The sequence below is a fragment of the Thermoplasma volcanium GSS1 genome, from assembly GCF_000011185.1.
Classification (GTDB): domain Archaea; phylum Thermoplasmatota; class Thermoplasmata; order Thermoplasmatales; family Thermoplasmataceae; genus Thermoplasma; species Thermoplasma volcanium.
In genome coordinates, this window is record NC_002689.2 from 1093076 (window position 1) to 1208418 (window position 115343).

At 39.6% G+C, this 115343-nt stretch carries 118 protein-coding genes, 6 tRNA genes, 2 pseudogenes and 1 riboswitch (2 of these 127 running past the window's edge); of the genes and pseudogenes, 54 read left to right on the forward strand and 72 right to left on the reverse strand.

The window, feature by feature from the left end:
* The 3 genes in view from TVG_RS05575 to TVG_RS05585 are tightly spaced (at most 51 nt apart) and all read left to right on the forward strand, a layout consistent with a single transcriptional unit that may run on beyond the window.
* Positions 1-483, forward strand: the 3' portion of a protein-coding gene (locus TVG_RS05575) for a hypothetical protein (protein WP_048054016.1). The gene continues 315 nt to the left of window position 1, outside the view; the window shows 483 of its 798 coding nt (coding positions 316-798); its start codon lies off the left edge, out of view; its stop codon occupies positions 481-483.
* 51 nt (positions 484-534) lie between these two features.
* Positions 535-1455: an ABC transporter ATP-binding protein gene (locus TVG_RS05580; RefSeq protein ID WP_010917297.1), complete on the forward strand. Its 921-nt coding sequence runs from the start codon at positions 535-537 to the stop codon at positions 1453-1455.
* Positions 1436-2179, forward strand: coding sequence for an ABC transporter permease (locus tag TVG_RS05585; RefSeq protein WP_010917298.1), 744 nt, complete (start codon positions 1436-1438; stop codon positions 2177-2179). Before TVG_RS05580 ends, TVG_RS05585 begins: the two co-directional genes overlap by 20 nt.
* Before the next feature lie 82 nt (positions 2180-2261).
* Here the strand turns inward: TVG_RS05585 and TVG_RS08380 are convergent, their stop codons facing one another.
* Both TVG_RS08380 and TVG_RS05595 read right to left on the reverse strand, forming a co-directional pair.
* The gene (locus TVG_RS08380) at positions 2262-2492 is read right to left on the reverse strand and encodes a DUF2080 family transposase-associated protein (protein ID WP_010917299.1); all 231 of its coding nucleotides are present in this window, start codon (positions 2490-2492) and stop codon (positions 2262-2264) included.
* Between the two features lie 42 nt (positions 2493-2534).
* Positions 2535-3842: an ammonium transporter gene (locus TVG_RS05595; protein ID WP_010917300.1), complete on the reverse strand. Its 1308-nt coding sequence runs from the start codon at positions 3840-3842 to the stop codon at positions 2535-2537.
* A gap of 565 nt (positions 3843-4407) precedes the next feature.
* Here TVG_RS05595 and TVG_RS09010 point away from each other — a divergent pair.
* Positions 4408-4530, forward strand: coding sequence for a transposase (locus TVG_RS09010; protein ID WP_083755849.1), 123 nt, complete (start codon positions 4408-4410; stop codon positions 4528-4530).
* A 486-nt stretch (positions 4531-5016) separates the two neighbouring features.
* On the opposite strand, the gene TVG_RS05610 is transcribed toward TVG_RS09010, so the two are convergent.
* Positions 5017-5101 (reverse strand) — tRNA-Leu (locus tag TVG_RS05610).
* A gap of 131 nt (positions 5102-5232) precedes the next feature.
* On the opposite strand from TVG_RS05610, the gene TVG_RS08830 reads away from it, so the two are divergent.
* From TVG_RS08830 to TVG_RS05620, 3 genes are read left to right on the forward strand one after another with little or no spacing between them, the layout of a single operon-like run.
* The gene (locus TVG_RS08830) at positions 5233-5865 is read left to right on the forward strand and encodes an MFS transporter (RefSeq protein ID WP_241760263.1); all 633 of its coding nucleotides are present in this window, start codon (positions 5233-5235) and stop codon (positions 5863-5865) included.
* Between the two features lie 26 nt (positions 5866-5891).
* Positions 5892-6560: an MFS transporter gene (locus tag TVG_RS08835; protein WP_241760330.1), complete on the forward strand. Its 669-nt coding sequence runs from the start codon at positions 5892-5894 to the stop codon at positions 6558-6560.
* A 44-nt stretch (positions 6561-6604) separates the two neighbouring features.
* Entirely contained in the window at positions 6605-7714 is a 1110-nt protein-coding gene (locus tag TVG_RS05620; RefSeq protein WP_010917302.1) for a Cdc6/Cdc18 family protein, read from the forward strand.
* Here TVG_RS05620 and TVG_RS05625 read toward each other — a convergent pair.
* Genes TVG_RS05625 through TVG_RS05630 form a run of 3 tightly spaced genes read right to left on the reverse strand, consistent with a single transcriptional unit; the run spans position 7665 to position 10118 of the window.
* A complete protein-coding gene (locus TVG_RS05625) occupies positions 7665-9524 on the reverse strand; it encodes a type B DNA-directed DNA polymerase (protein ID WP_010917303.1) in 1860 nt (619 codons plus the stop codon). The two genes, TVG_RS05620 and TVG_RS05625, sit on opposite strands and share 50 nt — an antisense overlap.
* A gap of 2 nt (positions 9525-9526) precedes the next feature.
* On the reverse strand, positions 9527-9766 hold the full coding sequence (locus TVG_RS08560; RefSeq protein ID WP_156769109.1) for a hypothetical protein: 240 nt from the start codon (positions 9764-9766) through the stop codon (positions 9527-9529).
* A complete protein-coding gene (locus TVG_RS05630; RefSeq protein WP_156769110.1) occupies positions 9726-10118 on the reverse strand; it encodes a hypothetical protein in 393 nt (130 codons plus the stop codon). Before TVG_RS05630 ends, TVG_RS08560 begins: the two co-directional genes overlap by 41 nt.
* 541 nt (positions 10119-10659) lie before the next feature.
* Between TVG_RS05630 and TVG_RS05635 the strand changes: the two genes are divergently transcribed.
* A complete protein-coding gene (locus TVG_RS05635; RefSeq protein ID WP_010917306.1) occupies positions 10660-11430 on the forward strand; it encodes an ABC transporter substrate-binding protein in 771 nt (256 codons plus the stop codon).
* Between the two features lie 21 nt (positions 11431-11451).
* On the opposite strand, the gene TVG_RS05640 is transcribed toward TVG_RS05635, so the two are convergent.
* Genes TVG_RS05640 through tuf form a run of 3 tightly spaced genes read right to left on the reverse strand, consistent with a single transcriptional unit; the run spans position 11452 to position 15281 of the window.
* Complete coding sequence (locus TVG_RS05640) at positions 11452-13650, reverse strand: elongation factor EF-2 (RefSeq protein ID WP_010917307.1); 2199 nt, start codon at positions 13648-13650, stop codon at positions 11452-11454.
* A 36-nt stretch (positions 13651-13686) separates the two neighbouring features.
* On the reverse strand, positions 13687-14001 hold the full coding sequence (gene rpsJ, locus TVG_RS05645) for a 30S ribosomal protein S10 (protein WP_010917308.1): 315 nt from the start codon (positions 13999-14001) through the stop codon (positions 13687-13689).
* 5 nt (positions 14002-14006) lie between these two features.
* On the reverse strand, positions 14007-15281 hold the full coding sequence (gene tuf / locus TVG_RS05650; protein ID WP_010917309.1) for a translation elongation factor EF-1 subunit alpha: 1275 nt from the start codon (positions 15279-15281) through the stop codon (positions 14007-14009).
* A gap of 185 nt (positions 15282-15466) precedes the next feature.
* On the opposite strand from tuf, the gene moaA reads away from it, so the two are divergent.
* Together moaA and TVG_RS05660 are read left to right on the forward strand one after the other, a co-directional pair.
* Positions 15467-16447 carry a GTP 3',8-cyclase MoaA gene (moaA, locus tag TVG_RS05655; RefSeq protein WP_010917310.1) on the forward strand — a complete coding sequence of 327 codons (981 nt, stop codon included), beginning with the start codon at positions 15467-15469 and terminating at the stop codon, positions 16445-16447.
* 53 nt (positions 16448-16500) lie between these two features.
* Positions 16501-16609: riboswitch (TPP riboswitch) on the forward strand.
* Positions 16594-17814, forward strand: coding sequence for an MFS transporter (locus TVG_RS05660; RefSeq protein ID WP_010917311.1), 1221 nt, complete (start codon positions 16594-16596; stop codon positions 17812-17814). Its footprint overlaps the riboswitch before it by 16 nt.
* 13 nt (positions 17815-17827) lie before the next feature.
* On the opposite strand, the gene TVG_RS05665 is transcribed toward TVG_RS05660, so the two are convergent.
* The 5 genes from TVG_RS05665 to albA form a co-directional block, all read right to left on the reverse strand.
* Positions 17828-19372, reverse strand: coding sequence for an L-piperidine-6-carboxylate dehydrogenase (locus TVG_RS05665; protein WP_010917312.1), 1545 nt, complete (start codon positions 19370-19372; stop codon positions 17828-17830).
* 53 nt (positions 19373-19425) lie between these two features.
* Positions 19426-19602 carry a hypothetical protein gene (locus tag TVG_RS08565; RefSeq protein ID WP_010917313.1) on the reverse strand — a complete coding sequence of 59 codons (177 nt, stop codon included), beginning with the start codon at positions 19600-19602 and terminating at the stop codon, positions 19426-19428.
* A gap of 7 nt (positions 19603-19609) precedes the next feature.
* Positions 19610-20773, reverse strand: coding sequence for an ArsA family ATPase (locus tag TVG_RS05670; protein ID WP_010917314.1), 1164 nt, complete (start codon positions 20771-20773; stop codon positions 19610-19612).
* A gap of 9 nt (positions 20774-20782) precedes the next feature.
* Positions 20783-21763, reverse strand: coding sequence for a polyprenyl synthetase family protein (locus TVG_RS05675; RefSeq protein WP_010917315.1), 981 nt, complete (start codon positions 21761-21763; stop codon positions 20783-20785).
* A 595-nt stretch (positions 21764-22358) separates the two neighbouring features.
* On the reverse strand, positions 22359-22628 hold the full coding sequence (gene albA / locus TVG_RS05680) for a DNA-binding protein Alba (RefSeq protein WP_010917316.1): 270 nt from the start codon (positions 22626-22628) through the stop codon (positions 22359-22361).
* Between the two features lie 336 nt (positions 22629-22964).
* Between albA and TVG_RS05685 the strand changes: the two genes are divergently transcribed.
* Positions 22965-23666, forward strand: coding sequence for an SDR family oxidoreductase (locus tag TVG_RS05685; RefSeq protein WP_010917317.1), 702 nt, complete (start codon positions 22965-22967; stop codon positions 23664-23666).
* Between the two features lie 34 nt (positions 23667-23700).
* Here TVG_RS05685 and TVG_RS05690 read toward each other — a convergent pair whose 3' ends face one another.
* Entirely contained in the window at positions 23701-24876 is a 1176-nt protein-coding gene (locus TVG_RS05690) for an MFS transporter (RefSeq protein WP_010917318.1), read from the reverse strand.
* 240 nt (positions 24877-25116) lie between these two features.
* Between TVG_RS05690 and TVG_RS05695 the strand changes: the two genes are divergently transcribed.
* Positions 25117-25201, forward strand: a tRNA-Leu gene (locus tag TVG_RS05695).
* Positions 25202-25355: 154 nt separating this feature from the next.
* A complete protein-coding gene (locus TVG_RS05700; RefSeq protein WP_010917319.1) occupies positions 25356-25634 on the forward strand; it encodes a hypothetical protein in 279 nt (92 codons plus the stop codon).
* 14 nt (positions 25635-25648) lie between these two features.
* Here TVG_RS05700 and TVG_RS05705 read toward each other — a convergent pair whose 3' ends face one another.
* The 13 genes from TVG_RS05705 to TVG_RS08665 all read right to left on the reverse strand — a co-directional run bounded on the left by TVG_RS05705 (position 25649) and on the right by TVG_RS08665 (position 38457).
* Entirely contained in the window at positions 25649-26389 is a 741-nt protein-coding gene (locus TVG_RS05705; protein ID WP_010917320.1) for a DNA polymerase sliding clamp, read from the reverse strand.
* Positions 26390-26552: 163 nt separating this feature from the next.
* Positions 26553-27392 carry a hypothetical protein gene (locus tag TVG_RS05710; protein WP_010917321.1) on the reverse strand — a complete coding sequence of 280 codons (840 nt, stop codon included), beginning with the start codon at positions 27390-27392 and terminating at the stop codon, positions 26553-26555.
* Positions 27393-28694, reverse strand: coding sequence for a DUF58 domain-containing protein (locus tag TVG_RS05715; RefSeq protein WP_010917322.1), 1302 nt, complete (start codon positions 28692-28694; stop codon positions 27393-27395).
* A complete protein-coding gene (locus TVG_RS05720) occupies positions 28691-29650 on the reverse strand; it encodes an AAA family ATPase (protein ID WP_010917323.1) in 960 nt (319 codons plus the stop codon). The genes TVG_RS05715 and TVG_RS05720 overlap by 4 nt, the downstream gene beginning before the upstream one ends.
* Positions 29637-30020 carry a hypothetical protein gene (locus TVG_RS05725; protein ID WP_010917324.1) on the reverse strand — a complete coding sequence of 128 codons (384 nt, stop codon included), beginning with the start codon at positions 30018-30020 and terminating at the stop codon, positions 29637-29639. Before TVG_RS05725 ends, TVG_RS05720 begins: the two co-directional genes overlap by 14 nt.
* Positions 30021-30096: 76 nt before the next feature.
* Complete coding sequence (locus TVG_RS05730) at positions 30097-30678, reverse strand: hypothetical protein (RefSeq protein WP_010917325.1); 582 nt, start codon at positions 30676-30678, stop codon at positions 30097-30099.
* Complete coding sequence (locus TVG_RS05735) at positions 30678-33413, reverse strand: carboxypeptidase-like regulatory domain-containing protein (protein WP_162009544.1); 2736 nt, start codon at positions 33411-33413, stop codon at positions 30678-30680. The genes TVG_RS05730 and TVG_RS05735 overlap by 1 nt, the downstream gene beginning before the upstream one ends.
* A 238-nt stretch (positions 33414-33651) precedes the next feature.
* Entirely contained in the window at positions 33652-35184 is a 1533-nt protein-coding gene (locus tag TVG_RS05740; RefSeq protein ID WP_010917327.1) for a DUF5591 domain-containing protein, read from the reverse strand.
* A gap of 511 nt (positions 35185-35695) precedes the next feature.
* On the reverse strand, positions 35696-36394 hold the full coding sequence (locus TVG_RS05745) for a tRNA pseudouridine(38-40) synthase TruA (protein ID WP_162009545.1): 699 nt from the start codon (positions 36392-36394) through the stop codon (positions 35696-35698).
* A 38-nt stretch (positions 36395-36432) separates the two neighbouring features.
* Entirely contained in the window at positions 36433-37449 is a 1017-nt protein-coding gene (locus TVG_RS05750; RefSeq protein WP_010917329.1) for a tRNA (cytidine(56)-2'-O)-methyltransferase, read from the reverse strand.
* Entirely contained in the window at positions 37446-37952 is a 507-nt protein-coding gene (locus tag TVG_RS05755; protein WP_010917330.1) for an ArsR family transcriptional regulator, read from the reverse strand. The genes TVG_RS05750 and TVG_RS05755 overlap by 4 nt, the downstream gene beginning before the upstream one ends.
* A gap of 257 nt (positions 37953-38209) precedes the next feature.
* Positions 38210-38291 (reverse strand) — tRNA-Ser (locus tag TVG_RS05760).
* 4 nt (positions 38292-38295) lie between these two features.
* Entirely contained in the window at positions 38296-38457 is a 162-nt protein-coding gene (locus tag TVG_RS08665) for a hypothetical protein (protein WP_010917331.1), read from the reverse strand.
* A gap of 262 nt (positions 38458-38719) precedes the next feature.
* Here TVG_RS08665 and TVG_RS05765 point away from each other — a divergent pair, with 262 nt between their 5' ends.
* Positions 38720-39724 (forward strand): class I SAM-dependent methyltransferase, encoded by a 1005-nt coding sequence (locus TVG_RS05765; RefSeq protein ID WP_010917332.1) that lies wholly within the window; start codon positions 38720-38722, stop codon positions 39722-39724.
* Between the two features lie 261 nt (positions 39725-39985).
* Here the strand turns inward: TVG_RS05765 and TVG_RS05770 are convergent, their stop codons facing one another.
* From TVG_RS05770 to TVG_RS05775, 3 genes are read right to left on the reverse strand one after another with little or no spacing between them, the layout of a single operon-like run.
* Complete coding sequence (locus TVG_RS05770; RefSeq protein WP_010917333.1) at positions 39986-40201, reverse strand: LSM domain-containing protein; 216 nt, start codon at positions 40199-40201, stop codon at positions 39986-39988.
* A 12-nt stretch (positions 40202-40213) separates the two neighbouring features.
* Complete coding sequence (locus TVG_RS08670; RefSeq protein ID WP_010917334.1) at positions 40214-40375, reverse strand: hypothetical protein; 162 nt, start codon at positions 40373-40375, stop codon at positions 40214-40216.
* Between the two features lie 16 nt (positions 40376-40391).
* Positions 40392-41000: an exosome complex RNA-binding protein Csl4 gene (locus TVG_RS05775; RefSeq protein ID WP_010917335.1), complete on the reverse strand. Its 609-nt coding sequence runs from the start codon at positions 40998-41000 to the stop codon at positions 40392-40394.
* A 290-nt stretch (positions 41001-41290) separates the two neighbouring features.
* Between TVG_RS05775 and TVG_RS05780 the strand changes: the two genes are divergently transcribed.
* Entirely contained in the window at positions 41291-42445 is a 1155-nt protein-coding gene (locus TVG_RS05780; protein ID WP_010917336.1) for an MFS transporter, read from the forward strand.
* A 23-nt stretch (positions 42446-42468) separates the two neighbouring features.
* Here the strand turns inward: TVG_RS05780 and TVG_RS05785 are convergent, their stop codons facing one another.
* Positions 42469-43662 (reverse strand): M20 family metallo-hydrolase, encoded by a 1194-nt coding sequence (locus TVG_RS05785; protein ID WP_048054019.1) that lies wholly within the window; start codon positions 43660-43662, stop codon positions 42469-42471.
* Positions 43663-43747: 85 nt separating this feature from the next.
* On the opposite strand from TVG_RS05785, the gene TVG_RS05790 reads away from it, so the two are divergent.
* The 5 genes from TVG_RS05790 to TVG_RS05810 all read left to right on the forward strand — a co-directional run bounded on the left by TVG_RS05790 (position 43748) and on the right by TVG_RS05810 (position 46827).
* Positions 43748-44332 carry a hypothetical protein gene (locus TVG_RS05790; protein WP_010917338.1) on the forward strand — a complete coding sequence of 195 codons (585 nt, stop codon included), beginning with the start codon at positions 43748-43750 and terminating at the stop codon, positions 44330-44332.
* A 65-nt stretch (positions 44333-44397) separates the two neighbouring features.
* Positions 44398-45786: a proline--tRNA ligase gene (gene proS, locus TVG_RS05795; protein ID WP_010917339.1), complete on the forward strand. Its 1389-nt coding sequence runs from the start codon at positions 44398-44400 to the stop codon at positions 45784-45786.
* Positions 45786-46424 (forward strand): HAD-IB family phosphatase, encoded by a 639-nt coding sequence (locus TVG_RS05800; protein ID WP_010917340.1) that lies wholly within the window; start codon positions 45786-45788, stop codon positions 46422-46424. The genes proS and TVG_RS05800 overlap by 1 nt, the downstream gene beginning before the upstream one ends.
* Positions 46425-46490: 66 nt before the next feature.
* A tRNA-Leu gene (locus tag TVG_RS05805) sits at positions 46491-46575 on the forward strand.
* 39 nt (positions 46576-46614) lie between these two features.
* Positions 46615-46827 carry a hypothetical protein gene (locus tag TVG_RS05810; RefSeq protein WP_048054020.1) on the forward strand — a complete coding sequence of 71 codons (213 nt, stop codon included), beginning with the start codon at positions 46615-46617 and terminating at the stop codon, positions 46825-46827.
* Here TVG_RS05810 and TVG_RS05815 read toward each other — a convergent pair.
* Together TVG_RS05815 and TVG_RS08570 are read right to left on the reverse strand one after the other, a co-directional pair.
* Entirely contained in the window at positions 46810-47748 is a 939-nt protein-coding gene (locus tag TVG_RS05815) for a transcription initiation factor IIB (RefSeq protein ID WP_010917341.1), read from the reverse strand. The two genes, TVG_RS05810 and TVG_RS05815, sit on opposite strands and share 18 nt — an antisense overlap.
* Positions 47749-47757: 9 nt before the next feature.
* Positions 47758-47964, reverse strand: a complete 207-nt coding sequence (locus TVG_RS08570; protein WP_010917342.1) for a Gar1/Naf1 family protein — start codon at positions 47962-47964, stop codon at positions 47758-47760.
* A 245-nt stretch (positions 47965-48209) separates the two neighbouring features.
* Here TVG_RS08570 and TVG_RS05825 point away from each other — a divergent pair, with 245 nt between their 5' ends.
* Positions 48210-49187, forward strand: coding sequence for an NOG1 family protein (locus TVG_RS05825; protein WP_010917343.1), 978 nt, complete (start codon positions 48210-48212; stop codon positions 49185-49187).
* Positions 49168-50814, forward strand: coding sequence for a glutamate--tRNA ligase (locus TVG_RS05830; RefSeq protein WP_010917344.1), 1647 nt, complete (start codon positions 49168-49170; stop codon positions 50812-50814). The genes TVG_RS05825 and TVG_RS05830 overlap by 20 nt, the downstream gene beginning before the upstream one ends.
* On the opposite strand, the gene TVG_RS05835 is transcribed toward TVG_RS05830, so the two are convergent.
* The 3 genes from TVG_RS05835 to TVG_RS05845 are packed head-to-tail and all read right to left on the reverse strand — an operon-like array spanning position 50815 to position 52619.
* A complete protein-coding gene (locus TVG_RS05835; protein ID WP_010917345.1) occupies positions 50815-51069 on the reverse strand; it encodes a PRC-barrel domain-containing protein in 255 nt (84 codons plus the stop codon). It abuts the gene before it with no gap.
* A gap of 3 nt (positions 51070-51072) precedes the next feature.
* A complete protein-coding gene (locus TVG_RS05840) occupies positions 51073-51681 on the reverse strand; it encodes a GMP synthase subunit A (protein ID WP_010917346.1) in 609 nt (202 codons plus the stop codon).
* Complete coding sequence (locus TVG_RS05845) at positions 51678-52619, reverse strand: transcription initiation factor IIB (protein ID WP_010917347.1); 942 nt, start codon at positions 52617-52619, stop codon at positions 51678-51680. The genes TVG_RS05840 and TVG_RS05845 overlap by 4 nt, the downstream gene beginning before the upstream one ends.
* A gap of 384 nt (positions 52620-53003) precedes the next feature.
* Here TVG_RS05845 and aspS point away from each other — a divergent pair, with 384 nt between their 5' ends.
* On the forward strand, positions 53004-54290 hold the full coding sequence (gene aspS, locus TVG_RS05850; RefSeq protein WP_010917348.1) for an aspartate--tRNA(Asn) ligase: 1287 nt from the start codon (positions 53004-53006) through the stop codon (positions 54288-54290).
* On the opposite strand, the gene TVG_RS08920 is transcribed toward aspS, so the two are convergent.
* Positions 54255-54389: a hypothetical protein gene (locus TVG_RS08920; RefSeq protein WP_277770629.1), complete on the reverse strand. Its 135-nt coding sequence runs from the start codon at positions 54387-54389 to the stop codon at positions 54255-54257. The two genes, aspS and TVG_RS08920, sit on opposite strands and share 36 nt — an antisense overlap.
* A gap of 188 nt (positions 54390-54577) precedes the next feature.
* On the opposite strand from TVG_RS08920, the gene TVG_RS05855 reads away from it, so the two are divergent.
* Positions 54578-55522 (forward strand): 3-hydroxyacyl-CoA dehydrogenase family protein, encoded by a 945-nt coding sequence (locus TVG_RS05855; protein ID WP_010917349.1) that lies wholly within the window; start codon positions 54578-54580, stop codon positions 55520-55522.
* A 4-nt stretch (positions 55523-55526) separates the two neighbouring features.
* Here TVG_RS05855 and TVG_RS05860 read toward each other — a convergent pair whose 3' ends face one another.
* Both TVG_RS05860 and TVG_RS05865 read right to left on the reverse strand, forming a co-directional pair.
* The gene (locus TVG_RS05860) at positions 55527-55814 is read right to left on the reverse strand and encodes a hypothetical protein (RefSeq protein WP_010917350.1); all 288 of its coding nucleotides are present in this window, start codon (positions 55812-55814) and stop codon (positions 55527-55529) included.
* Positions 55815-55958: 144 nt separating this feature from the next.
* The gene (locus TVG_RS05865; protein ID WP_010917351.1) at positions 55959-56390 is read right to left on the reverse strand and encodes a multiprotein bridging factor aMBF1; all 432 of its coding nucleotides are present in this window, start codon (positions 56388-56390) and stop codon (positions 55959-55961) included.
* A 71-nt stretch (positions 56391-56461) separates the two neighbouring features.
* Here TVG_RS05865 and TVG_RS05870 point away from each other — a divergent pair, with 71 nt between their 5' ends.
* Genes TVG_RS05870 through queC form a run of 3 tightly spaced genes read left to right on the forward strand, consistent with a single transcriptional unit; the run spans position 56462 to position 58383 of the window.
* The gene (locus TVG_RS05870) at positions 56462-57130 is read left to right on the forward strand and encodes a fibrillarin-like rRNA/tRNA 2'-O-methyltransferase (RefSeq protein ID WP_010917352.1); all 669 of its coding nucleotides are present in this window, start codon (positions 56462-56464) and stop codon (positions 57128-57130) included.
* Between the two features lie 46 nt (positions 57131-57176).
* Entirely contained in the window at positions 57177-57656 is a 480-nt protein-coding gene (locus TVG_RS05875; RefSeq protein WP_010917353.1) for a 6-pyruvoyl trahydropterin synthase family protein, read from the forward strand.
* A 1-nt stretch (position 57657) separates the two neighbouring features.
* Complete coding sequence (gene queC, locus TVG_RS05880) at positions 57658-58383, forward strand: 7-cyano-7-deazaguanine synthase QueC (protein WP_010917354.1); 726 nt, start codon at positions 57658-57660, stop codon at positions 58381-58383.
* A gap of 242 nt (positions 58384-58625) precedes the next feature.
* Here the strand turns inward: queC and mdh are convergent, their stop codons facing one another.
* Positions 58626-59603 (reverse strand): malate dehydrogenase, encoded by a 978-nt coding sequence (mdh, locus tag TVG_RS05885; protein ID WP_010917355.1) that lies wholly within the window; start codon positions 59601-59603, stop codon positions 58626-58628.
* Between the two features lie 266 nt (positions 59604-59869).
* On the opposite strand from mdh, the gene gvpD reads away from it, so the two are divergent.
* Positions 59870-61297: a gas vesicle protein GvpD P-loop domain-containing protein gene (gvpD, locus tag TVG_RS05890; protein ID WP_010917356.1), complete on the forward strand. Its 1428-nt coding sequence runs from the start codon at positions 59870-59872 to the stop codon at positions 61295-61297.
* Between the two features lie 2 nt (positions 61298-61299).
* On the opposite strand, the gene TVG_RS05895 is transcribed toward gvpD, so the two are convergent.
* Entirely contained in the window at positions 61300-61911 is a 612-nt protein-coding gene (locus TVG_RS05895) for a peroxiredoxin (RefSeq protein ID WP_010917357.1), read from the reverse strand.
* 77 nt (positions 61912-61988) lie between these two features.
* Positions 61989-62954 carry a porphobilinogen synthase gene (gene hemB / locus TVG_RS05900; RefSeq protein ID WP_010917358.1) on the reverse strand — a complete coding sequence of 322 codons (966 nt, stop codon included), beginning with the start codon at positions 62952-62954 and terminating at the stop codon, positions 61989-61991.
* Between the two features lie 82 nt (positions 62955-63036).
* On the opposite strand from hemB, the gene TVG_RS05905 reads away from it, so the two are divergent.
* Complete coding sequence (locus TVG_RS05905) at positions 63037-63369, forward strand: TA0956 family protein (protein WP_010917359.1); 333 nt, start codon at positions 63037-63039, stop codon at positions 63367-63369.
* A gap of 3 nt (positions 63370-63372) precedes the next feature.
* Here the strand turns inward: TVG_RS05905 and TVG_RS05910 are convergent, their stop codons facing one another.
* The 17 genes from TVG_RS05910 to gatD all read right to left on the reverse strand — a co-directional run bounded on the left by TVG_RS05910 (position 63373) and on the right by gatD (position 76889).
* Entirely contained in the window at positions 63373-63618 is a 246-nt protein-coding gene (locus TVG_RS05910; RefSeq protein WP_010917360.1) for a hypothetical protein, read from the reverse strand.
* A complete protein-coding gene (locus tag TVG_RS05915; RefSeq protein WP_156769112.1) occupies positions 63615-63965 on the reverse strand; it encodes a hypothetical protein in 351 nt (116 codons plus the stop codon). Before TVG_RS05915 ends, TVG_RS05910 begins: the two co-directional genes overlap by 4 nt.
* 6 nt (positions 63966-63971) lie before the next feature.
* Positions 63972-65393 carry an NADH-quinone oxidoreductase subunit NuoN gene (nuoN, locus tag TVG_RS05920; protein WP_010917362.1) on the reverse strand — a complete coding sequence of 474 codons (1422 nt, stop codon included), beginning with the start codon at positions 65391-65393 and terminating at the stop codon, positions 63972-63974.
* Positions 65390-66940 (reverse strand): NADH-quinone oxidoreductase subunit M, encoded by a 1551-nt coding sequence (locus TVG_RS05925; protein ID WP_010917363.1) that lies wholly within the window; start codon positions 66938-66940, stop codon positions 65390-65392. The genes nuoN and TVG_RS05925 overlap by 4 nt, the downstream gene beginning before the upstream one ends.
* A 1-nt stretch (position 66941) precedes the next feature.
* Positions 66942-67997: an NADH-quinone oxidoreductase subunit 5 family protein gene (locus TVG_RS08840; RefSeq protein WP_010917364.1), complete on the reverse strand. Its 1056-nt coding sequence runs from the start codon at positions 67995-67997 to the stop codon at positions 66942-66944.
* Positions 67942-68940, reverse strand: a complete 999-nt coding sequence (locus tag TVG_RS08845; RefSeq protein ID WP_010917365.1) for an NADH-quinone oxidoreductase subunit 5 family protein — start codon at positions 68938-68940, stop codon at positions 67942-67944. Before TVG_RS08845 ends, TVG_RS08840 begins: the two co-directional genes overlap by 56 nt.
* A 2-nt stretch (positions 68941-68942) precedes the next feature.
* Entirely contained in the window at positions 68943-69254 is a 312-nt protein-coding gene (nuoK, locus tag TVG_RS05935) for an NADH-quinone oxidoreductase subunit NuoK (protein ID WP_010917366.1), read from the reverse strand.
* Positions 69255-69473 carry an NADH dehydrogenase subunit J gene (locus TVG_RS05940; RefSeq protein ID WP_010917367.1) on the reverse strand — a complete coding sequence of 73 codons (219 nt, stop codon included), beginning with the start codon at positions 69471-69473 and terminating at the stop codon, positions 69255-69257.
* Positions 69466-69714, reverse strand: coding sequence for an NADH-quinone oxidoreductase subunit J (locus TVG_RS05945; protein ID WP_010917368.1), 249 nt, complete (start codon positions 69712-69714; stop codon positions 69466-69468). Before TVG_RS05945 ends, TVG_RS05940 begins: the two co-directional genes overlap by 8 nt.
* Positions 69711-70142 (reverse strand): NADH-quinone oxidoreductase subunit NuoI, encoded by a 432-nt coding sequence (gene nuoI / locus TVG_RS05950; protein ID WP_241760265.1) that lies wholly within the window; start codon positions 70140-70142, stop codon positions 69711-69713. The genes TVG_RS05945 and nuoI overlap by 4 nt, the downstream gene beginning before the upstream one ends.
* Entirely contained in the window at positions 70139-71179 is a 1041-nt protein-coding gene (gene nuoH / locus TVG_RS05955) for an NADH-quinone oxidoreductase subunit NuoH (protein ID WP_010917370.1), read from the reverse strand. Before nuoH ends, nuoI begins: the two co-directional genes overlap by 4 nt.
* Positions 71176-72279 (reverse strand): NADH-quinone oxidoreductase subunit D, encoded by a 1104-nt coding sequence (locus TVG_RS05960; RefSeq protein WP_010917371.1) that lies wholly within the window; start codon positions 72277-72279, stop codon positions 71176-71178. Before TVG_RS05960 ends, nuoH begins: the two co-directional genes overlap by 4 nt.
* On the reverse strand, positions 72279-72734 hold the full coding sequence (locus tag TVG_RS05965) for an NADH-quinone oxidoreductase subunit C (protein ID WP_010917372.1): 456 nt from the start codon (positions 72732-72734) through the stop codon (positions 72279-72281). The genes TVG_RS05960 and TVG_RS05965 overlap by 1 nt, the downstream gene beginning before the upstream one ends.
* Positions 72734-73207, reverse strand: a complete 474-nt coding sequence (locus tag TVG_RS05970; RefSeq protein ID WP_010917373.1) for an NADH-quinone oxidoreductase subunit B — start codon at positions 73205-73207, stop codon at positions 72734-72736. Before TVG_RS05970 ends, TVG_RS05965 begins: the two co-directional genes overlap by 1 nt.
* Positions 73195-73629 carry an NADH-quinone oxidoreductase subunit A gene (ndhC, locus tag TVG_RS05975; protein WP_241760266.1) on the reverse strand — a complete coding sequence of 145 codons (435 nt, stop codon included), beginning with the start codon at positions 73627-73629 and terminating at the stop codon, positions 73195-73197. The genes TVG_RS05970 and ndhC overlap by 13 nt, the downstream gene beginning before the upstream one ends.
* 246 nt (positions 73630-73875) lie before the next feature.
* Positions 73876-75672: a Glu-tRNA(Gln) amidotransferase subunit GatE gene (gatE, locus tag TVG_RS05980; protein WP_010917375.1), complete on the reverse strand. Its 1797-nt coding sequence runs from the start codon at positions 75670-75672 to the stop codon at positions 73876-73878.
* Positions 75669-76889, reverse strand: a complete 1221-nt coding sequence (gene gatD / locus TVG_RS05985) for a Glu-tRNA(Gln) amidotransferase subunit GatD (RefSeq protein ID WP_010917376.1) — start codon at positions 76887-76889, stop codon at positions 75669-75671. Before gatD ends, gatE begins: the two co-directional genes overlap by 4 nt.
* An 82-nt stretch (positions 76890-76971) precedes the next feature.
* Here gatD and TVG_RS05990 point away from each other — a divergent pair, with 82 nt between their 5' ends.
* Entirely contained in the window at positions 76972-77745 is a 774-nt protein-coding gene (locus tag TVG_RS05990) for a DUF72 domain-containing protein (protein WP_010917377.1), read from the forward strand.
* Here the strand turns inward: TVG_RS05990 and TVG_RS05995 are convergent.
* Entirely contained in the window at positions 77723-78877 is a 1155-nt protein-coding gene (locus tag TVG_RS05995) for an acyl-CoA dehydrogenase (RefSeq protein ID WP_010917378.1), read from the reverse strand. The two genes, TVG_RS05990 and TVG_RS05995, sit on opposite strands and share 23 nt — an antisense overlap.
* A 277-nt stretch (positions 78878-79154) precedes the next feature.
* Entirely contained in the window at positions 79155-80141 is a 987-nt protein-coding gene (priS, locus tag TVG_RS06000) for a DNA primase small subunit PriS (protein ID WP_156769113.1), read from the reverse strand.
* 56 nt (positions 80142-80197) lie between these two features.
* Here priS and TVG_RS08165 point away from each other — a divergent pair, with 56 nt between their 5' ends.
* A complete protein-coding gene (locus tag TVG_RS08165; protein ID WP_162009546.1) occupies positions 80198-83482 on the forward strand; it encodes a S53 family peptidase in 3285 nt (1094 codons plus the stop codon).
* On the opposite strand, the gene TVG_RS06010 is transcribed toward TVG_RS08165, so the two are convergent.
* From TVG_RS06010 to TVG_RS06020, 3 genes are read right to left on the reverse strand one after another with little or no spacing between them, the layout of a single operon-like run.
* Positions 83479-84513: a methionine synthase gene (locus TVG_RS06010; RefSeq protein ID WP_010917381.1), complete on the reverse strand. Its 1035-nt coding sequence runs from the start codon at positions 84511-84513 to the stop codon at positions 83479-83481. The two genes, TVG_RS08165 and TVG_RS06010, sit on opposite strands and share 4 nt — an antisense overlap.
* A gap of 1 nt (position 84514) precedes the next feature.
* On the reverse strand, positions 84515-85396 hold the full coding sequence (locus TVG_RS06015; RefSeq protein WP_010917382.1) for a hypothetical protein: 882 nt from the start codon (positions 85394-85396) through the stop codon (positions 84515-84517).
* Positions 85397-85405: 9 nt separating this feature from the next.
* Complete coding sequence (locus TVG_RS06020) at positions 85406-86197, reverse strand: methylenetetrahydrofolate reductase (protein WP_010917383.1); 792 nt, start codon at positions 86195-86197, stop codon at positions 85406-85408.
* A gap of 67 nt (positions 86198-86264) precedes the next feature.
* Here TVG_RS06020 and TVG_RS06025 point away from each other — a divergent pair, with 67 nt between their 5' ends.
* Entirely contained in the window at positions 86265-86690 is a 426-nt protein-coding gene (locus TVG_RS06025) for a hypothetical protein (RefSeq protein ID WP_010917384.1), read from the forward strand.
* On the opposite strand, the gene TVG_RS06030 is transcribed toward TVG_RS06025, so the two are convergent.
* Positions 86674-87081: an Lrp/AsnC family transcriptional regulator gene (locus TVG_RS06030; RefSeq protein WP_010917385.1), complete on the reverse strand. Its 408-nt coding sequence runs from the start codon at positions 87079-87081 to the stop codon at positions 86674-86676. The two genes, TVG_RS06025 and TVG_RS06030, sit on opposite strands and share 17 nt — an antisense overlap.
* Before the next feature lie 180 nt (positions 87082-87261).
* Here TVG_RS06030 and thsB point away from each other — a divergent pair, with 180 nt between their 5' ends.
* The 13 genes and pseudogenes from thsB to TVG_RS06095 all read left to right on the forward strand — a co-directional run bounded on the left by thsB (position 87262) and on the right by TVG_RS06095 (position 97410).
* Entirely contained in the window at positions 87262-88899 is a 1638-nt protein-coding gene (gene thsB / locus TVG_RS06035; RefSeq protein WP_010917386.1) for a thermosome subunit beta, read from the forward strand.
* A gap of 68 nt (positions 88900-88967) precedes the next feature.
* On the forward strand, positions 88968-89930 hold the full coding sequence (locus TVG_RS06040; RefSeq protein WP_010917387.1) for an NAD(P)/FAD-dependent oxidoreductase: 963 nt from the start codon (positions 88968-88970) through the stop codon (positions 89928-89930).
* 52 nt (positions 89931-89982) lie between these two features.
* Positions 89983-90054 (forward strand) — tRNA-His (locus TVG_RS06045).
* Between the two features lie 235 nt (positions 90055-90289).
* Positions 90290-90961: pseudogene (locus TVG_RS08850) on the forward strand (pyridoxal-phosphate dependent enzyme).
* An 81-nt stretch (positions 90962-91042) separates the two neighbouring features.
* Positions 91043-91384, forward strand: a pseudogene (locus TVG_RS06055) (IS200/IS605 family accessory protein TnpB-related protein); the annotation flags it as partial.
* A gap of 453 nt (positions 91385-91837) precedes the next feature.
* Positions 91838-92704: a heme o synthase gene (cyoE, locus tag TVG_RS06060; RefSeq protein ID WP_010917390.1), complete on the forward strand. Its 867-nt coding sequence runs from the start codon at positions 91838-91840 to the stop codon at positions 92702-92704.
* Between the two features lie 44 nt (positions 92705-92748).
* Positions 92749-93285, forward strand: coding sequence for a hypothetical protein (locus tag TVG_RS06065; RefSeq protein ID WP_010917391.1), 537 nt, complete (start codon positions 92749-92751; stop codon positions 93283-93285).
* A 334-nt stretch (positions 93286-93619) separates the two neighbouring features.
* Positions 93620-93988 (forward strand): 50S ribosomal protein L18e, encoded by a 369-nt coding sequence (locus tag TVG_RS06070; protein WP_010917392.1) that lies wholly within the window; start codon positions 93620-93622, stop codon positions 93986-93988.
* Positions 93989-93993: 5 nt separating this feature from the next.
* The gene (locus TVG_RS06075) at positions 93994-94404 is read left to right on the forward strand and encodes a 50S ribosomal protein L13 (RefSeq protein ID WP_010917393.1); all 411 of its coding nucleotides are present in this window, start codon (positions 93994-93996) and stop codon (positions 94402-94404) included.
* Between the two features lies 1 nt (position 94405).
* Complete coding sequence (locus TVG_RS06080; protein WP_010917394.1) at positions 94406-94804, forward strand: 30S ribosomal protein S9; 399 nt, start codon at positions 94406-94408, stop codon at positions 94802-94804.
* A 5-nt stretch (positions 94805-94809) separates the two neighbouring features.
* Positions 94810-95028: a DNA-directed RNA polymerase subunit N gene (locus TVG_RS06085; RefSeq protein WP_010917395.1), complete on the forward strand. Its 219-nt coding sequence runs from the start codon at positions 94810-94812 to the stop codon at positions 95026-95028.
* Positions 95029-95101, forward strand: a tRNA-Pro gene (locus TVG_RS06090).
* Between the two features lie 914 nt (positions 95102-96015).
* Complete coding sequence (locus TVG_RS06095) at positions 96016-97410, forward strand: hypothetical protein (RefSeq protein ID WP_010917396.1); 1395 nt, start codon at positions 96016-96018, stop codon at positions 97408-97410.
* A 9-nt stretch (positions 97411-97419) separates the two neighbouring features.
* On the opposite strand, the gene proC is transcribed toward TVG_RS06095, so the two are convergent.
* The 3 genes from proC to TVG_RS06110 form a co-directional block, all read right to left on the reverse strand.
* Positions 97420-98259 carry a pyrroline-5-carboxylate reductase gene (gene proC / locus TVG_RS06100; RefSeq protein WP_010917397.1) on the reverse strand — a complete coding sequence of 280 codons (840 nt, stop codon included), beginning with the start codon at positions 98257-98259 and terminating at the stop codon, positions 97420-97422.
* 46 nt (positions 98260-98305) lie between these two features.
* The gene (locus TVG_RS06105) at positions 98306-98800 is read right to left on the reverse strand and encodes a hypothetical protein (RefSeq protein ID WP_010917398.1); all 495 of its coding nucleotides are present in this window, start codon (positions 98798-98800) and stop codon (positions 98306-98308) included.
* Between the two features lie 253 nt (positions 98801-99053).
* Positions 99054-100550: an FGGY family carbohydrate kinase gene (locus tag TVG_RS06110; protein WP_010917399.1), complete on the reverse strand. Its 1497-nt coding sequence runs from the start codon at positions 100548-100550 to the stop codon at positions 99054-99056.
* 139 nt (positions 100551-100689) lie between these two features.
* Between TVG_RS06110 and TVG_RS06115 the strand changes: the two genes are divergently transcribed.
* From TVG_RS06115 to TVG_RS06145, 7 genes are all read left to right on the forward strand, one after another.
* Positions 100690-101613 carry a hypothetical protein gene (locus TVG_RS06115; protein WP_010917400.1) on the forward strand — a complete coding sequence of 308 codons (924 nt, stop codon included), beginning with the start codon at positions 100690-100692 and terminating at the stop codon, positions 101611-101613.
* Positions 101614-101800: 187 nt separating this feature from the next.
* Positions 101801-103123, forward strand: a complete 1323-nt coding sequence (locus TVG_RS06120; protein ID WP_010917401.1) for an extracellular solute-binding protein — start codon at positions 101801-101803, stop codon at positions 103121-103123.
* 3 nt (positions 103124-103126) lie between these two features.
* Complete coding sequence (locus tag TVG_RS06125) at positions 103127-104056, forward strand: carbohydrate ABC transporter permease (RefSeq protein ID WP_010917402.1); 930 nt, start codon at positions 103127-103129, stop codon at positions 104054-104056.
* 2 nt (positions 104057-104058) lie between these two features.
* Complete coding sequence (locus TVG_RS06130) at positions 104059-104946, forward strand: carbohydrate ABC transporter permease (protein WP_010917403.1); 888 nt, start codon at positions 104059-104061, stop codon at positions 104944-104946.
* 6 nt (positions 104947-104952) lie between these two features.
* Entirely contained in the window at positions 104953-106068 is a 1116-nt protein-coding gene (locus tag TVG_RS06135) for an ABC transporter ATP-binding protein (protein ID WP_010917404.1), read from the forward strand.
* The gene (locus TVG_RS06140) at positions 106034-107965 is read left to right on the forward strand and encodes an amylo-alpha-1,6-glucosidase (protein WP_010917405.1); all 1932 of its coding nucleotides are present in this window, start codon (positions 106034-106036) and stop codon (positions 107963-107965) included. The genes TVG_RS06135 and TVG_RS06140 overlap by 35 nt, the downstream gene beginning before the upstream one ends.
* A gap of 5 nt (positions 107966-107970) precedes the next feature.
* Positions 107971-109728 (forward strand): amylo-alpha-1,6-glucosidase, encoded by a 1758-nt coding sequence (locus TVG_RS06145; protein WP_010917406.1) that lies wholly within the window; start codon positions 107971-107973, stop codon positions 109726-109728.
* On the opposite strand, the gene TVG_RS06150 is transcribed toward TVG_RS06145, so the two are convergent.
* Positions 109712-110770: a TrmB family transcriptional regulator gene (locus TVG_RS06150; RefSeq protein WP_010917407.1), complete on the reverse strand. Its 1059-nt coding sequence runs from the start codon at positions 110768-110770 to the stop codon at positions 109712-109714. The two genes, TVG_RS06145 and TVG_RS06150, sit on opposite strands and share 17 nt — an antisense overlap.
* Before the next feature lie 294 nt (positions 110771-111064).
* On the opposite strand from TVG_RS06150, the gene acs reads away from it, so the two are divergent.
* Together acs and TVG_RS06160 are read left to right on the forward strand one after the other, a co-directional pair.
* The gene (gene acs / locus TVG_RS06155) at positions 111065-113017 is read left to right on the forward strand and encodes an acetate--CoA ligase (RefSeq protein WP_010917408.1); all 1953 of its coding nucleotides are present in this window, start codon (positions 111065-111067) and stop codon (positions 113015-113017) included.
* Positions 113014-113625 (forward strand): acetate uptake transporter, encoded by a 612-nt coding sequence (locus TVG_RS06160; RefSeq protein WP_010917409.1) that lies wholly within the window; start codon positions 113014-113016, stop codon positions 113623-113625. The genes acs and TVG_RS06160 overlap by 4 nt, the downstream gene beginning before the upstream one ends.
* 10 nt (positions 113626-113635) lie before the next feature.
* Here the strand turns inward: TVG_RS06160 and TVG_RS06165 are convergent, their stop codons facing one another.
* Together TVG_RS06165 and TVG_RS06170 are read right to left on the reverse strand one after the other, a co-directional pair.
* Complete coding sequence (locus tag TVG_RS06165) at positions 113636-114502, reverse strand: aldo/keto reductase (protein ID WP_010917410.1); 867 nt, start codon at positions 114500-114502, stop codon at positions 113636-113638.
* A gap of 5 nt (positions 114503-114507) precedes the next feature.
* Positions 114508-115343, reverse strand: partial view of a COG1470 family protein gene (locus tag TVG_RS06170; RefSeq protein ID WP_241760267.1) — the 3' portion only. The gene runs 100 nt beyond the window's last position; only the last 836 of its 936 coding nucleotides appear in the window; its start codon lies off the right edge, out of view — the gene reads right to left on this strand; it ends in the stop codon at positions 114508-114510.

Consider the following 115343-nt stretch of genomic DNA (forward strand, 5'->3'; position numbering starts at 1 on the left):
GCTTACTTTTATGATGTTTTTGCCTTCTTTTATGGAGTATCGCTCTGGTTCATGGTCTTCCTAATAATGGTGCCGTACAACAATCTGTCAGATGTTCTCCCAAAATGGGATCCAGTTATTAACTATGCACTGCTTATAGTATTGTCTGTAGGCCTTCTTGAGGCTTCCATATCCTATATTTTCGCCCTGTACAGAAATAGCTATTCTCTAATATATTCATTAACTCTTTCTGTAATAGCCATAAATGCAACAACATTTGGCCCTGCTATGAGATGGATTGATAACATTGAAATTTTTATAAGGATTACATACCAGGTAGTTATTAACATACTTGCCGTACTTATCGTTATTATAGTTCACTCAGTAAATTCTGTATCATATAGGTATAGGCTTTTTGCCTATACTTCTTCTGCTTCATATGCTGCTTTTGCTACTATTCTTCTATATTCGCTAGTGGAAAAGGCAATGCTTTTAATACATTAGTTAAATATCTTTCACATATAAACTAAATTTCAGTATCAAAGGTGTCCTTTTATGTGTGCCTATTATATTGAGTGCAGGGATATATCAAAAAAGTATGTAAAAGGCCCTGAGGCCCTGAAATCTATTTCTTTCAAAGTCCCTGCAAGTGGTATATTATCCCTAATTGGAAGAAATGGGGCAGGCAAGACGACACTTATACGGATACTTTCAACAGAGCTTCTTCCATCGTCAGGTTATGCAGAAATTGACGGTATCGATATTATTGGAGAACCAGACGAGATCAGGAAAAGGATCGCAATAATTCCTCAAGAAGCGAGGGCCATATCTTGGCTTACCCCAATCCAGACTATAACTACATTCCTGCTCTACAGAGGGATCAACTATTCGGAAGCAAAGAGAAGATCAATGGAAGTCCTGAAAAAACTAGAATTGGAGCAAATTGCAGGCAAGCTAAATAGGACGTTATCTGGCGGGCAGAAGAGGAAGGTGCTTGTAGCTGCTTTAATAGCATCAGATGCAGACATTCTCTTTATGGATGAGCCAACGACCGGCCTTGATCCCATATCTAGAGCGGAGCTTTGGGACCTACTTGCAGAGCTTAAGAGGGAAAAATTCATCTTTCTTACGACGCACTATCTCGAAGAGGCAGAAAGGCTCTCTGACAGGATAGCAATACTTGATTCCGGCGAGCTCAAAGGTATCGGTACAATATCAGAACTAAGATCCAGACTGCCCAAAAAATACAGCATTAATCTGATTCAAACCTCAAACTTAGATGGCGAAATAGAAATAAACGGAACAGTCCTAAAGACAGGCAGAAGGTTATTCATAGACGAAGAAGAGGCCTATTCAATCGTACGTGATCTCATAAATAAAAATGCAAAGTTCTCAATAAATCCTATTTCACTTGAAGATATATACTATAGCATAGCTAAAAGAGACATCGGAGGCGATGCATACGTACAGGAGTAGCCAGCTAGCGGCATCTATCCTTGTCAACGCAATCTATGCAATGAAAAATTTTCCTATAACGCTAATCAATACGCTACTTTCGCCTCTTTCTTTCTTGCTTGTAATAACCCTTGCAAGCCATGGAAGGCTTATATCCGTTTCGGTTGGTGGGGCTCTTATAATGTCCATGGTATCGAGCGGGCTTGGTCTGCAGGGAGACCTATCGCATCTAAAGAATGATTTCAAGCTTCAGGACATTGTAGTAAGTTCGCCCACTACTGCGTCGGTTTATCTGGTTGGCATGGCTATATCGGAAATTGTTTATTCTATTCCAGCTATTTCAGTATTAGGCATACTTGCTTACTTTTTCATACACACTTCGGCAATAGGCGTACTTACCATAATAGGAGTACTTGTTGTAATGTTCTCATTCTCAATACTACTTGGCTTTACTCTAGCGACAATAACTTATGACATAATACAAAGTTGGGCCTTTTCGGGTATAGTTTCAACATTGATCTCTACCATCCCTCCTGTATATTATCCGATAACGTACATTCCCATGCCATTCAGGTATGCTGCTTATGCTTCCCCGACAACTTATGCGGCTGAAATAATCCAGAACTCTATAGGGATGATAAGTCTAAGTTCGACACAAATTGCAGAAGATTGGATAATAATAGTAATCGTTACAATACTATTGCTTATAATTGCGGTAAAGAAGGCAAAGTGGCGTGAGATATAAAGTTACAAGCAACCGAGGTAAAAATCAATAAACTATCCAAACAATGCCATTGGTTATAACCTCAAAATTTTATTCTAAGCCATCATTCTTTCGGCACTATGACATAAACCCTTTTTCCAATATATCTCTTTGGAACGTCCACTTTTCCTGAATTTCCGAAAAGTGTTACTGTCTTCTTGTACACAGTCTCAACCTTCTCCCTAATGATAAGATCCTGATCCCTTATTGAAAATCTGAAAAAATACGGCTTAAATCCAAACGTAATTGAGAGATACCTGATGCATAATGCAGACTTCCGTACTAACCAGTACATCTTAAACAATAAATTACAATCAGATTTGAATCACTTATACTCCTACTTTGAAGTCTCGGATGAAGGTAAGCTCTTTCTTTCTTCTTTCTTCCATTCGGGTTCCTCGAGGATGCCGTGAAATCCCAGGCTGAGAAAATACATAGTTGCGTATGAGATCGCAAAAACTGCCAGGCCTACTGCGCAAATTCCCATAATCTCTATTCCCAGGGTGTGTAACGCCAAATAACCACCACCAAAAAACAGACCGTTAGGAAGAATACTATTTCCGGAAAGAACAGCATAACTGTGCTGTGTAAAGAAACCAATCATTAGCACACCAAATATGCCACCCGTAAAGTGTCCCGAGAACAACCCCACGGGATCGCTGAACCATTTCCTCTTCGAAAAAAACCTATTTGCAAAAATGAAAATTGGACCGCCTAAAATGCCAAGTATTGCTGCGCTCAGCGGACTAACAAAACCGGCCAAGGGAGTAACAATAATCAGACCCATCAGTATTCCGTTAACTGCGTTCATTATTCCACCAGCATCCTTGTATAGAAGATAACTTACTGTAAGAGTGGAAAGCATGCTAGTAAGCGCAGCCATAAACGTTGTCATTACAACAATTAGGGTATCGTAATTAAAGGCTAAGACACTCCCGGGATTGAACCCGAACCACCCCATCATCAGAAGCAAGATGGCAAGGGTGAGGAAGCCATCATTTACTTTTATGATTTCTCCTGGGCTTCTCACGATCCCTTTCTTGCGCTCTTCCTGCCATATCCTAATAATAATGGCCAGACCGGCAAATCCGGCAGCCCCATGTACAACTAATCCTCCGGCAAAGTCCCTCATCCCCAGCAAGTATAACCATCCCGTCGGGTTCCATATCCACGCTGCCGGGAGGTTATAGATGACTATAAAATATACAATCGAAAACACCACGAAGACGGACATCTTCACTTTTCTAAGAATTACTACTGAAACAAGAGCAAGCGTGACAGACGCAAATGCGGTCTCGAATAGGAAGTAAGTAATTCCCAATAAGCCGGTGTTGAAATACGATGCTGATGTTGCCCACCATATTGTTGAGAACATCGCGGTTGGTGAATTTAGATAGCCTAGAACAAAACCTGGTTTATAGAGCGGATTTCCTATAATACCATATAGAGTTGGAGCAAAAGCTGTATTGAAGCCGATAACAGCCATTACTACAAAGGCGATTCCCGTGATCAAGATAGTTTTATAAAGACTGCGTTTCAACGCAATGCCAAGTTCTCCATATTCGAGGAAACCGACGGCAATAGTCATCAAAAACACGAGAAATGCTGAAAAAAGTACCCACAAGTTGTTGAGAAGTTGGATCATAAAATTCCCTTGTAAATCACAGGGAATTTTATAGACTTTTCGGTTCTCTTTGGATTAGTGGGGATAAATTCAATCAGCTTCTTTCTTCCTGAATTCTACGCAGCACAAATCCCTCGCATTACACTGGATATTGGCCAATTCTTTGTTAATATGGCATAATGATCTATGAAACACTTTATTGGTTAGGTCCCCTAATTGGAGACAGTCAAATTGGGTGTGTATTTTTACCCCCAGAATGTTAAAGAGATCCACTTTTCCTAATAACCCCTGTCCAATTTGCTGAATCACCCTGTCTTCCCGCTCATGATCTTTCATGATGTTCTTACTCATGAACCCGTAATATGCGGCATCTGTAACAGAAAGCTTTATTCATGCGTTCATGATCAAACATCATGAACATAAAGAATTACGGTCTCCGCGAGAAATATGAGGAACTCTAAAAGTTTGGAGACAGGCTTGCTGAAATGGAGAAACTGGTAAACTGGGAGGCTTTCAGGCCAATGCTTGCCGATCTCTACAGAAATAACACAGAACTGGGGGGAGACCAAACAACGATCCCATACTCATGGTCAAGGTACTCTTCCTGCAGTCTCTATACAATCTGGTTGATGAGGCCATGGAGAAGGAGATCCATAACCGCATAGACTTCATCAGTTTTTCTAAAATTTTTATTCTGTACGATACGTGATTCATGGTTGTCATGACAATTCTTCCACACCAATTAGTACATCTTAAACTATTTACAATATCTCCTGAACTGTATTTTGGCTTCATGTATATTATTTGAAAATATATCGTTCATCTGGAAAGAGAAAAACTTTTTAACATTATTGAAATTTAAATCTGGACGGATTGTTTTATTGTTCATAATTAAAAATCATCCCCTCCATTTAAATTTGTCATACACTTAATTCATCTTTTAACGAATGAAACTACATAGTTTAACAAAGAAATTAAATTAAACGGCAAGACATGCGGAGAGTCTGTAGTACTATATTGTATGTCTGTATAAAATAGAACCTTAATAGGAATGAAACATTGCTCCCAAGTCTATCTGCAATAGGTTGATAGCTTAAAAGAGATAACATAATTTTCTTACTTCATTAAAGGGTACGTTGCAATAAATCACTAGGCCCTATATTATGCAATGTGGACACTTTACCAAATTACTAGATGCGGAGGGAGGGATTTGAACCCTCGAAACCCTGCGGGAATGGACCCTAAATCCATCGCCTTTGGCCAGTCTCGACAACCTCCGCTTCCATAGCTGATCGTTTATCCCTAATTTATCTTTTCTCTTCCAACTGCGATTGCCCTAATTATGAACAAACGTGAAAAATTGGATCTAGTAAAGTATTTTAGTATTACCTTAATATACTGTTGATGTGAATTGGACTATAAAACTGGTTATGTTCAATTCGACCAGATAAGGATAACTCCTATTTTTGTAGCTGTAACCGTACTTTCATCCATGGGAGTTTTTATGGATGGATTTGCGCTGAGTATTTTTTCTGCAGCCCTTCCTTATCTTAAGAACTATATACTTGTGAAATCGATACTTGTATCCCTTGCTGCCTCTGCCATTTATATTGGAATGTTCGTGGGAAGTTTCGTTATTGGGCATCTCTCGGACACCATTGGAAGGAAGAGAATGTATACTTATGATCTTGCCATAACCAGTTTGTTTCTCGTCCTAACTGGAATATCGAGGAATTTCGCAGAATTTTTCATTTTTGAGCTGCTGGCTGGAATAGGAATAGGGGCGGACTATCCACTTAGTTCATCAATAGAGGCAGAGTTTTCTCCTCGGGTATCAAGAGGCAGGTTTTTAGTCTTCAATATTTTTATGTGGACTATCGGGTCCATAGTTTTTTATCTAATATCCATACCGCTCGTAGGTTACTTTGGTTCATCCTCATGGAGATGGATGTACTTCGTAGGTGCAATAATTCCCATCGCTGTAATAATTTCAAGGCATGCCCTTCCTGAAAGCCCTTACTGGCTAGTGAAAGCCGGAAGGTAAAAGAAGCAAAAAAAGTAGCAGAGAACATCGGGAAGGAAGCTGGCACTCCGAACGTAGATGTCCCATCTGTTGAATCTGGCAGTAGTTCAATTAAATCCGTATTTTCTGGATCGTACCTGCCTCTCATCATGTTTGCCTCTATCGCCTGGTTTGCATACGATGTTTCCAGCTATGGGGTATGGAACTATACCCCCTCAATATTTGTGTCCACAGGCATTTCGGTTGTAAGCAGCATAGTTTCGACCCTGCTTGAGGACCTCCCAGTCATAGCTGGATTTATAGTATGTCTAATACTTATAGACCGCATAGGCAGAAGGGTGCTACAGGCGGCCGGGTTTGGCCTAGCTGGTATATCCCTACTTACTTTCGGATTATATTCAATGCACCACACATTGCCTTTCATTCTCATATTTATAGCATTTGCCATGATGCATCTCTTCCATAACATAGGCCCTACTAACCTGACTTACGTTTATCCTGTGGAAATATTTCCGACGCGCGTGCGTGGGACTGCAATGGGTATAGCTACATCTGCATCCAGAATTGGGGCAATACTTGGCGTATTCGCATTTCCGCTGCTCATAGGCACGTTCAGTCTTTCTGCAGGGCTCCTCTTTTTTGCTATATTTGAATTCCTTGGTTTCATAGTTACGGTAATTCTCGCTCCAGAGACGAAGGCCACTGCACTTAAATAAGATAGAAACAACAAAGATAAAATATCATCCCAATATTTTAGTGCGTGGTTATATTACTAAACCCCAACATATTGGAATCTTCATTCATACCAGAAAGACTAAGGGCAAGGGACTCCGAGATAAGCAAGATAATGGAGGTCGTCATTAAGCCTGCTTTAAACAATATAACTACGAACCTTATCATATACGGGGATTCCGGTACTGGGAAGACTGTAACAATGAGATTCCTTGCAAGAGAGGTAAGGAACCCTAAGATATTTTATATTAATGCAATATCCTATAGATCCGTTAAAAACGTATTGGTTGAGCTTCTTTCCCACGAAGGCGTAATAATTTCTGAGAGAGCTTCCTACGCAAACATATACACGAGGCTAGAGAAGGCCATTGAAAAATACGACAAAACGGTAATACTAGTAATTGACGAAGCTGCGAATATACTTAGGACAGATGAGGAAGGCCTCTATTATCTATTTAGATCAAAGGATTCTTTTGATGTAAACATATCAGCCATATTCATAGCAATGGACGATCCGGCCCTCCTCCTTAATCAGAGGATAAAGAGGTCATACGGGCTATTTAATGAGCTAAAGTTCAAGAGGTATTCCAAGGATGAGATACTGGAAATAGTGAGAGATAGGGCGAGGATGTCATTGAACACTACGAGTTACGATGATACAATTATTGACTATATTGCCGAGATATCATCGGAGTTCGGAAGTGCAAGGGTTGCAATAGACATACTTGCTAAAGCAGCCCACATAGCTGAGTACAGGCGATCGGAGAATATCTCCTATGACGATGTTAGGGCTGCCAAATCGATGATAAGCCCATACGTTACAGAAAGCAAACTGGCATCTCTAGACAAATACGAGCTCGCCGCTCTATTAGCTATATGCGGATGCCTATCGCATTCAGTCAGCACGGACATAGCGTGTGTGTCAGAACAGCTGAAGATACTCCGAGAGCAGTATTCCCTCGATCCAGAGATGGACATATATGAGATCCTAAGAAAGCTTGAGGGGCTAGGCATAATCAACAGCTATGTTGAAAGTAGTGGGAAATCCTCCGGAGTAAGGAAAAAGATATCAATTCACGATGTACCAGTCAGCGTTCTAGCTGAAAAGATAGGAAATCTTCTAAACGGGATGGCATGAAATTAGTTGAGAATATAAAATCGAACGGCTGGAACGCACGGCGGAGACATCTCTCATAATATCTATAGTCTATGGTGCCGTCATCATCAAGATTCACTATCTTTCTACTCTCATCCGAGACAGTATACTTTATTATTTGTCCTAAGCTCACCTTACCAAAGGTCTCAGCGGCCTTTAATGCAGATCTTGTTACCGTATTCACAGAATACTCACTGCTATGCCTTGTAATTTTCTTTGAAATCGTGAAGTAATTCAATGGAAATCGCCTTATGTTCTTAATGTATCTGTGCTCAAGAGCTTCTATTTTCGCCTTAGAAGACATAACATCTTCCACTGTACGGCACTCTCGCAATACTTCTAGTGCCTCAACCTGGAACCTCTTGCATATCTCTGGAGCATCCGCCCTCCGAAGTTCTATTCCTCTCACCTTATACGATCCGTTGTAGTCTAGGCCATAATAACGCGATGGCGAACCGCTCCCATCATTTTCTGGCAAAAATACTATCCATCTGTAGTGGCCGCTAACAACTATATCGACCATTGTTCTTTCTCTGATCTCCCTTATAACCTCCTCTATGTCACCGTTTCCGCTGATCCACAGAGAATCCACTATACCATGTATCATTTCAAATCCATGGTCATGGGCTATACTTATGGCATCTGCCAGCAGCTTTCTACCTATTTCTGTTATGTCTTCATGCACCTCAATCTTCCCAAACTTTGCATTCTTATACCCGGTGTACCCGAAAGAAGTCAGCAATAACCATTTCAGTGCAGCGTTCCTATTGCTATAAACTTCAGAAGATGCAGATATCCTCTTGTAAAAAAGCCTTCTTTCAAGCAAGCCGTTTAGTGCTTCTGGAAGAAACTTTACGTTGCCCGGAGAAAGATTATACTTCACTATTATGCTTGGGTACATTGAAGAAAAGTCTATTTCATAGACATCTCTATATATCCCAGGTACAGGTTGGAACACTAGGCCACCCCTATCCCTCTTTATAAGTTCCTCTGGGCTCTTTTGGCCTTCATGGTCGTCCTTTTTCATCGGAACTAGAAGGCCCCTATTAACGGCAAGCGCCACTTCCATAGAGGAAACTGCAGTTCCAGGAGTTACTATAGAAACTGATACAGGATTAAGGTATGATACTCTTGATACTTCAAATATACCGCTTAACCCACTTTCGCTGTAGAGAAAGGATGAGGCAGGTATGGCAATCCTATCCTGTATATCGATGTATGCATCCCTGAAATATATTTGCCCATATGAAGTAAAAGAACGGCCTGGGTAATATCTAGCTGGCACACCTATCATGGAGAGCTTCCTGTAGAAATATTCTGGCCCATCGTATACTACTACATGCGAATCAAATAACATATCCTCAAGTGCCTGGTCATTTACGGCCTTTCCGTTTACTTTACAAGAACTGCTGGTGCAAGATACGTAAATAACATTCAAATCAGGGTCTTCGTCATAAAATGTCCTTAGCTGGAAAAACTCTAGGCCGTTTGAGGCCATAAACCTCAGGACAGGATCTATGTCCGCATTGTAGACGCGAAAGCGCCTCCCATACCCAAGCTTAGCGTAAATTAGGTTTCCGAGCCTGTAAGCAGACGAAGGGCGGGTATATATTTTTAGGCCCAATATATACCCGTAAACATCAGGCATCTCTGCCCATTCATACCTCAAACTTGATTGATCAAGATCCCTAGCAAGGTTGTCAAGATCGTACCTATCACCAGAAACAAATATCCAAGTGCTATTTCTGTACCTCTTCTTCTTTATCTTATTATTTCCTGTATATTCATACACAGTTATTTCGTCTGATCCTCTTGCATTGATAATCGTTTCATCACCTCGATCAGCACTGAAATGATGAAACCCGTCTCTGCATCAAGGCCAGAAAACAAAACTTCTGCCGCATGGGATTTGCCATAGGATAGGAGTCTCTGTAAGACCTCTGCATCTGATCTACGCATGACTTTCTCCATCTCAGCTATCTTAGACGATAGGTCAGAGAGGCTCTGTCTCGTACTCGGTATGCTCCTTCCCATAAAAGCCACCCAACATCATGAAGTTGAAAATATTTGTACCACCTAAAACAACGAAGTATATGTCGCAGTTTCTGTAATAGCTTTTAATTCGCATAACATCGTACAGATTCTCTATGTCTTCGTTATTCCATCCATTAACAACATCATGTCTAATCAATATTATGTATGGATCCTCATCCTGATCTACAAGTATCCTTACTAGCTGGTGCACTGTGAGTATCCTTTGTATCCTTGCCCCATCATTTATCTTGTCTTCGTCTATAACTATGCCATCAGACAGTAGAAGGTGAAAACTGCTGTATTGGTGTAGCAAATCCTCTATGATTGGATATTCCATATCCATATTGTCCATTATTATCAAATTACCAGGCATATATATCCATTAAGTGCCTATGGAAAATGATTCCTGAAAACTCTAGAGATGAGAAATAATCTAGAAGTTACTGGCTGCGTAATTCGGTGATACTGTTATACTGCCCTTAAAAAATTAAAACGGAATATCTACATAATTGCTGCCATTGCTCAATGAATTGCAATGGATGTGGAATTAAAATATTTAACAAAGACTATCGCCTTTATCTTCCATAACGTAATGGATACGTAAAATCACAACTGCATTTTTTTGTTCAATTTTTTCTCGCAAAACATGGTTCTAGAGCTTAAAAGTTTAAGGCGATGCCACATATATAACCTCAGACTGAAAAATCAATTTTTACAAAAAATATGTGTACACGTAAGTTAACCAATAACAAATAAATCCAGAAAATCATCTCTTATCCATAGCCATAAACGTTTCTTGTAATAGTTTTTCTGCAACTATTGCAAAATGGAAAAAGGAAAAATGTTAAAATGGCTATTGCAAACCTTAAACAAAAAGCTTAAGATACTAGAGTATGCCTAGATACGAACGTATAGTATCATTAAGCCCTGCGATCACAGAGATACTATTCATGATAGGGCTGGGTGAATACGTGATCGGAGACTCCGCTTTCTGCGTAAGGCCAGATAAAGCTAGAAGAATACGCAAGGTCGGGAGTTACGGAACGGTAAGGATGGAGATCCTTGAGGAGATAGACCCAGACGTAATATTTACTATTTCAGGGTTCCCCCACAATCTCTCGACTTTGCTCTCTGAAAAATTCAATGTAAAGGAGCTAAAGCTTCCGTCCAATGTGGCAGGGATACTAAACTTGGTAATGGAAGTTGGCTATGAAACTGATGCTGTAGAAGAAGCAAGGGAACTTTACCGTAATTTAGTAGAGCAAATAGGAAAGATAAACTATAAAGTTGGAACGGTTTACATAGAGCTTGACCTGGGCGGCCCCGTATCATTTGGCGCATACAGCTACATAACCGATGCTCTTTACCTGAAGGGCTTAAACAGCATATATCAGGGAGAAAGAAGAGAATGGCTAACTCCAGACTTTAGTTATGTTAAAAAAATGGACCCAGACATTATTATATTCGAACCAAAGATGTTCAGATCCATTGATGAGGATAAAATAGTAAATGAAAGGGGCTGGTCTGATTTAAAAGCAGTCAAAAACGATAACGTATTCGTTACGCCTGGAAACTACGACTTCTTTGCACACCATGGACCATCTTTTATTACCGAGGTTCTGCCATGGATCGATACAATTATAGAGAAATCTAAAAATAAATAAAAATTAAAAAAATTTATACGATTACATCGAGGCGTAATAGTCAGCATCATAGGGTTCCGGCCTAAGGCCCTTTCTCTCACGTATAGACCTGACCACAGAATCTTGAAGCTCTGGGGGAACCTTCTGATAGCCTGCATTTTCAAAGCTCCAGAGAACTTTACCTCCGGTAGCGCTCCTGATGGCTGATGCGAAACCAAACATGCCTGAAACCGGTATTCTTGCAACTAAAGATACTTCCTCGCCTTCCTGAGTCATGTCCTCTATAACACCGCGCCTCTGCTGGACTTCATTTATTGCTGATCCCATTTCTTCCTGTGGTACGTTAATAAACACCTTTTGGACTGGTTCGAGGAGTATCCTCTTTGCTTCGCACATTGCACCGTATATTGAGTTCCTTCCTGCAGGTATAACCTGTGCAGGGCCTCTGTGTATGCTATCCTCGTGCAGCTTCGCATCAACAAGCCTTGCCTTAACTCCGAAGACTTTTTCATTGGCTAACGGGCCACGGTTCATGACCTCCGTGAAGGCTTCTATCAGCAGTTCCATTGTTTCATCAAGGTACTGTATTCCCCTGGTTACATCAAACATTATATTTGTTCCCTCTACACACACAAGTCCCCTAGCTTCTTCCCTGTCTATCCCTTTGCTCACAAGAGTCTCAATAATGGTTTTCTTATCCTTAAACTTGGATCCCTGTGGTATGTCACCATCTTCTATGGCCTGTATAACCTCTGGCTTCAAAGGTTCGACCTCAAAATAGAACCTGTTGTGCTTGTTTGGAGATTTTCCCTCGAATGGCCCTCCCTTCTTTTCTACAGTCTCACGGTATACCACTATAGGCTCTGACGTCTCAACTTCAATCTTGTAATCATTCTTTATCCTGTAAAGCGTCACATCCAGGTGCAATTCTCCCATACCAGAAATCAGGTGTTCTCCTGTCTCCTGGTTAATATCCACCTGTATGGATGGATCTGCCTTCGAAATATCCCTTAAAACATCTATTAATCTGGGAAGATCCGCAGTATGTTTGGCTTCTATGGCTAACGTCACGACTGGTTCTGAGTAGTGTATCATGGGTTCAAATGGTTCCATATTCTCTATTGACGAAACGGTTGAACCTGCTATAGCGCCCTTAAGGCCTACTATCGCAGCTATGTTACCAGCCGTTACCTCCTCAACTGGTATCCTATCAGGGCCGACCATCATCGCCAAGGTCTGAACCTTGCCCTTTCCGTCGCCCGAAATATAAAGGTCAGTTCCCTTCTTAACTGTACCGCTAAAAAGACGGCCTATAGCTATTTCTCCTGCGTGCGGATCAATTATTATCTTGGTTACCATCATTGCTACTGGGCCCTTGAAGTCGCAGCTAACCATCGATTTACCGACTTCAGTTTCAAGATCGCCCTTCCATATCTGTTTTATCCTATAGGACTGCGCTGTTTTTGGATCTGGAAGATGCCGTATAACCATGTTCAGTATAATTTTGTGCAGCTGGTTTTTCTGTGCCAGTTCCTTCTGTTTTCCGTTCTTCACATACTCTACTATATCTTTGAATGTAATTTTGGTCTCTGCCATTGATGGTACTGATATAGCCCAGTTATTATAGGCAGAACCAAAGGCAACCTTCCCATCTTGAACTGAAACTTGCCATTCCTTTGTAAACTCTTTTGGAGCGTACTTTGAGATGAGCTTGTTGACATCTGAAATGATCTTCGTGAATCTCTTTTGCATCTCGTCGCTGTTTAGCCTCAATTCATTTATCAGGCGGTCTATCTTATTAATAAACAGGACGGGCTTTACATATTCCCTGAGGGCCTGCCTGATAACCGTTTCAGTCTGTGGCATCACGCCTTCTACCGAATCTACAACTACTATGACCCCGTCAACTGCTCTCATTGCCCTTGTTACGTCGCCGCCAAAGTCCACGTGCCCAGGGGTATCGATTAAGTTAATTAAGTATTCCTTCCCCTGAAAGGCGTGCACCATTGAGGCTACGGCGGCATTTATCGTTATGCCTCTAGCCTGCTCCTGTTCATCATAATCAAGTACGAGCTGCTTACCAGCAAGCTCTTCACTCATCATTCCTGCCCCTGCAATAAGGTTGTCGCTAAGGGTCGTTTTACCGTGATCAATATGGGCAACTATACCTATATTCCTTACCAGTTCCGTATGCTCAACAATTCTTAGTGCCTTCTCAATATTATCTTCTTTTCGTCCCATAAATAAACACCTAGTTTAATATAATATTAAAAAAAATTAACTCTTTATCTGTATCTCTATTTGCACACCGTCGGGTATCGGTATCCTCATAAGTTGACGCAACGTCCTCTCATCAGCATCCACATCTATGAGTCTTTTATGTATTCTCATCTCCCAATGATCCCACGTATTTGTTCCTTCCCCGTCTGGACTCTTTCTGACAGGGACAACTAATTTTTTTGTTGGGAGCGGCATAGGCCCATGAATTTCCACTCCCGTCCTGCTGGCGATCTCTTTGATCTCGCTGCATACCATGTCAACTATTTTGTGCTCAGTGCCACTCAGTGAAATCCTTGCCTTATAGGAAGCCATAAAGATTACCTCTTTTCCAGATCAATACACTGACCCGCAGCTACAGTTTGGCCCATATCACGGACCGCAAACCTTCCAAGCTGCGGTATCTCGGATACCTTTTCAATCACCAATGGCTTGTCCGGTATGACTTTAACTATAGCTATATCCCCAGTCTTTATGAAGTCTGGCTTATCCTTCAACGTCGTACCATCCTTCGGGTTTAGAGTCCTGACTATCTCATCTATCTTGCAAGCTACCTGTGCTGTGTGTACGTGGAAAACGGGCTTGTAACCAGGGGCAATAACGCTGGGGTGGTTGAGAACCACTATCTGAGCAGTGAATGCCCTTACGACTGTCGGTGGAGAATCAAGGTGACCGCATACGTCGCCACGCTTTATGTCATTCTTTGCGATACCTCTGACGTTGAAACCTATGTTGTCGCCTGGCTCAGCCTGCTGAAGAGGTTCGTGGTGCATCTCTATGGACTTAACATCGCCTTGCTTGTCTGCAGGCAGGAATATTACCTTGTCACCTGGTTTCAAAACTCCGGTCTCAACTCTGCCCACTGGAACTGTTCCAATACCAGTTATAGAATAAACATCCTCAACAGGCACTCTGAGTGGTTTGTTTATTGGTTTTTCTGGCACCTTAAATGCATCCAATGCCTGAAGAAGAGATGGCCCCTTGTACCATGGCATATTTGGGCTAGGCTTTGTTACGTTGTCTCCCTTATAACCGCTTATAGGCACGAACGTAGCATCCTTGTATCCAATGGTCTTGAGCAGCTTCTCAGCATCAGCTTTAACTTCATTGAACCTCTTTTCACTGAATGGAGGCTCAGTAGCATCCATTTTGTTTATTGCGACAACTATCTGAGGTACACCCAGTGTCCTCGCAAGGAAAGCATGTTCCCTGGTTTGTTCCATTACACCCTCTCCTTCCCTGGCAGATATAACCAATATGGCAGCATCTGCTTGGCTTGTACCTGTAATCATGTTTTTGACAAAGTCCCTGTGACCAGGAGCATCGATAAGTGTAAAGTAGTACTTATCTGTTTCAAACTTCCTGTGTGCCAGGTCTATTGTAACTCCTCTCTCTCTTTCCTCCTTGAACCGGTCCATGACCCAAGCAAACTCGAACGTTGCCTTACCCTTCTGCTCAGCTTCCTTTCTGTATTCCTCTATAATATGTGCCGGGATCTCTCCGTGCTCAAAGAGGAGCCTTCCTACTAGCGTAGACTTTCCATGATCTACGTGACCTATCGTTATCAGATTTAGGTGTGGTTTCTGACTTGCCATTATTTTCACCTTTTTATCAATACCTGGAGAATATTTACTCTCTCGCAGTTTGAACCCTAATATGTTGATCCTTATTTAGCTTTTTCGTGAAAAAGGAGACATACAGCGATCCGATGTAAGTCAAGTTTTGTCGGTATTTACTGTTAGATAATGTTAATAAGGATAAATGCTTAATCTATTCAGCTATGGTTTTAACAGATCTATACGGCAGACCCGTTTTAAGCCTTAGGATACAGCTCAATACGACGTGCAATTTTAACTGCTTCTTCTGCCATATGGAAGGTACAGAGATCAGTGGAGAAGCGCTTAAACCTGAAGAAATCGAAAGAGTAGTAAAGATAGCCCACAAATTTGGGGTAAATAAGATAAAGCTTACCGGTGGGGAACCTACACTTCGAAGAGATCTAATCGATATAGTGAAGAGAATAAGGAAGTACATAACTGGCAACATATCAATGACAACTAACGGTGTTATGCTTCCAATTCTAGCATACGAACTTAAGAAGGCTGGGCTAGACAGGGTGAATATATCAATGCATGCCTTTGATGAAGACACTTTTCAAGCTATAACTGGAGTCAATTCGCGGGACAGGATAATTAAAGCTATAGATGCAGCAAACGAAGCTGGCCTTACTCCTGTTAAGATTAACTTTGTAGTTCTCCGAGATCTAAACGTGGATCAGATACCTGACATGATAGAATTGGCGGCAGAGAAACATGCGATACTGCAGCTTATAGAATACGAGACGACTAGGGAAGGAGAATCATCAAAAGAATACTTAAAGTACCATATGCCCCTTGACAGTCTGGAAAAAGAAATCGCAGACAAGGCGCTATCAATAGAAAGAAACGAGCTGCATAATAGACCAAGGTATATTATAAGAACACAGGCAGGCGAAGTGAAAGTTGAATTCGTAAAACCACAACGTAATCCAGACTTTTGTGCCCACTGCACACGTTTGCGCATTACATCAGAAGGCGAGTTCAAGACGTGCCTCATGCGTTCAGATACAAACGTAAAGTTCAAAGGCATAAATGACGAAAAAACTATCTCCGAACTATTCCGCCAAGCAGTGCTAAGAAGAGAACCGTATTGGAGGCCTGGCGATGAAGTTAGACAGAACGAGGTTCTAGCTAAAAGCATTATTCAAAATAAGAGAAAATAAAATCGAAATTCACATTTCTTGACACATGAACTATTTATTTATGATATAAATAAGAGGACGATAAGGGGAGCTTCGTAAGAGGCTGAGAGGATCCGAGAAGGATCGACCCTTTGAACCTGATCCGGGTAATGCCGGCGGAGGGAAGTATGTTGTTTGATTATAGTTTTCGGGATTACGACGAAGTAAGAAAATTTCTTGACACAGCTGAGTGGAATAGAATACACACATCAATGGCGCTAACAATGATAGCAAGCTTCTTTGTATGGGGCCTTCTTCTTGTTACAGCACCATTAGTCACGGAATGGCCAATCGTACCCTCATGGGGCTATATGTACGTACTGCTTTCTTCACCAGCAGGCCTTCTGATTGGAAATGTTGTCCTTGGGAGAACATCAGATTTGCTTGGCAGAAAATCTCTTTTTATGGCCACGCTTGCTCTAGGAATCGCAGGTATCCTTGGTATAATCTTTTCTAGAAATTTCTTTGAGATCCTTGCCTCCATATTCATAGCTGAATTTGGATTTGGAGGTGAAGAGACCGTATCACTTGCATTTCTTGCAGAGCAATTTCCACTGAAGTATAGAGGTAAAGTACTTGTATTGGTTTCAAACTCTGCAAACGTAGGCGTTGCAGCCATATCCGGAATATTTATAGCATTTGGGTACTCAATTGCTATTGAGAAGCTTATTTTTGGGGTAATGGCCATAGGCGGGATCACTATTGCTCTCTATACGCGGAGTCGTATCCCAGAAAGCCTAAGATGGTTCTACACCAAGAATAGCGATACCTTAATAGAGAAGCCCCAGATGCATGTGATTCCATTCATCGTCCTTTCAATGTTCGCCATAACAATTGTTCTCACATTTGCCCTGGTTGCAGATATACTTGGCCCATACGAATATCCGAAATATACATCAATTATACCTTTTATATACGGGCTTGGAGAAGCAATATCTGGATTTGCAATAATAGCCTTTATTGACAGAATAGGAAGAAGGTTAACTTCAGTCATCGCATATATGGGTGGTTTTCTCTCCATGGCTGTCTTTCTTCTATACCTGATAAGCAGCTTACCCTTCTTCGTTTTCCTAGTATTGCTCGTCATAAATTCATTCTTTGGAGAACTCGGCTGGGCCGTTAGAGAAATCCTTCAGCCTGAGCTGTTCACTACAATTAGGAGAGGTTCCGGCATAGCAGCTGTTAGAGGAATAGCATATGCCCTGTACATAGTATCCATCTTTGTTTTGAATGGTATAAGTGTATTCGAATACATGGTATTCGCAACCATTATATGGGTCATTGGTTCCATAGGATCAATACTGTGGTATTCGAAGGGTTATGAAACATTAAACAAAAGCTTAATATAATGTAATAAAAAATTTAGAAATCAAATACCACATCCTGGGCAAGCGGCAGAGTCTGCCCCCAGTTCTTGGTCACCGTCTGCCTTCTCATGTAAAACTTCCAGGCATCGCTGCCGCTCTCTCTTCCACCGCCAGTATCTTTTTCTCCTCCGAATGCTCCGCCGATCTCTGCACCGGCAGTGCTAGTATTGACGTTCGCAAGGCCGCAATCCGATCCGTAGGGCGAGAGAAAAGCTTCTTCCTCGCGCAGATCAGTGGTAAATATGGATGACGAAAGACCCTGTGGGACGCTGTTATGTATTTCCAATGCTTCTTCGATAGTCTTATACTTCATTACGTAAAGTATTGGAGCAAACGTTTCTTCCTTGACTATTGGCATGTTGGGATTTGCCTCTATTATTGTGGGTTCGACATAATGCCCTTTCTCGTAACCCTTAAGACTTATTTTCTTTCCGCCATATAAGACTTTTCCACCCTGTTTCACGGCTTCGCTGATTGCCCCTTCATAGTCACGAACTGCATCCTCGTCTATGAGAGGGCCGACTAGTACACCCTTCTCCCTGGGGTCGCCTACCTTTACTTTGGAATAGGCATTGACAAGCTTCTTAACGAATTCATCGTATATCTTTTCGCTCACAATGACACGGCGGGTAGTAGTACATCTCTGACCTGCTGTAGCTAGTGCACCGAATACAACTCCACGAAGGGCTAGATCGATATCTGCTTTATCAGACACAATTGCACCATTGTTTCCGCCTAGTTCCAGTATGGATTTGCCTAATCTCTTTGCTACATTTTCTGATATCTTCCTACCAACTGGAACTGATCCGGTAAATGAGACGAGAGGTATTCTCGGATCATTTGTTATCCAATCCCCACCTTCACTTCCAGAACTGACCATAAGGTAGAATATGTTAGGTACATTATTCCTCTTCAATACCCGCTCAATAACCTTCATGACGGCTACTGCTGTGAGCGCTGCCTTTGAAGATGGCTTCCAAATAACGACATCACCAGTTACGGCTGCTATAAAAGAATTCCATGACCATACAGAAGCTGGGAAGTTGAAAGAAGTTATAACGGCAATTGGGCCAAGTGGAACCCATTGTTCATACATCCTATGATAAGGCCTTTCACTGGCTATGGTAAGTCCGTAAAGTTGCCTTGAAAGACCAAGAGCGAGATCGGAGATATCTATCATCTCCTGTATCTCCCCCTCCCCTTCGCTCGGAGTCTTTCCTGCCTCTATCGTAACTATCCTGCCAAGGTTTCTCTTCTCTTTCCTTAATTCATCCCCTATATCCTTAATTATCAGGCCACGTTTTGGGGCTGGGATCATTCTCCACTTCTTGAACTCCTCTTGGGCTTTTTTGACCATTTCATCATAATCTTCCCGGGTAGCCATAGAAATCTTTGCTATCTCGCTTCCATCAATTGGGCTATAGACTGTAAGCATCTTGCCAGCTGGCTTCTTCCATTCTCCGTCGTATATCCCAGAGTTAACCCTCTCAAGACCTAGAATAGAAAGAGCGTCTTCTTCTAATACTGCTGCCATATGCATTGTAGTGAAAAAATGTATATTAATTTTGATCTTTATTCACGAATGATGAAAACTTATTTTATTTCAATTTTTCTGAATTTATCCTTCTCGCTTTCAGACTTAGGCTTGCTTGCTTCTCTTATCTCTCTCTGTAATTTAGCAAAGTTTTCTGGCAAAGTAGCAAGGTAAAACAGCCTCTCAAGCCTTTCATAAGTCTTTTTGGATAGTTTGATAGTTATCTCTATGTCCATACTTGCATCACTCAAGTACAACATTCAAATATCCATTTGAATATTCCGCCGATACCGGCCTCCTATCAGAGATGGATTCTGGTAGATAAAACACCCGCTTCCAATTCTCTATCTCTATAGTAAGTTCACCCCCATGGTTGAAAAGGTTTATGTTCTCCTTTGCGGCGAACGGCATCTTTATCTTTAGTATGTATTTTTCGCCGCTTTTCGAATACTTTATCGGTGTGCCTTTATAGAATATCTTGTATGGATCTTCGTCTCCATAGATAAGTTTTCCTAATTCAACTAATTTTTCATGGCCTATAGGCTCTTCCTGAAGAAGTTTTACTTTGAAAACCTTGACATCAACAAATGAGTGCTCCATTTCATCTATTATGTCCTGCTGATTCACCCTCATCTTCTCAAAGAAGCCGCCAGTTTCGTCTGAAAGTATCTTGTTTATTACTACGGCGTCAACAGGATAACCATACAGAAGTAAATAGGTATAGGCTCTCTTCGTTTCACTGAAAGACATATTATCAGGATTAGTAACTAACCGAATGGATGTCACTTCATTGTTTGTGAGGATCTTTCTAATGTCTGTAAGCTGTTTATAAAGCAAATCAATATTTTCGAATACCTCATCGTCCGGCAACGGTATGTCTACAAATGGCTTTAGTATAGGCCTAGCGACACGCGCAGTTTTCCTACCAAGGGGGAAAAGCTTGTCCATGTACCATGTCATAACCTCTGGGAAGGATAGCAGCTGGAGGGCAGCTCCAGTTGGCGCGCTATCCATAACTATGGTATCATACTCTTCATCGTAATAGTAGTTCCTGAGGTATAGTAGTTCCGAGGCTTCCTCGAAGCCGGGCAATGTAGCTATCTCATCTGCAGAAACTGGATCCAGCCCCTGTGATAAAAATAAGGAGCGGAGATAATCTTTTAGCTCGCCCCAATGCTCATTAATCGATTGGACTACGCTTACTTCCTGCCCATAAAGGTTTTCTCCTAGCTTCTTAATGTTATGCCCAATTTCCATCCCGAACGCATCCCCAAGACTGTGGGCTGGATCTGTTGATATTATAAGCGTTTTCTTTCCTTCCGCAGCCAATAGCGAACCTGTTGCAGCTGCTATTGATGTCTTTCCAACACCGCCTTTTCCAGTATAAAGCAATATTCTAGGTTTCATATTTTCACCTCATTGGAATATTTCAATTCTATCAATTACTATGAAGGCTAACTCCATTAACAGATCTATGTCTGGAGACTTCTTTGCTTTTTTCAGATAGTCCATAGATTTCGTAATGTACTGCTTAGCCACAGAGAAAGAATAGTCTATAGATCCGCTCTTCAGAAATATGTCCTTAAGCAAGGATTTGTTAATTTCCCTCCTTCCGTTGATCATGTCTATGATCGCCCTTCTATCGTTATCATTGGAGTTTCTCAATGCGTAAATAATAGGCAGAGTTAGTGCATCGTGTTTTATATCCACAAAAGTGGGTTTGCCTGTGTACCTATCATCTCCTACTATGTCCAGTATGTCATCCGTCACTTGGAAAGCCATGCCGAGGTTGAATGCAAAATTTGATAGTATTTCCCTTGTTGGACGATCTGCTTCGGCTACTATTGTTGCACCAAGGGCGCAAGCTTCAAAGAAATGTGCCGTTTTGTTCTCTATAATCTTATAGTATGTATCTTCTGTTATATCAAGATTTCCCAAGTTAACGGCTTCAAGTATTTGCCCTTCGGCTAACCGGCTTGATGCATCCGCCATGACCTTCGAAACAAGAGGGCCGTACCTAGATCCTAACTCATAGGCTTTTGCAAACAAGTAATCAGCAACAACTATTGCATTATTTATTCCTTCTTTATAACTTAAGGTTGGCCTTCCCCTCCGCATAGGTGAATCATCGATTATATCGTCGTGGATCAAACTCGCAGTGTGTATTAGTTCGTAACCAGCTGCGAGGTCTAATATCTTAAAATAAGGATCATCTGTGCTGGATTCAAAGGCCAGGATCGTAAGGAGGGGCCTGAACCTCTTGCCGCCGGCTTCTATGGTATATTTTGCCATTCGGTCAAGATCAGGTTCTTCGCTTTTAACCACTTCAAAGAGCCTTTCGTTGACTTCCTCAATCTTGCTGTGGAGGGCTAGTTCCCATTCATAGAAGCTTTTCATGAACTCAGTTCTATCCTCATATCGTATTAAAAGTTTTAACCGTTTCGAACCAGTTAACCAATAATCTATCTCTTTATGTTCTTATCTTCCGAATAAGTTATAGTATAATTATGTGCATTCGCACATAACCTGACATTCTTTCCTAGCTAAAGCTTCGGATGTCCTGGGATCACAGTCGTCCTAAGCGTGGTCAACGTGTCCACGAGCTGTACACTCGGATAATTTACTATCACTAATCACCATGCATCCATACCTAGAGTACTCTTTCGATGTTATTTCTAGTATCCGCATAGGTTACGAAAATAAATTAAATATATCGATACACGCCTTTCGAACTTCATCTCCTCAAGACCGCAGCTTTCTTGCTATATTCCCTTGTAAATTCATTATAGAAGGATATAGAAACAAAAGACGAATGTTGTAAGGTGGTATTAAAAGGAAATACAATTTGCATTATGCCTGATATCAGAAGATATTAAATGGTGTAGCAATATTGCAATCGATTCAATAACGTGTTATTTTTATACAGCTCCAAGCCAATAAACTATAATTATATCCAAGAACATAAATTATAAAACTTATCTGCCACGCCTCATCAGCGCGACAGAGTTATTTCAATGGAAGAAACATTAGAGCTGCCCCTCTCTCCCTGAAGGGTCTCTGTATCAAGTCTTATCTCTTCGTACTTTGCGTCTGGTATGAACTTGTGTCTTGTTATTTCAGCTACATCGACTGCTTTGCTTATTGTTTTTCCACGCGCTTTAATTATTATCTTGTTGGCGTTGTTGTTAAACTGCGTAACCACTGCAAGGACGTAGTTCATCGTTGGTTTTTTTCCTACAAAGATTATATTTTCCTCTGCCATTTTTGATCACTACCGCAATGGATTTCTCATTAATATATAATTGTATCGCAAAGCTGTAACAAATATTAATATTAATTATGAATTATATAGAAACGTGCATTCCGCAATGATATCATCTTTCTTAAGTGCAAGCTATTCCTAGCAAACCTATTCAGGATAAGCTATTGCGTTTTATACAAGCATCCGGCTTGCGACAACAACGAAAGAGCGGGTTTCTATGTGCAACATTTCATTTCAAACAAAAAGTACATCTTAATGACAATTTCGAAAACTATCATAGTTTTTGTAATATGCTATCATACATAATATCTATATTCTCCAGCGTTCTGAATTTTCATGGCAACAGAGAGAGTATTAATAGCAGGTACTGGTGAAAACCTAGGCTACTTTACTGCACTAAACTTACTTAAGTCTGGGTTCAAAGTTAGTATTATTGCTAGAAATAAAGAGAAGCTTGAAAATATGGGTTCTGAACTCAGAAAATACGGTGACATCGAGTATTTCGCAGTGGATTTATCTAAAAGAGAAGGACTTGCATCACTTAAGAAGCATTTTTCATCCTTAAATTACCAAATAAAAGGCGTAGTAGTTGAAGTTGGTGGTTATGCTTCGGATTCCTTAGATTCTATAACTGCATTTGACCAAATGATCGAGGCAAATCTCAAAATTCCCATACTTGTGCTTAGTGCTATCAGTGGAATGTTGGATAAAGGATCCTCAATTGTTTTCATCACCAGCGTTTTTGCTTCTAGGAAGATCGCAGAATCTTCAGTTTCGTATAGCCTTTCGAAAGCTGGATTAAATAGGCTAGTTGAAATTTCAGCGAAAATATTGAGGCAGAAAGGCATCAGGGTTAACGGTATTTCTACCTCAATCATATCCCAGAAGCCTCACGATAAAGATAAGATAGAATGGCAACCTGGAACACAAAATGTGGATCCGGAGCTTATTTCAAACGTGGTAGTATTCCTCATGAGCGATCTATCTCTTGGAGTAACAGGCAACATAATATACGTTGACAAGGGTTCATCCCTTTAAGATCGTATTTCGTTTTTCCATCGAATTTCGAAGATCATGATGGCTTGTATTTGAGAGTAAAAGCAAGGACTGCCGATACGAATTCCATAGCCAAAACGATAGAGACGCCCAGAATTAAAGTTGACTGCCTGAGAAAAGCAGTACCCAAAAATACTGGGATTACGGCAACGCCAGCGTTGCTTGCAACACTAAACATAGCAGTTGAAAGACCTGCCTTATCCGGACTACTTGCATAATACGTAACGGATGTCATGGCCATTGACCAGTATGCATTTCCGAAGAACCCAAAAATGAAGTACGAAACGGCTATTGCCGAAAGTAATCTTGTTAGCGATATCAATATTGCAAGGATAGATATGGAAAAGAAGGAAAGAAGACCAGAAACTATCAAACCAATTTTCAAACCTCCGTATTTACCAAAAATAAGGGGGAGAAGAACGGCTCCAAACGCTGATCCAACGAACGCAAGTCCGCCGAAGATGCCTGCATAGTTCAGGGCCTGCAAATGGTTTATATTGTGCATTATTAGCACCGATGCGGCTATGCTTGAGAACATAACCGACATAGAAGCTATGCTAAGTCCAACGTACCAGTTCTTCACCATCCCAACACTGAAAGATCCTTTAAGGCTCCTGGCCCTATAGTACCTAGGGAACGAAGAGTGCATGGAAGCGATCAATACAAGGGATATGGCGGACAAAATAGCTGGAACTATCAAAGTAAACTTTAGACCAAAATGTTCCTCAAGCCCTGGTGCGGTGAATGATCCCACCGCCATACCGAAGAACAATAATCCGACACTGATCCCTATCACAGTATGTGCACTTTTTGGAGATATAGAATCAGCAACGCTGCCAACGGGAGCCATAGCAAGGGGATAGCCAACAGCAGCAATGACTGAAAAAGAGAAGAAAAGATCGAATCTGTTGACAAATGCACGTACTGTTAAGCCCACAAAAGTTAGAATTGCAGAAGCTAATAAAGAATTGTAAACATTTCGAACTGCTGATATGTATCCTGCAACAAGACCGAATATAACCATCGCATATCCATAGAGCGTAATTATAAATATTACGAGAGATGTCTGGACATTAAGGGATTGTACAATTGATGGGACGAGTGGAGAAAGAATAAACCAGCCCATACCTATTGCAAATAGCATAATCCAGTATGAGACAAGTGGAGCATAGGCCTTTGTCGAGGATGCCATTCTTTCATAATCGTCTCATTGTATATTTATAGATTGTGACGTATATTGTTCTGCCCGAAAAATAAATAATTCACCTCATTCTTTGGCAAATCATATGAAAAATATCCAATGATTTTGCCTGTGTATCCAACTTTATTTTCATTTCCAAAGTTAATGTATTCGTATCGTCTCTAAAATATCTTGTTCAATCCGTCTACGTCAATGTAAAAAATTCTTATGCTTTGACACGATGCGGTGGATGCGAGGGTAACTAAGCCAGGCCAACAGTGCAGGACTTAAGATCCTGTCCCGCAGGGGTTCGCGGGTTCAAATCCCGCCCCTCGCATTGCTAAATTTTGGTTATTCTTTGTTAAAATAACACCTAAAGCTTTGGGACAATTGCAATAGTTCTCAGCAAACTGATCTTAGTAACAGTTTATCGAAGCTGATTCACTTCAAAAATCTAGGAACATTAATATCGCATAAGAGTATGCAGACACATGGCATTCCCTGGTGGTAATTTTCCCCCTGACGGAGAACTAATAGAGTTTGAAACTGAAGAAGAACCTAAATGGATAACGGTTAAGCTGAAGGACGGATCAATACTCCAAATAAAAATGGAGATTGTCTCTATATTAAGGAATGGTAACGATCCTAATACTGGCATACCAAACTACATGATACAGGCGACAAACATAATCAGGCTTGTTAAAGTACCGAAAGAACTTATAGTTAAGCCAAAAAAGAGTAATGAAGGCGGACAACCACTTTATAGATAAAATTTTAGCCTGTGTTATTGCTCCATTCTCGGAGCAAGCAGGAACAACCCTTTAATTTTAGCTGATGGGTTTTGATCAAGGTAAAACTCTATAGAAAGCGGATAATCATCTCTGAAGCTTATTTTTAAGCTATCGGCTGAAGATACTGCTTTGATGAACTTCAATAGGTACTCGAGCGGATAGGAGCTCTTTATAGTATCGGAGCAGGATAAATCTGAAAGCATATCCTTTGGAAGTACCATTTCTGATTCTTCGGATTCGGAGTGAGAGGTTGCTCTGAATCCCTCGGAGGAGAGTACAAATCTTATGGAATCAGAGATGTCCTCAGCCGCCCTCAACCCACGTTCAAAATCAGATCTCTTTATTATTGCATAATACTCAGAGGCAATATTTGGTATCTTTGGCGTTACGATAGTAGATGGATCCAACAGTGAGACGCTTTTACTTATATTTCCAAGGTCGAACTTGAGTTTCTCTTTGTCTTTCGTTATACCCACATTTTCAGAAGAGTTCGCGAGTCTTATCACAGACTTTAGCCTGTCTATGTCCAATGCTATTTCTTCTGTACCATCTGATCGAAATTCGCTGAATACTTCTTTTGGAACTTCAAGCCTTATCATCGCGACGTGAGCTGGATCGACCGCAGTAACGCTCATGCCGTTCTCGTCCACTTTGAATTTAGCCTCTGACACTATAGTACTGAGCAGATCCGTAATCTCCTTAAGGTTTCTAACCGAAATATTCATTCTAATCATATCTAACACCACAGTAACAACTGCCTGCAATCAAAGCAGCACAATTCACCATTCAACTCGAAGAGATACATTGTATCTTATTAATTTTTGCTGAATTATCTATGCACAACATTTATATGTAATCACAATGTCTGGAGGTTATTGTTTGAAAAGAATTAGCGTCTCAACCGCTGTTTCGATCCTTCTTCTTTATAGGCTTCGACGTCTTAATGACGAAGTATACCATAAGCAAAATAATAACCGATATCAAAAGAAACTGAAGATTGAAGGATTCAGAAACGTTGACCACGTAGACTGCTGCGACACCAATTATCGATCCGTAGAATATGGAGAACGCGAATGAACGTATCCTGTCTATCGATCGATTTCCGTTCATATAGGATCTTACTATTATGGAGGCTAAAGAAATGATGAAGGCTGCAATCAACTCACTATTTATGGGCACTGCAAAGGTTGCGAGCGGTAAGCTATACTCATACCCATAAAATACAAGGGTGAATAGGGCCTCGTATTCCATAAGCTCAACATAGAAGAAGGATGTAAAAAATGGGTATCCGGTAATGGACTGCACCGTGAGTGCCGCAAGCAGATCAAGCGTACTGAGTGTAGAAAAAGCCATAAGTGTTATTACTGAGTATAGCTTAGTAGCGAATATTCCCTCTACCAAAGTTATAACAGCAACTGCAAGTGATATCGAAACCATAAATGGTTCGTTTAGCTGCGTTGCAAGTACGTAATATTTATTTTTAACAAGGCCTTCACGAAGGAGCAGCCCTATAATAATGGAAGCCGAGACGACAAGTACAGCTATTGGGTATACTAGATCCATAAACGGTTTCCGAAGTATTCTCCTTATAAAAGGAGCAGCTGAAAATATGAGGAATACCGCAATATTAGCGTAAATGTACGTCCTTGGCATCACGTAAAGAAGAATTGCCAGTGGTGGTGCCATTACTCCAATGTTTACAACAATGGCCCATTTTCCATAGTCAGCGTACGCCATTCACTCACCCATGTTAGTCATCTTAGCATAAATGTAAGCTGAAACTAGCTTTCTGTAAAGATCCTTCCTGCCGCAAACATCTGAACGAAAACCCCTTGACTTGATAACTGAGGCAATAGCTTTTGAAATAGCGTATTGTCTTGTAAATAGCGTATACCTTAATGTCATGTTCTCCGTGCCATCAACTATGAATTCGTACGGATTCAGGACAAAAAACATCGCCTTGTAGCCTTTTAGGTCCTCTAAGCCTCTCATAATGTTGTCGGTCGAAGAAAAAGAAGATATGATCATTATCAAGGTGCTTTTCTTGACCTTTTTCTTTGTATCTTGTACTATGTTGACAAAGTCGAACTTCCCAGCAGGCCTTATCCCGGATACTACTTTCTCAAGATCCTCCACAGGCCTTGCAGTCCTTGAGGGCTTTATGTAATACTCAAAAGCGCTCGAAGAAATCATAAATCCAACTCCATCTTGGTTTTTCCTTATTTTGTAAGAGGTCTTTAGAACATCAGATATTACGGTATCAAACATCCTTATACCATCGTGGCCATGATTCATTCCAATACCGTAATCCACCACAAATAACACGTCTATGATCCTTTCTTCTTCCATTTGCTTGACGTAAAGATCGTCTCCCCTCGTCCTCCCGAACCTGGACCATGCTACGTATCTTATTTCATCACCTGGGTAATATTCACGCAACGAAAGAAAGTCGTAGCCTTCGCCAGCCTTTTTATTATAATGCACTCCAGTATAGTACAGCATGTTGCTGAGCCTTTCGCTCCTTGCTGCCATAGTCTCAGAGAGAGAAGGAGCTACTTTGAGATCAACGCTCTTCGAAACTTCTAAACGCTCTATAGCTAGTTTCATCCCATCTTCAGTATATATTGAAACTGGACCCAACACATAGTTCCCTATCGTAGTTGGTTCTATTACAAACGACTTTTCAACGCGTTCATACGGCCCAAGTGTTAGAAAATTTTCGTAATCCCCTGTAAGCTTAAATGTATCTGAGGTATAAACATAGTAGTGAAATGACACTACACCATTGTTTTTATTGAGAAATGATACAAAAACGTTGTGCTTGGAATACTTCCTAACTTTTTCAGATCCTACTCGTAAATCGACCTCTACGTTGGGAAGATACCTGCGGGACGAAAGATTGAATATAAGTATATCCGATGTAAATACGAAGAAAAGTATAAAAGAGAATATTATATAATATTTATAGCCTAATATAATTGATTCGAAAATGTTGTAGATCGTAGCGCTGATTATCAAATACCCTATTTTCCTTATCATTTTGGATACGGCGTTTCAGATACTACTTTATCTACGATTCTCTTGACGATATTTTTGATGTCATCTGTTTCATCAACCACTGCTTCCGGCTTTAGTATGAGCCTATGATTTAGTATTTCGAATGCCATATACAGTATATCCTCTGGAATAACATAGCTTCTACCGCTTATGAGGGCATTTGCCCTTGCAGCCTTTATGTATTTAGAGGTTGTTCTCGGGCTTGCACCCAGATATACAAGTTCGTCTTCTCTCGTCTTTCTCATAAGATCAACGATGTATTCTTTGATCTCATCAGATACGTACACATTATCAACTTCTGACCTGAAGTGCATTATTTCGTCCGGTAGAAGGACTATTGATGGATCCTCCGAATTTCCCATTGAATTCAATATGTTGATCTCGTCTTCACGGCTTGGGTAATCAAGATAATATCTGAAAAGGAACCTATCCATAAGGGCCTCCGCTAGCGGAAAAGTACCTTCCTGCTCTACTGGATTCTGAGTCGCAATGACAAAGAAAGGCTTAGGGAGAGAATGTGTTTCACCACCTACAGTTACGTGAACTTCCTCCATGGCCTCCAGAAGGGCAGACTGCACCTTCGGAGGTGTTCTGTTAATTTCGTCTGCCAAAACAACGTTGGCAAAGAGGGGACCTTCCTTGAATTCCATCTTCCTAGACTCTATGTTGAACATTATGGTACCGGTAATATCAGAAGGAAGCATATCCGGAGTGAACTGTATCCTCTTGAATTCCATTTTTGTATGCCTTGCAAACTCGTTTGCAAGCATGGTCTTTGCTAGGCCCGGTACCCCTTCAAGAAGTATGTGGTTGCCTGTGAGGAGGGCTATAAACATAAACCTAACGATTCTTCTAGATCCAATAACTCTTTTTCCTATACTTTCTTCTATGCTTACTACAGTATTTCTAAGATCCTCAAGCTCACTAGTACTTTCCACCCACACCACCAGCTACTACAATATCATACTTTAGTTTCCCCAACCTAGCGTATATTCTTACTATTTCCTCAAAGAGTTCCTCCTTTTTTACAGCGGCTCTTTTCCTGCGCCTAGTAATTGAAGAATGGGACATGGCATCGTACTTCCGATACATCTTAAGGAGGTGCTTGTAAGAAGATAATATGTTATCCGCGTAATCGAGTTCCCTCTCTATTAACCTGAGGTAGTAGTCTATATCATTATTCTTTACATGGGGATATTCAGTACTTATATAATCATTCGGCGTTTGGAAACTCTCCCTCTTCTGTTGTTCAGATGGATAGTCATCCGGTACAGCTTTTTTAGAATATCTTTTAACCAGAAAAACCATAATGAATAGTAGAACTACAGGTATCAAAAATCTAAAAATCAGCAAGGGGTATGCAATAAGATTAGAAAAAAATAAATTAAGTATTGACGTTCTCAGACCCCTCCTTCTCGAAGTATAACTTCGCAACATCCATATAGTTGTATATTCCCATCAGGTCCTCCAGTATTTTTTCAGTATTCTCAATGTCCTTATCTGAATACTTTGCAACTTCGTAGAAATCCAAATAAAATTCTGAGAGCTTTGCAAAACATGCTAATCTTGGTTCTGAATTTCCCAAATCCAAGCTGTCTAATCTCTGCCTTATCAATTTTCCATCAACGTAAGCCTCTTCCGAAAGCTTAATACCAAGGCTCGAAAGCACATTAATTATAAAATCTCTGTTTCCTTTGTAGTTCACGGATAGACCGAAATATTTGACATAATCATCCTTCACACTGTTGTAACTGTCAATAATCGCAGATTTTATGTCGCCTTCTGTTATTTTTTTCCTTGCCTTTACTATGACAGGGACATCACCAACAGTTTTAACTTTAATTACAGTCTTGACCTCTTCTTTAGGCTTCTTCTTTATAAACGAAAAGACTGATCTCTTCTTTTTTGGTACTGAATCAAAATTTATCTGATCTTTTTTAGTATCTGATTTCTCCTCCTCAGCCACTATATCACCTCTATCTCTGTGGTATAGTACTGAACGGTGATGTTAAGCGAGGATATTGGAACTGCCCCTTCATAGGAATTGAAATCGTATTCGAACTCTATTGATGTTCCATTCTCAAAGTCGATTATGGGCAAATTAGCATAGCCATTAGACGAGTTATAGAAGTAGGATCCCCATGGAGCAGTAATGTTCGTTAACATATACGATGCATTTATCTTGATGTTGGTAAAAGAAATATTGTGTATGTATTCAGGTACAGAACCAGATGTATCATTCCAATAGAAAACCTCAACAATATAGGGTATAGGAGAATGCGACTTGTATTCGTAATCTGTCAATGATATTTGTTTAACTTCATTCGTTACATTAAACGTTATGTTCTCCTGAGGATTCGTAGTGTTAAGGACGAAGTCTTTCTTGTACAAGGGAGTGTTATTTTCATCGTAATAATTTATGAATGGGCTAAAAGTGTACGAAGAAGCGAAGGCACCTAAGACAATAAGAGTATTTTTTACTTTCATTGAATGAAGAGCTGGTAAAAGTGAAAAACTCCATCCTATGGCTGATTCGTTTTTGATTATTATGAGATAGGGCGTCAGTGCGTTCATAGATGATGAATTTGAGTGCAAATGCACGGTCATATTGAAAGTAACGAAGCTCTTGTTCTGATACGTAAAGGTATAATTGTACTCAGGCAAACTGAAGGCGAACGATACACTTGTTGCGTTTTCAGATGATTTTGTAGGCTCGATCTGGAATGAATCATTGTTTACCGACAATGTTCTATTTGAAATAGTTTCGTTGCTTAATTTAAAATAATTAGAATAGTTATAAAGAGTAAGTCCGTAATTATATACTACTCTTTGAGAGGCATTAACACTTGTGTTCGTATTTCCGGTAATGTTAAGGCTTAAGTTCGCATAATAATCAAGAAATAGGAAGTACAGGTTGTAATATCCAGTATAACCAAAATTTATAAGCGCAGTACCAGAACTATTGGTATATCCAAGCATTCTGTAATTTTTTCCTGAAAAATTCATAAACATCTCGTATTCCAGATCTCTAAGCGGCCCGGAATTTTTAGATTTGAACAATATCCCAACTTTCACCTGTTTTTGGGCAGACAAAGTCGAAGATGATACCTGAGGGTACGATGTTAACGGAACTTCCACAGGCACATTTTCATTAATGTCGTTTCCTAACGAATTAACTGGTTTAAGATTGACAGAGAAAGTTTCATTTGAAGTTAAACTCACATTAAATTGCTGAGAATAGTATCCTACCTTGCTAATTGTTATATTATAAGTGCCTTCTGGGAGTGTTAGGTTTTCGTAGTTATTTGCGCTCATATTTTTTTCATAATAATGCCCTTCTGCAACAGTAATATTGAATGATGCAGGACCGTAGTAATCACTTACGCTTATGTTCAGGTATCTGCTCGAAACAGGGCTGAATAACAAGTTTTTGTGCGTTTGACTCTGCTTTACATATATGCTAAGGTTTAGTGGATAATATCCTGATGTAAGTATGTAAAAAACATATAATCCGGGATATTTTACTGAAACGGCATAATGACCTTCATCGTTTGTTGTGTTAACGACATAAAACTCATCACCCTCTGATTTCATAACAAATTCTATCTCTTTGTTTGATAGGGGAAACTTGAGACCACTTGAATTAAAATAGGCATAGCCCTCAATTGTATAGTTTCCGTTAGAAGAATAGTTTAAGTTGCTGGAATTTAACTGATAATTTTGGCTTGTTGCCTTACCGCCTACAAGTGGACTCTCAGGGGGCAAAGTTATGTTAACATTGCTCATATTGCTCTTAACGTAGACGTCTCTGGATCCAGCACCATATCCTGGGGCTGTGGCTATAAGGATATCGTAACCGGCGCTGACAGCTATTGAATAGTGGCCAGTCGAATTGGAAGTAACATCGAATCCAGAAAATGATACTGTAGCGTAGGGCACTGGAATGCCTATTTGATTAACTACAAACCCAGAAACGTTAAAAGCCCTCTGGCCGGATGAGGTAAGTGATATGTTCACGGCCATATTTTCCCCGGAAACAGTTACTTGTTGAGGGGACGCAATACTGGAAAACCCTGGTTTTTCAACTGCCACAGTATAAGTCCCGTTATAAAGAAGAGCTGAGTAGTATCCATCTGAATTCGAAAATGTATAAACAGAGTTCATCGAATAAAACGTTAGACCAACATGGGGGATAGATGTATTCCCATATAAAGTAAAACCACTAATTACGTATTTGCTAGATGGTTGGAAAGCAACAGAAATGTTTAGAGAACCGGATGACAAAAAATCGAAGTTATGGTATTCTACGTTATATCCTGGTACAAAAAACGCGAGTTTGGCATTTCCGGTTTTAAGTACGGTGAAGTGAAATTCCCCTTTCATATTTGTATTCGTTTGTGTAGCTAACCCATAAGCTGCGACAACGATAGGGAAATTTTCCAGAGGCTTTGATGAAGTTGCATTGTAAGCGTATCCGTTTACTTTTATCGTCGCATTTCCAGACGGAACGAAATAGGTATTGCTTATCCCGACGCTGTATTTATTTAAAGTTTGATTAGCAAAAAGCGTTATGTTTTGCTGTTCTTTCTTAATTTTTACGTGGACAGGATTGCCTGTAGGATAACCAATATTTGCGATCGAGAATAGAGACGAAAATATCACTACACCTACAATAATTAACGCAACGTACCTTGGTGACAATGTCATATTAACTCATAAGCTATATTTAAATTTTTACACGAATAATTGATTTCTGATTTTATATTAGTTCATTTTTGTCAATTTAGTAATAATTTCCATGCGTCAGACAAAATCTTGAAAAATAGATAGTATTCAGCAAAGGGGAAAAGATAGAATCTTCTAAAATAGTGGTAAGAACAAGAAGACAGATGATAACTTCCAAAGGTGGCTGTTAACATTGTTAACAGAAATCGTAACCTTACCTAACCTTAACGGCAATACCCTTTTTAAGTTCCATCATTGCCCTAGCATTCATCTTTGCTATCCCAACACCCCTTATCTCACCAGAGTGTACAAGGACTACTTCGTCCTCCTGCCTAATATCATCAGTAGCATCTCTTACACCCATAGCATAGACATTTGACGTGGGCTTGAAATCATCTATCTCAACCAGGAATCGCCCATTTTTAACGAACATCTCGGCAGATGCTTTGTTTATGGTGAATTTACCAAGCCGTTCGTTATAGACGAAGAGTATTTTCCCATCCTTTACTATCATATCCTGATTATAGTTCCTTCTTAAGCTGTATCCATTTATCAATGGAAGGATCCAAGACCCAAACTGATACTTTAGTACGGATTCATACTTAGCCTTCTTCTGATCTATTGATTTGGATGCAAATTTCTCTTTTTCAACTGTTTGCCTTAGCTTTGAGAGGTTAGATGATTTAAATTCAATGAACTCAGTATCATAGGGTATTGAATCCGTTATAAACTCCAAGTCATCCGGCACGAAAGCTATCACTTTACGATACTTATTCCTCGACATATAGGATCTCAACATCCTTTTCATCATAACTTTCTCATCTTCATACCAGAGACCGATAACTGGAATGTCGTAGAACATTGCTGGATAAGTTTCTTCTAAATCCCTTGGCACCACGCCAAGGGGTGAGGTTACGATGATCTCATGTATGTATTTACGCAAGTCGGATAAAGAATTTATTACTTTTTGGTGACTCTTTGATTTTGAGTATGGTTTCTTAGCAGAACATGGGAGTATGACAGCAACATCAAGGTCTGGTTTCTCATAGAGATTGGCTACGTATTCCCTATATCGCACTATGTCCGGTCTATAAAGATCCTCGATTGTGTTTGCTTTTATATAAGGAGTCCTTGACGGGAATATCTTTTCGTACTCTTCATAGTAAGAATAATCTGCAATCCTTATCATTTCAGCTGCTTTACTTGATACCAAGTTTTTCTCCACGATGTCTCTCAAAGTACCATTCATAATACTGTCCTTAATTACGTTGAGCATAGATCTGACAAAATTCATATTGTTCTCAGTTTGATCTTCATTTGTGCGCCTTATCCCATACTGAGTGAACTGCAAACCATTTATGCCTTCTATTCGAAAATACGCATCGTCAAAGAACGACACCCCAAGATATACAAGTGCCGGTATTGAATATGGGTCAGGGAGGCCAGATAGATATATGAGCTTTGAAAAGCCATATTTTTCGTGGACATTCATTATGATGCTGACTAGATTCTTTGGCCTCCTGATCAATTCTGCGCCATTTGGAATAATAACAAAAGATTCAGTTTCTACTATCTCCTGTTTTATTTGGGATGGGTATATGAGCATTCTATCAATTTCTTCCCCCATAAAATTTAATTTTCCATCATTTTCCACGAAGTCTGTCTTTACGTTGATAACGTATGGATACTCTATACCATTAATACTGCCAGCTCTGGAGTAGCCGAATATTCCTGTATCCTCTATCATTTTAAACCATATTATTATAATATTATTTAACCTTCCTTTTATTTTGCTAATTGTAAATTTTGGATTCCAATTGACAATGATCTTAAAAAATAGAACTTTGCCCCCTAAGAGATATGACTTAAGGGGGAGGTCCATTTGTTATATCTCTTTGCCTTCATTGCGATAATCTATGTGGGGCTTAGAAATATATTGAAATATTGTTTTTGCTGCCTTAATTTATGGATTATGGAAGTCAATCTTTTGAGCCTTCTTTCTATGATGTGTTGACAATAACGATGAAATCTTCCAGTTCGAAATTGCATTTCGCGATTGTTCAATGCCGGAAAAATTATTGTTCGTAGACGGAGAATCTTACGGAGTATCATCAACAGCTAAAGAGTAATGTTATGAACGATTACGACTCCTACAATACATAACGTGTTCCTAAATAGCCTTTCTGATCGTTAAGATTATGTCGTGAAGAGAAGAGGCAAGAACCGACAAAACTTATGCTAGTGGAGTATCACCATTTTCAACCCAGGACATTTTTAAGAACTATGTAGGAAATAAGAGACTTTTCCATCATAAGCCGTTGCCTCTTTAATCCATTATTCAAAGGCTTAAACGATAGATCCTTGTAAACTATGTCCTTGAGTATCAGGTTTTCGGGGGGTGCTATGTGGCTATATATGTTGGATACAGAGAATGGATCTATTTTATTTCCTCTAAATTCGAGTATAAAGGCTAACATACGCCTCACTTGGTTCCACAGGAAACTTTTAGCTGAAAATTCAAGGACCACACCGAATGATTCCCTATGGCATTTCACTTCATCTATACTGCGCCAAGGATTCCTTGTGTCCTTCTTTGAGAATTTTGAAAAATCATGGAATCCTAAAAAGCCACTGGCTGTTACCATTAAGGAATCACACTCTGTTTCTCCAGGAAGCATATACATATAGGTTTTAGTATCGCAGTACCTTGGGTTCCTGCCATGCTCAACCTCAGCGAAACTGTGCACGAAGACGTATTCGTTTTTCGAATTAATTATTCCAGCTATATCTTGAGGTCGCCTTTCTGTCTCTATATAAAACACGTTAGACAGCGCAGATACCCCTCTGTCAGTCCTGGCAGCAGTCTTGATGAGGGAAGGCGAATTTAGATTCAGGGCTTTGATTATTGTATCCTCTACACTTTTGACTCCATTACCACGCTGGTAACCAGTGAACATATAACCAATATACCCGAATTTAAAAAAATAAGCGTGCGTCATATCTCGTCCATGTCCTGGCCTATTACCGTTGACAAGAACTTATGAAGCTTTGCTATCCTCTCTGCAGCATCTTCTAATCCTTTCTTTCTGTAGTTATCCACGACTTGCTGAAGTTTCAACCTTTTGTCTCCAGCAAAGAGATTGTCGGCATGTGCGACTATCATCTCCTCTATGGTCTCAGGAACGTAATTATCCGGGGGGAGTCCAAGCTTAACCGCCTCTTCACTCTGAATGCCAGCACCGATGTGCTTCTCCACTATTGATACTACTCTGTCATCTATTCCCTCCCTCCTTAGGATATCCGCCCCTACTACGGCATGTGTTATTCCCTGGACTTGCGTCCGCCCTATGTCATGGAGCAAAGCTCCGGCAGTGACTAGATTTATATCAGCGTTTGTTTTTTTAGCTATTGCTACTGCCAGTTCTTTTACAGACTTCACGTGGTTTATCAAGTAATCACTAGCACCGTATTTATAAAGAAGATCTAGGCATCCTTGTTCATCAGGTATTATCTTTACTTTCTTTCCCCTCTCACTTGGATAAACGTTTATCTTGCCGGTGAACCTCCAATTCAATTCCTCTCCATCATAAAAGCGATCGAGGAATATGGCTAGTGCCGAGACTTCACTTATTGGTTGATTTGTAACTGAAACGTTATAATCTGCAATTTCATAGGCTTCAAATGGAACCTTTTCCGAACCCACAAGTATCATAACATCCTTCTTGCTTTCCCTTATTTCTTTAACAACGTCTTCCAGCGGCCTCCCATACATGGTGAGGTGTACTCGGATTCCTTTAAAATTTCTGAATTCCCTTTTCCAGTCAACTCCGCTCTTTATAAAAAAATTCCCTCCAAAGTTCTCGACTACCTTGTTTATCGTTTGTTCGAGCGTTTCATCTTTTTCATCTACCAATATCGAAGAAGCACCGAAGGCCCTGGCAGTTAAAGCTACGTGCGTGGTTATACGTTTATCTCTAAAAGGACGATGATTTATTCTCAATACGGCGATCATTCAGCACCGGAAGCTAGTTCAATTTTATAACCCTTTATCTCAAGTATACTTGAGCGCTTCACTATGCCTCTTATAAGTGTTTGAGAGATGTTCAGTGCATCAGATACGTCTCCAAGAAATACGCTTCCGTCATCCTTCATTAATGCCTTTATCTTATCTTCGTATTCCTGGAGCTGATCATCAGATAGCGTTGCTGCATATATTATGTCTGCAAGTTCACTAAGTGTACCCATAAGATTGATTTGAACGTTAGTATAATAGGTGTGATACGCCTTTTCTGGACCATTTGACCCAGTAATCCATTGAGTTTCTATCATTTTTATCTTATCGAGGTACAACAATGCCCGCCTGCCTTCCTTACCATACTTTTGCTCTATCGTAGGAAGGGTGATCCAGCCAGTGGAGAGGTCTAGCAATAACTTTCTTTTAATATCGCTATCGGCTGCATGAAAAATTGAGACCAGCTCGCCTGGATCATTTACAACTTTTATCCTACTTACCATAATATTTGGGATATGTTAAAAAAAGATTTAACCTTTTTTAACTTTTATTTTGTTCTCGAAACATTCTAAACCCTATAAACTCTTGAAAAAGATCCAAATTCTGCAGATGCCCATAATTAATTTCCTAAGTTAAATTAAATAATTCATAAGAATGGCTTGTGAAAATAACTCACAACTTCATTAAATTACATATGCCAAATTATTTAGATCACTAACGAAATTCTCAATATCACTTATATCAAAGTACTATCGTTCAGCGCGGGGAGTGGGATTCGAACCCACGCTCTCATACGAGAAACAGCTTAGCAGGCTGCCGCCTTACCACTGGGCCATCCCCGCTCACTCATTGGCTGAATCTTTCCTGGAGGTCATTGGCTATCTGCTCTAGCATCTCTTCAAAGTCTTCGTTTTCAAACGTGTATATTTCTCCATTTGGAAGTATTATCTTTGCATAATATGTATCTCCATCCTTAGAAACTTCGACCTGAGCCAATTCATCCGTCATACTCTCGCTGTGTTAATGTTACAGGTATATTATACTTTTACGCATGTGAGTTGTTATTTTAAGTTTCTTTCCTTGGCTTGCAGATAAATTTAAATGTGATAAATTCCATGAAATGTCTATACTTTTAAGGCAATAAAACAATAATTTCTTACAAAGGAATATAGCAAGAAAGATCCGACCTTCAGCGAGGAGAGTATGTCAGACAACTCTCGTTAAATTTTAATTTATAGGAAAACATCTTGGATCGCTGAAGTGATAATAAGTGCCAACATCGCTTGCATGCGTGATAGAAGCGCCAATGGCCAATGAGATCATAAGAAGGCTGATGATCGAGGATTTAATTAGAAAAGACTTAAAGATAAAAAAAATTGAAAATGAAATATTCATACCAGTCAAGGATGGCACAAATCTACAACAGTGCCGCATAGTATACTCCGATTTCGATGAACGCCATTACGAAAATATAAAACAAACTATGGCAAGTTTTATAAAAAGAAATGGTGGTGATGAAAGATCGCTTCCTGATAAGTGGATAAAGCTAGGGGACGCGATTTTCGTTAAGGAATTAATTGATCAAACTACCTTCGAAGCATTCGAAAGATTTATGGGTGTTAGGCGTGCTTATCTGTACGAATCAGTAAGAGGGGTTGAGAGAATACCAGTAGTGAGGCATCTTTATGGATTGAGAGGAGAAATTAGACATGTAGAAGATGGCCTGACTTACTTCTTCGATCCTGAGAAGATAATGTTCTCGGCAGGCAATACTAACGAGAGAACTAGAATAAGGGAGATGAAACTAGATGGCATGACTGTCCTAGATATGTTTGCTGGCATAGGATATTTTACCCTTCCAGCTGTTAAATATGGCCACGCAGAACACACTGATGCATGCGATATAAATCCAGAAGCCATAAAATTTCTCAAGAAAAACCTCAGCGCAAATGGAATTTCTAAAAGTGTAAAGCCTATTTGTGGAGATGCTAGAATTGCATGCCCAATTAAAGCTTACGATCTTATTATAATGGGAAATTTTAAATCTATAGAGTATTTGCCAGCGGCGCTGATAAGATCGAAGGCAGGAACCAAAATAATACTACACCACCTAGTTTCACAGGAAAGGCTATCTAAATTTATTTATGATCTGGAAAACTATTGTATTTCCCTTGGATACTTCACATCAATACAAGAGTGGCACATTGTCAAGTCTTATTCACCGAAAATGTTTCATGTCGCAACAACACTTGAAATTTTGAAAGTGCAGGAATAAGACCTAAAAAATGTATCTAATTTATTCAAAATAGACAATTAATTTTATATAAAAATACATATAAATAACAATTATACATATACGGCTGAACAAAATAGAGTCTTTCTAATAGTTTGGTAAAGTAATTATCCTGACTATTATCGAATTATTTGAAGTTTTAATACATCTAGCCCAAACCATAATTCAAAACCTCTCATGAATTGAACGAGGTTTACAAGCGAAATTTAAGTTAACACGTCCGAAGCTTAACCTTAAAGTATCTTATTTTGGAACTATCCTTACTACGTTGCTGCCCCTGATTACCACAGTTCCAAGCTTTCTGGAAACGTTTTCGCTGTTCTCGTCTACGTCATCGAGAACCATGTTCATATAATCGTCATATCCTGTCAGTGTTCCCTCCAAAACCCTATTGTCCTTTAGTAGCAGCGATACTCTTTTATTCACACTCTCTTCCAGTAATTTCATTGGCATTATCATTTTTACCACACCTCAATTGTATTCATCATCATCAAAGTTATCATCACGACTCATTATAACTTGAATAAGGCCTCTTAAGACTTCCTTTACATCATCAAGCTCTTTTCTCATAGATTTTACTTCACGGTTGAGAGCCTCGACTTCCTTTATCTTTTCTTCATTATTGTACTTCATCCTCTAACACCTTCTTTTATCTTCTCTTTCCATTGGCCTTAACCTGATTCTGTATCCTGTTTTCGTAATTGAATATGTCGACGTTTCCGTAGTCATCCGCCATCTTCCTTATTTCGGTTCTTTGACAGTTTTCGCAGTATAGCGTTATACCTCTCTTTACTAACGGCTGTCTGCATCTTAAGCAGACCGCGCTAATTACACCATAGTGATTGCCGTTAATAGATATCTCCGGGAAATCTCCGGTTCGAATGACATAACCCCTTATCAGATCCCCTATTGCAATAAAGTCGCTCTGCGGTCTTCTGGCAATGCCTAGGGAAAGCTGCATCTCTTCATCAATTTCCCTTAGTCCCAGACCTTTCTGGAAAGCACCAACTATCCTCACTATATATCTGTGTTGTTCACCCTTTACAACCTGCCCATATACTATATCTCCTTTTTTCAAGGTGAACTCCTTTTTTTGTGTATCTACAGATATCAACAGATTTATATCATCCCTAATTATCTGGCCAAATTTTACGGCTATGATTTCGCCGTTTTTTTCTTCCGTATTTTTTCCTGGCAGGTATTCCTCTGTTGTTGCAATCATATCCCCCGGAAAAGCTACTTTTTTGTCGTCTTGCATGCTGATTCCTTTGTATTAGTTTTAGCCAGGTACTGGCTATATCCACATATAATTGTACATATTTAACCTTTTTCACCTCTAAAACAACGCGTAGAATAACTGAGGGATTTAGTCTATTTACCGCCACAGGGATCGGAATTAATATATCAGCACATAATATGCACCATCAAGATGATATTTGTGCTTCCGATCCGTTTTAGCGCGAGAATAGCCTCGAAAGGAATTGAAATGCATAGGCCAGGCCTAAATTCCCGATCCCCATTCTTTTGTGGTGAAGAGGTAATGTACAGTTGGTCGGTTATCGCTTAAAGTCCTATACCATAATATCATCGAGGGCGTTCTATGCACTAAATTGGTTTGATATTGCTCCAGCTTTAAAATATATAAATACAGCACTTGATCTTGGTCTCATAAGAATTGGACTTGTGACCACTTCATTCTACATCGGCCTAGCTTTGTTCCAGCTGGTGGGTGGATCTCTAGCCCATAGGATAGGTAATTTGAAGGTATCATTTATAGGACTCACAATACTCGGCACTTTTGGTATCACGTCTGGGCTTTCAAGCAACTTCCTTGAGCTGGCCATTTCAAGATTTATGGCTGGTGTTGGTTCTGCATTGTTCTTTTCTCCTGCACTTGGAATAATTTCCGATATAGTACCACCAGAGAAATACGGTTCATATGTCAGCATATATAATGGTGCGTTCAGTTTTGGTGCTGGAGCAGGGATATTTGCATTCGGTTATTTTGACACAATTATTGGATGGAGATTATCTCTAATAATAGGAGGCCTTCTCCTTTATGCATCAGATATTGCCATGGTTATTGCACTGCATGGAGAAGAGCACAGGGCCAGAGGACCCCTTAAAGACCTGGCAGTAGTTGCTAAAAACCCAGTAGTATGGATACTTCCAGTCCTTACAATAGGAAGCGCAATTTCTGAAACTATAATGGGCCAGCTCTTTGTTTATTACCTTGAAAGGTTTAGATATGTTCCTGTTGTGACAGCGTCAGCAATAGGTTCTTTCTTCCTTTTTTTCGGATTGCCGGGCGGTTTTATATCAGGGATGATGATAAGAAAATACCAAAGCAAATACGCTGTTACAGGATTTTTTATCATTCTGGCTTCCATCTTTTTCATGATACCTTACGAGTATAATTTTGCAGAAATACTAGCCAGCGTAGCTTTGTTCAGCGTTCTATCAATCTACGGCTTCTCGTATTTGTACACTGTTACAAGTTTAGTAAGTAAAAAAGCAGTATCGTTTTCACTTTCAATAGTTAATTTTGTACAGATGATTATAAGCGCAGCCGTTCCTTACGTTTATACTTACACCATCGATTCAAGTTCCATTTACTATGCGTGGTATGTTATGGGGATAATATCCCTCATTCCCTCATTATTCATACTTTATCTCAAAATAAATATTTCGAATAATAAATAATGTTATGATTCGTAAACTAAGTTCTAGGACGATAGCATATCCTCTATAACATCCCTGTCCATAAGTATATGCGATATCAAGCAGAACTCATCTGGTTTATGTGCATTTTCTTCAATTGTAGTATACCAAACAACGGCTGGAAGGCCCAGTTGCCTGAAAAAAGCTGCACACGTTCCGCCGCCAATGCCTAACACATTAGGTTCTTTCTTTCGAAGTTTTCTTATCGATGACACTAATTTCTTTACGACCTCCGAATCTTCTGGAGTTTTGGGTGGAGACTGTTCTTTTTGCATTACGCTATACTCAATCTTAGCATTGCTTTCCTTCTGGAAATCTGAGATCTCGGCTTCTACTGTAGATATGACATCGTCCAATGAATATTGGGGTAGAACGCGGCAGTCGTAGTAAAAAACGTCGGTTCCTGGTATGGTGTTGATGTTATCGACGTTCTTTTCGTGCTTAGTCGGCTCAAATGTTGAGTAAGGAACGTTGTAAAGTTTATCTATGGCAGAGTATTTAGCGTGCAGCGTTTTGTCCAATTTTAGAATAAACTTGGCAGATTCCCTAAATGAATTTATGGCATTTGGAGGCATGCTAGCGTGGTACTGCTTTCCTATAACCCTAAACTTCAGCCAAAGTATACTTTTTTCGGATATCTCGATATTAAGACCATCCTCACTCCCGGCATCAGGCACGATTATAAGATCGTCTTTTCCAAATACGTCTTTTGTCAATAGATATTGTATGCCGTACTTGCTCCCAACTTCCTCATCTGCCACAAAAGCAATACCGAAGTTATAATTCATCCGGATTTTCTTCAGATCCCTCAAGATCAACAGTGCAGTAAATACGGCCTGACCATCATCTTCAGTACCTCTGCCATACATCTTGTCTCCTTCAACCGTCAATTCGAAGGGTGGCTTTGTCCACAGCGAGGGATCACCAACTGGCACAGTATCGATGTGGGCTATAAGCCACAGTGTTTTTGAGTTGTTTCCGATCTTCAAGACTATATTTGATCTAACAGTACCTGTGTCGTCCTTCGTATCATACCTCTTAAAATCTGTGTAGCCAAGTTCTGAAAGTATTCTACCTATTTCGTCTGCCCTTTTAGATTCGCCCTCGCCACCAGAAGCTGGCGATATGGAAGGTATCCTTATTATTCTCCTGGCTACCTCTATTATAAAATCCCTATCTTCCATTTGATATAGATCCATAAAATAGTATCGCAGTGAACCATTAAATTTTTCTTTGAAAAAATTAATGCATCTAATTTTTATCTTGGGATATCATTCTGACACGATGGATCAGGAGAGGCTCTTTATCTACCAGGCATCCCTCTACGTATTGGGATTCTGGATTATAGAGCTAATGGCCTCTCGTCTTCTCGCCACCTTCCGATTCTATTATCACATATCGTTCTTGCTGGACTATTTAGATTATCTACTTTACGCACTCCTATTCGCGCTGCTGCTATCCTCTAGTTTTCTGCTAAAATCAAAGGGCTTGCGTGCATCGGCTATATTGATTTTAGTCTACTTCATGCTCCTAACCTTAAAATCAATTATAATATCTTTCTTTCCTGATCCTGAAAAGTTGCCCTTATTGTTGTACGGATTCATCGGCCTAATTGCGCTTGTTCTTAGCCGTTTTTTTGCCATCTTCTATTACAAGGGAAGCGCCTCAATAATCCTAATTTCATTATCAGGTCTAATTGCCTTATCTTACAAGTGTGCAGAGCTCTTTTCGTTTAATTTTCACCACATTAGACCTGAGCTAGGGCTAGCCGTATTCTATATCTATAACGTACTTGCAATTATAGCCGTAATCCTAGCTATAATGAAAGTTCGATCAGATTCATTAAAAAGAGATGGGCAGGAGATTTAGAGATCAAGAATGCCAAGTAAAGCGTTCTCGAAGGAATTATATATTGATATTAAATCCAACTGAAAATGGAAAACAAAAAGGAAAACTTTAGCGAATGGTACAATGAGATAGTGACCATTAGCGACCTCAGCGACAAGAGGTATCCGATTAAGGGTATGAACGTGTGGCGTCCATACGGATGGAAAATAATGAAGCTTATAGACAACATAATAAGAAATGCCGTGGATAAACATTCTTTTGATGAGGTCAATTTTCCAGTTTTGATAAGTAGGGGCATGCTCGAGGTGGAGTTTGAGCATATAAGAGGATTTGAAAATGAAATTTATTGGGTAACTAAGGGAGGCAAGGAAAAGCTCGAGGAAGAGCTGGCTTTACGCCCCACTAGCGAATCTGCTATGTATCCAATGTTTTCACTCTGGGTAAGATCCCATGCCGATTTACCATTGAAGATTTACCAGATAGTAAGCGTGTACAGGTATGAGACAAAACATACCAGATCATTCATCAGAATAAGAGAAATCCACTTTTTCGAGGCCCATACCGCTCACGAGAGTTATGAAGATGCTGAAAAACAAATGGATGAATACAGGATCATATGGACGGAAATAGCAGATGCCCTTTGCTTACCGTTTTTGTATGATCAAAGACCAGAGTGGGACAAGTTTCCTGGAGCTATGTACACTATAGCCTTCGATACAGTCATGCCGTCTGGTAGATCTTTGCAGATCGGTACAATTCACCAATACGGAACTAATTTTTCCAAAAATTATGACATAAAGTATCTGAAAGAAGACGGTACCTTCGAATACGTACATCAGACAACGTTTGGCATGAGCGAAAGACTTCTTGCGGCAATAATAGGAATACATGGTGATGATAAGGGATTAATACTGCCCCCTGCAATAGCCCCAATACAAGTTGTTATAGTTCCCATACCAGGAGAAGGTGTAGAGAGGTATGCGAAGGACATCGAAACTACATTGAACGGTATCGGGATTCGATGCCACGTCGATAATAGAGATAACTACACTCCTGGCTATAAATACAATGACTGGGAGATGCGGGGAGTGCCTTTGAGGATTGAGGTTGGAGAAAGAGAGCTGAAGGAAAAAACAGTTACATTAGCTGCAAGAAATATAAGAGGAAAGAAAACAGTTCAACGGGAAAAATTAGTATATGAAGTACCGGACATGCTTGACTTGGTAAAGGAAAAAATTACGGAAGACGCTAAGAAAACGTTTAATTCGCTAGTTGTAAGCGCAAGTTCACTGGATGACTTCAAAAAGGAGGGTCTTATTAAGGCCTTCTGGTGTGGATCAAAGGAATGTTCCGATAAGATAGAAAACGAAACTGAAAAATCTGCCCTCGGCTTCAATTTAAACAACGATGAAACAGGAAAATGTATCGTTTGCGGTAAAGCGGGAAAATTAGCTATATTTTCTAGGTCGTACTGATGATAATCGATGAAATATCTCTATTTATTTTAGACATGGACGGTACGCTTACCCTGGAACCAAGCAGCTGGGACTATGTTCATAGAAGGCTTGGGATTAACAACCATTCAGTTACCAGGTTATATCGAAACAGATACATAAACTATTATTGCTTTTTTCAGAGTGACATCAAAGCCTGGCTTCACAAATATCCTAACTTAAAGAAAGAGAAGGTAGTTGAATTCCTCAGGGAAGTTCCGATCCGGCATGGTGCGGATGAGCTAATAAATGTGCTTAGGAAAAATGGCATAAGGACGGCTGTAATTTCAGGCGGTATATCATGGCTCTTCGATATTATCTCGGAGAGATCCAAGATCGATTACAACTTTTCAAACGAGATCTTCACTGACGAATACGGGTATATTGTTCCAGAGGGGAAAGTAAGAGTTATACCCGAAGAAAAGGATTTGGTTGTCAGGAAAATACAAGAAGAACTCGGCATAGGTAAAGATCAGACTGCTTCCGTTGGAGACGAAATGGAAAACGATCGAATCCACAGGTATTCAAAATACAGGTTTATAATCTCAAAAAAAGCAAGGGATAATTTAATCCCTATTCCTTCAGGGGATCTAGAGGATTTATTAAGAATTCTAGAATAGTTAAATCAATCAAGAACTTAAAGTTGAGGAAAATTAAAGAACCATATTTCAATGACAGTCAAGAGTGCAGAGGTTGCCGAGTCAGGTCAAAGGCGGCAGACTCAAGATCTGCTTCCGTAGGGATTCGCCGGTTCGAATCCGGCCCTCTGCATCCAATAGGATTTAATAAATTAGGATAAGTGTTAATGCAATGAAAGCTGTACTAAACTTAGATGTTCCAAATTGCAAAAAATTTATGGAAGTGTTAACTCCCGACAACTATGGATCCATATCCATGGATTGTATAGATCACAAAATAAGCATTACCGTAGAAGAAAAACCTTCTACTCTTTTCAACGTGCTTATAGATATTGTAACTTCTTATGAAATATATATAAAAATATCTTCACTGTTCGACGTTTAGCTTAAGTTTTTCGGTGAGTTCCTTGTACCGATTTCTTATTGTAACCTCGGTTACTCCAGCAACCTCAGCAACAGCTCTCTGTGTTCTCCTTTCACCCGTTATCAATGAAGCTATGTATATTGCAGCAGCAGCAACACCAGTAGGGCCTTTGCCCGATGTTAATCCGACATTTTCAGCATCCCTCAATATCTCTAGCGCCTTATTGCGTGTATCCATAGATAGCTTTAGCTTTGAACAGAACCTGCTGATATAGTCCTCGGCCTTAGACGGCATTATGTTAAGCTTCAGGTATCTGCTCATTATTCTGTAAGTTCTGCCTATTTCCTTCTTTTTGACTCTAGTAACTGAGGCGATCTCACCTAGGGTCCTTGGCACATTTGTTATTCTGCAAGCTGCATACAAAGCACCAGCGACCACACCTTCTATACTCCTTCCGCGTATCATATTTTGTTTGACGGCCTTTCTGTAAATTACAGCTGCAGTTTCCCTAACATCATTCGGTATACTCAGATTAAAAGCCATCCTCTCTAATTCCTGCAAAGCTTGGGATAAATTCCTCTCAGCAGCGTTGGAAACCTTTATCCTCTTCTGCCACTTCCTTAATCTATAGAGCTGTGCCCTGTTCCTTGTTGGTATAGATCTCCCATATGAATCTTTGTTTTTCCACGAAATATCTGTAGAAAGTCCTTTATCGTGTATCGTAAAGGTCATTGGAGAACCGGCCCTAGCCCTGCTCTCATTCTGCTCTGAATCGAAGGCCCTCCATTCCGGACCCTGATCGATGTAAGAATCCTCAATAACTGCACCACATTCGCCGCATACAAGTTCCCCGTGCTCGTAATCTCTTATCAGATTTGTTGAACCACATTCTGGGCATCTTTCAATCTCTTCTATCTTCTTTTTCTTTTGATTCTCAACCATATTGCCACCTCAATTAATGTATATTTCGTCCTCCTGCAAATCAGGCTTATCAAGGCTGACTAGACCGTACGACTCATCAACTGGGCCCATTACCTTAATAAGATAGCCTATCTTCTGGCCTTTCGAGTCATAAACTTTCGTATGAATATTCATCAGCCCGTCTAATTTAACTACCATTTCTCTACCTTTTACGCTTACTACTTTACAGGAGTGCATTCTAAATGATGTAATACAAATAAATATTTAAATATTACGAAATTTTTTTAAGATATCTTATTTTCATATTAAAGTATTCATATCAGATTTTGTCCGTCGATTTTACGATATCGGATTAGATATTCTTAAATTTTTCCTAATAGTATTTCCTTAGTCCTCTTGATGCTGTAGTTAGCGGAAATAATAATGCATCGTCGACCTTTAAGCGATGGAAAAAGTCTTATTCAGACTGCTATTGGTGGTTAATGACAATGCAGTTTAAAATACCTACTGTGCTGAGAAGCCAGGAAATAATTGATAAATCATTTTCAAGGGCAAGCAAGATCGAAGAACCTTATTTTCCAGATAAAGTAGAAAGAATAAAAAAAGAGGTGCAGGATCGGATATCCGCTATAGAAAGTATTTCTTGTTCCCATCTCGATAAATTGGTTAAAAGATTTCCATCAATAGAGAGAATGCATCCATTCTACAGAAGTCTTATAGACCTTATGTTTGACGTCGATCAGTATAAAATTGCGCTATCGAAGGTAGATGCCACTTCTGCAAATATAAAGAGAATTAGCACAGAATATATTAGAAAGTTAAGGCCGGTTAAAGACGTAGGAAACGCTAATCAAATAATGCGTGCCTACTATGGCAGGTTTGCCTCTTTAATCGAGGATTTAAACGAAACGCTACTATTTCTTGGAAGATGCCGTGACTACATAAGGAAACTGCCAGAAGTTAGAACCGATCTCAAGACCTACATTATAGCGGGAATGCCTAATGTTGGGAAAAGCTCGCTCCTCGCATCGTTGACTACAGCAAAGCCAAAGATCGCATCCTACCCTTTTACAACAAAGAACGTAATTATAGGCTATAACGAATCTGGTTCCGAAAGGATTCAGTTTATTGATACTCCAGGTATACTTGATAGAGATTTTTCAGAAATGAATGAAATTGAAAAAAATGCCATTCTTGCCATTCGTTTTATAGAAGGTAAGATCATATTCCTGTTCGATTATAGTACAGAATCCCTATACACAAGAGAACAACAAGAACATCTGTACGAACAGATAAAGAACAATATTAATCCGAATATCATTAGGGTACAGACTAAGCTGGATATAAGTACAGAAAAGGTTGAAAATATTGCGATTTCCGTAAACATTGAAAGTGGTCTGGAACCATTGAGGAAAATAATATTCGATGGAGGTGTCATAGATGTACGAGGAAGAAATTAAGAAAATTGCACTCTTAAATGCATATCAGCACAATGGTAAGGCGGAACTTAAATCTGTTATCGGTAAAGTAATGGCAGAAATAGCAGATTTACGAAAAAACCCTAAACTTGTTTCAGAACTTGCTAAAGCCGCAGTAGACAGTGTAAATTCAATGAGCAAGGATGATATAGTTAACATAGTTGAAAAACAGTTCCCTGAGGCATTAAAAAAGGACAAGAAACCTGAAGAACACAGGCTGCCAGATCTCCAGGGCGTCAACGGACATGTGGTTATGAGGCTTGCACCGTCTCCATCAGGGCCTCTCCACATAGGCCATACCAGGATGGCTATTCTTAACGACGAATATGTCAAAAGATATGGTGGGGACCTTATACTTCGTATAGAAGACACAAATCCAACAAATATTGATCCAGAAGCTTATGCTATGATTCCAGAGGATCTAGAGTGGCTAGGGGTAAACGTAACGAAAACAGTAATACAGAGTGAAAGATTCGATCTATACTATTCTGTAGCAAAGAAACTTATAGAAAATGGGCACTTGTACATTTGTACATGCGATAGGGAAGAATTTAAAAGGAAAAAACTGGCCTCTATTCCATGTAAAGACAGAGATAACCCTCCTGAAACTAACCTGTATCTCTTCGAGAAGATGCTTGATGGGGAAATAAAGGCTGGAGCTGCAGTCGCCGTTATGAAAACAGATTTGAATCATCCTAACCCATCTGTTAGAGACTGGATCGCTTTCAGGATAATTGATGCAAAGCATCCTAGGACAGGAGATAAGTATAGAGTTTTCCCAATGATGAGTTTCAGCGTGGCAGTTGATGATCATTACCTTGGCCTTACGCATGTACTCAGGGGCAAGGATCAGTTGACGAACACTGAAAAGCAGAGGTATGTCTTCGAATACAATGGCTGGAATAAGCCATATTATTACCATTATGGCATGATAAGGTTCCCAGGAACCAGACTTAAAACCTCCTTAATGAAAAAAGGAATTCAGGCCGGACAATATGATGGGTGGTCTGACGTCCGACTTGGAACTGTGCGTGCAATGGCTCGCAGGGGCTATCAGCCTGAGACCTTTAGAAGGTACTGGATTAACTCTGGTCTACGGGAAATTGATGCAGTATTTTCATGGGAGATCTTTAATTCTTTGAATAGGGAATTCGTCGATCCTAAGGCGTACCGTTTTTCCTTTACAAAGGACCCAGTAGAAATAAAAATGGAAGGTTCTAATGGTCTTACTGCAAGGCTACCATATCACCCAAGCCATCCAGAGTATGGTGTAAGGAAATACGAAATTGGCGATACAGTTTATATATCAAAAGGAGACGCAGATAAGATCGCAGACGGAGAAAGATTCAGGCTAAAGGACTTATGCTACGTTGTAAGGAAAGGGGATAGGTTTCTGTTCGATGGCACTGAGATGAAAGAAAAGACAAAGATAATAAACTGGTGTCCACCAAACTCAAGGGAGTTCCAAGTCCTAAAACCTGATGGGTCTATTGACAAAGGACTCATAGAACCTGCTTCTAAGGGCTATAGAGGCATATCGCAACTAGAACGCTATGGATACGTTAACTTCTACGATTCTGATGAAAAAGCCTACTTCACCCATGACTGATCAAATATGCATCAGATCTGGAAAAGACTTTAATATTATTATATCCCCTATTGATCTTACGTAATTATAAGGTATAGATATTGGATCACCGTCCTTTACCAATTTTTCATTTGTTTTGGCGATAAAAAGACCGTGAACAACGTTATTATCAAAGTCAAGGATCACGTCTGATACCTGACCAACGAATATGCCTTTATTCGTATAAACATACTTTCCCCGCAGGTTCTCTATGGTATAAGCTTCAAATGAACTCATAAATTATTTATTGTTTACGTTATTAATTAATTTTTCTTTATGCTGCTGGCAAATTGCAATAAAATTTTTGAAAATCTCCCGGCCAAATTGAGTGTGCTCTACCTCGGGATGAAATTGAACGGCGTAGAGAGGTTTATGCTTATGATAAAATGCCTGCACTTCGCATGTTTCAGAAGAGGCTGTGAGTACAAAATCAGAGGTAAGGTTCTTGATTTCGTCGTTGTGATTCTCCCACGCTATTATATTCTCAGGCAAGCCAGCTAACACATTTGCAGGTTCGGATATTTTAACAAGGGTTTTTCCGAATTCCGGATGTTTGGCTTTGACGACCTGTGCACCGTAATGAAGGGCTATAAACTGAGCACCTACGCAAATACCGAATACTGGGTAATCGTGATCCTCTATGTACTCGCCGATACTACCGAGCTTATCCATCTCTTCGTCAATGTTTGGGGCGCCACCGGACAAAACCAGACCGTCAAGGCCATCCAATTTGCGGGACTCTATGTCATTCGGTACTATCTCAGTTTCAACTCCTAGTTCACGTAGTACTCTCCATTCCCTGTGAGTCCATTGGCCGCCGTTGTCAACCACGTATATCTTCATAATCATTCCGATATTGAGATGTTTAAAGCCTTGCTGATCTCTTTATACCTATTTCGTATAGTGACCTCTGTAACACCAGATATTCTAGCTATTTCCTTCTGCGTCCTAGGCTTTCCGACCTTGACGGATGCGATGTAAATTGCAGCTGCGGCTATTCCTGTGGGCCCTTTTCCAGACGAGATTCCCATCGACATGGCCTGCCTTACAATATCTTCGCTAATGACAATAGCTTGTTTATCCAGATCGAGCTTATTGCAGAATTGAGCTATATATGAGAAGGGTGTTGTCGGCCTTAAGTTTAGATCGAGTTCCTTTGCTAGATGTCTATACGCCTTTCCTATTTTCTTCTTATTTACTTCCGATGCCTTCGCTATTTCATCTAGAGTCCTCGGAATGTTAACCTTTCTGCAGGCTGCGTAAATAGAAGCGCAAACTATGCTTTCGATACTCCTTCCCCTAATTAAATTCTTCTCTACAGCTTTTCTATAAATCAGAGCTGAGGTCTCCTTAATATCCTTAGGAATACCAAGCTTAGCACCGATGTCGTTAAGAAGCTGCAATGCAAGTGAAAGGTTCCTCTCTGCTGCATTGGACACCCTTATCCTTTGATGCCATTTCCTTACCCTGTAGATCTGAGCTCGATTCTTATGTGGTATTCTCTTCCCATAGTAGTCCTTGTTAGACCAGGAAATTTCAGTGGCTAAGCCTTTATCATGGCTCAAGTACGTCATCGGTGAGCCTGTTCTGGCACGCCTCTCATCCTGATCAGAATCAAACGCTCTCCACTCAGGGCCCTGATCTATAAAAGAATCCTCAATCACAGCCCCGCAATCTGCACAAATCAGTTCACCATGCTCATAATCCCTTATCAGGTGTTCCGAATGGCATTCGGGACACCGCTTCGGTGCTTCGCTTTCTATAGCCATTTTATCACTATAAGGCATCTACATTCTAAGCTGTATTTAAACTTTTTTTATTTTTAATTATTCGTTGATAATATACATCTTTTCATTTCAACCTATTATATTGTGAGTCTGTATTAACAATTGTATAAGTAATCTGATTTTATTAACCATGTATAACTTTATTAATAAGTTCCAGACATTTGTGCCTCGATACATTTTAACTTTTCACTATACGATCAATCCGATATAAAAATAACTTGTTTTTCTCAAATTTCTATACTAATAATTGCATATTTTAAAAGAGTTACTAAGACAAATTTCGGAAATTTGATTCGAAATTCAAAGTAGTTACGATGAATTACATTTTACGGCATCCAAGATATGAGCTGCGATATTTTAATAACAGTCTTGCCATCGGGATTTATGCCCAGAGTCTACATAGGTTCTTTAAGAGAACTTAACCATAATGATAATGTTGAGATATATGGCTGGCTGCAGGACCTAAAACTCTTAAAAAACGTATCTTTCCTTATAATGAGGGATAGAACAGGTACCGTTCAAGTAACCTTCAAGAATACTCCAGATATTGTAAATTTATTAAAGGAACTTCCCAGAGAAAGCGTCCTAAAGATATCTGGAAAGATAAATAAGAAAAGCGTCAGCAAATCAGGACTCGAAGTATCAGGAGAAAGCGTTGAGGTATTGAATAGATCAGAACGTCCACTTCCACTTCCTGTTATAGATCCTGTACAGGCAGATTTAGAGACTAGGTTGAACAACAGGTTTATAGACCTGCGGAAAAGAGATGTTAGTTCAATATTCAACGCAGAGAGTTCCATTCTCTGGGGTATAAGGGAATTCCTACATTCACAGGGCTTCATAGAGGTCCACACCCCAAAAATAGTTGCAGCAGCAACAGAAGGAGGAGCAGATCTATTTCCGGTAAAATACTTTGAAAATGACGCCTACCTTAATCAAAGCCCACAACTATACAAAGAAATACTTATGTCATCTGGCTTCGAGAAGGTGTTCGAAGTTGGCCCGGCATTTAGGGCCGAAGAACATAACACAACTAGACATTTAAACGAATTCACATCTATTGATATAGAGATGAGCTTTGCTGATCATAACGACGCAATGCGTATTCTAGAAAACGCTGTCAAATCCGGGATAGAAAACATGATTAATGAAAACGGCAAAGATCTCCAGGAGAACGGCATAAATATAAGTATACCTGAGATACCGTTCCCAAGAATTACTTACAAAGAATGCATAAAGCTTCTTGAGAAGGAAGGCCTTGAATTTCAGTTCGGCAATGACTTTTCTCCCGAGGAACTTAGGATAATAGGGAGGAACTTTAAGGATTTCTACTTTATAACAGAGTGGCCATCATCACTTAGGCCTTTTTACACTATGCCAAATAGAGACGATCCAACAATAACAAATTCATTCGATCTGCAGTACAGAGAAGTAGAAGTTACTTCAGGCGCGCAAAGGGTACACGATCCAGACTTATTATTAAAAAGATTTAACGAAAAAAAATTGAATATTGATTCATTTAAATTCTACATTCAAGCTTTTAAATACGGTATGCCCCCACATGCTGGCTGGGGGCTCGGCCTTGAAAGACTCACCATGATTGTTCTTGGCTTAAACAATATAAGGGAAACCACCTTATTTCCTAGGGATAGAACCCGCATTATTCCTTGATCTCCTATCTTTCCTATCTTCGTCAAAGACTAACCTATCCATGTCATCGGACGAGCCAATTTCGTCCTTTAAGATGTCGTTCAGCTTCTTTGAGCTCATCGCTAGCCAATAATTATTACTAAATACTCCTATATTAATTTTTCTTATGACAGAAATTACTTTTCGTCTTATGCACAAATAATGTCTATATACTTCTTAAATAGCTAGATACTTCATTAAGAAACTTGTAGATATGGGTATATTTTGCCTTCTGCACAAATATTAATTTTCTGAAGCAATACCAGAATATGAGCATAAAGAAAGTTGGTATTGTAGGCGCTGGCACCATGGGTTCTGCCATAGCCGAAGTCTTTGCATATAATGGATACAATGTCATCCTCAAGGACCAAACTATTGAATTGGCTGAAAGGGGAAGGGAAAACGCCAAAAGGATCATAGAAGGATATGAAAAAATTTCCAATGAAAAGGTTAAAAAAGAAATCACAAAAATAGAAGGATATGGAATTAAACTTACCGAAGAACAAAAGTCCTCTATAACAAAATCACTTTCCGTTAATGTTCCTGTAAAGGAAGTTGAAGAGAGGATCATCGTCACATCTAAAAACGACGAAATGTCGGATTGTGATCTTATAATAGAAGCTGCATTTGAAGACCAGGCAGTTAAAAACCAAATATTCAGGGAATTAAGTGATTTTTCAAATAATGCGATAATTGCATCAAATACCTCTTCATTAAGCATAACAGAGATGTCTAAAAACCTCAAAAAACCTGAAAATGGCATCATCATGCATTTTTTCAACCCACCCTATCTGCTCCCCTTAGTGGAGGTTGTACCTTCCCTTTTCACCAGCAACGAAACCCTAACCGCTGTTATGGATCTGCTCCACGGAATGAAGAATCATAGAGAAAATATGGTTCCTGTGCTTGCAAAGGAGAGAGAAGGCTTCATAGTTAATAGACTACTGATTCCATTTATAAATGAGGCTTCAAAAATGCTGGATTATGGCATAGCCACAGAGAAGGATATTGATATTGCTATGAAGAAGGGAGCTGGCTTCCCAATGGGACCGTTCGAACTAGCCGATATGATAGGCATTGACGTTGTAAAAGACGTTATGAACGTGTTCGAAAAAACTTATGGAGATCAGTATAAGACAAGCCAACTGATAAGAAGAATGTCGGAAGCAGGCAAACTAGGAAGGAAAACAAAGGAAGGCTTTTATAAATATTAAAAAATTATTTTATTGGGGTGAGATCGGTACGCTGCCTGTTGAGCACGACAACGGTCGGTTCAACCACGTACTTTGACTTCGAGATTCTTGTAATAGAAACTAGGGCAGACTTTCTATTATTGTTGTTAAACATCTTCCGTATCTCGGAGATAAGGGTCTTATTAACAAACAGCTCCACATAGATTGGTACACCCCTGTTGTACCATACGGCTATTATAGAGCCCCTTGAGACTCGCTCTACATCCTCCCTATCTACTTCAACGTCTATTCGTTGCCCTATTTCTATTTTCAAGTTGCTTACCCAATTTCTAATAAAAAAGACAGTTATATAAGCTTTTCCTGCATACTAAGTTAAAATCGTTTGATGTAAATAATAACATATTGGAAAGGCTCTTGCAAGAGCCAGACATGCATATGTAGCAATTTTAGTTTATTCTTATGCTTTTTCGAGTAGTGTAATTCCCAGTATTTTCTCAAGCTTTCTTGCGGTCTTTATGTCTGGGAGCAAATCACCCCGCTCAATACTCGCTATTACATTTTTTCGTTCAAAGATCCTAGCCGCAAGGTCTGCCTGAGACATTCCTAGCTTTTCTCTGGCATTCTTGACTATTTCTGGATAATCTTCTACAATATCCAAGTCTTCTTCACTTATCTTTTTCTTAACCGCATTCTTAGCTGGATGTGTATCTGGCACTCTTGTAGCTGGTTCTGGCAATGTTACTTTTACTGACTCCACACGCTTAAAATTATTGTGTTCGATAACTGGAGTGCCAAATTTAGCACAATCATCACAAACATTCAAAATTGCACCGTCTATCATGACCTTTGTAGTATGCTGGGTCTTCTTACCGCACATTTCACATTCCATATAAAAACATATACCAATTCGATAGATAATCTTTATCTGCGTTTCTGCTTTAAGTTAGTAGAGAATCATATATGTCAAAAGGAGATAGACCGGGCCTATTGCTCCCCTTTGAAAACAAGCGCATAATTAGAATTCGGAATTCAGTGTATACAGAGACGGAAACCCCGCAAAGGGTATATGGAGAAGAGATTACAAAAATTAACAATCGGACTTACAGAGAGTGGGACCCAAGGAGAAGCAAGCCCGCAGCGGCCATACTAAATGGCCTGAGGAGATTCCCAATTAGGGAAAATGATTCTGTGCTCTATCTTGGAGCTTCTACTGGTACGACAATAAGCCACATATCTGATATATGCCCAGCAGGCACAATTTACGGAGTAGAAGTCTCCTATGAACCTTTTTCAAAACTGCTAGATCTTGCAAAGAAGAGGAATAATCTATACCCAATACTTGAAGATGCCAACTCCCCCGAAAAATACTCGTTCTTTATTGAGCACGTTGATGTAATGTACCAGGACATATCCCAGAGAAACCAAATCCAAATATTCAAAAATAATGTCAATACGTTTAATCCAAAACGTGGTTTCCTAGTGCTCAAAATAAGATCCGTGAAGTCGACTGAAGACTCTAGGAGCATACTAAACACGGCTATGGATCAATTGAGTGTATACCACCTTAAAGAAGTTATTAATCTTAAGCCGTACGATACGGATCATTACCTTATAACTCTCGATACATAATGCTAAACAAAGGTTAAGTAATAATATTCCCAAGTTATTAGGCACTATGAAGCTCACTGTAAACGGTTGGTATACCAATATGAGGTTTTCAGCAGCCCATTTCATCCCATCGCACTACAAGTGTTCAAGGTTGCATGGCCACGACTACGGGATAATAATTAACGTTGACGGAGAAATGCAGGACGGCATGCTAATAGACTTTATAGAGCTCAAAAACGCAATAAGATCCGTAATAAACGAGATGGATCACAAGCTCCTAGTGCCGGGCAAAGCTAACATTGCTAAATATAATGAGAGCACAAATGAATACGAAATTTCATACAACGATAAAAGGATGATAATACCAGCCGAATATGTTTATATCTGCGATGTATATAATACTACCAGTGAAGAATTATCTAGATTTGTTGCAGAAAAGGTTGGGGCAAAGATCGGAAAGAGGAAAAACCTTAGAAGCATTGAGGTATCTGTTGAGGAGGGGCCTGGCCAAGGTGTTTTTTACAGCGTAGACATGAGGAGGGATTGAAATGCCGAAAAAAGCTGTCGTTTTGTTATCAGGCGGCTTAGATTCATCGACGGTTCTTGCCTATGCCTTAAATAAGGGCTTTGAGGTGTACGCTATATCATTTGACTATGGCCAGAGGCATTTAAAGGAGATGAAGAGCAGCGAAGCGATATCAAAGTTTTACAACGTGGATAGGAAGATAGTAAAGGTAGACTTAAGATCAATAGGCAAGAGCGCCTTGACCGACAATATTGAGGTGCCGTCCAGGGACATATCGACCATTGAGGAGGAAATACCAGTCACGTACGTTCCAGCCAGAAATACAATATTCTTATCCATAGCTGCTGCTTACGCAGAATCCCTAGGAACAAATGAGGTTTTCATAGGTGCCAATGCTATAGACTATTCAGGATATCCAGACTGCAGGCCAGAGTATTTTAACGCTATGGAAAATGCATTATCATTGGGAACTAAGATAGGGTTGAAAGAAAAATTTCATATTAACGTTCCACTGCAATACCTAAGCAAAGCAGATATAGTTAAGTTAGGTGTAAAGTTAAATGTACCCTACGAACTTACATGGTCATGTTATAAAGGTGAAGAAGAAGCATGCGGCGAATGCGATTCCTGCCAGCTAAGGTTAAAAGGGTTCATGGAAGCTGGATTTGCTGATCCGCTGAAATATTCAAAATATCCGGAATTTTACAGCAAAAACTTAGTAAAACTCCGACCCTTAAAGAGAAGATGAATCGCATACCAAAATTTGATTCTAAGTTCTCATCTATATTTTAAACATGATTTAGGCCTTTTATAGCGTATTCGTGTGATCTACTTATACGGAATTAAGATGTATTGGCTAATTTTTATTGCGATGACGCAAAACGAAGTTAAACTATTCATTTTAGACAGTTAGAATCCGTTGTAATGATTATGAATTTTCTATCAGTAATAGAAAAACAATAAATATATTAAATATAAAAAATTAAACCCCTACTGGGGATGCTTCTTCAACCACTCGTCAACATTCTTCGAGCTTGCCTCAACAGAGGCCACACTCTTCTTCCAGAGTTCAAGCTCCTCTGGCAGGAAGTCTATGTCGTAGATCTCTTCAACTCCTCTTTCACCGATTTTAATTGGAACACCTATGAACTTGTTGTTTATTCCGTAGTGCTCAGCATGTTTTCCCGTTATATAGGCTGCGCATGGTATGACTCTCTTCTTATCCTTGATGACGGATTCAACCATAGCCGTTATGGATATCCCAGGCGCATAGTAAGCACTTCCTGCCTTGAGGTAATTCACTATTTCCCCACCGCCAAACCTGGTCCTCTTTACGATTGCGTCTATCTTTTCTTTGGGAAGCAGCTTCTCTATTGGAATTCCAGCAACGCTAGAGTACCTTATAAATGGCACCATATCATCTCCGTGGCCTCCAATAACAAAAGCGTTTACGTCTTCTACTGAAACGTCGAGCTCCTTAGCAAGAAATGTCCTGAACCTGGAACTATCCAATGAACCGCCTAAACCCATTATTCTTTGCGGATCAACACCGGAAATCTTCTGAAGGGCATATGCCATTATGTCGGCAGGGTTAGAAACAACAACTATTATAGAATCAGGTGAATACTTCTTTATGTTCTTAGATACATCTGCAATTATCTCTACATTTTTGTCAAATAGGTCCTCTCTGCTCATTCCTGGTTTTCTTGCCATTCCGGCAGTTACTACTATAACGTCTGATCCCTCCATATTTTTGTAATTCGAGGAATCTGATGTACTAAAGCCTACAACGTCAAGATCATATCCCCAGTGTGGTGCTCCTTCCTGAATATCTAGAGCTTTTCCTTCTGGAATCCCATCAACAACATCGAATAAGTATACATCGCCAAGCTCTTTTGTTGCTAAAAACTGGGCAACTGTTGCGCCTACATTGCCGGCGCCTATTACAGAAATCTTTTTTCTTGCCATATATGTATATCACTTTGTTATTAAAAAACTAATCTAAGGTTCACATTTTTAGACAATAGCTATACGAATAATTTTCGACTACCCGCCTATGCTTCCTCTATACTTTCTTGGTCTATAAAAAATCTTCCTTAATATACCTTGAATTATTTCTCCGTTAAGAGAGAAACAAAAAGTTTTAATAGAAAACTTTAACCATTCGTAAATAGATTAATATATAGAAAAAACTTAGCATTATTATAAGCAGAAGATGGGGGGTTGAATCTACGGTGGAAACAGATCCGATCATGTACGCATTCGAGAGATTTTTCGATCAGAAATTCGGCAAATCACTAGTGATAAAGGGAAGACCAGGATCAGGAAAAACCACATTCACCCTCGACTTTCTGAACGCTGTCAGAGATCATCATCCCGTATACTATATATCCTCGAGATCCTCAGATGCATCCATTCTAGAAACGTATCCGTGGATTAAGAATGAATATGAAATTAAGGGATCAGTTGAAAAAGTAAAGACATCTGCCCTTAGGAACTTTGAGAAGATGGTTGAAGAAGGAAAGTTCGGAGATGCCCTTAGAGACGGATTGATCGTTGAGACAAGCAAAATAGTTCCAATAATACAGGCATTATATGAATTTGTAGATAATCATTTTGGAGAGAGCCCTATAATAGCTCTAGATTCAATTGATGCTTTGGCTGAAGAGTATGATATTCCAGAAGATTACCTATTTCTCATGCTAAAGAACGATCTCGTTGAGGGTTCCGGAGCACATTTAATAACTATACTGGAAGCTCGACAAAACGAACGCCTTGAATATTTTGCGGATGGTGTAGTTACCTTAGACTACAATGTTAAGAATGATATGCTTGTCCGGTCTCTCACACTTGAGAAAATGAGGGGGATTTCTGTGGGCCCATCCCCTACCTACATGTTTTCTCTAGCAGATGGTAGATTTCGTTCAGTAACTCGAAATACTCTAGTATTTCCGGAGAAGAGAATAGAACTTGATCCAGGCAACGATGAATCTATGGAGTTCCAGGTATCAATGGGTGATAGGGAATACGGCAAAATAACCGCAGAAGGTACTGACAGCATCCCAGGTGGCTCTATAGTTTTGCTTCACGTTAAGGACAGAAGCCCGGCAATAAACGATTTCATAAACCTGTTTAAGACCAACCTAATAATAAATAATATAGTTCACGGCAGAGGAGTCATCGACATGACCGCCAGTGGCTATGAAACTTATACAGTTCTGCTAAAAGCACTTGGAGGAAAATATCTAAATAACTATATAACAGCATCAAAATCCGACCTTATCAATCCTTACGTAATATCGCTAAAGGGAGAAAGGATTAAGGATGACTTAAATAGAGAAATAATCGAGGGGAAGCTCGCACAATCGAAAGGCCCTTACGTGTATTTCTTCTCCTCGGATTACCTCTTTTTAGTTTATGGATTTAATTTCCTGAACCAAATAGTTGAAGTTGTTGATGACATAAGGACCAGCGGAGTTATATTCTTCGTAGCAGATGATGATACATACTCTAAGATGTTTACAGCATCACATCTTTCCCTTGATCTGTTTTCAGTTAATGGGTATGCCGCCGTATCATCAAATAAAACTTCATCATTTCTTGTACAACTAGTTCGTGATCAAAATCAATGGCCAAAAATAAAATTTGTAGAAATCGAATAAATTTATTTTACAAACTTTAGATACCAGGTCTTAACTCCCTGCTCATTATCCCTCTTGAAGCTTGAATCTACAGTGGTAGGCGCAGGCTCAATGCCTTCTTGTCCTGGCTGCCAGTTTGCAGGAGTAGCGAGCTTCCTGTCCCAGTTGAACTGAAGAGCCTTTATGACACGTATTATTTCTTCTATGTTTCTGCCTGTCTCAGCTGGATAATAGATCATCCACCTAACTATCTGGTTCGGATCAATGATGAAGACTCCTCTCACAGTTGCACCTGATTTTTCATCTATAAGGTTGTATTCCCTTGCAACCTCCTTATCTATATCTGCAATTATTGGAAACGGTATATCGATCCCAAAGTGCTCCTTAATGTCCCTTATCCAAGCTATGTGACTAAAGACACTATCAATACTTAGTCCTATCAATTCAACTCCTAGTTTCTGAAAATCTTCATATCTCTCAGTAAACGCAATAAACTCTGTAGTGCATACCGGCGTAAAATCGCCCGGATGCGAAAAGAGCAGAACCCATTTCCCCCTGTAGTTAGACAGGGTTATCGGTCCCTTAGAGGTGTTCACTGTAAAGTCTGGAGCTTTTTGTCCCAATACAACTGGCATTTTTAATCACCAAATTAAAAATATTAGAGGGATATTTAAGCCTATTGAAATGTGCATCGCTAAACACAGAAAATCTATTACGCCTTTCTCGACTCGGCGAGGCGTTCTGCAAAATACGTAATGACAATGTCGGCACCAGCCCTGAATACAGCAGTTAAAGCTTCGTTTACTGAATCTTCGCCTATAAGCCCTTGATTGACAGCGTTCACTATCATGCTATACTCCCCACTCACGCTGTAGGCTGCCAGTGGCAAATTAAACCTATCCCTGGCGGACCTTATTATATCTAGATAAAATATAGCAGGCTTTACCATCACTATATCTGCACCTTCATCTATGTCTAGCTCTATCTCTCTAATAGCTTCCTTCCCGTTGCGGTAATCCAATTGATAACTCTTTCGATCCCCCACTTTCGGGGCAGACTCAGCCGCCTCCCTAAACGGACCATAAAGATTAGAAGAGAACTTTGAACTATAAGCCATAATCATTGTGTTGACGTAACCAGAAGAGTCTAGAGCCTCTCTTATCGCCTTAACTTGGCCATCCATCATCCCGCTGGGGGCAACAATATCGACTCCGGCTTCGGCGTAGCTTACAGCGATCTTCCTGTAGACTTCTAGAGTCTTGTCATTATCCACATAATCATTGCTGATCAGGCCGCACTGGCCAGTATCCGTATATTCGCACAAGCACAGATCAGCTATGGTTACTATGTCAGTTGTCTCCTTTATGAGAGATATTGACCTCTGAATTATGCTGTTCTTATCGTAAGCTGAAGAACCAAAGCTGTCTTTGTACTTCGGTATCCCAAATAAAAGTACTGATTTTATGCCTATGTCTTCAAGATGCTTTACATAGTCTTCGAGCTGGCTGATTGGGTATCTGAAAATCCCAGGCATCGAACTGATCTGTGTCTTCTCTTTAATATTCTCATCTATGAATATAGGCATGATAAGCTTATCAATACTTACTCGGATCTCACTAATAAAGTCCCTAAGGTTTTGATCTTTTCTGTATCGCCTCATTCTGACGATTGGATACATAGACAGTTATTAGCTCGAAGAATAAAGATATGTTGCTCTGCACACATCGTTAAGCAATTATGCGTGTTTGTATTGTGGAAATATGGAACTATGTGCTATGTATAATATATCCATAGAAAATCTGCATCCGACAACCATATGCGTAGTTATGGACAAATTCCTTGACTCCTTTGCAGAGCTCTTAGGTGTACTTGAGGATCAAGATCAAGATGAACTGATGGATTTTATATCAAGGTACGCCAGAACTGATGAGATAAGGCCTGAGGATAAAACAGTTGGGTTTGTAGTTATTAACTCAGCTAAAAAGATGATGTCAGTATCGTTTTCAGATATAGACGAAAATGTCAAAGAAAAAATAAGGGAGATCATCAAGCCATATAGGGACTCTGGGTATAGCGTGGAAGCCGATCTCTAAAGATCAGTACATAGTCAAATTGTATTTTTTGTCAACGTATTCGTAATCTTTCCTGTTTCTTATGCCAAGTAGTTTAGTCAGATTTTCCATTTGGCCCTTAAAGCGGCCATCGTATATTTCTCTCCCCAGAACCAGCCTGCCATGATCTTCATCGAACATTATCTGTTCTCCGTATTTTTTTAAGCAATGAATGCATTCCGCTGCCTCCTCTTCATCCTCTACTTTGTTAAAGCATTCTTCAAAGCTCATCTATCATCGCACCTCTTTCCATCAAAATACGGGAACCTAACGTTATATCTATCCACGGAATAGAAAAGATAATATGGGAAACTGCTTAGAAAATTACTATCAACGTATTTTGAAATGTCTGGATTATCTCTTATGTAATCCGAAATGGACTTCCACCCCTTTTTCCCCTCGAGAACATCCTGCAGCAAGGTGAGAAAATTAAAGTATACATCGTAACGCCTATCTCCTGTCGATCTTCTGTACAGGTCTAACCTTCGAACTGCATTGAACACCACTTTATATGCATCATCGATTTCACCAGCAAGCAGTGCACTCCTTACAACATCCATGTTAAGATCTCCATTCAACTATCATCACCCCACTATTTGGCTGGATATTCCAACTAGAACAGGGAAAAGCACATAAAAAACACCGAGGAATACAACTATAGCTGCTGAAACTATCACGGCAGCTTTATTTCCCATATCCGTGGAAAATTCTCCCTTAGGTTCCTCCCAGAATAAGTATCTCATAACTTTCATGTAATAAAATACCGATATAGCGCTGTTTATTATAGCTATAATAGCTAGCCACCAAAGGCCTGAATCGATTACTGACAGGAACAGGAAATACTTGGCGAGGAAGCCACCAGTCAATGGAATTCCAGCCAGTGATAGAAGAAGTATAGAGAAGCTAGCGGCTACATATGGTGACTTCTTGCCAAGGCCGGAAATGTTTTCGAATGTAATATTGTCTTCCTTAACCATGTTCATAGCGATGAAAGAACCGCCCTTCATAAACACGTAAACTAATGCATAAAACATACCAGCTGCTATAGCAAGACTGACTGACCTAGCAGATCCAAGTCCTACATATGAAACAACAGAAATTACGAGTATCATATAGCCTGCCTGGGCAACGGAAGAGTAGGCCAGGAGCCTTTTTACATTCATTTGAGAGAGAGCGGCAACATTGGCATAAGTCATCGTTATTATTGCTATTATAGTAAACATGTAATATACTGGTGTTGGGAAAGACTGGAAACCAACGAGGAATATCTTTAGAACTAGTACAAAGGCCATTATCTTAGTCCCAGTTGACAAATAAGCGGAAACCCCGTTTTCTGTTCCATCGTAAGCATCAATTGCCCACTGATGCATCGGGAATATTGCAAGCTTGAATCCAAACCCTATGAGAAGGAACAGCAGTGCCAGTAAGAATTCAGGCTTTGTCCCTGAATAATAGCTTATGCTAGATCCGTTCAAAACAGGGGAAAGAGAAAACGTATGTACTGAAAAGAAGTAGAAGCCTATACCCAATATTATGAAAGTAGTCGCAATCGTGCCTGTAAAAAAGTATTTTATAGTGGCTTCAAGGTTCCTCTGCTTACCGCCATATGCAGACATTATGTAGGTCATTATACTTACGGATTCGAAAGCAACGAAGGCTATTACGAGATTCCAGGTCATAGCTACTATGACCATTCCAATTACTGAGAATATTAGTGAAGCGTAGAAGACTTCTGGCCTCTTTTTAACGTACCTATACATAGGTAAACTGATAAAAAGTGCTGATATTATGAGAACAGCTGAAAAATAAACTGAAAACTTGTTTACAGTGATACCATAGGAAGAATCGTATGGTATAAAGAATACAGATAATAGTGCAGCTATCAGCGTAATAAATGAGATAGCTGCTGAGGCCTTTCCACTCTGTATGAACATACCAACAGCAAGTACGATGAAACCCATAATAACAAGCAGTATCTCTGGTATAAATATAGAAATAAGACTCATTGCATCACCTCAAATACGTGCGCTTCAAGAAAAGCGACAACATTCGTTCGAAGAGCAGGTTCTACGGATATTGAAAGGGAAGTATTTGTATAATTGACAAGATTAGCAAAGATCAGATTGGGATAAATTCCAAGAACAAATATAACAAGCACTAAGAAGATAAGAATCATAAACTCCCCACTGTTAATATCCCTTATAAAGCCAAGGTTTTCATTGTATGGCCCATATAAGGACCTCTGGGCAGTCCATATGTGGTAGGAAGCTGTAATTATCATCCCGAAGATTATAAGGAAGATATACCAGCTGACAGTCTGAAAGACGCCCACCACTATCGAAAATTCTCCAATAAATCCCGCAAAACCTGGCAAGCCAAGCGAGGCAAGTAAGCCTACTAGCGTAAGCGATGCAAGTTTAGGTGCTTCTCTGTAAATGCCTCCGAGGCCGTAAACCGAGTCAGTCTTAGTATTTCTAGATATATAGTATAGCGCTGAGAATACTAGGGACATTATCAAGCCATGTGCGACTATCTGGAACATGCCTCCTGCTGCTTCTAGTGCCCTTACGCTGTAATCTATACCAGAAGTTTCAAGAATAGAGGCGGCAAATGAAATTGTAACGAAACCCATTGCAGAGGCGCTTGCAAAGGCCATCATCTTCTTTATATTTCTTTGGAACATGGCCGTCAAAGCGAAATATATTAGACTAATTATTCCAAGCGCTATAAGCAGGTACAATACATATACGTCAAGAGCTTTGTATGATTCTATCATTATACCGAACAGACCATAGCCCCCCATCATAGATATTGCACCCGCAAGTATCACACTGCCCGGATATGGAGCAGAATAATAGGAATCCGGAAGCCATGAGTGTATAGGAAATGACGGCATCTTAACCAGGAAACCAAACAAGAAGCCAAATATCACGAAACCCTTGTAAAATAATGAAAGTTTTGGGAGGATAGACATCAGTGGGCCTATCTCAAATGTAGGAGATGCAAGATAAACATAAGACTGAGAATAAAGGGTAAATATTGACAGCAAGATAAACACTGAACCTATATGTGTGTAGACAAAAAACTTGAGGGATATCGAATTCTTATTCCCAATCCCATACCTTCCTATCATGAAGTAAACGGGTATCAACACAACTTCCCAGAATATGTAGAAAAAGAGGAAATCCCTCGATATAAGTAAACCTATTAGACCTGCAAGTACGGTCATCTCTAGGCCAAAAAAGGCGGAACCGTAATTCCTGTCAGTTATTAGGACTGCGATTAATATAACAACGGCGCTAAGGATCAAAAGAGCATCTGTCAGCCCAGAGACAGCGATGCTGAATGAGAGGCCTAAACTGCTGGAAATTACAACTGAATACCTGGATATGAAGCCACCAGAGTATGATGAAAATCTCATTATGGAATAGGCGATTATTTCTAGTAGAAGTATGCCAGAGAGTACAGCGGATACTTCCTTAGCGTGTTTACCAGTGAAATAAGAAATTATTCCAAATATTATTGCTGAAATTAGAATAATCAATGCAAACATCTTACATCAGCTCCACAATTTCCACTATAATAAAGATAACTATAGCGGCTAGAATAAGTACAGCCACGTAGTTTTCTAGGACACCGTTCTGCAAGTTCCTGAAATATGAACCCAGTGTTACAGTATCTGAGCCAAGATCGTTCACAGCACTATTATATTTGTTCTCGAAACCGCTAAAGGCGGCAGAAAGTGGTAGTATAACCCGCTCTGAGATTATTCTTGTATAGAGCACATCAATATAGAATTTGTTTTTCACTAGTTTATAGTACCAGGTCTTAGATATATCCCAGGTCTTCCATTTCTCGAAACCATATATGTAGAGATCTACGAAGAAGCCTATAGCTAAAAGTATTGCTGGCAATGTAGATATGTAAACCGGTGCAGTTGGAACTCTAATTGCTGCAGCAACGCCATCTAACGTAGGTGCAACAAATTTATAGAACGGAACCTGCCATATACCGAGTATTAGTGCGAACAGAGAAAGGATCATGAGCGGTATCGTTGCAAGCACAGGAGGATCTTTTGCCCTTTCGGCAAGAACTGATCTTGGCTTTCCAGTTGCTACAAGAAAGAACATTCTAAAGGTATATAGGGTAGTTAGCAGTGAGCCAATCATTAGGAAGAGGAATGGCCATATATGGGCAAAAGAGGGAGCAGAAGTGAAGTAATTGTACGATGCGTATATGATTGGATCCTTAGAGAAGTAGCCAGATGTACCCGGAAAAGCTACCAAGGCCAATGCACCTATGAAGAATGCGGTGGTAGTTATAGGCATCCTCTTCCATAGGCCGCCCATCTGTTTGGCATCCCTCAAATCCATCATGGCTATTAGGAACGCACCGGCACTCATAAAGAGCAATGCCTTGAATATAGCGTGAGACACGAGATGGAACATTCCAAGAGAAACGGCAACGCTGCCTATTATTGGGCCTAGGCCTATCGCAGCAAGCATATATCCAAGTTGGCTTATAGTGGAATAGGCAAGGATTCTTTTTACGTCGTTAACCACCAGGCCAAGGATGCCTGCATAAAGTGCAGTAAATGAGCCTATATCCAAGTTGGCTTATAGTGGAATAGGCAAGGATTCTTTTTACGTCGTTAACCACCAGGCCAAGGATGCCTGCATAAAGTGCAGTAAATGAGCCTATTATAGCGACAGCGTACATTGCAAAGGGTGCAGCATAAAGAAACACCTGGTACAAGCGTGCCACTAGGTAAACTCCCGCAGTAACCATCGTCGCAGCATGGATGAGCGCCGATACTGTGGTAGGGCCTTCCATTGCATCAGGTATCCATACATGAAGCGGAAACTGGGCAGATTTGCCAATGGCGGCACCAAGGATAAATATAGCAATGATTCCAAGTCTTACCTTTCCTATCTGAGATGCGATTAAGCTGGCGTGCGATATTAAATACGGAATGCTAAGAGGATCCCCGGTGACATTAACAAGAGAGTAGTACAGAATAGACATTCCTATTATGAATGATAAATCTCCCACTCTTGTGACGATAAAAGCCTTTTTCGCCGCTGCAGTAGCGTTTGGCTTAAAGAACCAGAATCCTATCAGGAGATAGGAACAAAGACCTACCAATTCCCAAAATAAGAATAGCAGGACTAAGTTAGAGGATATTACAAGGCCCAGCATCCCTGCTGTAAATAGGGATGTTTCCGCGAAATAAACATGCTTGTTGGGGTCATCCTTCATGTAGTATATTGCAAAGAGGTGTATCATTAAGGAAACGAAGGAGACCATTATAGCCATTGTTATCGCCAGATTATCGATGTATATGCCGTAGTCAATATTGTAGAACCAATGATACGAATTATATATAGGGCCCTTCAAAACTTGGAAGTAACTCAAAATGGCGAAAACTAACGCCAAAAATATAAAGAATGAGGCAACTGCCCCAGACCACTTCCTATAGAATTTGCCTATCACTAGAGAAAAGACAAAGCCAAGCAATGGGGCGATGAATATCATCCATCCATAAACGAACATCTTTACCACCTTATCTCCTTTAGCAAAGATATGTCGATCTTGCCGAACTTTCTATACACGATAACGAGCAATCCAAGACCTACGGCAGATTCAACAACACCGATAGCTATAGCAAAGAGAGCAAACACATAGGGATCTATTTGTACAGAGCTTGAATAAAAGTACGAACCAATGCCGATTATAGATAGGATAGCTGAATTGATCATAATCTCTATAGAAATAAGCATTTTTATACCAACTCTTGACGTCATCACGCCATAAAGGCCAATAGTGAACAACAGAAGCGCAACAAATGAAACAGCTGCAGCAAACACTTATTCCTCACCTCTTGCAACATACATAACACCTATTACAGCGCCAACTATAATTACGGATAGGAGTTCGAATGGGACTATGTAAACATTGAAAAACGAAAACCCAATAAGCGATATGTCTTGAGAGACGGGCACGAAAGTTCCCGGCATAACTATAACTGGGATAGCCGTAGCAATAAAGAATAATGCGGCTGAAACTAAAGCTAGATATTTATTCAATTTCCTTACCTCCTGTTAACATAACTGTAAACACGATCAGCGTCACTACAGCACCTATGTATACAAGAATTTCAACTGCAGCCACAAATGAGGCACCTAGAAATAGAAATTCAGCGGCTAAAATAAAGAGAAATAGGAATAAGTATATTGCTGAATGCGTGATGTTTTTCTCCTTAACCGAAAGAACTGAGAACGCTATCAGAAATACTGCTATTATGGAAAAAATAAGAGTGTATATCATTTCTTTACCTCCTCTTCTGTCTTTTCTAGCTCTTGGGGACTATAGAAGAAATTATTCCTAGTTCTTGCAGTTTCCAGTTCGTGTGTCAAGTATATAGCTTCAGTCGGGCATATCTCTTCACAATTCCTGCAAACTGTACAGGTTCCAAAGTTTACCTGTGGATATAAGTTTCTTTTATTGTGAGGATTGTTCCTCTCCACCACTATCATTCTAATCGACAAATTCGGGCATACCTGTTCACAGAGTGTGCATCCAACACAGTCATCCATGCTAAGGAATATCCTAAATTTGAATCTTGGAGGTGTATATGCTTTTTCTTCAGGATACTGCACAGTTATTGGCTTTTTAAATAGGTGCTTAAAGACCGTAAACATGCCCTGAAGCATCCCAACAAATGGGATTCTTTTTGGTTCTTTAACTTCAATCACGATATCACCCCTAATGTTAGGAAGCCTGCCCATATTAGATTTATAATTGCAATGGGCAAAAGTATCTTCCAACCAAAGTTAACAAAACGATCAATTCTTATTCTAGGCATTGAAAGCCATATTAAGAAGGAAATAAGAACCATGATGAGCCCTTTTATGAGCAAATAAATAAAGCCAGCGTAGGATGAATAGGGCCCATTATAGCCACCAAGGTATAAAAGCGAAATCACAAGAGAACCGAGGAATATGCTTCCAAACATTCCCATGTAGAAGAGACCAAATCTCATCCCTGAATATTCAGTTGAATACCCTGATACTATTTCACTGTCACTTTCTGATAAATCGAACGGGGTGTAAGAAGATCTTGCTATCATGGCCACCATAAATACGAAAAGACCTAAGGGCTGAAGAATGCCGAATGGTATGAATTGAGTTGAAACCAGTGAAGAAAATTCTAATGGTGTCTTATTTACAGCTGAATCCATCATTACCAGTGCAATAGCACTCAGCATCATCGGCACTTCGAATGAAACGTCCTTAGCAACACCACGCATTGCACCTAGAAGGGCGTATTTGTTGTGTGAACTTATTCCTGCTAATATTTCACCTATTGGCATCATAGCAATTGCACCAAAGAACAGGATAAGTGAGACATCCGAGTGGGTTATTGTTAATGATCCGATCCAGTAAAAATCTCCATACGGTATTAAAATAAAGCCGACTACCAGACCAATAAAAACAATGTATGGAGCGGTCTTATAGGCAAAATCATCTCTTAACTTGGGAAGTATAGATTCTTTGCCAACTAACTTTATTGCATCAGCTATCAACTGTAAGCTTCCGAACTTACCTACTCTATTGGGCCCATATCTTAGCTGCAACCTAGCCATGTATTTCCTGAACAAGTATATCATCGCTATTAAGGAGACGAAAACAAATATTAGAAAGAATATCGTTTCGAATATATACGCCAGGAAATACGAAGCGTAGTGGCCCGTTATTTGAAAGAAGAGCTGCAACCTAAGCAGTATGTTCATCTATCCACCTCCCCGAAAACGAGATCTATAGAACCGCCTATGGAAATAAGATCGGCAATCATCTGTCCTTTAGCAAGTGCTGGTAGGACTGAAAGGTTCTTAAAAGTAGGGCTTCTAACACGCACCCTGTAAGGCCTCAGCGATCCATCTCCAACAATATACACCCCGAACTCGCCTTTCGGCGATTCGGTTCTTGCATAAACTTCTCCCTGCCCACGCAACCTGATCATCAAAGGCTTTTTCGCCTTCTGATTAAAGTAAGGGCCTGCCGGCAGTTTCTGTATCGTTTGATCTATTATTTTAACGGACTGCCTCATCTCCTCTATCCTAACTAAAAACCTGGCTAGGTTATCACCCTTGAAAGAGACAGGGATATCGAAATTAACTTTATCATATACTAAATAGGGTTCTGCCTTTCTAACATCGTACTCAACGCCAGAAGCCCTCAGCATAGGACCAGTGACGCCATAATCTATAGCCATCTCCTTTGATAGTATACCTACTCCTTTGGTTCTTGATAAAAATATATCATTCTTTACGAACAGATTAGCAATCATGTTCAGCTCCTTTGGAAATTCTGTTATAAACTGTTTTATGTGATCTAGAGCTTCGTCTGTAACGTCTTGGTATACGCCACCTATACTCATATAATTTAGCTGCTGCCTTGATCCAGATACCTCTGTGAATATCTTCAGAATCTTCTCCCTCTCTTTGAAGCAGTAGAAGAAAGGTGTCAGCATACCAAGGTCCAGACCAAAGGCCCCAAGCCAGACAAGATGGCTTGCTATCCTATTTAATTCACCCATCATTACTCTGATCCACTTTGCCCTGCCTGGCGGCTCTACGTCAAGCAATTTTTCTGCCGCTTCTAAGTATCCAATTTCCATGTTCATAGCAGCAACATAATCCATACGGTCAAAGTAGATCATATTGTCGCAATAAAATTGCAGCTCACAGATCTTCTCTGCATTCCTGTGCAGGTATCCTATAATTGGTTCAACGTCCTTAACAATTTCACCGTCTAGCTTAACTTTGAGCCTTAATACGCCGTGCATTGATGGATGCTGCGGTCCAAAGTTTACCTCTGTCCACTCTTCCATTACCAACCGCCCTCCGGGTCAAATGTAACGTAATCGTTTCCTTCTTCGTCCATGTTCACATACTGCGCTTTGCTAAGGTCATAATTTTTCCTGAGTGGATGGCCAACCCAACCCTCGGGAAGAAAGAGCCTCTTAAGATAGGGATGACCATCGAATACTATCCCTACCAGATCGTATTCTTCTCTTTCATCCCAGTTCGCGGCATTCCACAATGGAGTTAAGCTAGGTACGTGGTTATCCGTTGTCTCGGTTTTTACTATTATATACTCGTTCTTCTCGAGATTATATAGATGATAAACAACTTCTATATGGTCTACGTAATCTACCCCCGTAGTAAGGGATAGATTATATCCTTGTGCCTTAAGATCCCTCATCAAAGCGAGGAGATTTTCTTTTGCGACTTTGATTATCCTCCTTCCGTCCTTTCCTTTTTCTTCGCCGAGTATATCTACCATTATCTATCAGCCTCCCCCCTTATCTTCTTTTGAAGTAGTATTATGCCATTTGTAAGCGCTTCTGGTGTAGGTGGGCATCCCGGCACATAAACATCGACAGGAACGACCTTATCAACACCCAAAACTACGGAATAACCTTGGTTATACGGGCCGCCTTGTATAACACATACGCCCTGTGCTATGACGTATTTTGGATATGGCATTTCGTCGTATATTCTTCTTACCCTGGGTGCCATTTTCTTCGTGACAGTTCCAGACACTATCATCAGGTCTGACTGCCTAGGGGAATTTCTAAATATTTCACTACCGAATCGAGAAATATCCATATCAGAAGCCTGTATTGCCATCATCTCTATGGCGCAGCAGGCTAATCCAAATGTCAATGGCCAGAGAGAATTGCTCCTAGCCCATTCGTAAGCTTGTTCAACCGTAGTTGTTACAATACCAACATCTCCCGTCTTTATTTCAACCACCTCATATAACCAAGTTTAAAGGCGTAATAAACAGCAAACAGTGGCATGGCAAGGAAAATCAAGGTTTCTATGAATGGAATGAGCCCTAGAGATTTAAAGTCATAAGCCCATGGAAATAAAAGAAGCATATCAACGTCAAAAACTACGAAAAGCAAAACAACGATGTAATATTGGTTTATGGATGGCCTTCCCCATATTTCTCTAGCCACTTCCCCACTCTCATATGGTTCGAGATACCTTTGATCTTCACCGGGCGGGGTATCCTCATACGCAGCTTTTTTTAGTATATCTTCAGTCCTTAGACTTATCTTGTTATCCCCGTACCTGTTCGCACCCAAAGCAGGCAGAATCTTGAAGCCGAAAATCAAGGCAAGCGGAAGGACTACAATGATTATAAGCAACGGAATATACCCGTCTAACATATTAAGAGTATCGTTTGACATTATATAAGATTTCTTTTTAGGAAATACTATCGCACGGCTTATGACGTTTATCGATATATTTTGATTGAGAAATATCAGAATGGTTTTACTTCATTTCGTTTAATATTCTTTTTACGTTTACTGTTATGCTATTCTAAACAAGATTAAACGAATTTATGCTTATACAGTTATTTTTACGAATGTTGAATTTAAACATACTAATTTAAATGTGGGGAATATAATAATTCAGCCCAAGCACTCAATTGCCATACTTGGATCAAATATCCTATCGGTGTTCTTTTTCAACACGCTTACTACGTTTGCCTTAGTAATTGTTATACCGGATTTCTTCAATTTATCTATGATCTCGCAGATTTCGTCCTTAGTCAGTTCGATCAGCCTCTCATCTGAAACAATCAAGGCGGGGTCTTTATTTTCGCTAAATAATATCTCTAGCGCCTTTTCCACTTGGTATCTATCAAATTTTCTGTCTGACATTAACCTTACAAGAACAAATATTAAATTGTTATCGAATTTTTTGGCATATTTTTTCTCTAGGTACGGTATTATTTGAGTCAATACTCTAGCCGATTCTCTTGGGTCTAAGTATGTCGACAATTCTTCTAATTCCTGTATCTTCATATCCGAAGCCAACGACTCGGCGACTTGTTTTGAAATGCCGTACTTTGTAATTATAGAGCTAACAAGATCCTCAAATCCCACAGACTTTATTTTATCACTCTTCTGCAGAATATCTTTGCTTACGGCAATTACGGGTATGTCTGTTTCAGGATACATCCTGTCCTTTCCAGGCATCGGCCGTAGAAATACAGTTGAATCTTCAGTTGGCCCTCTAGTCTCACTTAGATCCAAAGAAATCAATTTTTCTATTCTGTTAGCAATTTCCTCCTCAATGATCCCGATTTTCTCTTGCGGAGAAAGGAGAATTATTACGCCATCCAATTCATCCTTTTGTAAACGATCATAGATTGGTTGAATATCCGATTCCTTAAGACCATATCCGGGTAATTCATCTGAATGCAAGAGTCCTTTTAATCCATAAGCACGAACTAAATCTGCGAGCTCTTTGCCTAGCCTATATTCTCCAGATTTGAGGGTTCCTGCTAGGTTAGTGCAAAGCGCTGCATAAGCCCGACCCGTTTTTAATCCAGAATTGACCACTTTTGAGCTTGTATTCACAAGCAGATCCGTTACATCTATAAAGTAGAATCTTGAACGGTCAAAGCCCCCTCTAAGTTTTATTAGATCTGAAGCTTTTTTGAGCATATCCTGCCTTTGTATCTCATACTTAAGAACTTCCTTTATTTGTGAAAGTTTAGATACTCCCTTTATTTCAACGCGGCCGAATCCCATGGAAAAGTTTACATCTTGCCTTACAGAATCTGGAGCTTTTCTAGATTTTCCAGTAGATATAACGTAGTATCCGATCTTTTTTGCAACCTCAACCGCATGCTCTTCATCAATTATGTCGGGCTCAGTTGAAATTTCTATAAGAGGAATGCCTAGCCGATCAAGCGAATATACTACCGTTCCTTCCTTTTCTTCTATTTTTCTTGCGGCGTCTTCTTCCAGACACACTGTGGAAATTCTGACCTTTCCCTTGCTTGTCTCAATATACCCGTTTATGCCGATTATAGCCGTACGCTGAAAACCCGATGTGTTTGAACCATCGATCACTATTTTCCGCATGTAAGTTATATAATCTAGGATATCGCAATTTAAGGCTCGGGCCACAGAAATTGCAGTCGCAATGGCATCTTCGTTAGGCATCTTTGGCGGATCTTCATCGCATTCAACTAGGCAGGAATTATCTGTTACCACATATTCAAAAGTCCTGGATCTTTCACTTTCATATTTAGCTGCTGCATCTATCCTTCCCATCTCGCTCTCTGATACATGGAGATGCCTCTCAAATCTGTATTTTTCTGTACCTGATGTTTCAACGGGACATCTACAAAAAAGTTTCCCAGTATTTAACTGGAAGTGGATTTCGAGCCCGATCTTTATATTTCGATGAGTCATATATACACCTCTCTTGGAATCAATCTGTTAAGTATTTCTCCCCTTAAATTCCGGTTGAACACATTTATGAATTCTTCTCTTCCATAGTTCCCAAGTGTAAACATAGCCTTTACATAGGCTACCTCTGGAACCATATCTCCGGCAGATATAACTCCAGCTGCGATTAATTCTCTTCCAGTAGAATAGACGTTCATATCGACAGAGCCGTATATGCACTGTGAGGTCATTATTGCGAAATTTCCATCTTTCGTGAAATTTTTGAATACAGGTATTAAGTCCTTTGCAATATGCCCCAATCCAGTTCCCATTATAACTACTGCGTGTTTGCCCTCGATCATATTCTCCACATCGCTAGCCACCAACCCAGGATGGAAATATATGATTGAAACTTTCTCGTCCAAATGATCGAGCAGTAAGTTTTCTTCCTCTGCTTTTCTGTAATCTGAGAAAAACCTTACTGAGGATGTGTACTCAGCAAGATGGACGGTATCTATACTCTCGAACGCATCTCTTCTAGATGTATGCATTTTTCTTGAACGTACAGCTCTATGTAAAACTATAGAACCATCTGAAATGCCCTTATGCATAGCTATTCCGACTTCGCCAAGGTCTGTTGCCGCAAAATTAATAGCACCCTCCATATTTTCTTTTGTGTCCGAACTAGGTCTATCCGAGCTCCTCTGCGATCCAACAAATATTATTGGCTGGGCCAGGCGCTCAAACATAAAGGCTAAGGCAGAGGAAGTATAGCTCATGGTATCAGTTCCATGCGATACAACAATACCACTAGAATGCTTAGTTTCGTCCATAACCTTTCTTGCAAGATGAATCCAGTCAGCAGGCTTCATGTTCTCACTTAGTTGATTCATCACGTTCACTACCCTTATGTTAAACTTTGATTCTAGCTCGGTTCCCCCAAATAGAAGCCTAGGATCGGATACAGGCTTTACTGCTCCAGTCTCATAATCAACCCTACTGGCTATAGTCCCACCTGTAGCGAGTATGCTTATGCTTTTTTCACCAGTCCCAAAACTTTCTACTTCAGTCTTTTTTTCTTTCTTTTCCTCTATAGTAACTCTTGATAAGATCTCAACTTCAGATCTATCAAAGGTAAGGTTATAACCATTATCTGCCTTTATAGTTATGAGACCATTTGCTTCATTAATTAATATACCCCTTACCTTGGCATTTTTATATATGATCTCTACATTCTGCATATCTCGTAATTCATAACGTATTAAATAAGTGTGGTATCAGGCTAAATTTAATAAGGTCTTTAACATAATATTCATAGGATCTATGATATTCGTCGGCTGTTCAGGCTGGTCTTATGAGGAATGGAATGGCGTATTCTATCCAAAAAGTAAAATAAATAAGCTAAAATTCTATTCCACTATGTTCAATACGGTCGAAGTCAATTCAACATTTTACAGAGAAATAAATAATGATATTATAAATAGATGGATAGAAACAGTAAGAGGAAAAAATTTCATTTTTTCAATAAAAGTTCCTCAGAATATAACGCATAAGGCCATATTAGAGAAAGATAGCAATTCTAAAAGCCTATACGAAACATTCATTGACAAAACTGTTAGGCCGATAAGAAACGCTAGAATGCTTGGGGCTGTCCTTGTACAGCTTCCACCTAGTTTTAATTCAAATTTACAGACAGAACTTCTTGATACCATATGCTGTGAAAACGAATACAGGACCGCTGTAGAAGTAAGAAATAAAGATCTCTATTCAAATGAGGAGCTCAGGAAAGAGTTAGAAAAGAGGGGTATCGCAATAGTCGACGTGGATAGCACAGAGCATCCCTTATCCAATCTCAACTCTGGCTTGAAATGGTCTTATGTAAGGCTCCATGGAAGGGCTCAGTTGGGATGGAAGTCACAAAACCCATACGATTACCGTTACTCGGAGCAAGAAATTTCAGACCTCTCATCGAAGATTATGGCGAAGAATTACGATGAAATATTCGTATATTTTAACAATCACCCAAGAGGAAGCGCACCGATCAACGCATTGAAGATGGCCTCCTGCTTGGGAATTAGTAATAATTGGTTTTTTTAAGTAGCTCTTTTGCTATTACAAGCCTCTGTATTTGGTTTGTTCCCTCGTATATTTGTGTAATTTTTGAGTCTCTCATATGCCTTTCGGCGTCCAGATCTACCGTATATCCGTATCCTCCAAACAACTGCAGCGCATCAGTAGTTACACGTACCGCAACGTCAGAGGCTTTTAGCTTTGCCATAGCAGATATTTCAATGGTATCTTCTTTATGCTGCCATTTCTCAGCAGCCACATAGGTTAAATATCTCGCTGCCTCTATCTCCGTTGCCATATCGGCTATCATAAACTGTATTCCTTCGAAACTAGATATAGTAGTACCAAACTGCTTTCTCTGCTTAATGTAATCCATAGCTTCAGCGAATGCCTCCTCGGCAATACCTAGTGCCTGAGCAGCTATGCCAATTCTTCCAGCATCAAGCGTCTCCATTATTACCTTGAACCCGCCATTCAGTTCACCTACTATATTTTCGGCTGGAACCTCCATATCCTCAAAAACAAGCTCAACTGTACTTGATCCCCTTATGCCCATCTTGTGTATATCCCTACTTATTTTTAGGCCAGGCGTATTGGCGTCGACTACGAACGCAGTTATTCCTTTATGTCTTTTTCCAGGATCAGTTACGGCATCGAAAACGAAGAAGTCAGAGATTCGCCCGTTGGATATGAATATTTTATCGCCATTAATTATATATTTATCTCCTCTCTTCTCAGCAGTAGTTGAGATGCCAGCAGCATCACTACCAGCTCCCGGCTCAGTAATTGCTAGACCGCCAACTGAACCAGATGCAACCCTAGTAAGATACCTCTTCTTGAGATCTTCCGAACCAAACATTATTATTGGTTCAGCGAACAATGTTAATGCACCGTCTAAGACAAGAGCTGTGCTTGGGCAAGCCTTGGAAATTTCCTCTATGGCACGGATCAAAAAGGGAAAACTCATCCCAAGCCCACCATATTCCTTCGGTATGTAAGTCGCAAAAAACCCAAGCTGTTTCATTCGATCGATTATCTCCCTGGGAACTTCCATCTTAGCGTCAATTTCTTTCGCTCTCGGCTTGAGCTCCTCTTGTGCAAATTTTTTAACGTAAGTAAGAACCATCTCTTCTTCAGGTGAAACTCCGAAATTTGCCATAGCGTAACAACATTGTTGCTTTATTAATTTTATTTTCGGTATTCTGAGGTTGCCAATCTGGGCCGATTCTATTCCTCGCTTCCTTGACAAATTTAAATGCGATGGCTATCACAAATTTAGCATTATTGTCAACTTTACCATATACAGCTAAAATCGTATAGGAATGATACAGTAAAAGACTGGAAAGCGAGGATGTTAATTAGTCAAAAATTGTTAAACGTATTTGATGAAACCCTTATTTCAACTTCTATTTGTATATGCATTTAAAGAACTATGATCATAAGAAATCGGCCCTCCCAGATGAAACAAGGAATATGGCCACGTATTGAGGGACTCTATTCCTACCTGGAGGTAGATCTATTTTATAGTCAAGTAAACGTAATTTCCTCGTTTTTTCATGTACGTTTATATCGTAATCACCTTCTAAAAAAATCTTTGGTATTGCATCTGATAGAGGATCAAAGTCATCAAATTTGTCCAGATCTACCTCTTTTACCATCATTCCGCTCTTTCCGTGGAGACTTTGGGGCATTCTTATCAATCTATGTATATCGTAAGTAACGGGAGCGTCAACCATGGTTGCATTATGACTTTTTACTTGATCAATGGCTCTTTCTATTTGCTTTTGTGATATTTTCTCTGCGTTTATTCCCAATTCATATAACTTACTGATAACATCCTTAATCCAACCACCAGGTCTCTTTTCCCCCGTTTTCAATGCTTTATCAATTACGGAAATTGAAAGACTGTTTCCACTTACGTAGTCAGTTATTTCACGTCTTGCGTCCGATCCAAGCGGATAGACATCTTCACTTGAAACATGGACGTGGTATCCTCTGCTTCCAGAAAAATAAATTCGTATGTCCTTTTCGCTTATACCGAGATCAGAAACTAAAAATTTGTTTACTAGACGTTTAGTCTGTTCTTTTATTGAATTTAGCATCTCTTCGTACGTCATCTTTTCGGCGCCTGGTAAATGATCTGAATCTAGATCGAAGATTAGGTCTGCGCCTTCCCATATCTTCTCCGGCATCTTCTTCTCGTCCGGTTTTTTATAATAGGCTGCAGAACTGTAGACGTGCCTTGGTACAGTGGTCCTTAACATATTGTTAAGCTCGAACTTGTTTGAAAGATGCATATGTCTAATGATTTCCCCCTCAAACGTCATAAATCCCACTTCTCTTTTTGTTATTAATGCAGGGGGATCGATATCCGTGGATCTGTAATATTTCTCAAACAACAGTTTTAACTTCTCTTCAGACACAAAGTCACGCATCAATATCCGATAACAATATTAATTATATTTGCAATATGCTTGGGATGAATTCAAGGTACTATATTGCCCTTGGCATAGCTGCATTCCTAATAGTTATATCTTTTAGCGGTATCAGTCTATATCATTTACGGGAAACCCAACAGAATCATAATGTTAATTACATAACAGATTTAAATAAAAATTATAACGCTGGATATAATGGCATTCTGATATACTCAGATAATGGATTGGCCGAGGAAATACTGAATTCTCTGAATATACTGTATAATAAATACGGAAATTTACTAATACCCGAAAATATATCAAATAGATCACTTAGCAACTTGGAATCAGTTCTCAACACCGTAGGGGTTGAATATCAGTCTCTACCAACTAATTTGTCTTTTACTCCTTATGTCTATGCTACGCCGCTACAGCAGGGCAACCCTGTTGTATATTATCCAGCTCAGATATATAAGGCATACAGTTACGGATGGGATATAGCTCATGGAATAAATGGCAAGGGTGAGACGATAGCTATAATCGATGCATATGGTGATCCGTTTTTAAATTACGATTTAAACGCTTTTGACAGTATTACCGGTTTGCCTCCTGCGAATATTAGTGTGATATATTTAGATGGAGCTGGCGCTCAGTATAATGAACACTGGGCCCAAGAAACCAGCCTGGACGTAGAATGGGCGCACGTTTCAGCTCCATTGGCAAAAATCATACTTGTCGTATCTCCAAATGACAGTGTACTTTCACTTACGGCTGCAGTAGCTTACGTCATACAGAATATCAAGACATCAGTAATTTCTCTGAGTTGGGGCATAGCAGAAAACCAGCTACCAATTAGTCAGATAGAGCTAATGAATTCGATGTATCTTAATGCAACAAAAAAAGGCATAACAATTGTTGCAGCCTCCGGGGATTATGGAGCTTACGACAACACTAAGAACTTGACTGTTAACTTTCCAGCATCATCACCATACGTATTGGGTGTTGGTGGTACCTCTTTGTTCCTAAGTAATGGAATTTTTAGGCAAAGCGCTTGGGGTGGTACTTCAAGCCAAGGAAGCTTTGGTAGCGGTGGCGGATTTAGCTCATTTCCGAGGCCGTACTGGCAAATAGCTCCAGGATACAATTCAACATACAGAGGTGTACCTGATGTTTCGATGATCGCCAATCCAAATACTGGTGTGTTGATGATATCTGGTGCCAAAGCTTATGATGCGGGCGGCACCAGCCTTGCAGCACCACTATGGGCCGGCGTAATTGCTATGATGGATCAATACGATAATACAACATTGGGATTGGTGAACCCAATTCTTTATCAGCTTTCAAATACGCCACTTTATAATTCGACGTTCACGCAGATTACAACCGGGTACAATGGATATTATTCAGCTGCTCCAGGCTGGAATCCGGTAACTGGTTTGGGAACACCAATAGTAAGTAATTTAATAAATGCATCACGGTCCCTTTTGGAGCCATTTGGAACGGCAGCGATAATCCATTCCCCTGCGGAGAAGATTATGACTTCGGTCGGGGCAAAAAATACTAATGGAACTTATATCTTCGCTGGCTATTTACTAAACGATCAAAACTTCATAAAATTTGGTGTATATAGCAATAAGACATCCAGTAGCATCGTATATATGATATCCTACAATGGAAATACTTTTTCAAAGGTTGAGGCCTCCCTTAAGCCTGTCACCTCTTACTTCAATTTTAGTATAAGCTTGTACTATAACAACGGTTCATTCTATGGAACTTTCAATCAAAATACATATGATTTACGTTATTTCCTACCAAACTACGGCTCTATGTTACCTGGAGTAGGCGTTGAAATGATAGGATCTTACGATAATATAACGAATTTATCGGTTGAATTTAAAAATGTTACGCTCGGAAACTTTCCAATATCTTACTTTAACGTAACACAATATAGATTCTCTGAAATTGGTTCTCAATATGATTCTTTGGGAATAGGCATAAGAGGGAATAATTTAACTGTAAGCCGCTTCATTTCCTTCGATCTTTACTTAACTGACGTATCAACTGAGCCCTTCATACAATATACAATAGGTTATCATTACCCATACGAATTATCGCTTTCGCTATCTAATAACAAAACTACGCAATTCTATTTAAACGGAAAAAAAGTTTCACAAAGTTTACAGCTTTCGACGAACGGAACATACGAAGTTAACACTACTTATAATGGTAAAAATTTGAGCACTTATATATTTATACCCAAGATCTTTTTGTTAAGAGTAAATTTAGGTGTAGTTGACGGCTATAGCCCCAATTATGCGTACGTGCTTATAGACAATATTTATGCGTTCAATGTGACGAACGGAACATACGCATATATTCTTGCTGGAATTAACACACTTTTAATAAAATCTCCAGAATTCTATGAAAACAACACAAAACTTAATATTAATTCGAACGCATCTATTAGAATAAACTTGATCCCATATTCAGCAGTTTTATCAGTTTACCTGTTTCCTGCAAATGCAAAGCTTACTTCCAATAAAGGAAATTTTGTCTTTAAAGATGGATATTTTATTGCCAGATTTGAACCAGGAAACATAACGATAAAAGCTTCTTATCAAGGATTCCAGCCTTACGAAGTTAATATCTCTCTTACACCTGGTTCAAAATCGCAGATACAGATAGTTCTTGTCCCGAGTGCAAATGAAAGCGAAATAGAGGGAAAGGTCGAGGATGGCGTATTTAAGTTTAACGTTTCAGACGTAGAAGTAAACATAAGTGGAATTAAGGCTTATACAAATGGCACTGGATATTACTACATATTCACAAATTTATCAAATGGAACGGTCACATTTTATAGGGATATTTATTCACCATATGAATATAATTTTTCAGTTAGAAAACCATCTATAATATATCTTAATGTCGATCTATTTCCTGCAAACGTATCTATAAGCAGTTTATTCGTACCTAGGATTACAAACATCCTACCATTCCTATTCTCAATAACTTATGTAACTTGGAATCCGTATAAGGGAAATGATTTTGGGGCTTACGAAATACTCGTCTCAAAATCCAGCAACATGTCAGACCCTACTGAAATGCTGATAACAGATCAGGATCAAACGAGTGCCTTTATCCTTGGCACTATTCCGGGCCATAACTACTATATTCAAGAGATCCTAAGGCTAAACAATGGACAGTTTTATCAAAGCAATAAAATAGTTGTATCATACACAAATCCTGTGTATTTAGGGGTAAACCTTGCCATTCTCCTAGGCATACTTATATACATCTACCTTGCTATAAAAATAATCTTTAGAAGAAGAAAAAATTATTCGGATTAGCTTATATCCTTCAATACATTATTTTTGGCAATAACCATATTCCTAAGTTTCTGCTCACCTATCGATCTGCTTCTTGTCCTTAACCCACAGTCAGGATTGAGCTTCACCAATTCTGGATCCTTTATTATGTTGAGAACGTATTTTATTCTATCCTCTATTAGCTTTACTGGTTCTATAAAGTCAATGTGAACGTCAGTAACCCCTACCCCTATGAACTTCTTTCTCTGAAGGCTTTCATTTACTTCATTGAAGTACTTTATGTCTTGAAATCCAGGCCTTTTTGCGTCTTCTACGCCAAGATCTGTGGTATCCCTATTTGAGTACTCTAGGTTGTAACCATCTATATTCAATTCAGGTATCCTGTCATAAAGTAGCCTATAATCCCTACTATAGCAGACGTGAAGGCTTAACTCGGCATCTATTCCTTCTATGGATTTATTTACTGAATCAACGACTATATCCATTTCATCTGGGTGAGTTGTAGTTGCTGGTTCATCTATCTGTATTTCAAGTTTTCTTCCGTTCGATATGTAAGGCCATTTGCTCTGAATTTCCTTAAGTTCTTCGTTTATTATCCTAGCGAATTCCATCGCAAGCTCATGACGGTCATTGTAATGGTCATTGAATGACCAGTCCATCATCGTGTACGGTCCGGTGATTGGTATCTTAATCGGCTTTTTAGTGGACTTTGCCACGAATTCAACCTCATCCATATGGAATGATCCACGCCTTTCTATCTTATCTATGACAGATCCTTTTCTATAGTAACGATTGTCAAATGACCTTACCATCCCGTAAAAAATTAAGCCTTTGATACGCTCTGCTGGATGTTCATACATCTCCCACCGATACATTTCACCCCCAATACCAACGTTGTCAAGACCAGTATTTTCAAAAATCTTTAGTGTATCGATAGTTGCTCTTTCAGCCAACTCTTTGAATTTTTCTGTACCTTCTATCTTGTGGAATTCCATCGAGAGATATTCCGGTTTTCTAAAGCTTCCTATTTCCTGAGTTATCAATGCAGCCATTTTACTCACCCACCTTACCTAGAACTTCTACTTTTATATCAGCAATTTCCCTTGGCAGAAAATCAAAATAATCATTGCTAGTTACAATGGCATCTTCATAATTCTCTATACCGTAGTCGGCGTTAGGATCTTCTACCTTAGTCTTATTAACATCTATAATCTTGAAACCATAATACTTAGCGTAATTCTTTAGAAACTCTGGATGATCGTCAGAAATAATAGACTCGAATTTGTGTTTGATACCATTGAAGTTTTTCTCGCTTATTTTGCCCTTGGTTAATAAATGTACACTTATTTTCTGATTTAGGCTCTCGAGGTATGACAAGTTATCGCCATTGTATGGAAAAACTTCATATAAAACAAGACTCCGTGGTTTGAATATATCAATGATATCGGAATAAACATTTACTAAATCCTTGTAGAGCTCTTCAGCCCCTATATTGGCCTTTACCGAGGACATTTTATAGAATGATGATGGTGTTGGAAGAAAAATACTAGACCCTTTAGCTAAGGCAAACAAAGGCAACGGCGGATTCTCTTCTAACAGATCGAATGTGTCTAGTTTTCTTTGTAAAGTGATGTGCCCCGAAATTTCTGGTTCCCTATAGAATGTATTAGTCTCCAAGTATCTTTTGAGAGGGCCAAGGGTGACCCCAGAAACAGATAGCGCAATAGGCCTAAATATATCATGCCAGTTAAAGAGCGGATCTGTAAACTCGGATATGCCTACACTTTTAACATATTCATAAAACCTGTCCTTTTCCTCACTGATCGTTCTCCTTATCTCTTCATTTCCTACTAACCCACGTTCCCATCTGTTGTAAGCTTTCCTAAGCCTCTCGCTTCTCGGATATATGCCGTAAACTAAGCTTTTTACAACCATCAAAACACCTCATATTGATCCAAGTATGTCTGCTGCTATGTCGTTATGACCTAGCGGCATTATATGTATACCATCCACAAAATCCTTCACTTCGTCAAAAACGTTGAGTATTATATTTACCGACGTTGATCTGATATCTTCTGAATTAAGCAGTTTTTCTTTCACTACCTTTGGTAAAAAAATTCCAAGCTTTTCAGAAAACTCTACCTGATTCTTCCTTATGAGCGGCAAAAAGCCAGCGATAAGCTTGAAATTTCTTTTCTTAAGCCAATCCATGGAAAGGGCGTCAGAGGAATAGATAGCTTGCGTTATAAAAAAATCTGCTCCAGCATTCTTCTTGGCCCACGCTATCTCCTCTTCAACGTTTCTATATGGATTTAGTGCAGCTCCCACTGTAGAACCACTATTTGCCTTTATAAGTTTGATAAGATCAATTGGATCGATCTCTCTGACCTCGTGAGATTCGTACTTTGGATTTATTGGGTCCCCACCTATAACAAAGAAATTGTTTATCCCGAATTTATTGGCTGTGTTTATCTGGGAAATTATGTGCACCTTATTTTTATCCCTTGGAGTTATGTGCGGTATTGGGATAATATTGCGATCCTTTGATAGAAAGAAAAGAGTGATTATTGGGTCAATACCCGGGCTGCCACGAGGATTTTCTGGTGACGTCAAAGCGTTTGCTTTACCTTCAAGAGAATCCAAAGAGTGAGCTAACTCTTCGAGCCCTTGATTTCTAGATGGCACTATCTCAACTGATCTGACAAAGCGAAGTTCCTTTAAACTGCTGGAATACATTTTTGGGCTATGTATAAGTGCAAAGCAATAAACTTTTCTTATTATTTTATTACCTTGAGTAATCAGTATGAAGATGAAAGCACACACAGATTGCAAAAAGATCAGGGAAAGCGTGCTATTAGTAAAAACACAAAATGGGTCTTCTTACAGGATATTTGGTGAGCTGGCGGATAGAATAATCAAAGGCTCCGAAAAAATGCATATGGAGATTACAGACTATATAAAAAGATACAACAAATTCAAAGACATAATCGAGGCCCATATAATATGCCGATCAAACAAAAATATGGATATACAAAGCAAGTATCTTACCATAACCATATCCTTTAAGGAGTATATGGTACTTGGCGCCAAGAATACTTTAACAATTAGGGGCAAAGAAGCGATGAAGATTAAAGAACAGGCAGATAAGTTAAAAATGGGTATAGACGAATATCTCAAATCTCCTCTATCACCATATAAGTGGGTAGAATCTATTACTGTAAACGAATGAGAGTATCCGTATCAACAACACCCTCTATTTCCCTTATCTGATCAACGATCCTATTCAGGTTATCAGTAGAATCTGTCTTTATTCTTATAGCCACATCAATCCTTCCGGAGAATTCGTAAATTTCGTAGTACCTTGCCCTAAGCCGCTGAAGTACTTCTTTATACTTCTTATTGTCTATTTTAACTAATATCAATGCATCAATGGTATTATCGCTCGTTTCCACTGTGAATCTTTTTATTATACCTTCATCAATCATCTTTTTAATTCTTTTTCTAACCGTTCCCTCGGATACATTCAAAACTTTTGCTATTTCTGTATTGCTTATCCTCGAATTATCGATCAACAAGTTGAGAATGTCTCTGTCTTTTTCGTCCACATTATCGTAAGTCACTGCAGATTAAAAATTTAACTGTAAATTACTTTACTATAACTTACAGGTTTTAGGACGTGAAATAAGCTAATTTTAGTACAGCCCATTTTCGTAATATATACTGTAATTTTTATAAACTCCTTAATTAGTAAAGTTTATATTGAAGAACATATTTATCCGGTTAGCTAGGTGATCAGAAATATGATGACTGGACAGGTTCCAATTCTAGTTCTTAAAGAAGGTACGCAGAGGGAACAGGGCAAAAACGCACAGAGAAACAATATTGAGGCCGCCAAGGCCATTGCAGATGCTGTGAGGACTACACTGGGCCCGAAGGGCATGGATAAGATGCTGGTAGATTCAATAGGGGATATAATCATCTCAAACGATGGTGCTACAATTCTAAAGGAGATGGATGTTGAGCATCCCACAGCAAAGATGATCGTTGAAGTTTCTAAGGCACAGGATACCGCCGTAGGAGATGGAACAACCACTGCGGTCGTGCTCTCAGGAGAGCTTCTAAAGCAAGCTGAAACCCTCCTGGACCAGGGCGTGCATCCAACAGTTATATCCAACGGATACAGACTTGCAGTAAATGAGGCCAGGAAGATTATAGATGAAATATCTGTAAAATCGACCGATGATGAAACCCTTAGGAAAATAGCTTTGACTGCCCTCTCAGGAAAGAACACCGGGCTCTCCAATACATTCCTAGCGGATCTGGTAGTAAAAGCAGTTAACGCTGTAGCCGAAGAGAGGGACGGAAAGATAATAGTTGATACCGCCAATATAAAGGTAGATAAGAAGAGCGGAGGCAGCATCAACGACACTCAGTTCATAAGCGGCATAGTAGTTGACAAGGAAAAAGTACATTCTAAGATGCCAGATGTCGTCAAGGATGCAAAAATAGCGTTGATAGACTCTGCTCTGGAAATAAAGAAGACTGAAATAGAAGCAAAAGTCCAGATATCAGATCCAAGCAAAATACAAGACTTCTTGAACCAGGAAACTAGCACCTTCAAAGAGATGGTAGAAAAGATCAAGAAGAGCGGAGCTAACGTTGTCCTATGCCAGAAAGGTATCGATGATGTAGCCCAGCACTACCTTGCAAAGGAAGGCATATACGCAGTACGCAGGGTAAAGAAGAGCGATATGGAGAAACTGGCAAAAGCTACAGGTGCAAAGATAGTCACGGATCTTGATGACCTTACTCCATCAGTACTCGGTGAAGCTGAAAAAGTAGAAGAGAGGAAGATTGGCGATGACAGGATGACCTTTGTAACAGGTTGCAAAAATCCAAAAGCCGTGAGTATACTTATCAGGGGCGGAACAGAACACGTCGTTTCCGAAGTTGAAAGAGCACTCAACGACGCCATAAGGGTCGTAGCCATAACAAAGGAAGATGGCAAATTCTTATGGGGTGGAGGAGCCGTAGAGGCTGAGCTAGCAATGAGGCTAGCCAAGTATGCCAACAGTGTCGGAGGAAGAGAGCAATTAGCTATCGAAGCCTTCGCCAAGGCCTTGGAGATCATACCTAGGACGTTGGCTGAAAACGCAGGCATAGATCCGATAAACACTCTTATCAAGCTGAAATCTGAGCACGAGAAAGGCAAGATATCAATGGGCGTAGATCTAGACAGCAACGGTGCAGGCGACATGTCAAAGAAGGGTGTAATAGACCCGGTAAGAGTGAAGACTCACGCACTCGAAAGTGCAGTAGAAGTTGCTACGATGATCCTGCGTATAGACGATGTTATAGCCAGCAAGAAATCCACGCCACCTTCTAACCAGCCAGGCCAAGGAGCTGGAGCGCCAGGCGGCGGAATGCCTGAGTATTAAATTTTTATTTTTTTAATATTTTTGGTACTTTTAAGATAATTATTTTAAATTTGAACCTATATAGGGGCATGGAATTTAACCTTAGATCCGTATCTACAGAAGCAAAGGAAAGGGATTTTGACGTAATTATTATTGGTGCAGGTGCTGCTGGTTTTTCTGCTGCAGTCTATGCATCTAGATCAGGGCTATCCGCAGTAATTCTTGATAAAAATGTGGCAGGAGGCCTGACCGCGGAGGCGCCCCTTGTTGAAAACTACCTTGGCTTCAAAAGCATAGTTGGTTCAGATCTTGCCAAAAATTTTGCAGAACATGCTAGCGAATATGCCTCTATCAGAGAGGGGGTAGAAGTAAAATCCGTGAAAAAGGGAGACGGTGGATTCATTGTAGATACAAGCGACGGAGAATACCACTCTAAATACATCATAATTACAACTGGAACAACGCACAAGCATCTTGGCGTTAAAGGTGAAGCTGAGTATTTCGGCAAAGGGGTGTCTTATTGTTCAACATGCGATGGATACCTCTTCAAAAATAAAAATGTAGTAACGATAGGAGGAGGAAACTCTGGAGCCATAGCAGCTATATCAATGAGCGAATACGTTAAAAATGCTACGATAGTCGAATATATGCCACGGTATATGTGCGAAAACGCATATATTGAAGAGATTAAGAAAAGAAAGATACCATATATAATGAATGCGCAGGTTACAGAAATAGTAGGTGATGGTAAGAAGGTTACTGGTGTAAAATACAAAGATAGGTCAAGTGGAGAGGAAAAGACGCTGCCTGCAGACGGTGTCTTTGTATACGTTGGTCTAATTCCCCAGACATCGTTCCTTAAGGACAGCGGCGTGAAATTAGATGAAAGAGGCTACATAATTGTCGATGGAAGGCAAAGGACTAATGTTCCAGGGATTTATGCAGCTGGCGACGTAACCTCAGGAAGCTTTGCGCAGATAGCTTCCGCTGTGGGTGATGGATGCAAAGCTGCACTCTCGCTCTACTCTGATACAATTTCAAGCAAGAAATAAGCACCGGAAAAGCTTATCAATAGTTTATCCCTTACCTTTTTTCGTATAGATGGCCGGGGTGGGGTAGTGGATATCCTTGGGGACTGTGGATCCCCGGACCCGGGTTCGATTCCCGGTCCCGGCCCATCAAATTTGTTTAATCCTTACGTTGTGCTAAATAGATCTTCTTAGAAATCCGCTCCGAGCATTGGGAAATAAGTTTATGATTATTAGCCAATTGGGAAAAGGTATAATAGAAAAATGAATTGTGACTACGATGCATAATTAGCCAGGAAATGCAAAAATTATTCTTCATTCTTGCGTAATAATATATTCTGTCTAAAAAATAAAATTTATTGGAACTCTATACTTCTTGAGAAATGAGCGGATGGATAAGATCAGAATTAAGAGATGTTATTGAGGTTGAAGAAATAGTTAGAAAGCAATTTCTTCCAAGCCCGCTTGTATCTCTAAATTCGAATGTAGTTCAGGGTATAGAGACTCTACTTAAGCTTGACAATCTATTACCAACTGGTTCATTCAAGGTTATGGGATCAACTTTTCTTATCTACAAGTTAAATCCAGATGAAATAAAGGCCAGAATAATAGCAGCGTCTACCGGCAATTTTTCTCAGGGATAGGCTTACGCATCACGAATCTACTGGATAAAGGTACGAATTGTGATGACAGATAATTCAAACCCAGATAATGTTGATGCCACCAGAAAATTAGGAGGTGAAGTGATCTTTCATGGCCCCAAATTCAATGATGCTAGAAATTACGCAGAGGAACTTGCAGTCAAAAATGGTTATCGATACTTTCACTCAGCAAATGAGCCTCTACTTGTTGCTGGAGTAGGTACACACACTCCAGAATTGATTGAATCGGATCCAGAGATAGATGCCATAATAGTCCCGGTTGGAGATGAAAGCGGGTCCAGAGGAGCCGCAATCGTTGCCGAGACGATGAGCAAAGACATAAAAGTTATCGGTGCGCAATCTGAGATGTTTCCCGCTGCATATAAAGCACGGAAGAGCGGCGTGCACGAGTAATGCCAAACGAAACTTATTCTGATGGCCTTGCTACTGGAGAAAGCTTTGATTTCACGCAATCGATAATAGAAGAATAACCAGAACTTTGTCCAGCTGCCATTCAACATGCTCATATACCAGATAAAATACAAAGCCGAAGAGATTGGGATCACTGTCATAATGCAGAACGAGGATTACACAAGCAAATGTTCATTCCTGGACAATGAGAGCATAGAACATCATGACACATACATGGGCAAGCGGATTCATAGGGGCATATTCCGATCTGCAACTGGAAAGTTGATTCATGCTGATCTACAGTCTTCGTACAACATAATAAAGAAAGCAATCCCCGAAGCTTTTGCGAACGGGATAGAGGGTATAGGGTTATATCCACGAAGTTTAAGCATAAGACAGATGATAACTTCCAAAGGTGGCTGTTAACATTGTTAACAGAAATCGTAACCTTATAAGTTTGATCTCTCAACCTTACATCTACAATTGCACAATTCGAAAAGGGCCTCTCGTCTTTTGATACGCCAGACAGTTCTTCAGGTTCATTATATCAACATTCATTATATTGAGCCCGCACTTAAAAGATCATTTTAAGTTTATGCACACTTAGATATATTTAATGATACGATAATTCTTCTTTTGCTAGAATAAATTTATGGATTTCTTCTTCCTTTTTAGCCCATTGACAGGTTCTGCTTAAATTAATTCGCGCTATTTTTAGAATTTCCTGCCGCTATACGTAATAATAATTCAATAAAACTAAGCTTTTCTTTAGATGTCAATTTTCCACAGCCTATCATTAAATCACGTCGTCTTAAATATGTCTCATATTATTGATTGAACTAAACATAACATTAATCTATTCACGTAGAATTCTCTATTATGGTAAGCAGGGTAAGACTGTACTTTGGTTATACGAAACCAAAGGTATGGTCTCTCCTCGTATTTGTCGGAGTAATTGGGGCCATAGTGGCCATAAACAGGTTTACGCTCACGAATATCCTTCTTATCTTAATTGCAACTGTTTCTATTACGCTTGGGTCTATGGGTGCTGAGGCCACTACCAACTACATAGATCGAGATATTGATGCTATCATGGACAGGACAAAAAAGAGACCGCTGGTTACGGGCCAGATTAAACCAGTTAAAGGACTGTATTTTGGTCTCATATTGATGTTTCTGTCTATTATAATTCTCCTGTTTTTTTCTAAATATTTGGCTGCCGTATTTATGGCAATCGGCCTATTCGACAACGTTTTTATTTATTCCTACCTTACAAAACGCAGGACTCCATGGAACATAATACTTGGAGGTTTTTCAGGAGGCTTCCCAGTCGTAATAGGATGGTATACAGTCACTAACGCATTTTCTGTATTGCCCTGGTTCTTATTTGCCCTAGTTGTAATATGGATACCTATACACGTATGGAGTTTAGCTTATAGGTATAGAGACGATTATAACAGAGCAAGAGTCCCAATGATGACTTCGATACAAAGTGATAGGATCTCCGCAATATGTATTTCCAGTTCTGCGGTGATCCTTTTTATATTTTCAATTATTCCCGTATTCTTTAAGGCTATGCCCTACACTTATATGATTGTCGCAACGATAATCGCAATACCAATGCTTGTATACTCAGTTTTATTTGTACGAAAACCGGATAGGAAAAGTTCACTTAAGCTATTTATATATAGCAGCCCATACCTTGCAATAATATTTGTGCTGGTGTTAATATTCAAATACCTCTAGACAGCAACCTATTTTTAAATTAAAATAATACACCAAAGCACAAAATGAAACTAGAGGAATTTTTAAAAACTATAGTTAAGAAAAGAATGTACCCCGAAATAGAAGGCGGAATAGCTAACGGATTCCCGGTTATGACAACAATTGCATTATTTGCCTATTCAGAAATGATTGGCGGTCTTTGGAGAATAGTCAATGGTGAGACAGAAGAAGTTGTATTTGGGCCCGGGCAGTCAAACAAAAATTTTGCAAGCTTCCTTTCTGCAGCTGGAAAGGATTATACAAAACTTAACAGTAAAAATACTTACCGAATTATAAGGGGAGGCCTCATACACCGGTATTTCATAAGAATAAGATCCACTATAGAGATGGACACAAGCGATCCTAAGGCCATTAAAGATTACGGCTTAAATTGTGCTGTAAAGTTTCATGGGGATGAGTATGTGTACTTCAACGTAAATCAGTACTTTAAAGATATGAAAAAGACCGTTGACAAAATACTTAAAACGGCCAAGAAAAGAAATCGGCTAGAAGTTGAAATAGCTACTCACATTGATGAAACCCAATATCTAATACTAAGCTGATATATTGTTAATCCTAGGGAATGATTGACCTCTGATTCGTATACTATCCGTTCCTGAAATTATTATTGCTTGTATCCACTTTGAAGCAATAAATTGTCCGATAAGCTAATAATCATTTAGTATGCCTGAATTATATAACTATTAAATTTTTAAAATAACCATACTGTGTAGCTTAAACATATAAGTTCCACAACTTCTTAAATACTGATTCGTTATAAAATTCTAGTTTTTTCGTAACCACATAGGTATGGACCATGATTCAGAAACACATACACACGAAAGAATCATAATATTTATTAACGTCGCATTATTTGCTGTCTATCGGTGTAAGTCAATGTCATTAACCGTTACAACAAAAGAAAATGAGGCCCTAGTGAATGAAATAAGGTCATTAGTGGAGATATCTAGGCAAAATAGCGCCAAGATCTGGAGGGATATGGCAGAAAGGCTTGCTAATGGTAGAAGAAGATATGCCTCCATTAACCTATATAAAATAGACAAATTTGCGAAGGATGGGGATGTTATTGTTGTACCTGGTTCTGTTCTAGGTGTCGGCAAGATCACAAAAAAGGTGACTATCGGTGCAGTTCATTTCTCCAGGGCTGCTACCGAAAAACTAGTCCGCAGCGGATGTGCATTTATGAGCTTATCCGATGTTGCAAAAGCGAATCCGAAGGGTACCAACGTGAAAATAATGAGGTAATGTATATGAAGATAATAGATGCATCAAATACTGTTTATGGCCGATTATCCGCGTATGTCGCAAAGCAACTCCTTAACGGGGAGGAAGTAGTAATAGTTAACGCCTCTAAGGCCGTAATAACTGGAGACAGGAAATTCATTATAGACAAGTTTAAGCAGAGGCTTGACATTGGAAGTGTCAGAAAGGGTCCATATTACCCAAAAACTCCTGAAAATATACTCAGGAGATCCATAGGTGATATGCTTCCTAAAAAGATAACAAGGGGAAAAGAAGCCTTATCAAGGTGCAAAGTGTACCGCAATTTGCCAAAGAATGTTTCATCTGAAAAGATAGAGAAAGTTGATGATGTCATGACTGATAAAGTTGTTGGCATAATAACTCTTGAAGAACTATCCAAAGAATTGGGGGGTATGTAATATGGATTATGTAATTACTACAGGCAAGAGAAAAACCGCAGTTGCAAGAGCGGTTGTTAAAAAAGGGAAAGGGATCATAACAATAAACGGAACGCCAGCAGAACTTTATCCTGTTGAAGTACTTAGAAATAAGATTCTTGAGCCTGTAAAACTCGCTGAAGATAAAGCAAAAGGAATAGATGTTACAGTCAAAGTAAAGGGTGGAGGAGTGACCGGCCAGGCTGATGCTTCTCGGACAGCCATAGCAAGGGGTATTGTAAAATTCCTACAGGATAATGAGCTCGAAAACCTGTTCAGGCAATACGATCGTACATTAATAGTCAATGATGTAAGGATAAAACTGCCGAAGAAGCCCGGTGGCCGTGGTGCCAGAGCTAAAAAACAAAAATCTTACAGGTGAGGAAATTGATTATACCTGTAAGATGTTTTAGCTGCGGCAGAGTTATCGCTTCGGATTACGGCAGATACCTGAGGAGAATAAACGAAATAAGATCTGAAGGCAGAGAACCTACCGCAGAAGAAATCGAAAAGATATTTGATGATCTAGGGGTAGAGAGGTACTGCTGCAGACGCATGATAATATCACACGTCGATCTCATAAACGAAATAATGCCGTTTTCTTAAGGGGCCGTGGGGTAGCTTGGTATCCTGCCAGCTTGGGGTGCTGGTGACTTGAGTTCAATTCTCAACGGCCCCATACTTGTTTACTAGGGGATACATTGTTCATATGATTAATTTTTTTCTGAAATATTTCTAATATATAGTTTCATCAACGAGTATCTAGCAGTTCCTTGGATTTCAATGTTCAAAGTGAGTATATTCAGTATCTTGCACCAGTTCCATTAATTATAGCAGGTATTCTCGCTTAATATCACTTTGCTGGAAGGATACATATTTTCACCGATGCGGTTGTCCTGAATATCTTGTACTATTATTCCCAAAAAAAATTTTTTATATTTCGACAGTTTGTTCTTGTCAATTCTTGAATTGTATGCCAATATTGGGTTAATAATAGGGATTATTGCAATTACTTCTTATAAATCTAAAGGGAAAAGAAGTAAAACCTATTACAGAATCGCTTAGGCGTATTCATCAGGGATTGTTGCCTTTTTAATGATCATCTTCTACGCATACCCTTACATTTACTAATATTGGACTTATTTTAGATGTACGTTTGTTATTACGTTGTCTCTCTTCTCTGCACTCATTTAGATTGATGATAGTTTTATTCTGATTTTGGCATACAGGATAACTGTATAGTCAAATATATCGTATAATATTATTTCATGATCGACTATTTTATTTGTATATGAGAATAAAATGGGTAATTTTTAAGTCTTATGCATATCCTTCCATACCTATCTAAATCAATTCCTCTTTTCTTGTACCTGGGTTTTTCTGCCTATTGCTAGATGAGTATACAGTTCCAGACAATAGTTTCTAGCAAACCAGTAAAGTGCAAGTATTTCTACGTTTTTATACTTGATATTTAATTAAATAATTATTATATTTTAGTATATTGTCAAAATTAGTTAAAAGATGTAGGTTTATATCTTTTTATAACGAGAATAAACTATTTATTTAAGTAATTGATTATGACATGTGGAGTAAATGAACACAAATTTAATATTCGATCAGAAGAAAAATATAACTGCACTTACCCTATTCATAGCAGTATTCCTCATCATAAGCTCGCTTTTTGGAGTGACTTGGTTTTTCCTTGGAGACTTCACATACAATGCTGTAAACTACTATCATGTTATTATGATTCCATTTGCCCTTCTGTTAATAATTATTTCAGCGTTTATAGTTAAACTTCCAAATATCTTCCAAAAAGCCATAAACTCTGTAACGTATCCGGTTATCATATTTACCGTGCTAGGCCTTGCTTTCTTTTATTATCCAAGTCTAACCATAGCCGATGAATATATGCAGGCTATACGCGATTTCATAATGCTAATTATAGGCTTGGTTTTCATTGTTGGGTTGATATATTACCCGTTCAAAGACAAATATAATTTCAAGACTATCTGGGGTGCTTACTCATTTTTGGCAATAGCCGCAATAGCTGCGGAGATAGCCGCTGTGTATGGACTCATAACTGCCGCTGGAACGTTCATTGGTTTCTCGAAAATACCAATTCTCCAGAGCTACATAAATTCACTTAATGAAACAGACTCCACATTTATGGGGAATATCGTTACATCTCATTCACATGCCATGCTGCCCGCCGTTATGGGAGGCATCGTCGCATTAACAGCCCTCGCTTTCAATTACGAAAAATTGCCTTCAAGATGCAGGAGCATAGTCAACTGGGCTTTCGTAATTTCTATATTCGGGACTCTGTCTATGAGCTATCTTTACTGGATATCCGGATTAGGCACATACGTTATACCTACTATAGCCCCATTTGGCCCTGGCGGAATGGATGGTCTTGCATTGGATGATTCACAAACTGGCATAGTTGGCTGGGGTGCATTGATAGCTATAGCAGGGCTATGGTACACTGCAACTAGGAATGGCAAACTCGACAAGCTAAGGATTGCTGAGTTTGCAACTTGGATATTTACAATGATAGCTATGATAGGTATTGGTTACGTCATAGAATTCAATGAAGCCTTCTACGGATTTGCAACTCCAGGTGTACCACCAAATGGCGGTCCAGGATATTTATACGACATGGCCTTCATAAACGGCCACTTACTCTATGCTTTCTTTCTCATGCCGGTATTAGCTCTCGTGATCGTAGCAGCTGACCTTATGATACCGGAAGAAAATGCCGGAACAAGGAACTTGATCGGATACCTAGCAATATCTGGTATGGTTATAGGCGTTGCCGGCCTTCAACTATACACTATGACGTTGCATTGGCAGGTAGAAGCTCTCGGGTTGTACCTCATAGTCATTTCCATACTACTAATGGGCGTTTTTCTAGCTATGTCATTTAGAGGGATTGTTATGTCAAAGAGATCCGAAAGCAAGAGCAAAGTATCGACCGGAAACTAAACTGTATATCTATTGTTCTAATTTTTTTATAGATTCTGATATTTTATTTGCCTTCATTGTTGAAACTTCAATTGCTTTCATTATTGCTGTCCTTACCCTAGCGTCTTCAAGCTCGTATATGCCATCAATTGTAGTTCCCCCTGGGGTAATGACCTTTTCTTTTAACTCGGATGGATGTTCACCACTTTCTGCGAGTAACTTTGCAGATCCCATAACAGTTTGATAAGATGCCTTTAGGGCTAGATCGCGTGGCAAACCTAATTTTAGGCCACCATACATCATTGCCTCAATAATAGTAAGTATATAGGCAGGGCCGCTCCCACTCAGTGCAGTAAGTGCATCCATGTATTTCTCTTCAACCAGGTAGACTTCCCCCAATGCTGAAAGAATTGAACTTGCCCTCTTCGCAACCTCTTGATCCCCATCATCAACACAGAAGGGTGTGAATCCGGCACCTACTTTAGCAGCAATATTTGTCATCGCCCTTACAACTATAGAATGAGGAGCTGCATCCTTTATTAACTTCAGAGGTATTGCAGCGGCCATAGATATGAGCAGCTTGCCTCTTATGTTTTCCTCTATCTTCCTAACTTCTGGGATTATGTCAACAGGCTTAAGAGTTAAGAATACAACATCTGCCTCCTTCGACGCAGTTTTGTTATCACTCATAACAGATATTCCGTAGCTTTCAAGATGCTTGAGTACAGCTGTATTTCTCCTAGTCACTATAACTTCGAAGCCGGATCTCTTAAGCGGGATTGCTATGGACGACCCTATTGTGCCTCCACCAATTATTGAAATAACAGTCAACTTGTATCTGTAAGTGATTAAGAAGATTTTTATAAACACTTCTTGGAAATTTTGGACTTTTTATTAGAAATCTATAAACTAATTTTTAATAATGTAATTTCTTTGCCTTTATCTTACGTTTTACCAAAACAACCGATTTCTTTGAATAATCCAAACATTCACCATCTAGTCCACAGTATATTTCGCGGGCATCTGGCTTTAGCTTGCGTCCGGTTTTAAAGTCGTGGTTCACAGCATCGAATACATCTTCTGCCGAAAGACCGTTCCAGGAAATAACACCAGCATTAATGTAAATGAAATAGCCACGAATTTCCATAAAGGATCCGCCAGTCTTTATCTCAGTTTCTGAAGTAATCGATCTTAAAATGGCAGATGCGTAACCACCTGTCTTCACAACATCCATAATCCTCTCAGAATAGTCCGGATCTATTCCGTTTTCGTCTTCGAATATAACTTGACCAGGTACTCTCCTGAGGGTCCATCTTATATAGCCAGATTTTCCTAAAATGGTGAGCTGGGCATCAGAATAAACGTATCGAGATATGTTTCTGATAAAGGATCTGATCGCTGATTTATTCATTATTATCTATCCTCTATCTCCGGATTATAAAAAACCATTTTGGTGTTGAGAACGAGACCATATAAATAGTGAACGGAGGCAAAGTCGCAGAAATTCAAGAATGCACTTAATATTCCTCAATCTGCCTATCTAGCATTATTGATGTATAAGAATATTACTAAAATCTGAATATTGATATAAGGTAGTAAATTGTTCGTTGGTTATTTGGTTGAAAAAACCCAATTAAAATAAGTATAATTAGATTTTTAAAAGATTAACCTTGGTTTTTGGATATCACAGAAAGAAGGAATGAACGCCAAGAATTAAATTTTTCAGCTATTTCGTCCCTCTTGTCATTAGGGTTAAATTCTTTGCCTCCAGCACTGACCGTTAATTTCCGTTCATCGATACCGTAATAGCCGATCATAGACATCATTGCTATGCCTTTCATGGTGGCATCAACATTCCTTTCGCGTATTATCTTCATATCAAGCAAATTAGCAAGCATCTCTGCTATTAAGTCACTTTTCGATAGGCCGCCATCAATGTGCAGCGGTTCTAATAGTTTAATATGTTTCCTCATTTCTTCAATGATCACCGTACTAAGAAACGCCTGCGCCTCTAGAAAAGACCTTATTACTTCATATATATCCGTTGATTCTGATAGCCCAGAAATGTATCCCCTTATGTCGCTAGAATAAAATGGCGACCCTAAGCCTGATAATGCTGGCACTGATAAAACATGACTCCTTTCGATTTGTTCCGCTCTCAATATGGATCTTGGCACGCTCTTAAGCCCAGCGAGGGAAACTAGCCAATCTATTGAGGAACCAGAAGAAAGGATTGTTCCTTCTAGAGCGTATGTCCTCTTGCCCTTGTATGTGTAAAATAGCGTCTCCAATAGACGATCCGATTTTACTCTAACTCCCGTGTTTTCCAAAATAAATGCACCAGTTCCATAACTTGCTTTGGCTTGACCTGGATAAAGGCAGCCATTCCCAAAAAGCGAAGCTTGCTGGTCGCCAGCAACAGATAATATTGGAACTTCACGTGTAGTTGAACCGTAGGTCAATTTCACTTTTCCATATGAATCTGACTCAATTGTCCGTTTTACCTCCGGCAGGATTTCTTCACTTATACCTACAATTTCGAGAAGATCGCTATCCCATTCCAATGAATCTATATTGAAAAGCATAGTTCTAGACGCGTTGGAATGATCCGTTAAAGGTTTAATCGAACTCGAATTAAGATTTTTGACCAACCATGAATCCAGTGTTGTAATAACGTAGTTTTTATGGTTAGAGCTCCGTTTAATATTTTCGACCAACCACTTTATTTTTGTGGCGGAAAAGTAGGGATCGCTTATTAAGCCTGTCTTATCCTTTATCACTTGACCATAACGCTCTTTCAGATCAAGAGATAACTGGGCTCCTCTTTTGTCCTTCCAGCTTATTAGTTTAGTGATCGGCCTTCCATCAATAGGTTCCCAGGCCAAGACGCTTTCCCTCTGGTTTGTAATACCGATTGCCTTTGGTTCCCCGTATCTTTTCGGTATGCGCCTTAAGATTGAGTTTAGGCAGTATTTAGCAGCTTCGAGTATTTCATGTGGATCCTGTTCAACTACACCGCCTTGGCCATAATATACCCCTATTCTCCTTTTGCATGAAGCGATTAGGTTCATCGATCGATCATATGCTCCTGCCTTAACGTCTGTAGTACCCGCATCAAGTGCGAGGAAAATATCGTCACTATCAATCGGTCTTCTAGCCATTTGTCAAGATCAAGCAGAAAAAAACCTTAAATGTTTGTAAAGATTTTGATTTATAACTATTAGCCTGTGAATCCTTCGTAGTACTGCATTTGTTGAAAACTTCTGCATCATTCTTCGATTACGTAAAGGAGGTTAATCTATGGTTAGGAAAAATATGCTAGTTTTGCTAGTGTCGCTGCTTGTTACTTTATCAGGAATAGTTGTGACGTTCAACATCTACCATAACGATTCCGAGGTAATATCCGTCACTCCTCTGGAAAATTCTATGATGAATCGGACGGATTATTCCCCTTCCTTTATTGTGAATGTTTCCACGAGTTCGAGGGCCGTGGTATCCATTTATACTTACTCATCTGATGGTAAGAATTTTATAGAAAACTTTTCTGTATCGGGCAGACTTTCAATCACGGTTCCGACAAATCTTAGTTCATCGCTACTAGAAGCATATCACCTACAAGGATACGGCCTACACTATGTTTATTTCAAACTAAAAACCTCATCCGTTTCTAAGATTGTTAAAATAGGAATCTTCACCTTTCACAAGTTTCATTTTTATGCTAAATACCTAAACATAGATCAGGGAATAACAGACATTTTAAGTTATGTAAGCAAAGGCAACGCAACTGTAGAATGGCTTGTAGACGGTTCATTTGCTGGAAAAGGCAACAACGTGTCCATAAATATCGAGAAAACAGGATCATACCTTTTAAACGGAATCATTAGTACTAGAAGTTTTATTTTCAACGCAACCTTGGGCTACATTATCGTATATCCCCGCCCACAAGTGAACATAGAAATTCATTCCTATAAGGATTTTCAGAATTTCAGTTATCTTATAATTTATGCTAATGTTTCTGGAGGCTATATGTCTTATAATCCAGATAGCCCGGGTTATCCAACAGCAACAATATACGTAAACGGTTCGCCACAGGAACATTTAACCCCAAGTGAAGGCGAAAACATCTTCTATCTGTCACTGCAAGGATATGGACCTTTCTTCATTAATGTCTCTGTCCATGATAGATTCTATGGGGCGAAATCGAATATTATCAAATTTGACTAGGACTAAAGAATTAAATCCTATCTTAGCTTAGAGGTTATAATAAATACTGTTAAATAATTTCATTATATTTTATTCTTAGGCCTACTCATATATATGAAATTAAATTTGATATATAAATAGTAAGTTTTAAATATCTATTTTTTAATATACTAATAACAGTTAGTATATAACTGTTGGAGACGATTAAATGGAAAGAAAGAGAGTCATAGCAATAGCTGTTGTAGTAATTGCAGTAGCGGCGATTGCAGGGGGAGTCGTGTACTATCATAATTTAACTGCTGCTAAGAAGCCAACAATTACGTTCTCGGGTTGGGTATCCAGTGGCGAAGAGTATACATTTGATGTCCAAATGGTGAATGAATTTAATTCCATACATAGTAACGTTTCAGTAAAATTTGTGCCAATAACAAGCAATTATTATGGTACTCTGGAGACTGAGCTTTCGTCCAATTCTGGTCCTGCTGTATTCTATATGGAAAACGATATATTACCAGAATTTGTGAAGGCAGGATACCTTTTAGATCTTACGCCTGCACTCTCTGCGAATTCAACTTACAACTTATCAGGCTTTGTTCCGGAGATATTAGATACATTCATGCAGCACGGACAGCTTTATGCAGCTCCGAAAGACTGGAGTCCACTTCTTGTACTGTTTAATAAGAACATCTTCAATGCAGAACACGTGCCTTATCCAACTAATTACACAAATTGGAATTGGACAGCCATGAAAAACACGCTAGAGCTTCTGAAGGCAAATGAGAGTAAGCTTCCAAACGGTGGGAAAGGATATTATCCAATGGTGGAAGGGCCTCAATTTGCAAGGATACTAGCCTTTATGCACGAGGCAGGAGGACAGTGGATAAACAGCAGCGGAACTGGTGCATCTTCTAATTCAGCTGGCCTTTTAACTGCGATAAAATTTTGGTATGGCCTCTATTCAAGCGGTCTCTCTGGTTTGAATAGTAATCTTAGTGCCGGTTGGAATGGAGGGGACTTCGCGTCCGGGAAGGTTGGTATGGTAGTAACAGGAACATGGACCGTTCCAGTACTATTTGCTAATGGTTCATACTTTAAGAACGATACTTCGTCTATTGGATATGCGTTTATGCCATACGATGTACAGAATGCAACAATGATGTTTAACGTGGGCCTGGCTATAAACAGCCACCTTAACCCTACACAAAAGTGGATAGCGGAACAGTTCGTTGAATTCTTTACAGGCCCATCTGGAGAAAAGACATGGGTATCAAAGGGCTTAGCATTACCCTCAAGATCAGCTATACTCGACAGTTCATGGTATAAAACCAATTTCCCTATACAAAGCTTTGCTGGAGAACAGTTCCCATTTGCGTATGGATGGAATTATAACACAACCAATTTCCAAGCCACAGAGACCGCTGCCCACAATATTATCGTAGACCTATTTGCTGGAAAAATATCACCTACCCAGGCATATTACCAGATACTAAATGAGACGAATACTAATCTAAAAGGAACTTCAACTCTCTGATCGGTGGTATGTTTGAATACGGAGGTATATCAAGTAAATAAGATCAGGGAAGGAAAAAAGAAAAATAAAAGCCCGGAAAAGATGACGGGCATACTATTTATAATCCCATTGATGATCTTTATATCAGTATTCACTTTTTTCCCTGCGATATATTCATTTGTAATTAGTCTGTTTCATTATAATCCATTTTTCCATTCCATATATTTTACAGGTGTTTCAAATTACATTCACGTAGTGGAGAGCCCTGCTTTCTTAAAGTCTTTGCTCAACGTGTTGTTATATACGGCCGTCGTAGTCACTGTTCAAACATTTCTAGCCTTTGTATATGCGCTTCTTTTCAATACAGCGTCTAAGATAAGCAGGATCGCAAGAGCCATTGTTTTTATCCCAGCAGTGGTTTCTCCAGTTTCAATGTCCATAATATTCATATGGGTTTTCTCAGATTCTGGATTGGTAAATTTCTTTCTATCATTTTTTGGGATAGCCCCACATAATTGGCTATTCAGCACTGAATTTGCATTTCCAGCAATAATGGCAATGAATATCTTTACTACAGCTCCTTATTTTATGATAATATATTCGGCAGGGCTTCAAGCCATACCGCAAGATGTACTTGATGCTGCAAAAATTGACGGCATAACTTCAGCCTTTGCCAGGTTCAGGTATATATATTTCCCGATGATGAGATTTTCAACAGTTCTAGTTGTTATTCTTGGCTTAACAGGAGCAATGCAGCTCTTTGATCAAATATACGTTATTACTGATGGTGGCCCAGCCAGATCCACATACGTTCCTTTAATGTACATCTATAACAGAACTTTCGTTTACATTGGGGATATTGGGCTTGCAGCGGCAGCATCGTTTGTTCTATTCGTGATAATAATGGCCCTTACGATAACACAAAGAAAGGTAATAACTGAAAGGACGTGGTGATAATGTTAAGCACAGGTAAGAAAGTTTATGCTAGACCAAAAAGATCGATGAGGCCGCTGTTGAAAAAAACCATAATTTACGTACTGTCTATAGTTTTGGCAATGATCTACCTCCTCCCGTTTTATTGGACTGTAATTAAAGCGTTCAGAAACAGTATCTTTGCAAATTTTCCTCCAAACTTAAATCCGCTCAGTGAGACAAGCCTATCCTACTTTCTGGCAAATCTTAGGACAGTTTGGAGTTTTGGAGACTTTCCTCTCTGGTATTTTAATAGCGTATTCGTATCGGCTTGCGTCGTTGCTGGCAGTGTATTCGTTGGCATGTTATCGGGATACGCGTTTGCGAAACTGAAGTTTCCGGGTAGGAACGTATTATTTTATGCTGTTCTTGCAACTTTGATGATCCCATTCCCCGTAATATCTATAGCATCTTATGTATTTATGCTAGACCTTAATTGGCTAAGCACGTATCAGGGTCTTATTCTTCCTCAGATAGCTTCTGCGCTGGATGTTTTCATTATGAGGCAGTATTTTCTCACGATACCTGAGGAAATGGAACTTGCAGCTAAAATTGATGGTTTGAGGCCTTGGCAAATTTTCTTTTCTATAGATCTGCCCAATGCAAAGCCAGCAATAGCTGCTGCTACGATATTTTCGTTTATAGGTTCATGGAATAATTTCTTGTGGCCTTTGATGGAAGTTCACAGCCTCAACATGTTCACGCTACCTCTTGTCCTTAACTTCTTTAAGGGTGCAAACGGGACGCAAATATACTGGAATCAGATGATGACCGTCAATATACTAACAATGATTCCAACTATAGCTATATTCGTGGCATTCGAGCGATATTTCATCAATGGCATATCCATGACTTTTTCTGATGGGAGGTAAATAAATATGGGTGTACGTATCGAGAACCTCACAGTTAAGTACGGCGATAAGACTGTAATTGAGAGGATGAACCTTGATGTAAAGGACGGCGAGTTCTTCGTTATACTAGGTTCTTCAGGAAGCGGTAAAACTACCCTGCTCAGAAGCATAGCTGGACTTACCGAGATATCTGGCGGCCATATATACATAGACGATATTGACGTCACTGATTTCTATCCCTCTGATAGGAACATAGCAATGGTATTCCAAAACTTTGCACTTTACCCCCATATGACTGTGTTCGACAACATTGCCCTGAATCTTAAGATAAAACACCTGCCAAGGGATCAAATAAAGAAAAGAGTAGAAGAGGTAGCAAGCTTACTCCACATAGAAAAACAACTTAAGAAATATCCAAAACAGCTCTCTGGTGGCGAGCAACAAAGAGTCGGGATAGCAAGAGCGCTTGTCCGTGATCCATCCGTCTTTTTGATGGATGAGCCGTTAAGCAACTTAGATGCAAAACTTAGGAGAGAAATGCTAGGCGAACTCAGATCATTCCATGAAAGGGTAAGAAAAACAACAATATATGTATGCCACGATCAAGACGAAGCTATGGCGCTCGCAGACAGGATTATGGTCCTAAATAGCGGAGAACCTGCCCAAATTGGGACTCCTGATGATCTTTATATACATCCAACTAACCTATTCGTGGCAAGTTTTATTGGCAATCCGCCCATGAACTTGATCGAATGCGATATCATAAAAGACGAGTCATCTTCAGAGATTGTTTTAAATGGTGTTCCAATTACTACAGTTGATCACGTGCCTGGAGATCACGCAATCCTTGGTATCAGGCCGGAGAAGGTAAACATTTCTCTTAAAAATGGTGTTCCGGCATCCTTCGATTACTTTATAAATTCAGGCGTAAATGTGGAAGTTCACTTAGATATGAATAATATTCTTGTGAGGGCACTCATTCCTAGAGAAGAACTAAAGTTGAACTTGAGAGATCTAAGTCATGGGGATGCTGTGTTTATTGAGATTAAACCTGGACCCATTTACTTGTTTTCAAAGGATTCTGGAAATCTCATTACGGAGGTAACTTATGATAGTGCCAGAAATGTCGAGAAAAAAAATTGAATTATGCAGGGAACTTGATGAGTCTAGCAATCACAAAGATATTCTTCACTGGGTGGTAGTACCAAAGAATAATCTCGACACCTATAGATACTCAATGGTAAAGGGACAAAAGTCTCATTTCATAACGTACTTGAATGGCAACATAGCAAGATCGGATCTTCATCGATCACGAACTGGCTTCTGGTTCGATAACATTTGCTATGTAGCCTCTATGGAGTGGATTGTGGGAAACGTATCACTAAGCGATTCTCTTTCAAAATATGTTAGAGGTCTTGGTTATATTTATAGGAGCTACGATTCTATTGAACGATTGGACTACATTGCAAAAAATGGTGCTTTACACATAGACGTGCTGAACCCAAACAAATCTAAAATTACGCTTAATTTATTGATAACTCACTCAGTTGCCTGGCCGTCTAATAAAAGTGCTAGCCACATTAATATAAGTGAGAAATCTGGATTGATTTCGTTGGAAAGTGATGTTGCGAAGACGTTCATCAACTTAGCATGCGACGGTTCGTATTCAATAAAATTTTCAGAAAATAACCTGATATTCAATATAGAGGATTCCAAGGAGATTTCATTCGTTTTTTCTCCATTCGAAGAGAAAGACAGCTCAAGCTTGGACGATGTGATCTTGGATCATATGCAGGTACTTAGTTTAGCTGATTTGGAAACCCCTGATTTTAAATTGAATAAGATTTTTTTCTGGGCAAAAAACGACCTATTCGAATTTTATAGTGAAACGTCCACTGGGAATGGCTGGTTTGCGGGTTTCCCTATTTTCTCATGGTACTTCGGAAGGGATGGCCTTTGGATGGGATTAGCTGCGAATACGGTTGGCATGTCGCATTTGACACGAGAGCACATGAGAACACTATTGATTTATTCTAAAGATGGGAGAATACCTCACGAAATTGGATTGTCAAATGATGGTATGCAGAGCTATTCTATATCAGACAGAATCTTTAACACTATGTACATGTCAATAGATAGCAGTTTACTCTGGCTTCTAAGTAATAAATCACTGGAAAACTGGGAGTCAAAAGGTTTCGAGCACGACAATGTTACGAGAGTATTCAAATTTGCCTCCTCATGCGACTCCGACGGCGATGGGCTTTTAGAAAACAACTTCTCTGATGGCCTAATAGGATGGCCTGAAACCTGGGCAAATATTAGGAATGGGAAAGCAGTAGATATAAACGCACTATGGGTAAAGACGGTCGAGTTATACTCGAACGAATTAAATATTGCTAATGCGGAGGAACTAAAGAAGAAATACCTTGAATCTTTCTTTTCTAATGTTAGCTTTACGGATTTTATAGATAACTCAGGATATGCGAAGTCTGTGAAAAGTGCGATGCAATTCGTCCCTGGGATATTCTTCACAAACAACAACATAGTAGAAACAATAAAACAACTTGCTGAGGGCAACTTGACTCCGTGGGGGGTTAGATCCGTATCAGTCGATGATCCCATGTTCGATGGAGGTTACCATACTGGAACTGTATGGCCGCTCATGACAGGATGGTTCGTTTTGTCCGCTTACAAAAACGGCCTAAAAGACATTGCCTTCAAACAGCTTATGACTTTTTCGGAACTTGCCTTCTCCTCACCTGATCTGGGCAGGATCAATGAGACCTACGATTCAATGATCGCGAACCCTACGGGCCAGTTTGCCCAAGGATGGTCATCTTCAATGCTTGTGCTGAGCGTAATGCAAGGACTACTGGGTATTGACAGCATAGAGTTCGATCCGTCAAGCTTCAAGGCCAATGGGCACCACAACTTACCTGAGAAATGGAAAAAAGTCAAGATCAGCAAGTTGCCATGGAGGGGTAAACTCTACAACATATGCATAGACTCCGTTGAAGGAGTTTCGGTAACCGAGGTGTAAGCATATTGATAGCAAACGCTTGTAGTGGGAAATTCCCGGATTTATCTTTTGAAGGACATCGGCCTTTTACCATTTCAAGCCTCTTCTCTTACTTTATAGGCTTTACTGATTTAATACCGGATAAGATCGGATATCACGATCCCGGAGAGATGGGTGGGTTATGGTATCACCCAATTAGATTAATAAGAAATATTTTCATTGATGTTGATGGAAAGATTGTGAAGGCTGAAAGCTGTCGCCTCTTACCGTATAGTGCTCTGTTCCAATTTCCAAGCTTTTCACTTTGCCTAAGCATTGAAGAAGATGGCACATTCCATGCCTTTATCGAAGGAAACCCACCAAAAAAGGCAAGGCTTGTATTGGAACTAATGCCTAGGCCAGTGTGGAACTCCATAGATACTTTCTATTATCAGTATAATGACGATTCAATAGATGTAATGAGCAACGCTTTTCCATGGATACATATCAATTTACATTTTAAAAACGGTTATAACCTGCTTAGATCAGATCTAATTGCAACCAGTGGATCAGATCTAGTACTCACCATAAGCAGTAAATTTTGCAATGAAAACTCTCTCACAAAGAGCCTAATTCCAAAATTGGCATTAGAGGGAAGTACAGAATTGAACTCTGAAGACGAACTAACTCTAGAAAGATTCAATAGTGCGAAAGCAAACATTATACAGCTCACGAAGTATGTAGAAGGCGTCGGATATGGCCTCACAGCGGGGCATCCAGACTTCCCATGGTTTTTTGGTATTGACACACTATTATCTGTTAAGGGACTACTGTTTGCAGGCTTAGATGAAATTGCCTACGGCTCGCTTAACTTAATGTCCAGATTTAGTTTCTCCGGCAGAGTACCACATGAAATAATAACAAGCGGCAAGATATATAATCAGGGAGACTTAGAAGAAACTGCACTTTTTCCCTTTGCCGTCTATAGGTATTTGGTGTATACATCTAAGATAGGGGAAAGTACACACTTGTTAAGCACTGCCAAGCAGTCTTTTCAATACATTTTCGACCATGGACTGGCAGGAAGAGGAATAATGGAAGATGCTGAAGCTGGTACCGGCATTGATTTGGATACTGTGGTATTTCTATACATGAGCTTGAAGGAACTGGAACAGCTATATTCATTTTATAAAGATAATGAAATAATTTTAGATACGCTTGATTGGAGTAAGCACAATCTAAGCATGAGACAGTTGAAACGATTAATAGACGCATTTTGGATAGACGAACGGAATACCTACGCAAATAGGATCGTCAACGGATTTCCTAAGGACAATAAATTCTGGACTTCGATCTTGCCATTTTATGCAGGAATAGGGGACAGAGAACACTTCGAGAACTTCATTTCAAGTACCGGTGGATTGCATAATATATCCAGAAATGGTGAAATAACCGTAGATGCAATGAATAATTCGATGCCGATAAATACTGGAATGTTCGTTATATCCGCACTAAATTATGGGAAGACTGAAATTGCGAGGCAGTTTTTTTACTCTCTTGAAAAATCCTATAGCAAATTTTCGCCAAATTCGTTTCCTGAGATCAGCAACAATCCAAATGGATGCTATCTACAAGCTTGGTCAGCAGCTATATATATCGAAGATTTAATCGGCGGATTCCTAGGGATAGCCCCCGAGGGAGATGTATTAAAGTTGAAGCCAGCTATAGATCCTATGGTTCTTAAAATACACAGTGTTTCATTAAAATTCAGGGGAAAGAAAATAAAACTTACGATAGATGAGTAAGCCTGAATGATTTCATTATAACATCCTCAATCTGGGAATCATAACCGCCCACAGTATATCGCCCACTCGACGTTTCAAATTCAAAATTTATTATTTCTGTATCCACATTTATTCCTTTTATTTCGCCAGCCTCAACAAATTTGCTTCCGTTTTTTCTCAATACACCCTCAAGTGTACCACTTATTCTGGAATATTTTGTTGCCATCCTCTGAAGATCGCTTATAAGAATTCTCTGCGATTTATACAGACATGGAACATTCACATTTATCGATGTGATCTCTTTTGCCTTATACCATCCAACAAAAAAGTTATGGGTTATGAACCACGACATATCTCTATCCATTATTATATACCCATACTTTGGGGTCTCAGGGTCTATAGCTACGCTCCTCGGCATAAACACAGAATTAACCTCATCTGAGATCAATACATAGAATTGCCCAGGATCCAGGTATCTAATCTCTACCGGAAGATCCTTGAAGTATGCGATCGTTTCGTCGGGTATATTTGATTTCCCAAAGAGGAGCAGTTCAACCCTAACACCATTCCTAGCCTTACGTTTGATAGGTTCCTTTATGTATTCGAGAAGTTCTATAGTTGTCTCAGCTTCTAAGGTTAGACTTGCTTCCTTGACTAGCTCTATGGAGTTGTTCACAACGCTTCTCAGGTTTTTGGCGTTGATCAGTGCTGTTTTTTCTCTCCTAGAATCTGCGGTCTTGTTTGCCCAATTAAGAAAGTAGTCTCTATTTTTCTTAAGTATTTGCTCTCTTGCCTCTATTACTACATCTGCGCTTATAGCCTTGTATTTTTTTGGCCGGCCTTGCAAAACGTTGATAAACCCCTTTCGCTCAAGCGAAGACGTTATATCATAAAGTTGTGGCTGTCTGAGAGGCATATTCCGGAGGATGTCTTGGGCAGTCATGCTCCCACGTTGTAGCAATACCATATACAACTTTGCCTCATTTTCGCTGAGCCCAAGATCCTGAAGTATACCAACTATAGTAGTATTCTCAGTATTGTCTCCCCAATCTCTTTCCTGCATTCAAATCTGATATCCTAATCTGCCTTATATTTTTAATCGAATACTACAAAAATCCTAAGAATAAATGTAAATAAAAATTATGAAATATCTTTAGTGAGTGATTCTTTATTTGTTTTATCGCCAGCTACTACTATTGACGTGATAGGTATAATTCAAGAATACGCAAAGTTAGTTTTTAGATGTTTCTTGCTTTATTCTATAAAAGTATATTGTAATTTAATTAGGTTTATATTATGGCTAAGATTACCATAGGGTTATCTAAAAAATATAAGTACTATCACGAAATGTTATGGCATGGACATAGAAGGAGAAAAGTCCGTTCTTCCGACAGAAGAGGTGTATCACCCTGATATGAATTTGTACAAGAGGGCTTACGATGATTCGTTCAAAAATATGGAGGCTTTTTGGTCGTTTAATGCTGAAATACTAACTTGGTACAAAAAATGGGATAGGGTGCTAGATGATACAAAAAAGCCATTCTATAGGTGGTTTGTAGGCGGTAAATTAAACATGTCTTACAACTGCGTTGACAGACACATAGAGCAACACAGAAGGAATAAGGCGGCATATATATGGGTTGGTGAGAAAGGAGATGAAAAGATAGTCACTTACGATGGATTGTTTCGCAGGATAAACAACTTAGCTAAAGCTTTAATAAACTTAGGCATAAAAAAGGGTGACAGGATTGTCCTGTACATGCCAATGATAATCGAGGCACCAGTTGCTATGCTTGCCGCGGCTAGGATTGGTGCCGTTTTTTCTTTCGTATTCGCCGGTTTTGGAGCTGGTGCTCTGGCAGAGAGGATAAATGATTCAAAAGCTGTGCTACTCATAACCGCAGATGGAAGTTTCAGAAATGGAAAGGTGGTTGAACTAAAGAAAATAGCCGATGAAGCTCTGGAAATGACATCTACGATTAGAAATGTCATAGTTGTAAAGCACGCAGGCAACAATGTTGATATGAACGAAGACAGAGACATATGGTATCACGAGGTAGTAGGGGATTCTTACACATACGTAGAGCCGGTCCAAATGGATGCCAACGATCCGTTGTTTATACTCTACACGTCAGGCACAACAGGGAAGCCAAAAGGAGCTGTGCATAGCACGGGAGGGTATGGTGTTTGGGTTGCGAATACTTTGAAGTGGGCCTTTAATCCAGATGAAGACGATAGATGGTGGTGTGCTGCGGACATCGGTTGGATTACAGGCCACAGTTATATCGTATTTGCACCCTTGATATTAGGTCTTACCAGCATAATGTATGAAGGATCAATAACTTATCCGGAACCCGATAGAGTATGGGAAATTATAGAAAAATACAGAATAAACATACTCTACACATCCCCTACAGCTATAAGGATGCTCATGAAGTTTGGCGATAAATACCCGAAGAGGCATGACTTATCAACGCTAAAGGTTCTCGGTACCGTTGGCGAACCTATAAACCCTTCAGCATGGAGATGGTATTACGAAACGATAGGGAACTCTAAGTGCCCCATAATAGATACGTACTGGCAAACAGAGACTGGAGGCTTTATGATTGCTCCACAAAGGGCGCTAGGGCTTCCTCCTTTAAAACCTGGATCAGCAACATTCCCGCTTCCAGGCGTAGATCCAGCGATACTCAACGATAGGGGTGAAGAAGTTAAGGATAATGAGAAAGGGTACATAGTGTTTAGAAGGCCTTGGCCAGGAATGCTGATGACAGTAAACAATGACGATGAGAGATACGTGAAGACGTATTTTTCCAAGTTCTATGGCTATTACTTTTGCGGAGATTACGCCATAAAGGATTCCGACGGTTATTACTGGCTCCTAGGAAGGGCTGATGAAGTCCTAAACGTAGCAGGACATCGCCTCGGTACAATAGAAGTTGAAGACGCATTAGTTTCAACAGGGCTTGCCGTTGAAGCAGCAGCTTTTGGTAAACCTGATCCTATAAAGGGGGAAGTTATAGTGGCCTTCATTGTACCCAAACAAATTCAGGCTGACCGAAGGGAATTAATTTCTGAAATTAGAAAGCGAATTAGATCTGATTTAGGGCCAATTTACGTACCAGACGAGATACATATTGTAAAACTGCTTCCAAAAACTAGAAGCGGCAAGATAATGAGGAGAGTTGTAAAGGCTGTTGCACTGGATCAGATACCAGGAGATCTAACCACTCTTGAGGACTCAAGCTCTGTCGATGAGATTAGATCAGCAATAGAGGCCTTTAGGAAGGAGGCAAAGGGAGGGGAGTGAAGTTGGAAAGCAATGCCTTTGAAAAAGCTTTTTCCTCTGACCCAGCTCCGTTGGGCCTTGCAGGATTCGCTTTCACAACATTTCTATTAAGCTTTATCAATGCAGGCCTTATTCCTGCGTCCGGTGTAAATGTTGTTGTTCCGCTCGCAATAGCATACGGTGGCCTTGCACAATTAATAACGGGATCTTGGGAAATGCGCAGGGGCAACAACTTTGGTTTTACCGCTTTTACTAGTTACGGATCCTTTTGGATTTTTTATGCATTAATGGTGATACTTGCAGATCTCCACATAATAAATGCCCTTCCAGCAGTAGCGGTTGGATGGGCGCTCATACTCTGGGGCATATTCACACTTTATATGTGGGGAGGGGCCATGATGGCATCGATGTCTCTAAACCTAACATTCCTCTTCCTTTGGTTAACCTTCGTGGTCCTTGGATTAGGCGCGATATATTCGTCCGTAGCTTTAACCCATGCTGGTGGTTACCTAGGCATACTTTCAGCCTTTTTTGCAGCTTATACAAGTTTTGCTATAATAATAAACTCAATGAAACCAGGCACTATTCCCGTTGGGCCTGGTATGTTTCATAAAAAGGCTGGAAAATAAAAAACCTTTATTAATTGAAATATTTTCTTAACTCTTCTATTTCTTCCTGATCTAGCTTTTGTTCCACAGACGCTATGTTTTCCTTAACATGTTCAGGATTTGATGCCCTAGGTATTGGAAAGACTAATTTGTTCCCATATATAAGGTAGCTAAGGGCAATTTGTGCGGGTGTTATGCTGGGATGTTTAGCTTTTATTCGCGCAAGAATCTCACTTGGATAGTCTGATTCCCTAACAAGGCTACCGTGCTCAAGTGGATACCAAGCTAGCACGGCCATTCCGTTGTTTTCGCAAAACTTGACGATATCCTCTTCAGCATCCCTTTTCTTTAGGCTATAGTGGATCTGGTTTGATACGATCTCGTACTTCTTCACGTATTCCATAGATTTCTCAAGTTTCCCCCTAGAAAAATTGCTGACACCTATGAACTTTACTAGGCCATCATCAACCAACTTCTCCATAGCCTTGAAAGTTTCCTGAAGGTTTGCAGTAGGGGAAGGGAAATGAATTTGATACAGATCTACATATTTTGTATTTAGTCTTGAGAGGCTTGCTTTGCAAGCCTTTATTACCTTGTCGTACCTAAGGTGATTTATCCAGACTTTTGTCGCGATGAATAGTTCCTCCCTATTATGGCCCTCAATAGCCTTTGCAACAAGATCCTCACTCCCATAAATCTCAGCTGTATCTATTAACGTGACCCCAGCGTCAATTGCAGTACGTATAGCCTGTATCTTTTTCTCAGCATCTCTCTTAACGTTGAACCTTGATAAGGCCATCCAGCCTGGATCGTAGTATGTTCCTATTCCAACAGATGAGACCTTTACACCAGTATTCCCGAATTCCTTGTACTCCATCTCAGTGATAAGGCAGTCCATGTTGATTAACCTTTCAGGACCCTAGCTTCTCTCAATGAAACTCCTGCATATATGCCTACGAATATAAATAGAAGAGTAAAGGCCAGAGATATACCTACTGTTGATATTGAAGTTGTACCATAACCGAATAGGTAATCCCACCCTACATTTGTAGTAACATTGTGAAGTGACGAATATGGAAGGCCAAATACAGTATCAACGATCATAAGTAGGCCCAGGAGGATATTACCGACAGTAAGTAAGTAAAGGCTTGATCGTTTTAACGCTTGAGAAGAGGAGAAGGTAAGGCCGAAGAAAATTGTGGATAGCAGGAGATAAACTATCAGGCCTAGCCAGTGGGAATACGCATACTTCAATAGAACATGATCGTAGGTTATTAGGTACATTGAGAGTATTAAGGTGACAGTGTAAGTAACGTATCTAATAGGTTTTGAATAGGCCGGCAAGAAAAGGCTGAAAATTATTAGGAATACTACAAAGAGAGCTATTGCTATTCCACCAACTATAAACGGAATATAATTCACATGCACAACTGGTGCTGGCGGTGGAGCTGTCGTTACAGTAGTGTTCATTACCGTTACGCTTAACGTTGCCGGAGACGAGGATGGATCGTCTCCAGTCGCAGAAATTTCGATAGTATAGGTGCCAGGCGAAACCGTCTTTGCGACGGTTACAGTGGCAGTGCCACTGAAAGGCGGATCGCCTGTTGGATTACTGAATGTTACTGATATACCGGAAGGGGCTGATGCTGAAATGCTCGTACCCCATGTGTTCCCACTAGCTAGCTTCACATTGTACGTGACGGTAGAAGACCCCCCTCTTGGAATTGAAATAGATGTAG

Coding starts and splice junctions, on each gene's coding strand:
- TVG_RS06080 (WP_010917394.1), top strand. CDS start 94,406: ATGGATTATGTAATTACTACAGGCAAGAGAAAAACCGCAGTTGCAAGA.
- TVG_RS06165 (WP_010917410.1), bottom strand. CDS start 114,502: ATGGACTGCCTTATCACTGAGATGGAGTACAAGGAATTCGGGAATACT.
- queC (WP_010917354.1), top strand. CDS start 57,658: ATGCCGAAAAAAGCTGTCGTTTTGTTATCAGGCGGCTTAGATTCATCG.
- ndhC (WP_241760266.1), bottom strand. CDS start 73,629: ATGTTAGACGGGTATATTCCGTTGCTTATAATCATTGTAGTCCTTCCG.
- TVG_RS05960 (WP_010917371.1), bottom strand. CDS start 72,279: ATGGAAGAGTGGACAGAGGTAAACTTTGGACCGCAGCATCCATCAATG.
- TVG_RS08380 (WP_010917299.1), bottom strand. CDS start 2,492: ATGTACTGGTTAGTACGGAAGTCTGCATTATGCATCAGGTATCTCTCA.
- aspS (WP_010917348.1), top strand. CDS start 53,004: ATGCCCAGAGTCTACATAGGTTCTTTAAGAGAACTTAACCATAATGAT.
- hemB (WP_010917358.1), bottom strand. CDS start 62,954: ATGTATCCAATCGTCAGAATGAGGCGATACAGAAAAGATCAAAACCTT.
- TVG_RS05790 (WP_010917338.1), top strand. CDS start 43,748: ATGGATCAGGAGAGGCTCTTTATCTACCAGGCATCCCTCTACGTATTG.
- TVG_RS06135 (WP_010917404.1), top strand. CDS start 104,953: ATGGGTGTACGTATCGAGAACCTCACAGTTAAGTACGGCGATAAGACT.
- TVG_RS05635 (WP_010917306.1), top strand. CDS start 10,660: ATGCCTAGATACGAACGTATAGTATCATTAAGCCCTGCGATCACAGAG.
- TVG_RS06065 (WP_010917391.1), top strand. CDS start 92,749: ATGAAACTAGAGGAATTTTTAAAAACTATAGTTAAGAAAAGAATGTAC.
- TVG_RS05595 (WP_010917300.1), bottom strand. CDS start 3,842: ATGATCCAACTTCTCAACAACTTGTGGGTACTTTTTTCAGCATTTCTC.
- TVG_RS05700 (WP_010917319.1), top strand. CDS start 25,356: ATGGCATTCCCTGGTGGTAATTTTCCCCCTGACGGAGAACTAATAGAG.
- TVG_RS06075 (WP_010917393.1), top strand. CDS start 93,994: ATGAAGATAATAGATGCATCAAATACTGTTTATGGCCGATTATCCGCG.
- rpsJ (WP_010917308.1), bottom strand. CDS start 14,001: ATGGCTTCCTATAAGGCAAGGATTTCACTGAGTGGCACTGAGCACAAA.
- TVG_RS05630 (WP_156769110.1), bottom strand. CDS start 10,118: ATGGACAATATGGATATGGAATATCCAATCATAGAGGATTTGCTACAC.
- TVG_RS08560 (WP_156769109.1), bottom strand. CDS start 9,766: ATGGGAAGGAGCATACCGAGTACGAGACAGAGCCTCTCTGACCTATCG.
- TVG_RS05835 (WP_010917345.1), bottom strand. CDS start 51,069: ATGAGTTCATTTGAAGCTTATACCATAGAGAACCTGCGGGGAAAGTAT.
- TVG_RS05810 (WP_048054020.1), top strand. CDS start 46,615: ATGAAAGCTGTACTAAACTTAGATGTTCCAAATTGCAAAAAATTTATG.
- TVG_RS08565 (WP_010917313.1), bottom strand. CDS start 19,602: ATGGACATAGAGATAACTATCAAACTATCCAAAAAGACTTATGAAAGG.
- TVG_RS05830 (WP_010917344.1), top strand. CDS start 49,168: ATGTACGAGGAAGAAATTAAGAAAATTGCACTCTTAAATGCATATCAG.
- TVG_RS05670 (WP_010917314.1), bottom strand. CDS start 20,773: ATGAAACCTAGAATATTGCTTTATACTGGAAAAGGCGGTGTTGGAAAG.
- proS (WP_010917339.1), top strand. CDS start 44,398: ATGGAAAACAAAAAGGAAAACTTTAGCGAATGGTACAATGAGATAGTG.
- TVG_RS05910 (WP_010917360.1), bottom strand. CDS start 63,618: ATGAGCTTTGAAGAATGCTTTAACAAAGTAGAGGATGAAGAGGAGGCA.
- TVG_RS06110 (WP_010917399.1), bottom strand. CDS start 100,550: ATGGCTAGAAGACCGATTGATAGTGACGATATTTTCCTCGCACTTGAT.
- TVG_RS05640 (WP_010917307.1), bottom strand. CDS start 13,650: ATGGGACGAAAAGAAGATAATATTGAGAAGGCACTAAGAATTGTTGAG.
- TVG_RS05740 (WP_010917327.1), bottom strand. CDS start 35,184: ATGATAGAGGATACAGGAATATTCGGCTACTCCAGAGCTGGCAGTATT.
- TVG_RS08920 (WP_277770629.1), bottom strand. CDS start 54,389: ATGAGCTCAAAGAAGCTGAACGACATCTTAAAGGACGAAATTGGCTCG.
- TVG_RS05785 (WP_048054019.1), bottom strand. CDS start 43,662: ATGGATCTATATCAAATGGAAGATAGGGATTTTATAATAGAGGTAGCC.
- thsB (WP_010917386.1), top strand. CDS start 87,262: ATGATGACTGGACAGGTTCCAATTCTAGTTCTTAAAGAAGGTACGCAG.
- TVG_RS05770 (WP_010917333.1), bottom strand. CDS start 40,201: ATGATAATGCCAATGAAATTACTGGAAGAGAGTGTGAATAAAAGAGTA.
- TVG_RS06115 (WP_010917400.1), top strand. CDS start 100,690: ATGGTTAGGAAAAATATGCTAGTTTTGCTAGTGTCGCTGCTTGTTACT.
- TVG_RS05710 (WP_010917321.1), bottom strand. CDS start 27,392: ATGGCGTACGCTGACTATGGAAAATGGGCCATTGTTGTAAACATTGGA.
- TVG_RS08670 (WP_010917334.1), bottom strand. CDS start 40,375: ATGAAGTACAATAATGAAGAAAAGATAAAGGAAGTCGAGGCTCTCAAC.
- TVG_RS09010 (WP_083755849.1), top strand. CDS start 4,408: ATGGTCAAGGTACTCTTCCTGCAGTCTCTATACAATCTGGTTGATGAG.
- TVG_RS06140 (WP_010917405.1), top strand. CDS start 106,034: ATGATAGTGCCAGAAATGTCGAGAAAAAAAATTGAATTATGCAGGGAA.
- nuoH (WP_010917370.1), bottom strand. CDS start 71,179: ATGAACATACTGCTTAGGTTGCAGCTCTTCTTTCAAATAACGGGCCAC.
- TVG_RS05800 (WP_010917340.1), top strand. CDS start 45,786: ATGATAATCGATGAAATATCTCTATTTATTTTAGACATGGACGGTACG.
- TVG_RS05725 (WP_010917324.1), bottom strand. CDS start 30,020: ATGGTTTTTCTGGTTAAAAGATATTCTAAAAAAGCTGTACCGGATGAC.
- TVG_RS05675 (WP_010917315.1), bottom strand. CDS start 21,763: ATGAAAAGCTTCTATGAATGGGAACTAGCCCTCCACAGCAAGATTGAG.
- TVG_RS05750 (WP_010917329.1), bottom strand. CDS start 37,449: ATGATCGCCGTATTGAGAATAAATCATCGTCCTTTTAGAGATAAACGT.
- TVG_RS05995 (WP_010917378.1), bottom strand. CDS start 78,877: ATGGCAAATTTCGGAGTTTCACCTGAAGAAGAGATGGTTCTTACTTAC.
- TVG_RS05775 (WP_010917335.1), bottom strand. CDS start 41,000: ATGCAAGACGACAAAAAAGTAGCTTTTCCGGGGGATATGATTGCAACA.
- TVG_RS05755 (WP_010917330.1), bottom strand. CDS start 37,952: ATGGTAAGTAGGATAAAAGTTGTAAATGATCCAGGCGAGCTGGTCTCA.
- TVG_RS05825 (WP_010917343.1), top strand. CDS start 48,210: ATGACAATGCAGTTTAAAATACCTACTGTGCTGAGAAGCCAGGAAATA.
- TVG_RS05715 (WP_010917322.1), bottom strand. CDS start 28,694: ATGATAAGGAAAATAGGGTATTTGATAATCAGCGCTACGATCTACAAC.
- TVG_RS06095 (WP_010917396.1), top strand. CDS start 96,016: ATGAACACAAATTTAATATTCGATCAGAAGAAAAATATAACTGCACTT.
- TVG_RS05665 (WP_010917312.1), bottom strand. CDS start 19,372: ATGCATATGGCAGCAGTATTAGAAGAAGACGCTCTTTCTATTCTAGGT.
- TVG_RS05895 (WP_010917357.1), bottom strand. CDS start 61,911: ATGCCAGTTGTATTGGGACAAAAAGCTCCAGACTTTACAGTGAACACC.
- TVG_RS08665 (WP_010917331.1), bottom strand. CDS start 38,457: ATGACGGATGAATTGGCTCAGGTCGAAGTTTCTAAGGATGGAGATACA.
- TVG_RS05855 (WP_010917349.1), top strand. CDS start 54,578: ATGAGCATAAAGAAAGTTGGTATTGTAGGCGCTGGCACCATGGGTTCT.
- gatD (WP_010917376.1), bottom strand. CDS start 76,889: ATGCAGAATGTAGAGATCATATATAAAAATGCCAAGGTAAGGGGTATA.
- moaA (WP_010917310.1), top strand. CDS start 15,467: ATGGTTTTAACAGATCTATACGGCAGACCCGTTTTAAGCCTTAGGATA.
- tuf (WP_010917309.1), bottom strand. CDS start 15,281: ATGGCAAGTCAGAAACCACACCTAAATCTGATAACGATAGGTCACGTA.
- cyoE (WP_010917390.1), top strand. CDS start 91,838: ATGGTAAGCAGGGTAAGACTGTACTTTGGTTATACGAAACCAAAGGTA.
- TVG_RS05745 (WP_162009545.1), bottom strand. CDS start 36,394: ATGTTCACTGGTTACCAGCGTGGTAATGGAGTCAAAAGTGTAGAGGAT.
- acs (WP_010917408.1), top strand. CDS start 111,065: ATGGACATAGAAGGAGAAAAGTCCGTTCTTCCGACAGAAGAGGTGTAT.
- nuoN (WP_010917362.1), bottom strand. CDS start 65,393: ATGAGTCTTATTTCTATATTTATACCAGAGATACTGCTTGTTATTATG.
- TVG_RS08845 (WP_010917365.1), bottom strand. CDS start 68,940: ATGTTCGTTTATGGATGGATGATATTCATCGCCCCATTGCTTGGCTTT.
- TVG_RS05585 (WP_010917298.1), top strand. CDS start 1,436: ATGCATACGTACAGGAGTAGCCAGCTAGCGGCATCTATCCTTGTCAAC.
- TVG_RS08165 (WP_162009546.1), top strand. CDS start 80,198: ATGAATTCAAGGTACTATATTGCCCTTGGCATAGCTGCATTCCTAATA.
- TVG_RS06105 (WP_010917398.1), bottom strand. CDS start 98,800: ATGAATAAATCAGCGATCAGATCCTTTATCAGAAACATATCTCGATAC.
- TVG_RS05870 (WP_010917352.1), top strand. CDS start 56,462: ATGTCAAAAGGAGATAGACCGGGCCTATTGCTCCCCTTTGAAAACAAG.
- TVG_RS05685 (WP_010917317.1), top strand. CDS start 22,965: ATGGCAACAGAGAGAGTATTAATAGCAGGTACTGGTGAAAACCTAGGC.
- TVG_RS06130 (WP_010917403.1), top strand. CDS start 104,059: ATGTTAAGCACAGGTAAGAAAGTTTATGCTAGACCAAAAAGATCGATG.
- TVG_RS05865 (WP_010917351.1), bottom strand. CDS start 56,390: ATGGAATGTGAAATGTGCGGTAAGAAGACCCAGCATACTACAAAGGTC.
- TVG_RS05875 (WP_010917353.1), top strand. CDS start 57,177: ATGAAGCTCACTGTAAACGGTTGGTATACCAATATGAGGTTTTCAGCA.
- TVG_RS05580 (WP_010917297.1), top strand. CDS start 535: ATGTGTGCCTATTATATTGAGTGCAGGGATATATCAAAAAAGTATGTA.
- TVG_RS06025 (WP_010917384.1), top strand. CDS start 86,265: ATGAAGATGAAAGCACACACAGATTGCAAAAAGATCAGGGAAAGCGTG.
- TVG_RS05905 (WP_010917359.1), top strand. CDS start 63,037: ATGGAACTATGTGCTATGTATAATATATCCATAGAAAATCTGCATCCG.
- TVG_RS05660 (WP_010917311.1), top strand. CDS start 16,594: ATGTTGTTTGATTATAGTTTTCGGGATTACGACGAAGTAAGAAAATTT.
- gatE (WP_010917375.1), bottom strand. CDS start 75,672: ATGACTCATCGAAATATAAAGATCGGGCTCGAAATCCACTTCCAGTTA.
- TVG_RS05925 (WP_010917363.1), bottom strand. CDS start 66,940: ATGTTTGCATTGATTATTCTAATTTCAGCAATAATATTTGGAATAATT.
- TVG_RS05815 (WP_010917341.1), bottom strand. CDS start 47,748: ATGGTTGAGAATCAAAAGAAAAAGAAGATAGAAGAGATTGAAAGATGC.
- TVG_RS06010 (WP_010917381.1), bottom strand. CDS start 84,513: ATGGCTGCATTGATAACTCAGGAAATAGGAAGCTTTAGAAAACCGGAA.
- TVG_RS05705 (WP_010917320.1), bottom strand. CDS start 26,389: ATGATTAGAATGAATATTTCGGTTAGAAACCTTAAGGAGATTACGGAT.
- TVG_RS06015 (WP_010917382.1), bottom strand. CDS start 85,396: ATGGTTGTAAAAAGCTTAGTTTACGGCATATATCCGAGAAGCGAGAGG.
- TVG_RS06070 (WP_010917392.1), top strand. CDS start 93,620: ATGTCATTAACCGTTACAACAAAAGAAAATGAGGCCCTAGTGAATGAA.
- TVG_RS05840 (WP_010917346.1), bottom strand. CDS start 51,681: ATGATTATGAAGATATACGTGGTTGACAACGGCGGCCAATGGACTCAC.
- TVG_RS05945 (WP_010917368.1), bottom strand. CDS start 69,714: ATGATATACACTCTTATTTTTTCCATAATAGCAGTATTTCTGATAGCG.
- TVG_RS05845 (WP_010917347.1), bottom strand. CDS start 52,619: ATGCCTTATAGTGATAAAATGGCTATAGAAAGCGAAGCACCGAAGCGG.
- TVG_RS06150 (WP_010917407.1), bottom strand. CDS start 110,770: ATGCAGGAAAGAGATTGGGGAGACAATACTGAGAATACTACTATAGTT.
- TVG_RS08570 (WP_010917342.1), bottom strand. CDS start 47,964: ATGCACTCCTGTAAAGTAGTAAGCGTAAAAGGTAGAGAAATGGTAGTT.
- TVG_RS06040 (WP_010917387.1), top strand. CDS start 88,968: ATGGAATTTAACCTTAGATCCGTATCTACAGAAGCAAAGGAAAGGGAT.
- TVG_RS06020 (WP_010917383.1), bottom strand. CDS start 86,197: ATGTATTCCAGCAGTTTAAAGGAACTTCGCTTTGTCAGATCAGTTGAG.
- TVG_RS05965 (WP_010917372.1), bottom strand. CDS start 72,734: ATGGTAGATATACTCGGCGAAGAAAAAGGAAAGGACGGAAGGAGGATA.
- TVG_RS06120 (WP_010917401.1), top strand. CDS start 101,801: ATGGAAAGAAAGAGAGTCATAGCAATAGCTGTTGTAGTAATTGCAGTA.
- TVG_RS05690 (WP_010917318.1), bottom strand. CDS start 24,876: ATGGCATCCTCGACAAAGGCCTATGCTCCACTTGTCTCATACTGGATT.
- albA (WP_010917316.1), bottom strand. CDS start 22,628: ATGGCAGAGGAAAATATAATCTTTGTAGGAAAAAAACCAACGATGAAC.
- mdh (WP_010917355.1), bottom strand. CDS start 59,603: ATGGCAAGAAAAAAGATTTCTGTAATAGGCGCCGGCAATGTAGGCGCA.
- TVG_RS05990 (WP_010917377.1), top strand. CDS start 76,972: ATGATATTCGTCGGCTGTTCAGGCTGGTCTTATGAGGAATGGAATGGC.